Source organism: Micromonospora radicis (assembly GCF_003583405.1).
Taxonomy (GTDB): domain Bacteria; phylum Actinomycetota; class Actinomycetes; order Mycobacteriales; family Micromonosporaceae; genus Micromonospora; species Micromonospora radicis.
On the sequence record NZ_QXEC01000021.1, the window covers coordinates 1 to 97,487 of the forward strand.

A 97,487-nucleotide genomic window follows, 5' to 3' on the forward strand; every position below is an offset into this window, starting at 1 on the left:
CGGGTGGCCCGGGAGGTCGGCATCGAGGGCAAGTTGGGTGGTCAGGCCCAGGTGAAGGGGGTCTCCGGCACCTGGCGCGACCTCACCGAGAACGTCAACCAGCTCGCCTCCACGCTGACTACCCAGCTGCGGGCTATCGCCCAGGTCTCGACGTCGGTGACCCGGGGTGACCTGACCCAGCGGATCGCCGTGAAGGCGCAGGGCGAGGTCGCCGAGCTGAAGGACAACATCAACCAGATGATCGTCACCCTGCGGGAGACCACCCACAAGAACGCCGAACAGGGCTGGCTCGACTCCAACCTGGCCCGCATCGGCGGTCTGTTGCAGGGCCAGCGCGACCTCGGCGAGGTCTGCCGGATGATCATGCAGGAGGTGACTCCGCTGGTCGACGCGCAACTCGGCGCGTTCTTCCTGGCGGACAACTCCGACGGGGTGATGCGGCTGCGGCTGACCGCCTCGTACGGCTACGTGTCCCGGGGGCACGAGGTCACCTTCGGGCCGGGCGAGGGGCTGGTCGGGCAGACCGCGCTGTCCCGGCGCACCATAAGGGTCGGCGCCGTACCGGACGGGCGGATCACGCTGCGTTCCGGACTGGCCGACACGCCGCCCGCCGACCTGGTCGTACTTCCGGTCCTCTTCGAGGGCGAGTTGCTCGGCGTGATCGAGTTCGCCAGCGCGACGCCCTTCTCCGAGTTGCACCTGTCCTTCCTCGAGCGACTGGTCGCCACCATCGGCATCGCGGTCAACACCATCCAGGCCAACCGGCGTACCGAGGAGTTGCTCGCCCAGTCCCAGCGGCTCGCCCACGAGCTGCAGGAACAATCCGCGGAGCTGCAACGCACCAACGCCGAACTGGAGGAGAAGGCGACGCTGCTGTCGGAGCAGAAGGGCAACATCGAGACCAAGAACCGGGAGATCGAACTGGCCCGGCTCGGTCTGGAGGAGAAGGCGCAGCAGCTCACCCGGGCCTCGGCGTACAAGTCGGAGTTCCTGGCGAACATGAGCCACGAACTGCGTACGCCACTGAACTCGCTGCTGCTGCTGGCCCGGCTGCTGGCCGAGAACTCGGAGCGCAACCTGACCCCGAAACAGACCGAGTTCGCCCGGACGATCCACAGCGCCGGCTCGGACCTGCTGTCGCTCATCGACGACATCCTCGACCTGTCGAAGATCGAGGCAGGGCGGATGGACGTGGAACCGACCGAGGTCCGGTTCGCGGAGATCCGCAGCTACGTCGAGCAGGCCTTCGCCCCGCAGGCCGAGGAGAAGGGCCTCGACTTCCAGGTACGGATCGGCAAGGATCTGCCACCGGCGGTGGTCACCGACGCCCAGCGGCTCCAGCAGATCCTGCGCAACCTGCTCTCCAACGCGGTCAAGTTCACCGACAACGGTGCGGTGACCCTGCGGATCTCCCGCGCCCCGGAGAACGTGGTCTTCGACGTACCGGCGTTGACCAACGCCCGGCAGGCCATCGCCTTCACGGTGATCGACACCGGGATCGGCATCTCCGACGACAAGTTGTCGCTGATCTTCGAGGCGTTCCAACAGGCGGACGGCACGACCAGCCGTCGGTACGGCGGCACCGGGCTGGGCCTGTCCATCAGCCGGGATCTGGCCCGGCTGATCGGCGGCACGATCACCGTCACCTCGGCACCCGGTCAGGGTTCGACCTTCACCCTCTACCTGCCCGACGTACTGGCGCCGGACGCCGTGGTCGCGCCCGCGGCGCCGTCGCCGCAGCGCGCCGGCCTGCCGTCGTCGCTGCTGATGCCGCCGGTGGAGTTGCTGCCGCAACGGCCGGAGGCACCGCAGACCCGCCAGCTGGACGGTGCCACCGTGTTGATCGTCGACGACGACGTGCGCAACGTGTTCGCCCTGACCAGCGCGCTGGAGCTGCACGGCATGACGGTGCTGTACGCGGACAACGGCAGCGACGGCGTACGCCTGCTGGCCGAACACCCGGAGGTCGACATCGTGCTGATGGACGCGATGATGCCCGACCAGGACGGGTACGAGACGACCCGGCAGATCCGCCGTAACCACCGCTTCGCGGACCTGCCCATCGTCTTCCTGACCGCCAAGGCGATGCCCGGTGACCGGGAGTCGGCGATAGCCGCCGGGGCCAGCGACTACATCACCAAGCCGGTCGACCTGGACGAGCTGATCGAGCTGATGTCGTCCTGGATCAGTGGCAGCCGTACTGAGGAGGGCTCGTGACGCAGGTGGCGAAGGCGCTGCTGGTCGATGACCGCCGGGAGAACCTGATGGCCCTGGAGGCGATCCTCCAGGGGCTGCCGGTGCAGTCGGTCGCGGTGGAGAGCGGCGAAGCCGCACTGAAGCAGCTGCTGGTCGACGACTTCGCGGTGATCCTGCTGGACGCGCAGATGCCGGACATGGACGGCTTCGAGACGGCCAGTCACATCAAGCGGCGGGAGCGTACCCGGCACGTACCGATCATCTTCCTGACCGCCGCCGACCGGGACGCCCAACTGGCCCTGCGCGGCTACGCGGTCGGTGCGGTCGACTACCTGACCAAGCCGTTCGACCCCTGGGTGCTGCGGGCCAAGGTGTCCGTCTTCGTCGAGCTGTGGACCAAGACCCGGCAGTTGGCCGCCCAGTCCGAGATGGTGCGGGAACGCGACGCCCAATGGCGCCTGCTCACCGACGCCGTGGACGAGGCCACCACCCTGCTCCGTGCCGCCGAGGAGAATCCCGACGCCGTCCCCCGCGCCCTCTCCACCCTCGAACAAGCCCGTTGGGGCCCCACCCCCGACTAACCCCACGCACCCCCACCTACCCCACCCCTGTCCCGCCCGTGCGCTCCGCCTCACGTGCCCGCGCGTCACGCGATCTCGCACTTACGGTCGGGGTAAAGCGTCACAAACAGTGCATATGGGCGACCGGAAGTGCAAGATCTGTGCCTGCCGGTGCCGGTGCCGGCGTGGCGCTTGGGGCGCGGAGAGGGTGGGGGCTAGGGCGTGGGGGCGTCGTTGCGGATCATCAGGGCGCTGCGCAGGCCGGTGATGTCCAGGACGCGGAGCAGGAACTCGCCGACGTTGGTCAGGACGAGCAGGCTCTGGGCGTGACTGGCCTTGCGGCTCAGCACCACCAGCGTGCCGAGCCCCTGTGAGTCGCAGAAGGTGACCCCGCCCAGGTCGAGCACGATGCGGGGCGGCGGCTCGGTGAGTACCTCGTTGACGACGGTCGACAGCTGGGCGGCCGTGAGCATGTCGATCTCACCGGCGAGGCGTAGGACTGCTTCGTCGCCCGTTCGGTGTACGGTGATGGACAGTTCGGCACGATCCACCGGGTCAGCCTATCGCGATCTCGACCTCCCGGCCTGCCGAGGCGAGCCGTATCCGAGCAGCGTGCCGCAGGGTGAGCCGGGTAACCCCGTTCCGGGGTGGCTGCCGGTCCACCAACGGGCGCTGACACAATGGCGGCATCGTGACCGAGGTGTACTCTGCCGGATCCGACCGTTACCCGGTCGATGCGCCGGCCTCAGCGGCCCTGTTCGACCGCGCTCGCGCCATCGTGCCGGGCGGGGTGAACTCTCCCGTGCGTGCCTTCCGGGCGGTCGGGGGCACACCCCGTTTCATGGTCCGCGGTGAGGGGCCCTGGCTGTACGACGCCGACGGGCGGCGCTACGTCGACCTGGTCTGCTCCTGGGGTCCGCTGATCCTGGGCCACGCCCATCCCGAGGTGGTCGCGGCGGTTCAGGCCGCCGCCGCCAACGGCACCAGCTTCGGTACGCCGACGCCGGGTGAGGTCGAGCTGGCCGCCGAGATCGTCGAGCGTACGCCGGTGGAGCAGGTCCGGCTGGTCAACTCGGGCACCGAGGCGACCATGTCGGCGATCCGGCTGGCCCGTGGCTTCACCGGCCGGTCGAAGATCATCAAGTTTGCCGGTTGCTACCACGGGCACGTGGACGCGCTGCTCGCCGCCGCCGGCTCCGGGGTGGCCACTCTCGGCCTGCCCGACTCGCCCGGTGTCACCGGCGCGGCGGCGGGCGAGACCATCGTGTTGCCGTACAACGACATCGCCGCGGTCGAGGCGGCGTTCGCGGCCGAGGGCCAGCACATCGCCGCGGTGATCACCGAGGCGGCGCCCGGGAACATGGGCGTGGTGGCGCCCCGCGACGGCTTCAACGGGCAGTTGGCGCGGATCGCGCACGCGTACGGCGCGCTGCTCGTCGTCGACGAGGTGATGACTGGCTTCCGGGTCTCCCGCGCCGGCTGGCACGGACTCGATCCGGTCGACGCGGACCTGTGGACGTACGGCAAGGTCATGGGTGGTGGGCTGCCCGCCGCGGCGTTCGGCGGGCGCGCGGAGATCATGTCGCGGCTGGCCCCGGCCGGACCGGTCTACCAGGCCGGCACCCTCTCCGGTAACCCGCTCGCCTGCGCGGCCGGGCTGACCACGCTGCGGTTGGCCGACGACGCGCTCTACCGCAAGCTGGACGACACCGCCGCCGTCGTGGGCAAGCTCGCCGCCGACGCGCTGGCCGCCGCCGGTGTCCCGCACCGGCTGTCGTACGCGGGCAGCATGTTCTCGATCTTCTTCACCGACGCCGACGTGGTCGACTACGACAGCGCCCGCACCCAGCAGGTGCCCGCGTTCAAGGCGTTCTTCCACGCGATGCTCTCGGCCGGGGTGTACCTCCCGCCGAGCGCGTTCGAGTCCTGGTTCGTTTCGGCGGCGATCGACGACGCCGCCCTGGAACAGATCGCCGTCGCCCTGCCGGCGGCGGCCAACGCGGCAGCAGCGGCAGGCACAGGGGGGTAGCGGTGAGCGCGAGGAGTGAGCCGGTCTTGCGAGCCCCGCAGTCGCGAACGAAGGGGGCGCGGGTGAGCGCGAGGAGTGAGCCGGTCTTGCGAGCCCCGCAGTCGCGAACAGAGGGGACACAGCGGTGAGTAAGACGGTGGTCCACGTGCTTCGGCACGGCGAGGTGCACAACCCGGACGGCATTCTCTACGGCCGACTGCCCGGGTTCCGGCTCAGCGAACTGGGCGTCCAGATGGCCAAGGCCGCCGCGCAGGGGCTCGCCGCCCGGGAGGTCGTGCACGTGGTGGCCAGCCCGCTGGAACGTGCCCAGCAGACCGCCGAGCCGATCGCCGCACAGTTCGGGCTGCCCGTCGGGGTGGACGAGCGGCTCATCGAGAGCGCCAACTGGTTCGAGGGCAAGCGGGTCTCGCCTGGTGACGGCTCGTTCCGGGATCCGCGCAACTGGTGGGTGCTCCGCGACCCGGTGACCCCCTCCTGGGGCGAGGCGTACCGGGCGATCGCGGAACGGATGTTCGCCGCGCTGCACGCCGCCCGGGTCGCCGCCGAGGGCCGCGAGGCCGTCCTGGTCTCCCACCAGTTGCCGATCTGGACGCTGCGCCGGCACGTCGAACGTAAGCGGCTCTGGCACGATCCGCGCCGCCGTCAGTGCTCGCTGGCCTCCCTCACCACGTTCCACTTCGACGGCGCCAAGATCGTCGGCATCGGCTACTCCGAACCGGCCGCACACCTGGTGGCGATGTCGCCGACCGCGCGGACCGCCAAGGGGGCCTGAGATGGCCGCCCCGAGATGGGTTCTGGGACTGCTCGCGGTGACCGCGGCGGCAGCCCTGACCGGCTGCACCGGCGGGGGCCGGGAGGCGGCCTGCGACACCACCGGCGGCATCGTCGAGTGCACACCGGAGCAACGCTCCGCCGCCCCCGGGATCGCCGGTCAGCTGCTCACCGGCGAGGACTACGACGTGGCCGGCCAGCGTGGCCAGGTCGTCGTGGTCAACTTCTGGGGCTCCTGGTGCGCGCCCTGCCGGGCCGAGGCCGACGACCTGGAGAACACCTACCAGGCGACCAAGGACTCCGGGGTGACCTTCCTCGGCATCAACGTGCAGGACAGCCGGGACAAGGCGATCGCCTTCGAGGAGGCGTACGGGGTCAGCTATCCCAGCATCTTCGACCCGGGCAGTCGGCTGGCCCTGGCCATGGACATCCCGCCGAACACCATCCCAGCCACCGTCGTACTCGACCGGGAGGGTCGGATCGCGGTGGTGATCCGGGCGGCGGTACGGCAGGAGGGCCTGCAACCCATCGTCGAGCGGATCGCCGCGGAGTCGCCCGCGTCGTCCGGCGAACGCTGATGGGCGAGACCTTCGGGCAGCTCGCCGTCTCCGGCCCACTGCTGTTCGCGGTGGGCGCGGCGGCCCTGGCCGGGCTGGTCAGCTTCCTGTCGCCGTGCGTGCTGCCGCTGATGCCCGGCTACCTCTCCTACGTCACCGGCCTCGCCGGCACCGACCTCGAAGGCCGCGGGGAAGGCAGGGGCCCGGGGTCGACCCCGGCGGCGGAGGGGGCTCCGGCCGCCACCACGACCAGTACGACGGGCGGCGGCGTCGGCACCGTTGCACGGGAGGTACGTCCCAAGGTCGGCGCGGCGGTGAAGGGCCGGGTGCTCCTCGGCACGCTGCTCTTCGTCGCCGGCTTCACCGTCGTCTTCGTCTCCACCGCGATCCTGTTCAGCACCATCGGCCGGGTCTTCTTCGACTACAAGCGGCCGTTGGAGATCGTCGTCGGCGGGCTCGTGGTGCTGCTCGGGCTGGGCTATCTCGGCGTACTGCCCGGGCTGCAGCGCGAACTGCGGATCAACCGGTTGCCCTCGGCCGGCCTGCTCGGCGCACCCGTACTCGGTGCGGTGTTCGCGCTGACCTGGGTGCCCTGCACCGGGCCCACCCTGGCCGCGGTGCTCGGCATGGCCGCCACCAGTGGGCAGACCGACCGGGCGGTGGTGCTGGCCGTGGCGTACTGCCTCGGGCTGGGGATTCCGTTCGTCGTCTTCGGGTTGGGCTTCAACCGGCTGCTCGGGGTGTTCCGCGCGATCCGGCGCAACAGCCGCTGGGTCACCCGGATCGGCGGCGTACTGCTGGTCGTGATCGGGCTGGCGCTGGTCACCGGCGGCTGGACCAACATCGTGATCTGGCTGCAGACCACCATCGGAGTAGGCGATTTCCAGGTGAGCATCTGATGACCGCTGTCGACCAGCGGCCGGTTCCGGCACCGGCCGAGCCGCCCCGGCGGCGCCCCAACCCGCTGCTGGCCCTGTTGCGCAACTCGTGGCGGCAGCTGACCAGTATGCGTACCGCGTTGGTGTTGCTCTTCCTGCTCGCGGTCGCCGCCATTCCGGGTTCCGTGCTGCCGCAGCGCGGCGTCAACCCGGAGGACGTCCGCGACTTCTTCACCGCGTACCCCGAGCTGGCGCCGTGGCTGGACCGGATCGGTGCGTTCGAGGCGTTCAGTTCGGTCTGGTTCTCCGCGATCTACCTGCTGCTGTTCACCTCGCTGATCGGGTGCATCACACCCCGGCTGGTCGATCACGTCCGGGCGCTGCGGTCCCGGCCGCCGGCCGTACCGAAGCGGTTGAGCCGGCTGCCGCAGCACACGGTGGTGCCCGCGCCGGACGGCGGCGTGGCGGCGATCGCCGAGACGCTGCGCCGTCGTCGGTGGCGGGTGGTGGTCCGCGGCGACGAGGTCTCCGCCGAGAAGGGGTACCTCAAGGAGACCGGCAATCTGATCTTCCACAGCTCGATGGTGCTGTTGCTGATCGGTGTCGCGCTCGGTTCGTGGTACGGCTGGAGCGGCAACCGGCTGCTCGTCGCCGGCGCCGACCACGTCTTCTGCAACACCCGCCAGCAGTACGCCGAGGCGAAGCTCGGCCCGCGCGTCGGCGACGACCTGCCCCGGTTCTGCATGCAACTGGACGAGTTCGACGCCCGCTTCCTGCCGACCGGTCAGCCGTCGTACTACCAGGCGAAGGTGACCGTGGACGAGAACGGCGGCGCGCCGCGGGCGGCGGAGTTCTCGGTCAACTCGCCGCTGCGCCTCGACGGTGCGAACGTCTACCTGCTCGGGCACGGGTACGCCCCGGTGATCCGCTACACCGACCGGTACGGCCGCAGCCAGACCAGTGCCGTGCCGTTCCTGGGCACCGGCGACATGGGGCTGACCAGCGAAGGGCTGGCCGCCTTCCCGGACGCGAACGTCGACCCGGCGACCGGCGAGCGCAATCGGGAGCTGCAGGTGGCCTTCGACGGCCTGTACCTGCCGACCGCGCCGCAGCAGGGACCGTTCACCCGCTCGGAACACCCGACCGAGCAGAACCCGCTGCTCGGCCTGGTGGCCTACCAGGGCAACCTCGGCCTGGACGCCGGTATCCCCGGTTCGGTGTACCAGCTCGACCAACGCCAGGTACGCAACGGGCGACTCACCGAGATCGGCTCGCGCGAGCTGCGGGTGGGAGAGAGCTGGACCCTCGACGACGGCAGCAAGGTCGAGTTCCTGGGCTCCGAGCCGTACATCGTGCTGTCGGTGCGCTACGACCCGGGTACGAACCTGCTGCTGATCAGCTCGGTCGGCCTGGTGCTGGGGCTGATGGGCTCGCTGTTCGTCCGGCGACGCCGGGTCTTCGTCCGACTGCTGCCGACGGGCTCGGCCGACCCCGCGAACGGATCTCCGACGGGCGGTAGTAGTTTGGTCGAGGTGGGCGGTCTACCGCGTACCGAACATCCCGGGTTCGCCGACGAGTTCGCTCAACTCGTGGCGGCGTTGCGGGACGACCGGCCGGCCGGCAAGACCGACGACGCTCCCGCCGCGCGAGAAGGAGCCGAGTGATGTCCGCACTCTCCGACCAGCTGATGACGATCACCACGCTGGTGTACCTGCTGGCGATGATCGGCCACGCGGTCGAGTACGCCCTCGGCAACTCGCGGGCCCGGGCCGTGGCCGCGCCCGCCCGCGAACTGGTCGGTGCGGCGGTCGGCGCCGGCTCCACCCCGGCGACGCGGCGGGACGCGCCCGACCTGACGGCCGCCCGGCCCACGGTGGCCGCGACCTCGACCGAGCGCACCGCGCGGCGGGCCGAACTGGCCGGTCGGGTCGCCGTCGGGCTGACCGCGCTGGGCGCGGCGGCGCACCTGGCCGGGTTGGTCACCCGCGGTCTGGCCGCCGACCGGATGCCGTGGGGCAACATGTACGAGTTCGTGCTCACGGTCTCGTTCATCGGGGTCGCCGCCTGGCTGGTGGTGCTGGTGAAGGTGCCGTCGCTGCGCCGGCTCGGGCTCTTCCTGACCCTGGTGATGGTGCTGCTGGTGGCCACCGCAGAACTCGTGCTCTACACGCCGATCGTGCCGCTGGTGCCCGCGCTCAACTCGTACTGGTTCATCGTGCACGTGTCGACGATCGTGTTCGCCTCGGGACTCTTCCTGCTCGGTGTGGTGCCGGCGGCGGCGTACCTGATGCGGGCCGGTTACGAGCAGGGCAAACGTAGTTTCCCGTACACCCTGGCGAAGCGGCTGCCGGCGGCGGCCGGCCTGGAGCGGCTCACCTTCGTACTGCACGCCTTCTCGTTCCCGATCTTCACCTTCGCGGTGATCGCCGGGGCGATCTGGGCCGAGGCGGCCTGGGGTCGCCCGTGGGGCTGGGACCCGAAGGAGACCTGGGCCTTCATCTCCTGGGTGATCTACGCGGGCTACCTGCACGCGCGGGCGACGCCGAGCGTGAAGCGCAACGTGGTCGCCTGGCTGGCCATCCTCGGCTTCCTGACCGTGCTGATGAACCTCTTCGGCGTGAACATCTTCTTCGAGGGCCTGCACTCCTACGGCGGCATCTGAGCACACGTCGCGCGGCGTCGACTCAGCGTCTCGGCGACGCGCAAGGTGATCTGGTAGGCGACCTCCGGCACGTCGGCGAGTTCGATGCGTTCCGCGCGCAGCGCGATCTGCGCGTGCAACTCGCGGGCGATCGCGTCGCGCAGGCAGGTCTGTAGCGGCGAGAGCCCGTCCGGCTCGCCGACGACGTATGCATCCGACATGCGTCCACCGTGCCGTTCCTGATGGGTTCGGGACAGAGCCAGTGAGATTCGTCGCCGGCACTGCTCGCTCAACTGGCCGGTGTTGAGGAGATCTTGGACAGTTTCCGTTAGCGCGGAACGGCAAGTGTCCAAGATCTGGACTGGATGCTGCCGGGCAGTGCTCCGGGACGCACCGGGCAGGGCCGCCCGGGGCCGGAGGGGCGTGCGGTGTGCCACAGGGCGAGCGGGCACCCGGCGTGGGTGGGGCCGCCGGGTGTGGGGGAGACTTGCGGGCATGGCGGCTCGTGGGTTCCCGTACACCGATCTGAAGGACTTCCTGGCGGCGCTGGAGCGCGAGGGCGAACTACGCCGGGTCGACGTGCCGGTGGATCCGACGTTGGAAATCAGCGAGGTCGTCACCCGGACGGTCCGGGCCGGCGGTCCGGCGTTGCTCTTCGAGCGGCCCACCCGGGGCGAGATGCCGGTGGCGATCAACCTCTTCGGCACCGAGAAGCGGACCGCGATGGCGCTCGGCGTCGAGTCGCTGGACGAGATCGGCAACCGGATCGGCGAGCTGCTCAAGCCGGAGCTGCCGGTGGGCTTCTCCGGCATGATGGGCGGCCTGGGCAAGGTCATGCAGCTCAAGTCTATGCCGCCGAAGAAGGTCAAGACCGCGCCCTGCCAGCAGGTGGTCTACCGGGGTGCCGACGTCGACCTGAACCGGCTGCCGGGCCTGCAGGTCTGGCCGGGCGACGGCGGGATCTTCCACAACTTCGGGCTGACCCACACCAAGCACCCGGAGACCGGCAAGCGCAACCTCGGGCTGTACCGGCTCCAGCAGCACAGCCACAACACCCTCGGGATGCACTGGCAGATCCACAAGAACTCCACCGCGCACCACGCCGTCGCCGAGCGGCTCGGCCAGCGCCTGCCGGTCGCCATCGCCATCGGCTGCGACCCGGTGGTCGCGTACGCGTCGAGCGCGCCGCTGCCCGCCGACATCGACGAGTACCTGTTCGCCGGGTTCCTGCGCGGTGAGCGGGTGGAGATGGTCGACTGCCTGACCGTGCCGTTGCAGGTGCCGGCGCACGCCCAGGTGGTGCTGGAGGGCTACCTGGAGCCGGGCGAGCGGCTGCCGGAGGGGCCGTTCGGTGACCACACCGGCTTCTACACGCCGGTGGAGCCCTTCCCGGTGCTGCACGTCGAGGCGATGACCATGCAGCGTGACCCGGTGTACCACTCGATCGTCACGTCGAAGCCGCCGCAGGAGGACCACGGCCTCGGCAAGGCCACCGAACGGATCTTCGCGCCGCTGCTCCGGTTCCTCATCCCGGACATCGTCGACTACGACCTGCCGTCCGCCGGGGTCTTCCACAACTGCGCGATCGTGTCGATCCGCAAGCGGTACCCGAAGCACGCGCAGAAGGTGATGAACGCGATCTGGGGCGCGCACATGATGTCGCTGACCAAGCTGATCGTGATCGTGGACGAGGACTGCGACGTGCACGACTACAACGAGGTCGCGTTCCGCGCCTTCGGTAACGTCGACTACGCCCGGGACCTGCTGCTCACCGAGGGGCCGGTGGACCACCTCGACCACTCGTCGTACCAGCAGTTCTGGGGTGGCAAGGCCGGCATCGACGCCACCCGCAAGCTGCCCAGCGAGGGCTACACCCGCGGCTGGCCCGAAGAGATGACCATGTCCCCCGAGGTGGTCTCCCTGGTCGACAAGCGCTGGAAGGAGTACGGCATCTGATGGCGACCACCCCCGACGCCGCCGATCCTCGTGATCTTGCACTTCCGGTCGCCGATTCGTCCACTTCGGCCAGCTCTGCCCCGACGGAAAGTGCAAGATCGCGGGGGCGGGTGGGGGCGTTCCTGCGGCTGGTGGCGATCGAGCACTCGGTGTTCGCGTTGCCGTTCGCCTTCCTGTCGGCGTTGACCGCGATGTCGGTTGCCGGGGGGCGGGTGCGGTGGATCGACCTGCTGCTGATCACCGTGGCGATGGTCGGGGCGCGTACCTTCGCGATGGCCGCGAACCGGATCCTGGACCGGCGGATCGACGCGCGCAACCCGCGTACGGCCAACCGGGAACTGGTCACCGGGGCGGTGAGCCTGCGGACGGCCTGGGTCGGCGCGGGCGTGGCGCTGGCCGTGTTCCTGGCCGCCGCCGCCCTGCTCAACCCGCTCTGCCTGGCCCTCGCGCCGCTCGCGGTGGTGCCGCTGGTGGTCTACCCGTACGGCAAGCGGTTCACCAACTGGCCGCACGCCATCCTGGCCGTGGCCCAGATGGTCGGGCCGATCGGCGCCTGGCTGGCGGTCACCGGCACCTTCGCGGGCTCCGGGCCGGCCTGGCTGCTCGGCGCCGCCGTCGGCCTGTGGATCGGTGGCTTCGACCTGATCTACGCCTGCCAGGACGCCGAGGTGGACCGGAAGATCGGCGTGCACAGCGTGCCGGCCCGGTACGGGCTGCGGTTCGCGCTGCACGCCTCCACCGTCGCGCACGTGCTGACCTTCGCGCTGTTCCTGTGGTTCGGCGCGCTGGTCGGCTTCGGCTGGCTCTGGTGGATCGGGCTGGTGCTGACCGCGGTCGCCTTCGGCTACCAGCACCTGGTGGTGACGCCGACCGACCTGAGCCGGGTCAACCGGGCGTTCTTCACCGCCAACGGCTTCGTCGGCATCGCCCTGTTCGCCTTCGCCCTGCTCGACCTGGTGATCCGGCTGGGCCTACGGCCCTGAGGCCCGGCTCCGCGGCTGGTGTGCCGTGTACCGGGCGCTCTCCAGGGTCCAGTCGATGGTGCCGCGTACGGCGTGGGTGACCCCGTCGAGGTGGGCGGTGACGGCCTCGTCCAGCGCCGGGCCGAACGACGGCACCGTGGCGCGCAGGGCGACGAACCGGCGCATCGACCGGTGCCAGCGCCGGGCCACCGACTCGACCGCGTCGGGCAGCGGAACCCGGCGTTCCGCGGCCACCGCCAGCACCAGGTTGTGCCCGCCGGAGGTGGTCGCGTCCCGCTCCAGCGAGGCCAGGTCGTTGTACCAGGAGAGCAGGTCGTTGCCGAGATCGCGGAGTCGGCGCAGCAGCGGGTGATGGTAGACCGGGTCGGGCAGCGCCCGGCCGTGGACGAACTCCACCAGCGGATACGCGACGTTCGCGGCCGAGGTGGCCCGGCGCAGCACGACGTACTCGGCGACGCCGGGCAGATGACCACCGGACTTGTTGGCCGCCTCCTGCCAGGTTCCGTCGAGGTGCTGGGCGACCGCGTCGGCGAACCGCAGCCGCCAGTGGGCTGGCATCCGGCGCTGCGGCTCGCGCCACGCGGTCGCCAACAGCCGGCGCAGCGGGCCGGCCAACCCCGCTCGCGGTTGCCCCGGGGCGTCGTCGCGGAGCAGCGCCAGCGCGCCGTCGCGCAGCGCGCTGATCTCGTCCAGGTCGAGTCGCCCCGGCCCGTCGCAGGCGTCGTCGACCAGGAAGAACCAGGTGAACAGGGCGGACAGCACGCGGAGGTCGGCCGCGGTGGCATCCGGGTAGAGCCGTCCCGCGTAGCGGGCGAACCGGGCGCCGGCCAGTCGCGCCCGGGCCGGGTCGTCCAGCGGCAGACCGGCCTGCGGCAGCCAGTCGACCAGCCAGCGTTGGGTGTCGTCCGCGTACGGCGACAGCCGGGGCACATACGGGCAGGCGGCGCCCAACTCCGACAGCACGGCACCAACGCGGGGCACCGGCAGGGTGTGTTCAGTCATTCCGGATCCCTCCCGCGCCCACCGCTGCTCGCCCCAGGGCAGCATGGCAGCTCGCCCCGGCTCGCAGGTTCCGGCCGGACATCGCAGGAGTAACGACGCGGATCACGCCGACCCGGCGGGGTGCCCGACCGGTGTCGACGGCGACCAGGCAGGCTGGAGGCATGCGTGAACCTTGGGTGGTCGGGGTGTCCGGCGCGTCGGGTACGCCGTACGCGGCGGCGGTCGTACGCGGGCTGCTCGACGCGGGCGAGTCGGTGGACCTGATCGTCTCCCGCGCCGCCCGGCTGACCGTGCTCGACGAGACCGGGCGGTCGTTCCGCGACGCGCACTGGGCTGTGGATCTCGCTGCCTGGCTCGGCCGCGACCTCGCCGACGCGGACGTACGGCACTGGCCCGCCGGTGACCTGGCCGCCGGCCCGAGCAGCGGTTCCTACCCGGTACGCGGGATGGCGGTGGTCCCGGCCAGCACGGCCGCCTGCGCCGGCATCGCCATCGGCCTGTCCAAGGACCTGTTGCAGCGGGCCGCCGAGGTGAACCTCAAGGAGCGTCGCCGGGTGGTGGTGGTACCCCGCGAGACGCCGGTGACCCGCAGCCACCTGGAACACCTCATCGCGTTGCACGACGCCGGTGCGGTGGTACTGCCGGCCAGCCCCGGCTTCTACGGCGCGGGTGCCGCCGCAACCGCGGCGCAGCTGGTGGACTTCGTGGCGGGCAAGGTGCTCGACGCCCTCGGCGTGCCGCACACGCTGTTCCAGCGCTGGGCCGGAAAGTTGAACGCGGACCGGACCTGACGGCCGGTCCGCGTTCTGATCCGCACCACTCAGTACATGCCGGCGTTGGCCGGGCCCGGTCCGGTCGAAGCGGTCGGGCCCGCATTGCGCGGTCTACCCATCTCGTCCGCCTCTTCCAGCATGCCCTCCCCTTCGAGCAGGGCCCGTACCTCGGATTCTCGAAACCGGCGATGCCCTCCTGGAGTCCGGATGCTGCCGATCCGGCCCGCCGCCGCCCATCGCGTCACGGTCTTCGGGTCAACCCGAAACAGCGCGGCGACCTCACCCGGTGTCAGCAGGCGATCTCCAGTGTCCACAGCCCCCTCCTCGCGTCGACGAAGCCCCCGGCTGAACACACTGCCCCCGGCCGGTGCGAGCCCAGAGCCGTCATGAGGGACGTATGGCAATTACAGCACCAGCGACCTGGCCTGTCCGCCAAACGCGAAAAACGCACTGAGTGGGAAGTTAGTAAATGCTACCGGCGCCACGCCCTTCGAACCCTGGGTATGCGAACTGTCACGCTCCGCCATGCCTAACGGATGCCGGCGTCCGAGTGTTACGCGCCGACGACTAGGGTCTACAGTCCGTGGACGCCATCGACCTCGCCCTCGTGGACCTACTCCGCGGCAACGCCCGCCTGTCGTACGCCGAACTGGCCCGCCAGGTCGGCCTCTCCGCGCCAGCGGTGCACGAACGTGTCGGGAAGCTGGAATCCGGCGGGGTCATCCGGGCGTACCGGGCCGAGGTCGAGCCGGAGACCATCGGGCTGGGCGTGACTGCGCTGATCGGCATCGTGGAGGACTCCGGCGCGGACACCGACGACGTGCTGGAGGCGTTCCGGGGCATCCCCGAGATCGAATCCTGCTACTTCATGGCCGGCGTCGAGTCGTTCCTGCTCAAGGCCCGGGTGGGCACCATCGCCGAGCTGGAGCAGCTGATCGTACGGCTGAACCGGACACCCGGCGTGGCCTCCACCCGGACCAGCATCGCCCTGTCGACCAAGTGGGAGAACCGCCCCCAGGCGGTGGCTCCGACCTCGTCGTGAGTCGCTTGCTAGGTTTCCCGACGTGACTCATCTCGACCGTTGCGACGAGGCGAGCCGCCGGTGGGTGACCGAGGCGATCGCGGCCGTCGAGGCGGATGCGAACCGGTCCGCCGACACCCACCTGCTGCCCTTCCCGCTGCCCCGGCACTGGGGCATCGACCTGTACCTGAAGGACGAGTCGGTGCACCCGACCGGGTCGCTGAAGCATCGACTGGCCCGCTCGCTGTTCCTCTACGGGCTCTGCAACGGCTGGATCGGGCCGGAGACCACCGTCATCGAGGCGTCCTCCGGCTCGACGGCGGTCTCCGAGGCGTACTTCGCCCGGATGCTGGGGCTGCCCTTCGTCGCGGTGATGCCCGCCTCGACCTCGCCCGAGAAGATCGCCCAGATCGAGTTCCAGGGCGGTCGGTGCCACCTGGTCGAGGATCCGGCGAAGGTGGTCATCGAGGCACGCTGGCTCGCCGAGGACTCCGGCGGACACTTCATGGACCAGTTCACCTACGCCGAGCGGGCCACCGACTGGCGGGGCAACAACAACATCGCCGAGTCGATCTACGCGCAGCTCGCCCTGGAACGCCATCCCGTACCGGCCTGGATCGTGGTCGGTGCCGGCACCGGCGGCACCAGCGCCACCATCGGCCGGTACGCCCGCTACCAGCGACTGCCCACCAAGCTCTGCGTGGTCGACCCGGAGAACTCCGCGTTCTACCCGGCCTGGCAGGCGGCCGACTGGTCGGTACGCACCGGCCGGGGCTCGCGGATCGAGGGGATCGGCCGGCCCACCGTCGAGGCGTCGTTCGTACCCTCGGTGGTGGACCGGATGGTGCACGTGCCGGACGCCGCCTCGCTGGCCGCGATGCGGGCCGGCTCGGCGGTACTGGGACGACGGGTGGGCGGCTCGACCGGCACCAACCTGTGGGGCGCGTTCGGGCTGATCGCCGAACTGCTGGCGGCCGGCCGGACCGGCTCGGTGGTAACCCTGATCTGCGACGCGGGCGACCGGTACGCCGACACGTACTACGCCGACGAGTGGGTGGCGGCACACGGCCTCGACCTGGCCCCGCACCTGGGCACCGTCGAGCGCTTCCTGGCCGACGGCAGCTGGCCGTCCTGACCTCTCCGGCGCTGGTGGTGGCGGTCCGCACGGTGCGCCGCAGATCCTGGCCGAGGTGGCGGGGTTGCGGGCGGCCGGGTTGGTCGTCCCGGTGGTCTCGGCCGTCCTGATGGCCGTGGCTGTCGCGCGGCGGTGGTGGCCCGGGGGCGTGCCGCTCAACGGGGCTCGGCGGCCTCCGCCAGACCCGGGTAGTGCCGGACGAAGCCGTCCCGGTCCACCTCGACGTCGGCGCTGAAGCCGTCGCTGGCGTACCGGAACCGGTTCGGCCCGAGCGCGGTGTAGACCTGCTCGGTGGGCAGCACCGTCAGGCTCGGCACCAGCACCCACGCCACGCTGATCGGATAGCTGGTGTCGGCGGCCTGCTCGGCCAGCCGCAGCCGGCGCACCGGCAGCGTGTTGAACAGCGGCGAAGCGCCCAGGTCCACGTCCAAGGCATCGGCCAGCCGGTCCGGATCCTCGACCCCGGGCAGCCCCGCCGGCGGTCGCCCGGCCGCCGTCAGCGCCGCGTCCAGGTCACCCTGCTCGGCGGCGGTCACCCGCCACCGGTCGGTGGCCCGTTCCAGCCGTACGCTGCGCCGCCAGCCGGCCCCCTCGACCTCGACCTCCAGCCGGACACTGACCCACTGCGGGTCGGTCATCAGCTGGTACCGGCAGGTGTACGGCAGCGGATCGGCCGACAGCTGGGTGCCCTGAGCCGCCAGGCCGTGACCATCGTCGACCAGGGCATGTTCGGCGCCGGCGGTGTCGATCCGGGTCCACAGCAACGACTTCGGCTTGGTCGGCATGGATCGGACGTTACGCCACCCGACCCGGCCGGGCAGTGCCTTGCGCAGAAGGCCACCAGCCAGAACCGGCGAGTCGGCACCCCGACCCGTGGCATGCTCCGCCAGCTGCCCGCCGTCTCCGCCGTGAGGCCGCCGTCTGCGCTGGCTGGCCCTTCGCCGTGAGGCTGCCGCCTTCGCCGTGAGGCCGCCGTCTGCGCCGTGAGGCCGCCGTCTGCGCTGGCTGGCCCTTCGCCGTGAGGCTGCCGCCTTCGCCGTGAGGCCGCCGTCTGCGCTGGCTGGCCCTTCGCCGTGAGGCCGCCGCCTGCGCCGTGAGGCCGCCGTCTGCGCCGTGAGGCCGCCGTCTGCGCCGTGAGGCCGCCGTCTGCGCCGTGAGGCCGCCGTCTGCGCCGTGAGGCCGCCGTCTCCGCTGGCGGGCGCCTTCGCCGGCTGCAAGATCGTGCTCGATCCAGGATCGAGTGGTATCGCATCACGAGGTGGCCACTCGATCCCTGATCGAGCATGATCTTGCAGCCGCAGCCGCAGCCGCAGCCGCAGCCGCAGCCGCAGCCGCAGCCGCAGCCGCAGCCGCAGCCGCAGCCGCAGCCGCAGCCGCAGCCGCAGCGTTGCGGGTGGCTCGTGATCAGTGGGCGCGCGCCCGCGGGCGCCCACCCGGTCCCCGCCAGTCCTCCCGCTGCCGGTCCTGCGGGCCCCGGCCGTCCGCGCGCATCCGGTCGCCGTAACGACGCTCGCCCCGGGCCGGTTCGCCGAACCGACGCTCGCCGGCGCCCCGGTCGGCGTAACCGCGCTCGCTGGCGCCCCGGTCGGCGTAACCGCGCTCGCTGGCGCCCCGGTCGGCGTAACCGCGCTCGCTGGCGCCCCGGTCGGCGTAACCGCGCTCGCTGGCGCCCCGGTCGGCGTAACCGCGCTCGCCGCGCGGGTGGTCGCCGTACCGGCGGTCACCGCTTGGCCGGTCACCGTAACGGCGGTCGTCCCGGCCGTGGCCGCCGAACTGGTCACCGCGACCTTCGTCACGGCCGCGGCGCTCGCCTCGACCGTCACTCGGGTATCCGCGCTCGCCTCGGCTGTCGGAACCGTAGCTGCGCTCACCTCGGCTGTCACTCGGGTATCCGCGCTCGCCTCGGCTGTCACTCGGGTAACGGCGCTCGCTGCGGCTGTCGGAGCCGTAGCCGCGCTCGCCCCGGCCCTCGCCTGCGTACCGGCGTTCGCCGCTGGGCCGGTCCCGGTAGCTGCGCTCACCGGTCGGGCGGTCGCCGAAGCGACGCGGGCCACCGGTGCGGCCGGGCCGGCGGGACTCCTGGGGCTCGTCGCGTACCGGCACACCGCTGGGCTCCCGCGCCCCGGTCAGTTCGCCGAGGGCGGGGTCACCGGCGCGTACCCGGGTCTCGGCCGGCTGCACACCGGCCTTCTCCAGCATTGCCAGGGTGGTGCGCCGCTGCTTCGGCAGCACCAGGGTGGCCACCGCACCCGTCTCACCGGCCCGGGCGGTACGTCCGGCCCGGTGCAGGTAGTCCTTCGGGTCCTTCGGCGGGTCGACGTGCAGTACCAGCGAGACCCCGTCGACGTGGATGCCCCGGGCCGCCACGTCGGTGGCGACCAGGACGTTCGTCCGGCCCTCGCGGAATTCGGCCAGGGTGCGGGTACGCATCCGCTGGGTCTTGCCGCCGTGCAGCCCGCCGGCGCGTACGCCGACCGCCGCGAGCTGCGTGACGAGCCGGTCCACGCCGAGCTGCGTCCGGGCGAAGACGATGGTGCGGCCGGACCGCGCCGCGATCGACGCGGTCACCGGGAACTTGTCGGCCGGCGGGATGAGCAGCAGGTGGTGGTCCATGGTGGAGACAGCGGCGGTGGGCGGCGCGGTGGAGTGGGTGACCGGGTCGGTCATGAAGCGCCGGACCAGCGCGTCCACGTCGGCGTCGAGGGTAGCCGAGAAGAGCAGCCGCTGGGCCCCTGCCGGGGTCTTCGCCAGCAGTTCGGTGACGTCCGGCAGGAAGCCCATGTCGGCCATCTGGTCCGCCTCGTCGAGCACGGTGACCTCGACGTCGTCCAGGCGGCAGACGCCGCGGGCGATCAGGTCGCCGAGCCGGCCCGGAGTCGCCACGACGACCTCCACGCCGCGCCGCAGGGCGTCGATCTGGCGGTCGTAGGGCACCCCGCCGACGGCGGTCTTCAGGGACAGGCCGACGGACCGACCCAGCGGGGCCAGGGCGTCGTTGACCTGCATGGCCAGTTCCCGGGTGGGAACCAGGACGAGGGCCCGGGGGCGCAGCGACCGGGCCGGTCCCGCGGCGGCGACCCGGGCCAGCAGTGGCAGCCCGAAGGCAAGCGTCTTGCCGGAGCCGGTCTGGCCACGGCCGAGTACGTCCCGTCCGGCGAGCGCGTCCGGCACGGTCGCCCGCTGGATCTCGAACGGGCTGGTGATGCCCTGCCGGGCAAGGGCCTGGACCAGCGGACCGGGCAGGCCCAGGTCCTCGAAGGTGGTGGTGGGGGCGTCGGTGACGGTCGGCTGCGAGCCGGCGTGGACGTCGAGGGCGGACAGGGGCGTGCCGGGATCAGCGGAGATGGTCAAGAAATGCCTTTCAAGCGGGGCGCATCTTCGCGATGTCCCGCCGCGGCACCTCGCCGCCGGATCTTCCGCAAGAACGCCCGATGGGCGCGCCATCGCGCGCCGGGGTCAGTGATCGCTGTCAAGTGTACGGCGGTGGGCCGGATGTCGCCCAAGTCGGCGGTGGGTAGTGGGCGGACTCACCCACGGATCCGAGTACGGCGTCACCCCGCCTGGCCGCCGGTCAGTCCGCTCAACGCATCGTTGGCCACCAGTACGACCAGCACGCTGATCGCCACCAGCAGGCACAGCGCGACGGCCATCACGATCATCACCCGGAGGGTGCTGCTGGACCGTTCGGCCGAACTCTCCGTCCAGCCCTGGGCCAGGATGTGCCCGGTCAGCGAGCCGGAGTTCTCCGGCTCTCCGGCGGGGAAGGCCACCGTGGCGTTGTTCGCGTCGCTGGAGTAGTACGCGCTCAGGCCGGCCCCGTCCGGACGTTTCGCGGCCTGCTCGGGCCGCCCGGTGGGCGTACCCTGCCGGTCGCCCGGCCCACCGCCGGGCTGCTGGGTCGGTGCGGTGCGCGGGGTCGGCGGTGGCGGAGCGGCCCGGGTCGGCGCCGGGCCCGGCGGCGCGGGCGGGACCAGGCCGGGACGGGCTGACTGCCGGGGCGCCGCACCGGGCGAGGCGGGCGAAGGCTCGTCCCGGCGGCCGACCGGGCTGGTCGGCGGCGGCCAGACCGGCAGGGCGGGCGCCGGCACGGCCGGGGCCGATTCCGTTGCCGCCGGAACCGTCCGGGATGCGCCTGGCGTGGCGGGCGGTGGCGGGAACGGCGGCGCGGGTACCGGACCCGGTGGGGGCGGCGGCGCCGGCACGGGCGGGCCCGGTGGGGGCGTCGGTGAGCCCGGCAGCGGCGGCGTGGGCCGAGGCGTGGGCGGGGGCGCGGGCACCGGTCCCGGCGGGTACGGCCCCGGCCCCGGTGGTGCCGGTGCGGGTACGGGCGGTGCCGGAGTCGGCACCGGCGGTGTCGGGATGGGTGCGGGTGGTGTCGGGGCCGGTGGCGTCGGCGGGGCCGGCGCCGGTCCTGGCGGGGTCGGTGGCACCGGCGGGATGGGTGGCACCGGCGGGGTCGGTGGCGCGGGCACCGGTGGGCGGGGTGCCGGCTCGGGGGCGGGCGGCGTGGCTGGCTCGGCCGGCTCCGCTGGCTGGGTGAGCGCTGGCTGGGTGAGCGCCGGCTGGGTGAGCGCCGCCGGCTGGGCCGGCGCCGCTGGTTCCGGAGCTACCGGCGCCGAACGGTAGACACCCGAGGACTTGCCGCCGCGGCCGGCGGCGTTCGCCTCGTCGGCGCCCACCCGGCTCATCCCGGGCACCCGGGCGCTGGCCCGTGCCGCAGGCACCGGCCCCGACACTCCGTCCGCCTGCACCGTGCCCGGCCCGGCCGGTCCGGTACCTTCCGTGCCGACCTGGGGCCGGGCGGCCGTCGAGTAGCCGCGTACCCCAGCCTGTCTGGGCGGGACCGCGGACGCGGTCGCCCGGAAGCTGGTCCCGCCGCTCGGCGTGGTCGTCGGCGGGCCGGTGCCGGCCGCCGGGGCGCTGGTCGCAGCTGCGCCCGGGTCGTCGGCCGCAACCGGGCGGACACCCGCCCGGCCCACGGCTGGCTGGGCGTCGGCGGTGGCCGGAGCGGTGGCCGGTCCAGGGTCGGCCTTCGCCGGAACCTCGTGCTCGGTCATCCTCGCCTCCGCCGCGCTCGCACCCGGACCGCCGGACCGGGAGTACTCAGTGACACCGTGCCACATGTCGACCGGTTGGCACACCTGGAGTGCCCACAGTGTCCCCAGGTGTATCCGGGCGGCGCCGATCGGCGGCCGGTCGGCGAGTGGACGATCAGCCGTGTCGCGTCGGGTCAGTGACCGCCGACGGTCGACGGGGTGGCCGAGACGCTCTCCTCGGGTGCGAGGCTGCTCGTCGTCGTGGTCGGGCTGGCGTCGTCGTCGAGGTCGTCGCTGTCACCCGGCGTGGTGGTGGGGCTGGGCGTCGCCGAGGTGACCGACGGCGTGGGCGTGGGGGTGGTGCTGCCCGTCGGGGTGGGCGTGGGGCTCGGCGAGGTGGGTGCGGGCGTCGGCGACGTGGAGGGCGTCGGCGTCGGCGTCGGTCTCGGCGTGGTCGTCGGCTTCGGGGTCGGGCTCGGCTTCGGGGTCGGCTTGACCGTCGGGGTCGGCGTCGGGGTCGCCGACGGTGTGGGCGAGGCCGACTCGGCGGGTACCGCACCGACCACCCGGGTCGCGGCGAAGAGCCGGGACCAGCGTACGGTCGAGATCTTCACCACGTCGCCCGTGGTGGGCGCATGGATCATCTTGCCGTCGCCGATGTACATCCCCATGTGATGGATCGTCCGCCAACTGCTGCCGGAGGCGAAGAAGACCAGGTCGCCGGGGAGCAGCGCGTTGCGGGGCACGGTACGGGACCGGGTCGCGTAGTACTGGTCGCGGGAGACCCGGGGCAGCTGGTAGTAGCCCGCCGACCGGTACGCCGACCAGATCAGACCGGAGCAGTCGAACGAGTTCGGGCCGGTGGCCCCCCAGACGTACGGGTCACCGAGCTGCCGGCGGGCGTACGCCAGCGCGGCCAGCGCGGTGGGGTGCGCGACCAGCCCGTCCGCCGACTGGTTGGCGTAGTCGGCGCCGAGTTGCTGCTCGGCGCGCTCCTGTTGGCGGGCCAGCTCGACCAGCTGCGTGGCGTTCTGCTCGCGCAGCTTGAGCAGCTTGGCCTCTTCGTCGCGGAGCGCCTTCTGGGTGGCGGTGTACTGCTCCTGGGCGCCGCGCAGCCGGGACTCGGCCGCCGTGTACGCCTCGGTGGCCACCTGCTCGTCGGCGCGGGTACGGGCCAGTTCGCCGGCCGCCGGGGCGGTGGCGTGTTCGGCCCGTTCACCGCGGTTCGCCCGCCGGAGTAGCTCCAGGTCGCGCAGGTCGGCGGCGAAGTCGAGGGGCGGTAGCGCGGCGTCCGCCTTGATCGCCTGCGCGGCCGCCTGGTCGGCGCGCTGCTGGGCCTGCTGGACGGCGGCCCGGGCGAACTCCAGGTCACGCTCGGCGCTCAGCTGTTGGGCCTCGGCCTCGGTGCGCTGCTGCTCCAGTTCGAGTAGTTGGGTGCCGAGCTCGCCGACCCGGGCCTCGGCGGCGTTGATCTGTACTTCGAGGGCGCTGGCGCCGGGGGACACCGAGGGGGCGACCACACCCGGGTTGGGGTCGGCGGGGGCGGCACCGGGCAGTTGGAACGGACCGGTGACGGTCGGGCGGGAACCGGTGTCGGGGACCGTTACGGGCACCCCCGGCTCGGCGTACGCCGGAGCGGCGAGGACGGTGGCGGCGACGGCGCTGAGCAGAGCGGACCAGAGCATCGGACGTAGCACCGGCGAGATCACCGGGTGCCGTCGCCGTTGCCGTCGCCCGTGCTCGCTGTCGACCATTCCGCTCCTCGTCCGGGTGGTGCGCCGCGCGGGTGGTGGGGTCGCGGCGGTCGGGACGCTACCAGGGTGTGTGGTGCGCCCCACCCTGTCTTACCGCAAGGGGCACAGCGCTGTCGATGTCTGGAAGCTGAGAGTCTGCTGCCAGCGGACCACGGTGTGAGCAGCTGCGGTGACCGACGTAGGCTCTGGTTTGCGATCGGGCTCCGGTCGCGACGGCAGTGGGAAGGGACGGGCTTTCGATGGACGCCGGACTCAAGCGCGAGCTCGAAGCGAAGGTGTACGCGGGGGAGCGACTGACCCGGGAGGACGGGATCGCCCTCTACGCCAGTGACGATCTGACCTGGCTGGGTCGGCTGGCCCACCACAAGCGCACCGAACTCAACGGTGACCGGGTCATGTTCAACGTCAACCGGCACCTCAACCTGACCAACGTCTGCAGCGCGAGCTGCGCGTACTGCTCCTTCCAGCGCAAGCCGGGGGAGAAGGACGCGTACACGATGCGCATCGACGAGGCGGTCCGCAAGGCCAAGGAGATGGAGGACGAGCAGCTCACCGAGCTGCACATCGTCAACGGCCTGCACCCGACCCTGCCCTGGCGCTACTACCCGAAGGTGCTGCGCGAGCTGAAGGCGGCGCTGCCGAAGGTGAACCTCAAGGCGTTCACCGCCACCGAGGTCCAGTGGTTCGAGAAGATCAGCGGGCTGAGCGCCGACCAGATCCTGGACGAGCTGATGGACGCCGGCCTGGAGTCGCTGACCGGCGGCGGCGCGGAGATCTTCGACTGGGAGATCCGGCAGCACATCGTCGACCACGCCTGTCACTGGGAGGACTGGTCGCGGATCCACCGACTGGCCCACAGCAAGGGCATGAAGACCCCGTCGACCATGCTCTACGGGCACATCGAGGAGCCCCGGCACCGGGTCGACCACGTGCTGCGGCTGCGCGAGTTGCAGGACGAGACCGGCGGCTTCCAGGTGTTCATCCCGCTGCGGTACCAGCACGACTTCGTGGACTCGGCGGACGGCAAGATCCGTAACCGGATCCAGGCGCGGACCACCATGGCCTCGCCGGCCGAGTCGTTGAAGACCTTCGCGGTGTCCCGGCTGCTCTTCGACAACGTGCCGCACGTCAAGTGCTTCTGGGTGATGCACGGGCTCTCGGTAGCCCAGCTGTCGCTCAACTTCGGGGTGGACGACCTGGACGGTTCGGTCGTGGAATACAAGATCACTCACGACGCCGACTCGTACGGCACGCCGAACACCATGCACCGGGACGATCTGCTGCACCTGATCTGGGACGCCGGCTTCCGGCCGATGGAACGCAACACCCGCTACGAGGTGGTCCGCGAGTACGACGCCGCGCCGACGTTGGCGCAGCGCCGCGCCGAACCGCAGCAGGTGTGGGCCTGACCCGCCGCGTACCCTGACCCGACGATGGCCGAGCAGCAGAGCACCTTTCCCCGGCGCGACGACGACGGTCGCATCCTGACCCTGGGCGACCTGCTCGGTGTCGCGTTGGCCGGGGCGGTCATCGGGCTGCTGGTGCTGGTGCTCTTCGACGCGGCCTTCGCCTGGTTCGGTGCCGGTGACTTCGGTCAGGCCAACGGTTGGCTGGCGGTGATCCTGCCCGCCTGGCTGTTCTGGGAGGACTTCCGGGCCTGGGAGTTCGGCGCACCCCGGGTGGTGGCCGCGCTGGTCGCCGCCGCGGTGGCGATCGTCTCGGGGCTGCTGGTGGCGGGCGTCGCGGTCGGGCTGCCGCCGCTGCTGTCCGGCGCCCTGGCCGCGGTGACCTTCACCGTGGTGTACGCGGCGGTCTGGTTCCCCGGCGTCCGTTGGCTGGTCAACCGGACGAGCTGACATCGGTCGCTACCGAGAGCACCGCCGGTCGGCGGCGGGGAAGATGTGGCTACGTGAACGAGCGGAGTGAATCAACGTGAGTGCGGCGGTCAAGTACACGCTCGGCCGGATCGGGCTGTTCGTGATCGTGGTGGCTGCCCTCTGGCCGGTCAACATCGATCTCTTCCTGAAGTTGATCGTGGCGCTGCTGTTCTCCGCCGCCGCGTCGTTCTTCCTGCTCAAGGGCTGGCGGGACGAGATGGCCGAGGAGATGGCCGCCGCCGCCGAACGACGCCGTACGGAGAAGGAGCGGCTGCGTTCCGCCCTTGCCGGTGACGACCAGGCCGGTGACGACCAGGCGGGCGTCGACGGTGACGCTCAGGCGGGCGCCGACGGTGCCCCTCGGCCCGCCGACGGGAAGAACTGAGCATCGGCCGGTCTGGCGGCAAGCTTCGCGAAGTGCGGGTCGGAGGGAACATCCTGCCGGCGTGACGATCCGGCTGGGATGGACCGCGCAGCGACTGATATTGATATGACCATGTGACCGGTGGTGGGCTGGCCGCTACCGAGCGGGGGATCCCCGCGCCTCGAGGAGGTTGTCCATGGCCCTCCGTTCCATCCCTGTCCGCCGTGCACTGGCGCTCATCGTCGCCGCCGGGCTCGGCCTGCTCGCCGTCTCGGCCCCACCGGTCTCCGCCCGACCCGCACCCGACCGGGACGAGCAACCGGCCGCCGCGCCCTACCGGGTGCTCGGGCCGCGGACGGTCGACGACCGCACCGCGGTGGCCCGTACCGGCGCCTCGATCGACTACTCCGAGCACGGGGTGCTGCACGTCTCGGCCACCCGGGCCGAGGCCGCCGCCATCACCCGGCTCGGGTTCCAACTGGAACCGGTCGCCGCACCACCGACCGACCGGGGCCACGCCCACGACGAGATCGGCGCGTTGGCCTTCCCGCCGGCCGACGCCAACTACCACGACTACGCCGAGATGATCGCCGTGGTCAACCAGGTCGTCGCGGACCACCCGGCGATCGCTCGGAAGATCAGCATCGGCAGCTCGTACGAGGGTCGTGACCTGGTCGCGGTCAAGATCTCCGACAACGTCGGGGTCGACGAGAACGAGCCGGAGATCCTGTTCAACTCGCAGCAGCACGCCCGCGAGCACCTGACCGTCGAGATGGCGATCTACCTGCTCAACCTCTTCACCGACAACTACGGCTCCGACTCCCGGATCACCAACCTGGTCAACAACCGGGAGATCTGGATCGTGCCGTCGGTGAACCCGGACGGCAGCGAGTACGACATCGCCACCGGTTCCTACCGCTCGTGGCGCAAGAACCGCCAACCCAACAGCGGTTCGTCGTACGTCGGCACCGACCTCAACCGCAACTGGAGCTACAACTGGGGCTGCTGCGGCGGCTCGTCCGGCTCGACCTCCTCGGACACCTACCGGGGACCGTCGGCCTTCTCCGCCCCCGAGACGCAGGCGCTGCGTAACTTCGTCAACAGCCGGGTGGTCGGCGGGGTACAGCAGATCAAGGCCAACATCGACTTCCACACCTACTCCGAGCTGGTGCTCTGGCCGTACGGCTACACGTACAACAACACCGCCCCGGGGATGACCACCGACCAGTACAACACCTTCGCCACCATCGGCCAGCAGATGGCGGCCACCAACGGGTTCACCCCACAGCAGTCCAGTGACCTCTACATCACCGACGGCAGCAGCATCGACTGGATGTGGGCCACGCACGGCATCTGGGCGTACACCTTCGAGCTGTACCCGCGTTCCGCCTCCGGCGGCGGCTTCTACCCGCCCGACGAGGTCATCCCGCAGCAGACCTCGCGCAACCGCGAGGCGGTGCTCCTCCTGACCGAGTACGCCGACTGCCCGTACCGGGCGATCGGCAAGCAGTCGCAGTACTGCGGCAGCGGCGGTGGGACCACCGTCTGGTCGGACACCTTCGAGACCGCGACCGGCTGGACGATCAACCCCAACGGCACCGACACCGCGACCGCGGGCCAGTGGGAGCGGGGCGCCGCGCAGGCCACCAACTCCAGCGGCGCCAAGCAACTCGTCCCGTACGCCGGCAGCAACGACCTGGTGACCGGCCGGCTCGCCGGCAGCGCGGCGGGCGACCACGACGTCGACGGCGGCGTGACCAGCGCCCGCTCACCGGCGATCACGCTGCCGTCCAGCGGCACGTTGACGCTGTCGCTGGCCTGGTACCTGGCCCACGGCTCGAACTCGTCCTCGGCCGACTACTTCCGGGTCAGCGTGGTGCACAACGGCGGCACCACGGCACTGCTCACCCAGGCTGGCGCGGCCAGTAACCGCAACGGCGCCTGGACCCTGTCCAACCTCAACCTCACCCCGTACGCCGGACAGTCGGTCCGGATCCTGGTGGAGGCCGCGGACGTCGCCACCGCCAGCCTGGTCGAGGCGGCTGTGGACAACGTCACCATCACCGCCTCCTGAGCCGACGGGGCCCCGCCACACCCCCTCGCGCGGGGCCCCGTCCCAGGACCAACCGGGCAAACGCGCCTCGCTCCGCCCACCCGTGTGTCGGTCACCCGGCCAGGCCACCCCCCGGCTCACCGGGCCGACGTCGTGGCGTGCGCTACGGTCTTAGCGACCCGCCGCAGCGAAGCCGGTGCGAAACCGGCGCTGTCCCGCAACTGTGATGCCCCGCGAGGGGACGAGCCAGGTCGCCTGGGGCGCGGTCGCGATCCGCGCTCTCGAGGAAGGGCGCCTCGCGGACGGGTGCCACGGCTCCCTGTCGGCGAAGCACCGCACTCCTCGACCGACAGGAGGACCGATGTTCAGACGTACCCCCCGACTCTTCGCCGCCACCCTCGCGGTGGCCGCGCTCGCGCTCGGCGCCTGCGCCGAGAAGACCACCGACACCCCCGCCGCCAGCGGCGGCCCGACCGGCGGCGCCTTCCCCGTCACCGTCGGGTCGCTGACCCTGGAGCAGCGCCCGGAGAAGATCGTCTCGCTCTCCGCGACCGCCACCGAGATGCTCTACGCGGTCGGCGCCGGTCCGCAGGTGATCGCCGTGGACGACCAGTCCAACTACCCGGCGGACGCACCGAAGACCGATCTCTCCGGTTACCAGCCGAACGCCGAGGCGATCGCGGCGAAGGATCCCGACCTGGTGGTGCTCAGCGACGACCGCAACAAGATCGTCGACCAGTTGGGCGCGCTGAAGATCCCGGTGTACCTGACCCCGGCGGCGCAGACGCTCGACGACTCGTACCGGCAGATCACCGAGCTGGGCACGCTCACCGGCAACGCCACCGCGGGGGCGGACGTCGTCCAGCGGATGAAGGACGACATCGCGAAGATCACCGCCGAGGTGCCGCAGCGGGTGCAGGCACCCACCTACTTCCACGAGCTGGGCCCGGAGCTGTACACCGCCACCAGCAAGACCTTCATCGGTTCGATCTACACGCTGGCCGGCCTGGAGAACATCGCCGACGCGGCCGACGCCGACGGCAAGAGCGGCGGTTACCCGCAGCTCTCCCAGGAGGTCATCGTCGAGGCCAACCCGGACTTCGTCTTCCTCTCCGACGTCAAGTGCTGCCAGCAGAGCGCCGCCACGGTCAAGGCGCGCAGCGGCTGGTCCGGCATCGACGCGGTCCGCAACGAGCAGATCGTGGAACTCGACGACGACATCGCGTCCCGCTGGGGCCCGCGCGTGGTGGACCTGCTCCGCACCATCGTCGACGCCACGGCCAAGGCCGGCGAGTGACCGAGGCCCGGCGTTAACAGGGAACCCTTCCTATGCGTACGGCGTTGAGCAGGGGTTCTTCCGTGCCGCCGGCCGGGATGGACACCGCGTCCCGGCCGGCGGGCCTGCGTAAGCGCTGGCTCGCCGCCGGGGTGGGCGCCGTGCTGGTCGCGGTCCTGGCCGGTGTCTCGCTCGGCCCGGTCAGCCTGCCCCCGGGCAGCGTCGCGGTCGAACTGCTCAACCTGCTGCCCGGGGTGCGCCTGGACAGTGGGCTGTCCGAGCGGGAGATCGCCATCGTCACCGAACTCCGGCTGCCCCGGGTGGTGCTCGGCCTGCTGGTCGGTGGGCTGCTCGCCCTGGCCGGCGGCGCCTACCAGGGGGTGTTCCGCAACCCGCTGGCCGACCCGTACCTGTTGGGCGTGGCGGCGGGCGCCGGGCTGGCGGTCACCGTCGTGCTGACCCTCGGCGTCGGCGCGGGCGGGCCGCTGACCGGGCTGCCGGTCACCGTACCGCTGGCCGCGTTCGTCGGTTCGCTCGGCGCGGTCACCATGACGTACCTGCTCGGGGCGGCCGGTGGGCGTAGCCGCTCGCCGGCCACCCTGATCCTGGCCGGAGTGGCCGTCTCCGCCTTCCTCGCCGCCGGGCAGACGTACCTGCTGCAACGGCACGCGGAGAGCATCCAGTCGGTGTACTCCTGGCTGCTCGGCCGGCTGGCCACCGCCGGCTGGCAGGACGTCCGGCTGGTGCTGCCGTACTTCCTGGTCACCAGCCTGGTCGTGCTGCTGCACCGGCGGGAACTGGACGTGCTCTCGGTCGGGGACGACGAGGCGGCCAGCCTCGGCCTGCACCCGCAGCGGTCGCGGTACCTGCTGATCGCCGCGGCCTCGCTGGGCACCGCCGCCGCGGTCTCCGCCTCCGGCCTGATCGGCTTCGTCGGCATCATCGTGCCGCACCTGGTACGGATGCTCGCCGGATCGAGCTACCGGGTCATCCTGCCGTTGTCGCTGCTGTTCGGCGGCGCCTTCCTGGCCCTGACCGACGTGGTGGCGCGGACCGCCGCCGCACCGCAGGAGATTCCGATCGGGGTGGTCACCGCGCTGCTCGGCGGGCCGTTCTTCGTCCTGGTGCTGCGTACCGCCCGAAGGGTGCTGACATGACCCCACCCTCACAATCCTCCTCGCCCGACCCTCGCCCCGCCGGGCGGCCTGCCGTCGGGCCGGTTGCTGTCGGGCCGGCCGGGGTCGAGCCGATCGACGCCGGGCCGCCCGCGGTCGAGCTGCGGGATCTGCGGGTCAGGCTGGACGGGGTGCCCATCCTCGCCGGCATCGACCTGACCGTGCGGGCCGGCGAGTGGGTCACCGTGATCGGCCCGAACGGTGCCGGCAAGTCCACCCTGCTGCGTGCCGTCGGCGGTCTGCTGTCCACCTCGGACGCGGTCCGCCTCTTCGGTACGCCGCTGGGCGCGCTGCGCCGCCGGGAACGGGCCCGGGTGGTGGCCACCGTGGCCCAGTCCCCGGTCGTACCGCCCGGTATGGCGGTGCTCGACTACGTGCTGCTCGGCCGCAACCCGTACATCCCGCCGCTGGGCCGGGAGTCCGCAACGGACCTGGCCGTCGTACACGAGGTGCTGGACCGGCTGGACCTCACCGGCTTCGGTGCCCGGGAACTGGCCACCCTCTCCGGTGGTGAACGCCAGCGGGTCTTCCTGGCCCGGGCCCTCGCTCAGGGGGCCACTCTGCTGTTGCTCGACGAGCCCACCAGCGCCCTCGACATCGGACACCAGCAGGAGGTCTTCGAACTCGTCGACCAGTTGCGTCGTACGGAGGGCCTGACCGTGCTGGCCACCATGCACGACCTCTCCATCGCCGGCGAGTACGCCGACCGGATGGTGCTGCTCGCCGAGGGCCGGATAGTCGCCGCCGGCACCCCGGCGGAGGTGCTCACCGAGGAACTGTTGGCCCGCCACTACCGCGCCCACGTGAAGGTCATCCCCGGCCCCCACGGCCCCTTCGTCCTCCCCACCCGCCCCCACCACCCCTAACCAACCCCTCCCTACCCCCACGCGCCCTCGCCGCGGCCTCCCTCCCGCGCGACTTCCCCGCGGCCCCCTTCCCACAGATCTTGCACTTCTCGTCTCCGCATAAGGCGCAAAAACCGCATAGGGGCGACCGAAACCGCAAGATCGACGAGGCGGGGGCAGGGGCTGGGGTGGGGGGTGTTAGGGGGTTAGGGCGATCAGGGAGAAGAGGGCGCCGTTGGGGTCGCGGAGGGCGGTGATCCGGCCGGCGGGGATGTCGCGGGGTGGTACGAGGATGGTGCCGCCGAGTTCGGCGGCGCGCGCGGCCGTGGCGTCGGCGTCGGCGACGGAGAAGTAGAGCGTCCAGTAGGCGGGGGAATCGGCCGGGAACTCCTCGCCGAGCGGGGGCATCATCCCGGCCACCATCCGGTCGCCGAGCCGCCATCCGGTGTACGCGGCCTGCCCCATCGGTTCCTCCTCGGGCTGCCACCCGAAGACGAGTTCGTAGAAGACGCGGGCGCCGTCGGGATCGGGTGTCACCAGTTCCGTCCAGCTCATCGAGCCCGGCACGTCGAACACCTCTGCCCCAGCGAACGCCATCGGTTGCCAGACGCTGAACGCGGCACCGGCCGGGTCGGTGAAGACCGCCATCCGGCCCCGGTCGAAGACCTCGAACGGTGGCACCACCACCTGCCCACCGGCCCGCCGCACCCGGCCGGCGACCAGGTCGGCGTCGTCGGTGGCGACATAGGTGGACCAGATCGGCACCTGGTCCGGCACGGCCGGCGGTCCCACGCCGGCCACCGGACGCCCGTCGAGCAGGAAGACGGTGTAGCCGCCCGCCTCCGGCTCGGGTTCGACCCGGCCGGTCCAGCCGAACAGTTCGGGATAGAACCGGCGGGCCGCGTCGAGCCCCGGCGTGGCCAGGTCGGCCCAGCACGGGGTGCCCGGTGGGATGTCGACCACGGCTGCCCCTCTCGGCCGGCGGAGGCGACCGCCGACCGGCCGCCCTCTTCGGCATCGTGGCACCGTCGCCCCGCCCTCCGGGGCGGATTCCGGGCGAACGTCAGCTGAACCGGCGACCCTCGTCCCGGCGGTACGCCCAACCGGCCAGCGCGGCCAGCACCACCACCCAGACACCGAGCATGACCAGCGACAACGGGTTGACCGAGTAGCCGCCGACCGCCGCCCACATCAGCTCCACCGCGCCGCGGGTCGGCAGGTACGGCGCGATCGCCTCGATGAAGCCGGGTGCCTGGTCGGGGGCGGAGAGCAGCCCGCCGCCGAAGGCGAGTGGGAAGAAGACGAGTTGGGCCACCACGATCGCCGCCTTGCTCGGCAGCGCGTACCCGATGGCCAACCCCATCAGCGTGAACGGCACCGAGATGACCGTCACGGTCGCCAGGGCCAGCAGGAACGCGGCGGGTTCGATCCGCGCGCTGGTCAGCGTCGCCGCGATCACCACGAGGGGGATCAGCGAGAGGTAGCTGACGGCCAGTCCGGCCAGGATCCGGCCGGCGAAACGCGGCGCCGACCCGGCCGGCAGGGTCCGGGTGTACGGGTTCCACGGCTGGGCGCGGTCCTCGGCGACGCCCACGCCGTACTGGAAGATGTTGGCGCTCATCACGGAGAAGGTGACCATCGCGGCGGTGGCGAAGGTGGCGCCCTGCGGGTCCTTCCCGGCGAACGGCACCACGAAGAAGAGCATCGCGGCGGCCGGGAAGAACGCGCTGCCGAAGATCGCGACCGGGATCCGGACGGTCTCCAGCAGCTGGTAACGCGCGTGTACCAGGGCGAGTTGCACGGCGATCTCCTAGGCCGATACCGGCTGGGTGGCGGAGGTGATGGCGAGGAACGCCTCCTCCAGCGAGGTGGGGCGCACCTCCAGGTCACGGAAGTCGACCCCGGTGGTGACCAGGTCACGCACCAACTGGTCGGCGTCGGCGGTGAGCAGGTGGGTCCGACCGTCGTCGGTCCGCTCGGTGCGGACCACTCCGGGCAGCGCCGGCAGCACGTCGGCGGTCAGGCTCACCCGGCGTACGCCGACCACCGCCCGGACCGCCTCGACGCTGTCGTCGGCGAGCACCCGGCCCTTCCCGATCACCACCACCCGCTGCGCCAACGCCTCCACCTCCTCCAGGTAGTGGCTGCTCAGCAGCACCGTGCCACCGTCGGCGTGGAATGCGCGGATCGCCTCCCAGAGGGTGTGTCGGGCCTCCACGTCCAGCCCGGTGGTCGGCTCGTCGAGAACCACCAGCCGGGGCCGGCCTACGAACGCGAGCGCCACCGCGAGCCGCCGCTTCTGCCCGCCGGAGAGTCCGCCGCACTGCCGGCGGGTCTGCTCGGTGAGGCCGAACCGGTCGAGCAGTTCGGCGCGCGGGACCGGATCGGGATAGTGGGCGGAGACGAAGTCCACCACCTCGCCGACCCGCAACGAGCCGGGTAGCCCGGTCTCCTGCGGCGTCACCCCGAGCTGCCGCCGGGCCGCCGGGGTACGCGGGTCACCGCCGAACAGCTCGACCCGGCCGGAGCTGGGGCGGCGCAACCCGACCAGCAGGTTGAGCAGGGTGCTCTTGCCAGCCCCGTTGGGCCCCAGCAGGCCGACCAGTTCACCGGCCCGAACGTCGAGGTCGACCTGGTCCAGGGCGAGGATGTCGCCGTACCGCCGGCTGACCCGTTCGGCGCGGGTGAGATTCACGCGATGACTCCCTTCACGTACGGCTCCGGTCTAGCGCACCCGCGCAACTCGACGGTCAGCCGAGGGGCGCCGGCAGCGGTGCGGCGTGCAGCACCGACAGCCGGGAGACCGCCCGGGTGAGCACCACGTACAACCGGTTCAGCCCGCGCGGCTCGGCCGCCACGATGGCGGCCGGTTCGGTGACGATCACGTGGTCGTACTCCAGGCCCTTGACCATGCTGGCGGGCATCACGGTGACCCGCGCACCGGCGGCCGGGTCGGCGGCGGTCGCGGTCTGGACCCCCGCGGCGGCCAGCGCGGCGCGTAGCCCGTCCACCCCGTCGTCGGCGGCGATCACCGCGATCGACCCCTCGTGTGCGAGCGCCGCGCGCACCTCGGCCACCGTCGCGGCGGGAAGATCGGTCACGGTACGCACCTCCAGCGCGCCGTCGCGGCGCAGCGACTCGGCCGGCGGTACGTCCACGGCCAGCGCCGGCAGCAGCCGGTTGGCGAAGGCGAGCACGTCGGCCGGTACCCGGAAGCCGATCGTCAACGGCACCACCGTCGCGTCCGGCTTGCCGAGGTGCCGCAGGGTCTCCCGCCAGTCGGTGGCGGCCCACGGCGCGGTCGCCTGGGCCAGGTCGCCGAGGAGGGTGAGTGAGCCGTGCTCGCTGCGGCGGGCGATCACCCGGCACTGCATCGCCGAGAGGTCCTGCGCCTCGTCGACCACCACGTGCCCGTAGCCGCCCGGACGCTCGATCAGCCCGGCCGCCTCGTCGATCAGTACGGCGTCGGCGGCGGTCCACCGGGTCGCCTTCGGGGTGCGGCCCAGCTTCGTGCCGACCCGCTCGCCGGTGAGCAGGGCCTGTTCGGCGGGGGCGAGCAGGCCGTCGGCTGCGTCGGCGAGCCGGGCCGGGTCGGCGAGCAGCGTGTGTACCAGCCCCTCCGGGGTGAGCGCCGGCCAGACCGTGTCCAGGAACTCGGTCACCGGCTTCGCCCGGCCCATCCGGCGCAGCCAGGCGTCGCCCGGCGACTCCGCCCGCCGGGCTTCGGCCTGCCGTTGCAGCAGGCCGACCACCCGGGCCCGGACCCGTTCCCGGCCCAGGGCGTACGGCAACCGCTCGGCGCGGGTCTCCCGGACCAGCCGGTGCAGCGGCTCCAGCCCGATCCGCCAACGGAACGAGCCGTCGGAGACGACGATCGGTTCGGTCGGCTCGCCCACGTACGCCTCGCTCGCCCGGCGCAGCACCTCGGCCAGCCGCGCGTCGTGCTTGAGCGTCGCCACGGCCGACGGGTCCACCGCCCGGATCGGCACCCGGTCGACCAGGTCCTCGACGGTGGCCTGCTCGACCTCCACCTCGCCGAGGGCGGGCAGCACCGCCGCGATGTAGCCCAGGAACGCCCGGTTCGGACCCACGACCAGCACCTTCGACCGGCGTAGCCGCTCCCGGTGCAGGTAGAGCAGGTACGCGGCCCGGTGCAGTCCGACCGCCGTCTTCCCGGTGCCCGGGGCGCCCTGCACGCAGATCGAGTCGGCCAGGTCGGCGCGGACCAGTTCGTCCTGTTCGGGCTGGATGGTGGCGACGATGTCGCGCATCGGCCCGACCCGGGGACGTTCGATCTCGGCGGTGAGGATCCGGCTGGTCGTGCCGAGTTCCTCGCCCCGGTCCAGGTGCTCGTCCTCGAAGCTGGTCAGTACGCCGTTGTCGAAGCCGAACCGGCGGCGCACCGCCAGCCCCTGCGGTTCCCGGGCGCTGGCCCGGTAGAACGACCGGGACACCGGCGCCCGCCAGTCGAGCACCAGCGGTTCACCCTGCTCGTCGGTGACGTGCCGGCGGCCGACGTGGTAGCGCCGTCCGGCGTGGTCGGCGTCGGACGCGCCGAAGTCGAGCCGACCGAAGAACAGTGGGGTGCGCGGGTCGTCGGCCAGTTCGGCGACCCGCCGGGCCAGGTGCCGGCCGAGCTGTTCGGCGGTGTACGCGTCCCCGGCGACCTTGTCGCCGGTGGCGAAGAGCGCCTCGGCGCGTTCCCGCATCCGGGCCAGGGCGGCCCGGGAATCGGACAGGTGTGCCCGCTCGCCGGCCAACTCGTCGTCGAGGTCGGCCGGGCGAGGGTTCGGGGCTGCTGGCAGTTGTTGGGCGTGCAGGCTCATCCACGTACTCCTTGAACGGGAAGAAGGCTGCCGCTCGCGTTTCCGACTGGTCGGCCGGCGCGGGGACGTCCGCTCCGGTGCTACTCACCGCGGCCGTCAGGCGGGACGGAAAGCCTACTCCGTGGTGGACCGGTGGCAACCTGTTTTCCGCACCGGTGCGTGGCGGCCCGGCGTACCCCGCGGTGCCTGGATCTTCGGCCGCCCCGCGCGACGTCCACCGACGAAGCCAGCCTGGTCCGGTGCGGGTCCGTCCCTGCCGAGCGGCTGCCGACCGTCGGCTGCGGGCTGGCCGGACTGCGGGTGCGGGGTTGGCCACTTCCGGGCCGGCCCGCTGCGCCGGGCGGTGCCGGCGGGGATACGGTCGGGGCATGGTCGAGCGCGTCGCCCGCCCGCGGGTCGGGCACATCCAGTTCCTCAACTGCCTACCGATCTACTGGGGGCTGATGCGCTCCGGTGCGCTGCTCGACTTCGACCTGCACAAGGACACCCCCGACCGGCTCAACGCCGCCCTGGTCGCCGGTGACCTGGACATCGGTCCCATCTCCCTGGTCGAGTACCTGCGGCACGCCGACGAACTGCTGCTCCTGCCGGATCTGGCGGTCGGCAGCGACGGGCCGGTGCTCTCGGTCAACCTGGTCAGCACCCGACCGCTGACCGAACTCGACGGCGCCCGGGTGGCCCTCGGCTCCACCTCCCGCACCGGCGTGCTGCTCGCCCAGGTGCTGCTGCGCGAGCGGTACGGCGTGCAGCCGGAGTACTTCCGCTGCCCGCCCGATCTGACGCAGATGCTGCTGGAGGCGGATGCCGCGGTGCTGATCGGCGACGTGGCCCTGCGCGCCCTGTACGAGGCGCCCGGCCGCGGCCTGACGGTGACCGACCTCGGTCAGGCATGGCGGGAGTGGACCGGCCTGCCGATGGTCTTCGCCGTCTGGGCGGCCCGCCGCGACTTCGCCGCCGCCCACCCGGGCCTGGTCAAGGAGGTGCACGAGGCGTTCCTGCGCTCCCGTGACCTGTGCCTGGCCGAACTCGACCAGGTGGTCGAGTCGGCGGCGCGTTGGGAGCCCTTCGACGCGGCCACCCTGGCCTCCTACTACCAGGCGCTGGACTTCTCGCTCGGCGACCGCCAGGTCGCCGGCCTGCGCGAGTTCGCCCGCCGGGCCGCCGCCCTCGGTGAGGCTCCCGCCCTGCCCGCCGCCGGCCCCACCTTCTTCACTCGCTGACGGCAGGCGTCCGCTGGCCGCCCGTCGTCGCGGTCACCCGGTCCGCGTCGCTGTCGACCACCCCTGCCGGCGCCGCTGGCCAGGGCGCGGGCGTGCGCGCTCGATCCAGGATCGAGTGGCCTCAACCACCTGACGAAGGCACTCGATCCCGGATCGAGCGTGATCATGAGGTGAGCCTGAGGACGGCGCCAGTGGCGGCTGCGACGGACTCAGGGGGTGGTGGTCAGGAGCGCTTCGGTGATCTTCTGGCAGTTGTCCATGCCGTACTCGTAGCCCTTGTTGATGGGGTAGCGGAGCATCACGCCCATCGTCCAGGTGTCGCCGATCGCCAGGCAGTTGACGTGGATCTCCTGCTCACGCGTACGGTCGACCCAGCCGTTCTTGATGGCGATCTTCTTGGCCTCGGCGGCCGGGAACGCCTTGCGGATGCCGAAGTCGCCCGCGCCGCGCACCAGCCGCATCTCGTTGAGCAGCCACTTGGTCCACTTGGCTCCGGCGGCGCGGCCGTCGGCGATGCAGTTGCCCAGCCGGGCGGTGTCCCGCGGGGACAGCTCGGTGCGGCTCCAGCCGAGGTCGCTGGAGACCTTGCTGTCGGTCAGGTCGCAGGTGGAGAGCAGCCGCTTGATCGAGGCCGACCGGCCGATCTGGGTGTAGAGGGCCTCGGTCCGTTCGTTGTCGCTGTCCCTGATGATCTTCGTCAGGTCGTCCAGCTTCGCGTCGCTCGGGGTCTGCCCGGCGTCGGCCGTACGGCGCAGGTAGTCGGCGACGATCCAGGACTTGATCAGGGAGGCCGTGGTGTTGGTCTCGTCCATGTCGGCCGAGCCGACGATCTCGCCGGAGCGCCGGTCGAGCACACTCCAGCCGTACCAGCCGTCGATGTCCAGGTCGAGCTTGCGCGCCTCGAACGGCAGCGGCTCGGGCTCCGGCGACGGGCTCGGTGACGGCGACGGACGCGAACTGCCGTCGGTAACGTTGCCGGTGCGGGCTGCCGGGGCGGTGACGGTGTCGGTCCGCCCCCACTGGGCCGCGGCGGTGGACTCGAAGGGTGAACCGGGTAGCAGGCGCAACGAGACCAGGACCAGCCCGACCAGGACGGAGGCGATGGCCATCAGGCGTAACGGCGATGTCTCGCCGGTACGGCTGCGGCGCTTGGGGGCCGCCATCAGAGCTTCCCGACCGGCTGCTGCGGCACCTTGAGGGCGCCGCCGGGCTGCGGGGTCACCAGTTGGGACGCCACGCTGGCGCAGACCTCGGAACCGTAGTCGAGCCCGCTGCTGTGCGGGTAGCGAAGCATCACCGCGAGACTCCACTTCTTGGTCACCGCGAGGCAGTTGACGTGCCAGTTGCCGTCGTAGCTGAGCGGCGTCCAGCCGTTCTTGATGCTCACCGGACCCTGGCTGATGATCGACTCGGGCAGGCCGTCGATGATGCCCCACCGACCGCCGCCGGCACGGGCGCGCTGGTCACGGGCGGCGGTGCTGCCGCGTACCTTGCTCATCTCGGCGAGCAACCACTTGGTCCACTTCGGGCCGGCCGCCCTGCCGTCGGCGATGCAGTCGCCGAGCCGGACCGCGTCCCGGGGGGACATCCGGGTGAAGCTCCACCAACCCTCGTAACCCTTGACGTTGCCCCGCTTGGTGTCGGTGAGGCCGCAGATGCTGATCGCCCGCTTGAGCACCGGTCCGGGTTGACCGCCGGCCGGCACCACGTACGAGCCGCCGGCGGCCCGGTAGACGGCGTTGGTGGCGTCGTCGTCGCTGTCCCGGATGGCCCGGCTGGCCGCCTTCTTCAGCGTCGCGGTGGGCTCCTCGTCGCCCAGTTGGCGCAGGTAGTCGGCGACGATCCAGGCCTTGAGCATCGACTCGGTGGAGCTGGTCGCGGCCAGGTTCTTCGAGCCGGAGATCTTGCCGGTCTCGCGCTCCATCAATGCCCAGGAGAAGAACTCGCCCTTGAAGTTGACCGATACCTTGCCGGCGGCGAGGGTCGGTGGCGGCGGGGGCTCGGGAGTGGGCGCGGCGACGCTTTCCGGTGCGCCACCGCCCGGCCCGGCGGAGAGCCGGGCGTACGCGGTCGGCACCAGCATGACGCCGCCGAGCAGCACCGCCGTAACGGCGAGCACCATGGTCACGCGAGATCGCATGAGCGGGTGAGCTCCAGATGTCAGGCCGGGGGGACCGGCTTGTTGCCAGGACTGATCGCTGCGGATCGCCGCTGGGCCGGGGGACTGTGGCCCTTCTCGGTGGCGATCGTCGTCAGCCGATCGGTGTGACGTCGGAAGTCTACGTGCGGTTTTGCGGCACGCCAGGTTCCGACACCGCGCAACTCGCGGTGAAGGCGGGATAACCAACCGCTATGCGGCGGTTGCGAGGATTTGCCCATCGGATGTGACCCAAGTCATGGCTTTCGGTCGTCACAATCGGCGCTCGGCCGGTAACGAAGGGCGGTTTCGCATTTCTATGACACCCTCTGGCTTATTGCGGCGCCAGCTGTAACACTTAGTGCATGTATGGCAATGACTTCGCGGGCGAGGACGCGCCCGGCGGCCTGCTCGGTGAGGTCGAGGCGGCGGAAGCGGAACTGCGGACGGCCGCGGAGCGGGATCGCGGGGCCCCGGGCCCCGAGGAGGACCTGGCCGCCTACTTCACGGCAGTCGTCGACGCCGACCAGAAGATCGAACCCCGCGACTGGATGCCGGAGGCGTACCGCCGGACGCTGATCCGGCAGATCGCCCAGCACGCCCATTCCGAGATCATCGGGATGCAGCCGGAGGGCAACTGGATCAGCCGCGCCCCGTCGCTCAAGCGCAAGGCGATCCTGCTGGCCAAGGTGCAGGACGAGGCGGGGCACGGCCTCTATCTCTACGCCGCCGCCGAGACCCTCGGCATCAGCCGCGACGAACTGGTCGAGCTGCTGCTGTCCGGCCGGCAGAAGTACAGCTCGATCTTCAACTACCCGACCCTCACCTGGGCCGACGTCGGTGCCATCGGCTGGCTGGTGGACGGCGCGGCGATCGTCAACCAGGTTCCGCTCTGCCGCTGCTCCTACGGCCCGTACGCGCGAGCGATGATCCGGGTCTGCAAGGAGGAGTCGTTCCATCAGCGGCAGGGCTACGAGATCCTGCACACCCTGGCGCACGGCACGTCGGCCCAGCGGGCGATGGCCCAGGACGCGCTCGACCGCTGGTGGTATCCGTCGCTGGCCATGTTCGGCCCGCCGGACGGTGACTCCACCCACTCCGCGCAGTCCATGGCCTGGAAGATCAAGCGCTTCTCCAACGACGACCTGCGGCAGCGCTTCGTGGATATGTGCGTCGGTCAGGCGGAGGTGCTCGGGCTCACCATCCCCGATCCCGACCTGCGCTGGAACGAGCAGCGCCAGGCGTACGACTTCACCCAGCCCGACTACGCCGAGCTGATGCGGGTCATCTCCGGTGACGGACCGTGCAACCGGGAGCGGATGGCGCACCGGCGTCGCGCCCACGAAGCGGGCGCCTGGGTACGGGAAGCAGCCGCGGCGTACGCGGCGAAGCAGGCGAGCAAGGAGAAGGTCCCGACATGAGCAGTAGCGGATCGTCCCCCCTCTGGGAGGTCTTCGTCCGGGCCCGCCGTGGCCTGGCACACACCCACGTGGGCAGCCTGCACGCGCCCGACGCCGAACTCGCCCTGCGCAACGCCCGTGACCTCTACACCCGGCGGCAGGAGGGGGTGTCGATCTGGGTGGTGCCGGCTGGCGCCATCACCGCCTCCAGCCCCGACGAGAAGGACGCCTTCTTCGACCCGGCCGCCGACAAGGTCTACCGCCACCCGACCTTCTACGACGTCCCAGACGGCGTGGCCCACCTGTGATGCTGCGAGCCCCGCAGTCGCGAACGGAGAGGAACCCGTGAACGGACCCTTCGCCTTCACTCTCGCGCTCGGCGACGACGCGCTGATCGCGGCGCAACGGCTGGCCGAGTGGACCACCCGGGCACCCGAGATGGAGGAGGACATCGCGCTGGCCAACATCGCCCTGGACCAGCTCGGGGCGGCCCGGCTGCTGCTGTCGTACGCGGGCGAGTTGGAGGGCGCGGGCCGGGACGAGGACGCGCTGGCGTACCTGCGTGACGACCGCGAGTTCCGCAACTGCCTGCTGGTCGAGCTGCCCAACGGTGACTTCGCGGTGACCATGGCCAAGCTGCTTCTGCTCTCGGCCTACCAGCTGCCCCTCTACACGGCGCTGTCACGCTGCGCCGACGAGCGGCTGGCCGCGATCGGTGGCAAGGCCCGCAAGGAGTCCGCGTACCACCTGGACCACGCGGCGCTCTGGGTGAAGCGGCTCGGCGAGGGGACGCCGGAGTCGCACCGGCGGATGCAGGCCGGCATCGAGGAGGTCTGGCCGTACGTCGGGGAGTTGTTCGCTGGCTGGCCGCAGGCACCGGTCGACCCGGCCACCCTGCGGGCCGACTTCGACGAGGTGGTGTCGGCGGTGCTCGCCGAGGCGACGTTGACCGTGCCCGAGTCGGCGTGGGCGCCGGCCGGCGGGCGGGACGGGCTGCACACCGAACATCTGTCGTACCTGCTCGCCGAGATGCAGGTGCTGCATCGGGCCCATCCGGGGGCGCGATGGTGACCCGGTGGGGTGCGGCGTGCCGGCGGCGGTGAGCGACGCCCGCGCGGCCGTGGCGGCGGTGGTGGACCCGGAGATCCGGGTGGTCACCATCGAGGATCTCGGCATCCTGCGCGACGTCGAGGTGGAGCCGGGCACCGGGCGGGTGGTGGTGACGATCACGCCCACGTACACCGGTTGCCCGGCGATGGACGTGATCCGCGCCGACATCCGGCGCGCGGTCACCGCGGCCGGCCACCCCGACGTCGAGGTTCGCACGGTGCACAGCCCGGCCTGGAGCACCGACTGGATCAGCGATGCCGGGCGGGCCAAGCTGGCCGCGGCGGGGATCGCCCCGCCGGCCCCGGTTCGGCGCGACGGGGTCGTACCGCTGACCCTGACGGTGCGCTGCCCGCGCTGCGGCTCGCCGGAGACCGAGCAGCTCAGCCGGTTCGGCTCCACCGCGTGCAAGGCACTCTGGCGCTGCCGCGCCTGCTCCGAACCCTTCGACACTGTGAAGGCACTGTGACTGTCACCATCACCCGCCCGGCTCGCCGCCGGCCGGTGTTCCAGCCGTTGCCCGTCGCCGCCGTCGACCGGCTCACCGCCGACGCGGTCGCGGTCACCTTCGCGGTGCCCGAGGAACTGCGCGCGACCTTCGCCTTCCGTGCGGGCCAGCACCTGACGGTGCGGCTGCCCGCCGATGCCGTGGCCGACGCACCGGCGGCCGGCGAAGACGTCCGTCGCTCGTACTCCATCTGCTCCACGCCGGAGGAACTGGCCCGGCACGGGCGGTTGCGGATCGGCGTGCGGGAGATCCCCGGCGGGGCCTTCTCGTCGTACGCCTGTGGGGTGTTGCGCAACGGCGACACGGTGGAGGTGCTGCCGCCGCTTGGGCACTTCACCACGGAGTACCGGCCGGACCGGACCCGCCGTTACGGCGCGGTGGTCGCCGGCTCGGGCATCACACCGGTGCTGTCGCTGGTCGCCACCGTGCTGGCCGTCGAGCCGGCCAGCACCTTCACCCTGGTGTACGGCAACCGCACGGCCAACAGCGTGATGTTCGCCGAGGAACTGGCCGACCTGAAGGACCGGTATCCCACCCGGCTGCACCTGGTGCACGTGCTCTCCCGGGAGCAGGGCGAGTCACCGTTGCTCTCCGGGCGGATCGACGCCGAGCGGCTGGGCCGGCTGTTGGCGACCATCGTGCCCGGCGACGCCATCGCCGAGTGGTTTCTCTGCGGCCCGTACGGGCTGGTGGTGGACGCGAAGGCGGTCCTCACCGGGCGGGGCGTGCCGGAGTCGGCGGTGCACGCCGAGCTGTTCCACGTCGATGCGGCGCCGGCACCGGTGCGCCGTCCCGGCGACGAGCCCGGCGCCGGCACCGAGGTCACCATCCTGTTGGACGGTCGTTCGTCGAGCTTCACCATGCGCCGCGACGAGCGGGTGCTGGACGCGGCGTTGCGGGTTCGCGGCGAGCTGCCGTACGCCTGCAAGGGCGGGGTCTGTTCGACCTGCCGGGCGAGGGTGGTCTCGGGCGAGGTCGAGATGGCCCGCAACTACGCGCTGGAGCCCGACGAGGTGGCCGCCGGTTACGTGTTGACGTGTCAGTCCAGCCCGCTCACCGAGACCCTCGTGGTCGACTACGACGCGTGACGTGTGATCGCCGGCCACGAGAGGTGGCCCAGGGGGCCTCGGCTCCTGGTCACCGGTCGTGGCGCCGGGTCGCGTTGTCGCCGGTGCCGTGCGGCCGGGCAACTGGTCGCGTCGACGGTTGAACGCATGGCGCCCCGCCGCCGTCAGGGAGTGGAGTCGCCGCAGCGGCGACCTCTCCGGTCGAAGGGAAGCTATGCGCAAGTTCACCTCTCTGGTTCTCGCCGCGGCGATGGCGTTCGTGGCGATGGACGCGGTGGCCGCCGCGCCCGCCCGAGCTGCGGCCACCCAGGAGTACGTCGCTCTCGGTGACTCGTACGCCTCGGGGGTCGGGGCGTACCCGTACGACTCCGCCAGCGGCGCCTGCCTGCGTAGCCCGAAGAGCTACCCCCGGTTGCTCGTCTCCGCGCTCGGCGGGTACACGTTGAAGGACGTCACCTGTAGCGGTGCCACCATCGCGGACGTGCGTGGAAAGCAGCTCTCCGCGCTGAGCGGCAAGACCGCACTGGTCAGCATCACGGTGGGCGGTAACGACGCACAGTTCTCCTCGGTGGCGAGGGGTTGCCTCACCGAGAGCGAGTGGTTCTGCGAGACGGCGACGATGTACTCGTCGTACTACGCCAGGAACCAGATGGTGGGTGAACTCGCCGGCCTGTACAGCGAGATCAAGCGCCGCGCTCCCCGCGCCAAGGTGGTCGTACTCGGCTACCCGAGGCTGGTCGCCCGGACCGGCTCGTGCGGTGCGATCAGCCCCAGCGCCACCAAGCGCGCCAACATGAACGCCAACGCGGACGCGGTGGCCGAGGGCACCCGGACGGCGGCCGGCCGGGCCGGCGTCACCTTCGTCGACATGCGTCCGGTCCTCGCCGGGGCCGAGGCGTGCAGCCCCAAGCCGTTCCTGCACGGGGTCGACCTGACCCGCCTCACCGAGACCTTCCACCCCACCGGTGAGGGGCACGCCGCGTACACCCTCATGCTCGCCGCCCACCGTTCCTAGCAACCACGTGTGGATCTTGGTACGGGGGCGTCCGCTCTCGTACCAGGATCTGTGGACGTGTTGCGCGGCGGGCGGGAGGGGAGTGGGTCACAGGTCGGCGGCGCCCTTGCGGGTCGCCGCGAAGGCTCGGCGTAGGCTCGGTGGCGTGACGACGAGCCGGGAGATCGACGACATCCTGCACCGTGGCGCGGCCGGTGGGCGGATCACGCCCGAGGAGGCCCTGCTGCTCTACACCGACGCGCCCCTGCACGCCCTCGGTGAGGCCGCGGACGCGGTGCGTCGGCGGCGCTACCCGGACAACGTCGTCACGTACCTGATCGACCGCAACATCAACTACACCAACATCTGCGTGACGGCGTGCAAGTTCTGCGCCTTCTACCGGGCGCCCAAGCACCAGGAAGGGTGGACCCACCCGACCGAGGAGATCCTGCGCCGCTGCGGCGAGGCGGTCGAGTTGGGTGCCACCCAGGTCATGCTCCAGGGCGGCCACCACCCGGACTACGGGGTGGAGTACTACGAGGAGTTGTTCTCCTCGGTCAAGCAGGCGTACCCGCAGCTCGCCATCCACTCGATCGGGCCGAGCGAGATCCTGCACATGGCCAAGGTCTCCGGGGTGAGCCTGGACGAGGCCATCGCCCGGATCAAGGCCGCCGGGCTGGACTCGATCGCCGGTGCCGGCGCCGAGATGCTGCCGGAGCGACCGCGTAAGGCGATCGCGCCGCTGAAGGAGTCGGGTGAGCGCTGGCTGGAGGTCATGGAGCTGGCGCACCGGCAGGGCGTCGAGTCGACCGCGACGATGATGATGGGCACCGGCGAGACCGCCGCCGAGCGGATCGAGCACCTGCGCATGATCCGCGACGTGCAGGACCGTACGCAGGGCTTCCGGGCCTTCATCCCGTGGACGTACCAGCCGGAGAACAACCACCTCAAGGGCCGGACCCAGGCGACCACCCTGGAGTACCTGCGCCTGGTGGCGGTGGCCCGGCTGTTCTTCGAGACCGTGCCGCACCTGCAGGCCTCCTGGCTGACCACCGGCAAGGACGTCGGCCAGCTCGCGCTGCACATGGGCGTCGACGACCTCGGCTCGATCATGCTGGAGGAGAACGTCATCTCCTCGGCCGGTGCCCGCCACCGGTCGAACCTGCACGAGCTGATCGGGATGATCCGTTCCGCCGACCGGATCCCAGCCCAGCGGGACACCCTCTACAACCGACTCGCCGTGCACCACACCCCCGCCGACGACCCGGTCGACGAGCGGGTGGTCTCGCACTTCTCCTCGATCGCGTTGCCCGGTGGCGGGGCCGGCCGTTCGCTGCCGCTGGTCGAGGCGAACTGACCGGCTGGCCCGACGCGACCGACAACCGGTCCGACCGTCCACCGGATCTCACGGCTGGTCACGACCCGGGAACGCTGGGTCAGTTGCGGCATGTGCCGGTCGGTCAGCCGAACGGCTTACCGCGGCCGTCCGCCTGGGCAGAAGCATGCCGCGGTGTGGGCCCGGATGGGTGTGCTGTCGGGCAGCAATAGCCATCAATCCGGACAATCCTTAAGTGAGCATTAGCCAGCCAGGTCGCGGTTGGGGTGTTGCGGGGTAGCGCGGGTGATCGATGGCGGATAACGTCCCCGCCCGTACGTTTCCAACACCCCACGGGGAGACCACTTCATGATCTTCCGCACCCGCCGTGTCGCGAGCCTCGCCACGGCCGCGCTGCTTGCCTCGGGCGCCTTCGCCGCCCTTGGCGCGCCGGCCTACGCCGCCGGGACCGAAACGGACCTGGCGATCACCGCGGCCGGCACCCGGTTCACCGACGGCGTCGAAGGCAAGTTCGCCTGGGCCAAGATTGCAAACCAGGGCGAGGGTACGCCGAGCAAGGTCCTCATCAAGGTCGACGTCTCCAAGGTGGACGACGAGAAGCTCTTCTTCGTTCCGATCACGAACGGCGAGTGCAGCGCCACCGGTGAGACCAAGCTCGAGGTGTTCACCTGCGAGCTGGCCAAGGACGAGATCCCGGGGCCGGGCGAGACCACCGAGGTGCTGATCGTCCTGGTCAAGGCCGACGAGGGCGTCACCGGGCCGTACACCGCGCCGGTGACCATCAGCATCGAGTCGGACGACGACACCGATGACAGCAACAACAGCATCGAGGTCGACGTCGAGTTGACCCCGGAGAGCGGCGTCGACCTGGGCGTGATCGTTCCGGACGTGAAGACCAGCTTCGACTTCGAGACCGGGACGGAGGGCAAGAAGCTCCTTCCCGGTGACACCGCCGTGGTCTACGGCGAGATCGTCAACCAGGGCAACCGGACCGCCAAGGGCCTCAAGCTGACCTTCCAGCTGCCCGAGGGCGTGACGGTCCTGCCGATCGAGGGCTGCGACGTCAGCGACGACGAGCGCACCGTCGTCTGCGAGGACAAGAACTTCGCGTTCGAGTCGGATCTGCTGTTGTTCATCGAGCTGCCGATCGTGGTGGACGCGGACCTCGACGTGCCGGCCACCCTCAAGGGCGGTTCGCTGGAGGCCACCTCCTTCGGCGTGCTGTCGCCGGAAGCCCGGGTGAGCGCCCAGGCCAAGAAGCCGGGCTTCGCCAAGGCCCAGGTGCGTAAGGCCGAGGAGTCGGACTTCGCCGACCTCGACCCGTCCGACAACTCGGACGACTTCGCGGTCATCCTGGCCGCCCCGGCCGGCGGCGGTGGCGGTGGCGGCGGTCTGCCGGTCACCGGTGTGCAGGCCGGTCTGATCGGTGGCGTCGGCGCGGCCGTCGTGGTCGCCGGTGCGGCGATGTTCCTGGTCGCCCGCCGTCGCCGGGTGGTCCTGGTGACCCCGGGTGACGAGAAGTCCAACAGCTGAGGTTCGTCCTCTATCGGCCCGCGCGGGCCGTTCACATAACGCACGGCAGTACGGGCGGGATGGGTGACCATCCCGCCCGTACTGTGTGTGCCGGCCGGCGGTGACCCTGGCCGCAGTCCGGTTCCGGCCGGGCTGGCAGAGTGGAGGGGTGAGCCGTACCCCGCAGGGCCAGCGCGCCAGCCTGGACAAGCAGCCGCACGAGGTCGCCGCGATGTTCGACGGCGTGGCGGCCCGATACGACCTGACCAACACCGTCCTCTCCTTCGGGCAGGACCGGTTCTGGCGGCGGGCCACCCGGACCGCCCTCGGCCTGCGCCCCGGTGACCGGGTGCTCGACGTGGGTGCCGGCACCGGAGTGTCCACCGAGGAGCTGGCCCACTCCGGGGCGTACGCGGTCGGCGCCGACCTGTCGCTCGGCATGCTGTCCGCCGGAAAGCGCTCCCGTCCGCACGTGCCGCTGCTGGCCGGGGACGCGCTACGGCTGCCCTTCGCCGACGCCACCTTCGACGCGGTGACCATCTCCTTCGCGTTGCGCAACGTCAACGACACCGACGCGGCGCTGCGCGAACTGGCCCGGGTGACCCGGCCGGGCGGCCGACTGGTGATCTGCGAGTTCAGTACGCCGGTCAACCCCGCCTTCCGCACGGTCTACCTGTCGTACCTGATGCGTTCCCTGCCGTCGGTGGCCCGGGCCGTCGCCAGTAACCCGGACGCGTACGTCTACCTCGCCGAGTCCATCCGGGCCTGGCCGGACCAGGCGGCGCTGGCGGCCCGGGTGGCCGCGGCCGGCTGGGGTCGGGTGGCCTGGCGCAACCTGACCGGCGGTGTGGTGGCCCTGCACCGCGCCACCCGGGACTGATTGCGGTATTTATAGTGATGTCCTGATTTGGCGGCATTCGCCGCGTAGGCTGTCCGGCATGACGGATCCGAAGGACGCGGCGACCGGCGACGCCGTGGAGTTGGTCGACCAACTTCGCGAGCTGGCCGGTGCGGATCCCGCCGAGGTGCGCCAGGTGGTCTCCGAGGTGCTCGCGGCCCTGGACCGGGCCGCCGGGGGCACCCTGCGCGAGCACCTGCCGGCGACCATCCGCGCCGGCCTGGACGCGATAACCCCGACCCGGCCCTGACTCCTCGTCCCCGCCCGCGCGCCGCTCCGTTGATCAAGGGATAGCGGCGGATCCGGGCGTGCGGCGCGCCCGATCGACGCGGCTGGGCGCGTTTCCAGGAGGTTAGGGCGCCCTAACAACGCGAGCATATGGCACCGGTCATAGACTCCTTCCGGCTGGCTTGTGAAGCATTTCACGAGCAGGCGGGGAGGAGGTCCGGATGACTGCGGTGGAGAACGACGCCGACGTGATCGTCGTGGGCGCCGGTCCCGGTGGATCGGCGACGGCGTACCACCTGGCGCGGCACGGCGTACGTGTGCTGCTGCTGGAGAAGACCGAGTTCCCCCGGGAGAAGGTCTGCGGTGACGGGCTGACGCCACGCGCGGTGCGTCAGCTGATCCGGATGGGTGTGGACACCTCGCCGGAGGCCGGCTGGCTGCACAACCGGGGACTGCGGGTGATCGGCGGCGGGGTCCGGCTGGAGTTGGACTGGCCAGACCTGGCGAGTTTCCCCAACTACGGCCTGGTGCGTACCCGGCTGGACTTCGACGATCTGCTCGCCCGGCGGGCGGTCGACGCCGGGGCCAAGCTGCGTACCAACGTCAACGTCATCGGCCCGGTGCTCGACACGGACGGTCGGGTGATCGGGGTGCAGGCCGAGGACGGCCCGGACAAGGCGCCAGCCACCTTCCACGCGCCGCTGGTGGTCGCCGCCGACGGTGTCTCGGGTCGGTTCCCGCTCGCCCTCGGGTTGGCCAAACGCGAGGACCGGCCGATCGGCGTGGCGGTACGGCGCTACTACCGCTCCGAGGTCCGGCACGCCGACGACTACCTGGAGTCCTGGCTGGAACTGCGGGCCAAGGGCACCGGCGCGCTGCTGCCCGGCTATGGCTGGATCTTCGGCCTCGGTGACGGCCGGGTAAACGTGGGTCTCGGCATCCTCAACTCCTCCTCGGCGTTCGGCAAGACCAACTACCGGCGGCTGCTCACCGACTGGCTGGCCAACACGCCGCCGGAGTGGGGGATGACCGACGAGACCAACGCCGAGGGGTCGATCCTCGGTGCCGCGCTGCCGATGGGCTTCAACCGGGTGCCGCACTACACCCGGGGGGTCATGCTTGTCGGCGACTCCGGCGGCATGGTCAACCCGTTCAACGGCGAGGGCATCGCGTACGCGATGGAGTCCGGTGAGCTGGCCGCGGAGGTCGCGGTGCAGGCCCTGGCCCGACCGGCCGGCGTCGAGCGGGAGCGGGCGCTGATGGCGTACCCGCAGGAGTTGAAGACCCGGTTCGGCGGCTACTACCGGCTCGGCGGGATCTTCGTGAAGCTGATCGGTCGGCCCGAGATCATGCGCGTGGCGACGAAGCACGGCATGCCCCACCCGACGCTGATGCGTTTCGTACTCAAGCTCCTGGCCAACCTCACCGACCCGCGGGGCGGCGACGCGATGGACCGAGTGATCAATGCGATGACTCGGGTCGCGCCGGCGGTCTAGGACGCAAGGCCACCCCGCCGAAGGTCGCGGAGTGGGATGTGAATAGTGTGAATTTCGCCAACGAACGAGGGCAGGGAAGGACGAGCAGGAGAAGAAGATGTCGCTCTCGCCTTACGTACCCATCATCGGGCTTCTCGCCCTCGCCGCGGCCTTCGCGCTGTTCTCGATAGCCGCCGCCCGGTTCACCGGGCCACGGCGCTACAACAAGGCCAAGCTCGAAGCCTACGAGTGCGGAATCGAGCCCAGTCCGCAACCGATCGGCGGAAGCCGGTTCCCGGTCAAGTTCTACCTGACGGCGATGCTCTTCATTGTCTTCGACGTAGAAATGATCTTTCTCTACCCGTGGGCGGTCTCCTTCGACATCCTGCCGGTGTTCGGGTTGGTGGCCATGTTCATGTTCATCGGTGCGGTCTTCGTCGCGTACGCCTACGAGTGGCGTCGCGGCGGCCTGGACTGGGACTGAGGAAGGAACCGCAGATGGGTATCGAGGAGAAACTCCCCGCCGGTGTCCTGCTCACCTCGGTGGAGAAGCTGGTCAACTGGTCGCGCAAGTCCTCGGTCTGGGGCGCCACGTTCGGTCTGGCCTGCTGCGCCATCGAGATGATGGCCGCCGGTGGTCCGCACTACGACATGGGCCGGTGGGGCATGGAGGTCTTCCGGGCCTCGCCCCGGCAGGCCGACCTGATGATCGTGGCCGGCCGGGTGAGCCAGAAGATGGCCCCGGTGCTGCGCCAGATCTACGACCAGATGGCCGAGCCCCGCTGGGTGCTGTCGATGGGCGTCTGCGCCAGCAGCGGCGGCATGTTCAACAACTACGCCATCGTGCAGGGCGTGGACCACGTGGTGCCGGTCGACATGTACCTGCCGGGCTGCCCGCCCCGGCCGGAGATGCTGATCGACGCGATCCTCAAGCTCCGCGAGAAGATCGGTCACGAGCCGCTCGGCCCGAACGGTCGCAAGATGCTGGCCGCCCGGGAGGCGCGTGGCGACGTGCCGGTGGTGCCGTACGGCTCGATGCCGTCGTCGTACCGCAGTGACAAGGCCCGGCGGGCCGAGTGGACGAAGGCCGTCCGCGAGGGCCGCGAGGAGCAGCTGCGGATCGAGAACTGGATGAAGGCCCAGAACCACCTCCAGCCGTACCGGGGGATCAAGTGACTGACTCCAAGCCGAGTACCGGCGGCGTACCGGTTCCGGTGACGCCGGCCGGGGCGACCAGCGGCGCTCCCGCCGAGTTCCCGCCGGCCGCGCCGGCCGGCCGGGGCATGTTCGGCAACCAGGGCACCGGTGACGTCTCCGGCTTCGGTGGCCTGGTCCGGCCGCAGCACACCGTCGAGGACTCGCCCCGGCCGTACGGTGGGTACTTCGACGAGGTCCGCGACGCGCTGGAGGAGGCGTACCCCGCCTTCGGCGAGGCGGTCGAGCACGTGGTGGTCGACCGCGGCGAGCTGACCCTGCACATCCGGCCGGAGCGGATCGCCGAGGTCTGCCAGGTGATGCGGGACGACCCGGCGCTGCGCTTCGAGCTGTGCTCCTCGGTCTCCGGGGTGGACTACCTGGGTGCCGACGTCCGCCGGCTGCACGTGGTCTACCAGCTGACCTCGATGACCTACCGGCGGCGGGTGCGGCTGGAGGCCGCCGTCTCCGTCGAGGAACCGCACCTGCCCAGCGTCACCGCCGTCTACCCGACGGCCGACTGGCAGGAGCGGGAGACGTACGACATGTTCGGCGTCGTCTTCGACGGCCACCCGGCGCTGACCCGGATCCTCATGCCGGACGACTGGGAGGGCCACCCGCAGCGCAAGGACTACCCCCTCGGCGGCGTGCCCGTGGAGTACAAGGGCGCCGAGATCCCGCCGCCAGACAAGCGGAGGTCTTACCAATGACGTCGAACTACGCCAGCGAGCGCGAGACCACCGAGGGCCGGGTCTTCACCGTCACCGGCGGGGACTGGGACGACGTGGTCTCCGGCGTCGACCCGATCAACGAGGGTCGGATCGTCGTCAACATGGGCCCGCAGCACCCGTCCACGCACGGCGTGCTCCGGCTGGTCCTGGAGCTGGAGGGCGAGACGGTCCGGGAGGCCCGCTCGGTCATCGGCTACCTGCACACCGGCATCGAGAAGAACCTCGAGTACCGCAACTGGGTCCAGGGTTCGACGTTCGTGACCCGGATGGACTACCTCGCGCCGATCTTCAACGAGACCGCGTACTCGCTGGCCGTGGAGAAGCTGCTCGGCATCACCGACGAGGTGACCGAGCGGGCCAACACGATCCGGGTGCTCATGATGGAGCTGAACCGGATCTCCTCGCACCTGGTCTGGGTGGCCACCACGGGCATGGAGCTGGGCGCGATCTCGATCATGCTCTACGGCTTCCGCGAGCGTGAGTACATCCTGGAGATCTTCGAGCTGATCACCGGCCTGCGGATGAACCATGCGTACGTGCGGCCGGGCGGGGTCGCCCAGGACGTGCCGGACGAGGCGATCGTCAAGATCCGCGAGTTCCTCAAGATGATGCCGAAGCGGCTCAAGGAGTACGAGGACCTGCTCTCCGGCCAGCCGATCTGGCTGGAGCGTACGCAGAACGTCGCGGTGCTCGACGTGACCGGCTGCGTGGCGCTCGGCGTCACCGGCCCGGTGCTGCGGTCGGCCGGCCTGGCCTGGGACCTGCGCAAGACCATGCCGTACTGCGGTTACGAGGACTACGAGTTCGACGTGCCGACGCACCCCGACGGTGACGTGTGGGGCCGCTACCTGGTCCGGATGGCCGAGATGCGGGAGTCGCTCAAGCTCGTTGAGCAGGCCCTCGACCGGCTCAAGCCGGGACCGGTGATGGTGGCCGACAAGAAGATCGCCTGGCCGGCGCAGCTGGCCATCGGCGTCGACGGCATGGGCAACTCGCTGGAGCACGTCGCAAAGATCATGGGCCAGTCGATGGAGTCCCTGATCCACCACTTCAAGCTGGTGACGGAGGGCTTCCGGGTGCCGCCGGGCCAGGTGTACGTGGGCATCGAGTCACCCCGCGGCGAACTCGGCGTACACGCGGTCTCCGACGGTGGCACCCGGCCGTACCGGGTGCACTACCGGGAGCCGAGCTTCGTCAACCTCCAGGCCCTGCCGGCGATGGCCGAGGGTGGCCTGATCGCCGACGTGATCGCCGGCGGTGCCTCGCTGGACCCGGTAATGGGAGGTTGTGACCGGTGATGGTCTTCACTGACGAAACGCGGGCCCGGGCCCGGGAGATCATCGCCCGGTACCCGGCCGACCGGTCGCGCTCGGCCCTGCTGCCCCTGCTGCACCTGGTGCAGTCCGAGGAGGGTTACGTCTCCCCGGCCGGCGTGGCGTTCTGCGCCGAGGTGCTCGGCCTGAACAAGGCCCAGGTCGGTGCGGTGGCCAGCTTCTACACCATGTACAAGCGCCGGCCCACCGGCGACTGGCTGGTCAGCGTCTGCACCAACACGATGTGCAACGTGCTGGGCGGCCAGGAGGTCTACGACACGCTCGTCGAGCACCTGGGCGTCGGGCACGACGAGACCACCACCGACGGCAAGATCACGCTGGAGCATGCCGAGTGCCTGGCGGCCTGCGACTACGGCCCGGTGCTGACCGTCAACTACGACTTCTTCGACGGGGTCGACCCGCAGACCGCGGTAGGCCTGGTCGACGAGCTGCGGGCCGGCGGTCGGCCCACCCCGAGCCGGGGCGCCCGGCTCTGCACGCTCAAGGAGATGGCGGTCCAGCTCGCCGGCTTCGCCGACGAGCGCGAGGGCGCGGTCGCCGACGGGGTGCCGGGCGAGCCCAGCCTGCGCGGCCTGCGGCTGGCCCAGGAGCACCAGATCTCGGCGCCGGGCTTCGACCCGAACACCCCGATCCGCAGCACCCAGGCCGCCGACACGCCCGCCCCGGCCACCCCGGCGAAGGCCGCGCCCACCGGCAGCACCGCGCCGGACGTGCCGGCGCCGGACCGCAAGTCGCCGCAGGTGCGTACCGCCGAGACCCGGCAACCGGACGCGAAGACCGCGGTGCCGGACGCGCCCGGCACCAAGGTGCCGACCGACGGCGCGCCGCCCGCGCCGCGCGACGCCCAGGCGGCGGAGGCGGCCGGCGCGGCCGCCAACAAGCCCGCAGGTGACGCCAAGCCCGCCGGCGACGACGCCGAGGCGCAGCAGCGCAACCTCAGCGAGGCGGAGGCGGTCGGCCCCGACTCCGCGAACGACAAGGGGGCTCAGAAGTGACCACGCCTCGGCCGGAGACCCTGGCCAAACTGACGCCGGTGCTGACCAAGCGCTGGCTGTCGCCCGACGCCTGGCGGATCGGCACCTACGAGCGGCTGGACGGCTACGCGGCGCTGCGCAAGGCGCTCAAGGCGCACCCGGACGACCTGATCCAGCTGATCAAGGACTCCGGGCTGCGTGGTCGCGGCGGCGCCGGCTTCCCGACCGGGCTCAAGTGGGGCTTCATCCCACAGGGCGACGGCAAGCCGCACTACCTGGTGGTCAACGCCGACGAGGGCGAGCCGGGCACCTGCAAGGACCTGCCGCTGATGACCCACGACCCGCACTCGCTGGTCGAGGGCGTGATCATCGCCTCGTACGCGATCCGGGCCAACCGGGCGTACATCTACATCCGGGGTGAGGCGGTGCACGCCGCGCGTCGGCTGCGCAACGCCGTCCAGGAGGCGACGGCCAAGGGCTACCTGGGCAGGAACATCCTCGGCAGCGGCTTCGACCTGGAGCTGGTGGTGCACTCGGGCGCCGGGGCGTACATCTGCGGCGAGGAGACCGCGCTGCTCGACTCGCTGGAGGGCTTCCGCGGCCAGCCCCGGCTGCGCCCGCCGTTCCCGGCCACCCACGGCCTGTACGCCAGCCCCACCGTGGTCAACAACGTCGGCACCATCTCCAGCGTGCCGTACATCGTGCTCGGTGGCGCGGAGTGGTGGAAGAGCATGGGCACGGAGAAGTCCGCCGGCCCGATGATCTACTCGCTCTCCGGCCGGATCGCCAACCCCGGCCAGTACGAGTGCGGCCTCGGCATCACGCTGCGCGAGCTGATCGAGCTGGCCGGCGGAATGCAGCCCGGACACAACCTGAAGTTCTGGACCCCGGGCGGGTCGTCCACCCCGCTGCTCACCGCCGAGCACCTGGACGTGCCGCTCGACTTCGAGGGGGTGGCCGCCGCCGGTTCGATCCTCGGCACCACGGCCACCCAGATCTTCTCCGACCAGGACTGCCCGGTCTACGCGACCTACCGGTGGCTGGAGTTCTACCACCACGAGTCGTGTGGCAAGTGCACCCCGTGCCGGGAGGGCAACTACTGGATGGTCCGGGTCTACCGGCGCATCCTCGCCGGCCAGGGCACCCACGACGACCTGGCCACCCTCCTGGACACCTGCGACAACATCCTCGGTCGCTCGTTCTGTGGCCTGGGTGACGGTGCCACCAGCCCGGTGACCTCGTCGTTGAAGTACTTCAAGCAGGACTACCTCGACTACATCGAGGGACGCACTGCGCCGAAACTGTCGGAGAAGACCCTCGTAGGGGCCCACTGATGACCGACGTTGCCAAGTCCACCGAGACGGTCACCCTCACCATCGACGGTGTCGAGGTCACCGCCCCCAAGGGTGCTCTGCTGATCCGCGTCGCCGAGCAGATCGGTACCGAGATCCCCCGGTTCTGTGACCACCCGCTGCTGGCCCCGGCCGGCGCCTGCCGGCAGTGCCTGGTCGAGGTGGAGGGGCAGCGCAAGCCCGTCGCCTCCTGCACCCAGACGGTCGCCGAGGGCATGGTGGTCCGTACCCAGCTCAGCTCCCCGGTCGCCAAGAAGGCGCAAGAGGGGATCATGGAGCTGCTGCTGGTGAACCACCCGCTCGACTGCCCGATGTGCGACAAGGGCGGCGAGTGCCCGCTGCAGAACCAGGCCATGTCGACCGGGCGCACCGACTCCCGGTTCCACGAGCACAAGCGGGAGTACCCGAAGCCGCTGCCGATCAGCACCCAGGTGCTGCTCGACCGCGAGCGTTGCGTGCTCTGCCAGCGCTGCACCCGGTTCTCCGAGGAGATCGCGGGCGACAAGTTCATCGACCTGATGAACCGCTCCTCCGCCGAAGAGATCAACATCTACCGGGACGAGGACTACGGCACCGAGGGCGAGGACGGCGACGTCCCCTTCAACTCGTACTTCTCCGGCAACACGGTGCAGATCTGCCCGGTCGGCGCGCTGACCGGTACCCAGTACCGCTTCCGCGCCCGCCCGTTCGACCTGGTCTCCAGCCCGAGCGTCTGCGAGCACTGCTCGGCCGGCTGCGCCCAGCGCACCGACTGGCGCCGGGGCAAGGTGCTGCGCCGGCTCGCCGGCGACGACCCGCAGGTCAACGAGGAGTGGAACTGCGACAAGGGCCGCTGGGGCTTCCAGTACGCCCGGGCCACCGACCGGCTCACCACCCCGCTGGTCCGCGACCAGCGCACCGGTGAGCTGCGCGAGGCGTCCTGGAGCGAGGCACTGCACGTCGCCGCGGAGGGGCTGCGGGCGGCCCGCGACGGCGGTCAGGGCTCGGCGGTGCTCACCGGCGGCCGGCTGACCGTCGAGGACGCGTACGCGTACGCCAAGTTCGCCCGGGTCGCGCTGCACACCAACGACATCGACTTCCGGGCCCGGCCGGTCTCCCGTGAGGAGGCCGACTTCCTGGCCAGCTCGGTGGCCGGCAGCACCGACGTCACCTACGCCGACGTCGAGCAGGCGCCGGCCGTGGTGCTGGTCGGCCTGGAGCCGGAGGAGGAGTGCCCGATCCTCTTCCTGCGGCTGCGTAAGGCATACCTGAAGAACAAGCTCAAGGTGTACGCGATCGCGCCGTTCGCCACCCGCGGCCTGGAGAAGCTCGGTGCCAAGCTGGCCCGGGTGGTGCCGGGCGAGGAGGCCGGGGTGCTCGCCGAGCACGCCACCGTGGCCGAGGCGCTCGGCGCCGAGGGCGCGATCCTGATCGTCGGGGAGCGGCTGGCGTCCGTACCGGGTGGCCTCTCCGCCGCCGCCGAGGTGGCCGCGCGTACCGGCGCGAAGCTGGCCTGGGTGCCGCGGCGCGCCGGTGACCGGGGTGCGGTCGACACCGGCTGCCTGCCCAACCTGCTGCCCGGTGGACGCCTGGTCACCGAGCCGGCCGCCCGCGCGGAACTCGGCGAGGCCTGGGACATCCCGGCCGGGGTGATCCCGAGCCAGGCCGGCCGGGACACCGACGGCATCCTCGCCGCCGCCGCCGCGGGTCAGCTCGGCGCGCTCGTGGTGGCCGGGGTCGACCCGGCGGACCTGGCCGACCCGCGCCTGGCCGAGCAGGCCCTGGACGCGGTGCCCTTCCTGGTCAGCCTGGAGCTGCGGGCCAGCGCGGTGACCCGCCGGGCGGACGTGGTCCTGCCGGTCGCGCCGGTGGTCGAGAAGGCCGGCAGCTTCCTGGACTGGGAGGGCCGGCTGCGCCCGTTCGACGCGGTGCTGAACACCGCCGCGATGACCGACGGCCGGGTGCTCGACGCCCTCGCCGCCCAGCTGGACGCCCGGCTGGGCACCGGGGACGTGCTGAGCGTGCGGCGCGAGCTGGGTGGCCTGCCGGCGACCCGGGTGCCGCGACCCGCCGCCCCGGTGGTGGCGCCGGGATCGGTGTCGCAGCCGGGTGCCGGCGAGGCGATCCTGGCAACCTGGCACCAGCTGGTCGACCTGGGCAGCCTCACCGACGGTGACGAGTACCTGGGTGGCACCGCCCGGCCGCCGGTGGTCCGGCTCGGCAAGGGCACCGCCGAGGCGCTCGGGGTGGCCGACGGCGATCCGGTGACGGTGGGTACCGACCGGGGGGCGCTGACCCTGCCGGCGGCGGTCACCGAGATGCCGGACGGGGTGGTCTGGCTGCCCACCAACTCGCCCGGCGCCACGGTGCGGCGGAGCCTGGGCGCTACCTCCGGCGCGGTGGTGCGGATCTCCGTGCCCGGTACCACCGAGCCGGCTGCCGCGGACGCCGCCGGCCGTCCGGGCCCGCTCCTCAACTCCTCCGGGGGTGTCGCATGAAGCTACTCACTCAGGCGCCGTCGCTCACGGACTTCGGCCACGACCCGTGGTGGCTGATCCTCGGCAAGATCGTCTTTGCCTTCGTCGTCGCGCTGCTCGGCACCCTGCTCGGTGTCTGGTTCGAGCGACGGGTGGTCGGCTTCATGCAGGTCCGGCCCGGCCCGAACCAGCTCGGCCCGTTCGGTCTGCTGCAGACCCTCGCCGACGGCCTGAAGATGGCTTTCAAGGAGGACATCCTCCCCAAGGCCGCGGACAAGGTCATCTACTTCTTCGCTCCGGCGATCTCGGTGATCTGCGCGGTCACCGCGCTGTCGGTGATCCCGTTCGGCCCGATGGTGAGCATCTTCGGCCACCAGACGCCGCTCCAGGTCACCGACGTGCCGGTGGCGGTGCTGGTGGTGCTCGCCCTCTCCTCGATGGCGGTGTACGGCATCGTGCTCGCCGGCTGGGCGTCCGGCTCGACCTACCCGTTGCTGGGTGGGCTGCGCTCCAGCGCCCAGCTGATCTCGTACGAGGTGGCGCTGGGCCTGTCCATCGTGGCGGTGTTCATGCTCGCCGGCACGATGTCCACCAGCGAGATCGTCGCCGCCCAGGGCAACGGCATCACGCTGAACTTCTTCGGCGCCGAGTTCGACGGTCCGGGCTGGTACGCGGTACTGCTCTTCCCGAGCTTCGTGGTCTTCTTCGTCTCCATCGTCGGTGAGACCAACCGCCCGCCGTTCGACCTGCCCGAGGCGGAGTCGGAGCTGGTGGCGGGCTTCATGACCGAGTACAGCTCGCTGAAGTTCGCACTGATCATGCTCAGCGAGTACGTCGCGATGGTGACCATGTCGGCGTTCACCGTGACGCTCTTCCTCGGCGGCTGGTACGCGCCGTGGCCGATCAGCATCTGGTCGGGCGCCAACTCCGGCTGGTGGCCGCTGCTCTGGTTCTTCGGCAAGGTCGTCCTGCTGGTCTTCGTCTTCGTCTGGCTGCGCGGCACCCTGCCCCGGCTGCGGTACGACCAGCTGATGCGCTTCGGCTGGAAGGTGCTGATCCCGGTCAGCCTGGTCTGGATCGTCTTCCTGGCCGGCTGGCTCAAGATGCAGGACTTCGAGCGCAACGACCGCCTGATCGTGTTCGGGATCGTCGGCGGTCTCGCGCTGATCGCCGCGCTGTTCTGGCCGAGCCGCAAGGCGCGGCCGAAGCCGACCCTCGCCGAACAGGTCGAGAACCGTCCACAGGGCAGCTTCCCGCTGCCCCCGCTGGACCTGCAGGTACCACCGAGCCCGCGCACCCGGCGCATGGTCGCCGAGCGGGAGCCGGCCAACGCCCCCGCCGGCCAGGACTCTGAGGAGGTGTGACGTGGGCGCGATCACCGGAACGTTCAAGGGCTTCGGGGTCACCTTCTCGCACATGTTCAGGAAGGTCGTCACCACCGACTACCCGTTCGAGCCGCCGACGCCGGCCCCTCGTTACCACGGGCGGCACATTCTCAACCGGCACCCGGACGGCCTGGAGAAGTGCATCGGCTGTGAGCTGTGCGCCTGGGCCTGCCCGGCGGACGCGATCTACGTCGAGGGTGGCGACAACACCGACGAGCAGCGCTTCTCGCCGGGTGAGCGGTACGCCAGCACGTACCAGATCAACTACGCCCGGTGCATCTTCTGTGGACTGTGCATCGAGGCGTGCCCGACCCGCTCGCTGACGATGAGCAACGAGTACGAGCTGGCCCGGGACAACCGGCAGGATCTGATCTTCACCAAGGAGCAGCTGCTGGCGCCGCTGCTGCCGGGGATGGAGCAGCCGCCGCACCCGATGCGCCTGGGTGACAGCGAGAAGGACTACTACGTCGGCAGCCTGACCAACCCGGGCACCTCGGCCGGTGCCGAGCGCTCGCCGATGGGTCCGGGCCGCTACCAGGTGGACGAGCACCCGGGCGTCACCTTCCCGGGCGCCGAGCAGGCCGCCCAGCGGGCCGCGGCGGAAAAGGGAGAGACGGCATGACCACGTCGACGGTGCTCGCCGCCGCGGGTGCGGTCTCCGGCGGCGAGGCGGTGACCTTCTGGATCCTCGCCCCGCTCGCCCTGGCCGGCGCGATCGGCATGATCGCCGCCCGCAATGCCGTGCACTCGGCGCTCTGGCTGGTGCTGACCATGCTCAGCCTGGGTGTGTTCTACGTGCTCCAGGCGGGGCCGTTCATCGGCATGGTGCAGATCATCGTCTACACCGGCGCGATCATGATGCTCTTCCTGTTCGTCCTGATGCTGGTCGGCCGGGACGCCTCCGATTCACTGATCGAGGTGCTGCGCGGTCAACGGCTCGCCGCGATCGGGCTGGGTGTCGGCTTCGCCGGGCTGCTCGGCAGCGGGGTGTACCGAGCCACGCAGGGCAGCACGCCGGTCGGCCTGGAGCAGGCCAACGCGGGCGGCAACGTGCAGGGCATCGCCCGGCTGCTCTTCACCGACTACGTGTTCGCCTTCGAGCTCACCGCGGCACTGCTGATCACCGCCACCATCGGCGGCATGATCCTGGCGCACGTCGAACGGCGCAAGGAAGACAAGCGCGACCAGATCGCCACCATGAAGGCCCGCTTCGCGCCCGGTAACTACCCCGGACCGAAGCCGGGTCCGGGTGTCTTCGCCACCTCCTCGTCGGTCGCCACCCCGGCCCGCCTGCCGGACGGGCGACTGAGCGACCGGAGCACGCCGGACATCCTCCCGGTCCGCGAGCTGACCGCCGAGGAGACCACCCTGAAGGGCACTGAGAAATGAGTGACTTCTTCTCGGTCGAGCCGAACTACTACCTGGTCCTCGCCGCGGTGCTGTTCACCATCGGCGCGGCCGGGGTGCTGGTGCGGCGCAACGCGATCGTGCTGTTCATGTGTGTCGAGCTGATGCTCAACGCGGCCAACCTGGCGCTGGTCACCTTCAGCCGGATGAACGGTGACCTCAACGGTCAGATCATGGCGTTCTTCGTGATGGTGGTGGCTGCGGCCGAGGTCGTGGTCGGGCTCGCCATCATCATGGCGATCTTCCGTACCCGGCGCTCCGCCAGCGTCGACGACGCCAACCTGCTGAAGTACTGAGGGGCCCACCGGTGGACGAAATCTTGACGTACGCCCAGGCTGCTCCGGCCGAGACGGTCTCGTACGCGACGGCCGACGGCCTGTTGAGCAGTGTCTGGCTGCTGGTGGCGATCCCGCTGCTCAGTGCGGCGGTCCTGCTCCTGCTCGGCCGCCGGGCGGACCGGTGGGGCCACTGGCTCGGCGTGGCCGCGGTCGGCGCCGCGTTCGTGCTCGGCCTGACGTACTTCCTCGGCCTGCGCGGGCTGGAGAACAAGTCGGTCCAGCTGAGCCTCTGGGACTTCATCGTGGTCGGCGGGCTGCACGTCGACTTCGGCCTGCTCTTCGACCCGCTGGCCGGGGTCTTCGTCCTGCTGATCACCGGCGTGGGTTTCCTGATCCACCTGTACGCGGTCGAGTACATGGCCCACGACGCGGGTCGGCGCCGGTTCTTCGCCTACTTCAACCTGTTCGTCGCGGCCATGTTGCTGCTGGTCCTCGGCAACAACTACGTGATGCTCTACTTCGGCTGGGAGGGCGTCGGCCTGGCGTCGTACCTGCTGATCTCGTTCTGGAACACCCGGCCGGCCGCGGCCACCGCCGGTAAGAAGGCGTTCCTGATGAACCGGGTCGGCGACGCCGGCCTGGCCATCGCCATCTTCATCATGTTCGCCACCCTGGGCACCACCCAGTACGACGAGGTGTTCAACGGGGTGGGCGCGCTGGCCGGCGGCACCGTGCTGGTGATGGGCCTGCTGCTGCTGCTCGGCGCGGCCGGCAAGTCCGGCCAGTTCCCGCTGCAGGCGTGGTTGCCGGACGCGATGGAGGGCCCGACCCCGGTGTCGGCGCTGATCCACGCCGCGACGATGGTCACCGCGGGCGTCTACCTGATCGCCCGGTCCAACATCATCTTCTCGGCCAACACCACCCTGCAACTGGTGGTGGTGAGCGTCGGTGCGCTGACCCTGCTGATGGGCGCGATCATCGGCTGCGCCAAGGACGACATCAAGCGGGTGCTGGCCTGGTCGACGGTGAGCCAGATCGGCTACATGTTCCTCGGTGTCGGCCTGGGTGGTGCGGCCTACGCGCTGGCCATCGTGCACCTGCTGGCGCACGGCTTCTTCAAGGCCAACATGTTCCTCGGCGCCGGCTCGGTCATGCACGGCATGAAGGACCAAGTCGACATCCGCCGCTTCGGTGGCCTGTCGAAGTACATGAAGACCACCTGGCTGACCTTCGCGGCCGGCTGGGTGGCGATCATCGGCATCATCCCGTTCTCCGGCTACTTCTCCAAAGAGCCGATCGTCGAGGCGGCGTTCGCCCGGGAGGGCTGGACGGCGTGGCTCTTCGGTGGTGCCGCCGTACTCGGCGCCGGGCTGACCGCGTTCTACATGACCCGGCTGTTCGTGCTGACCTTCCACGGCCCGAAGCGCTGGACCACGGACATCGAGCACCCGCACGAGTCCCCGCCGCTGATGACCGTCCCGCTGATCCTGCTGGCCGTCGGCTCGCTGGGCGGCGGTGCGCTGCTGGCCACCTCCGTACCGGACTGGCTGACCGCCACCGCGGGCCTCGCGGCCACCGAGGAACACCACCCGGTCCTGCCGCACCTGGCGATCTTCTTCCTGGCGCAGGGCGTCACCGTGCTCGGCGCGGGGCTCGGCTGGTACCTGTTCCGCAACGGCACCGCGATCGAGCCGCAGCCGGCCGGCGTGGTGGTCACCGCCGCGCGCAAGAACCTCTACACCGACACGGTCAACGAGGCGGTCTTCGAGAAGCCGGGCATCTTCCTCACCCGGGCGCTGGTCTACCTGGACAACCGGGGCATCGACGGGCTGGTCAACGGCCTGGCGGCGGGGGTCGGCGGCGGGTCCGGCCGACTCCGGCGGCTGCAGACCGGCTTCGTCCGGTCGTACGCCACCTCGATCCTGGCCGGGGCGCTGCTGGTGGTGGCCGCCTTCCTGGCCGTACAGGCGGGGTGGTTGGCGTGATCGACCTTCCGGGTTCGGGGAACCGCGCGGCTTCCCCGACACTCTCCCAGGCGGCCGTCGCCGGCGGACCGCGCATCGACGACGGAGGTAAGGCCGCATAATGTCCGACTTCCCGTTCCTCTCGGTGCTCACCGTGGCGCCGCTGGTCGGCGCAGTGGTGGTCGCCCTCCTGCCGCGTAGCCGGCCGACGCTGGCCAAGCAGGTCGCGTTCGGCTGGTCGCTGCTGGTGCTGGTGCTGTCGGTGGTCATGTGGTTGACCTGGCAGGTGGGCGGCGACCGGTTCCAGTTCCGCGAGTCGTACCCGTGGATCCCGAACTGGGGCGTCAACTTCACCTTCGCCGCCGACGGCATCGCGCTGGTCATGCTGATGCTGATCGCGGTGCTGGTGCCGCTGGTGATCCTGGCGTCCTGGCACGACGCGGAGTCCTCCAAGCGGTCGGTGCCGGTCTACTTCGCGCTGCTGCTCGTCCTCGAGTGCACGATGATCGGCGTCTTCGCCGCCGCCGACGTCTTCCTGTTCTACGTGTTCTTCGAGGTCATGCTGGTGCCGATGTACTTCCTGATCGGCAGCTACGGCGGCCACCAGCGGCAGTACGCGGCGGTCAAGTTCTTCCTCTACTCGCTGGTCGGCGGCCTGTTCATGCTGGCCGCGATGATCGGCCTGTGGGTGCTCGGCGGAAAGACCTTCGACTGGGTGGCGCTGTCCCAGGTGGACATCTCCACCGGCGCGGAGCGCTGGCTGTTCCTCGGGTTCTTCGTCGCCTTCGCGATCAAGGCGCCGTTCTTCCCGTTCCACACCTGGCTGCCGGACGCCGGTGGTGCGGCCCCGGCCGGTGCCGCCGCACTGCTCGTCGGCGTGCTGGACAAGGTCGGCACCTTCGGCATCATCCGCTACTGCCTGCCGCTGTTCCCCGACGCGGCCCAGTGGTTCGCGCCGTGGGCGCTGGCCATCGCGGTGATCGGCATCATCTACGCCGCGTTGCTGGCGGTCGGGCAGAACGACCTGAAGCGCCTGGTGTCGTACACGTCGATCGCCCACTTCGGCTTCATCGGCGTGGGAATCTTCGCCTTCACCACCCAGGCCGGTACCGGCGCCGTGCTCTACATGGTGAACCACGGGCTCGCCACCGGCCTGCTCTTCCTGGTGGTCGGCATGCTGGTGGCCCGTCGGGGTTCGGCGCTGGTCAGCGACTTCGGTGGCGCCGGCAAGCTGGTGCCGGTGCTGGCCGGGGTGCTCTTCTTCGCCGGCCTCGCCTCGCTGGCGCTGCCCGGCACCGCGCCGTTCGTCTCCGAGTTCCTGGTGCTGATCGGCACCTTCACGGTGAACAAGCCGGTCGCGGTGATCGCCACGCTGGGCATCATCCTGGCGGCGGCGTACGTGCTGTGGATGGTGCAGCGCACCACCCAGGGCACGCTGAACCCGGCGCTGACCGAGATCGACGGGATGAAGCGCGACCTCAACCTGCGGGAGAAGGTCGTGGTCGCCCCGCTGATCGCGCTGATCGTGCTGCTCGGCTTCTATCCCAAGCCGGTGACGGACGTAATCAACCCCGCCGTCCAGGCGACCATGGAGGACGTCGGTCGGACCGACCCGGCCCCGTCGATCGACAGCGTCCAGGAGGCAGGCCGGTGAGTGCGAGGAGTGAGCTTGCGAGCCCCGCAGTCGCGAACGAAAGGTTTGGCTCGGTGAGTGCGAGGAGTGAGCTTGCGAGCCCCGCAGTCGCGAACGAAAGGTTTGGCTCGGTGAGTGCGAGGAGTGAGCTTGCGAGCCCCGCAGTCGCGAACGAAAGGTGGGCTCAGTGAACGAGCTTGAACTGCCGCCGATCGACTACGCGGCACTCGCGCCGATCCTGATCATGATGGGTGCGGCCGTGGTCGGGGTGCTGGTCGAGGCGTTCGTGCCCCGCCGGCTGCGGCACCCGGTGCAGTTGCCGTTGGCGCTGCTGGCGGTGCTGGCCGCGCTGACCATGGTGGTGCTCAACGCCGACAAGCGGATGATCACCATCGGGGTGATCGCCATCGACGGGCCCACGCTGTTCCTGCAGGGCGCGATCCTGGTGCTGTCGGCCGTCGCGCTGCTGCTGGTCGGTGAGCGGGCGATCGAGCGGGGTGGCGCGTTCGTGGCCCAGGCCGCGATCACCGCCGACTCACCGGACGACCGGCGGCAGGCCGCGAACTCCCCCGGTGCCGGCGAGGTCTACCCGCTGGTCACCTTCGCCGTCGGCGGCATGCTGATCTTCGTGTCGGCGAACGACCTGCTGACCATGTTCATCGCGCTCGAGGTCTTCTCGCTGCCGCTCTACCTGCTCTGCGCGCTGGCTCGCCGCCGGCGGCTGCTGAGCCAGGAGGCGGCGATGAAGTACTTCCTGCTCGGCGCGTACGCCTCGGCGTTCTTCCTGTTCGGCCTGGCGCTGATCTACGGCTTCACCGGCGGCCTGGCCGACCGGGCGGCCGGTGTCGACTTCGCCACCATCCACGCGGCGGTGGCCGATTCGACGCAGAGCCCGGTGCTGCTCTTCGCCGGTATGGCGCTGGTCGCGATCGGTCTGCTGTTCAAGGCCGCCGCGGCGCCGTTCCACGTCTGGACGCCCGACGTCTACCAGGGCGCACCGACCCCGGTGACCGGCTTCATGGCGGCCTGCACGAAGGTCGCCGCGTTCGGCGCCCTGCTGCGGGTCTTCCACGTCGCCTTCGAGGGGGCGCGGTGGGACTTCACCCCGGTGCTCGGTTCGGTGGCGGTGCTCACCATGCTGATCGGCGCGGTGCTGGCGGTCACCCAGACCGACATCAAGCGGCTGCTGGCGTACTCGTCCATCGCGAACGCCGGCTACCTGCTGGTCGGCGTGCTGGCGCCGGGCCGCGAGGGGCTCTCCGGCACGATGTTCTACCTGGTGGCGTACGGCTTCGCGGTGCTGGCCGCGTTCGCGGTGGTGACCCTGGTACGCGACGCCGACGGCGAGGCCACCCACCTGTCGCGGTGGGCGGGTCTGGGCCGACGGTCGCCGGTGTACGCCTCGGTCTTCACCTTCATCCTGCTCGCCTTCGCCGGCATCCCGCTGACCAGCGGCTTCATCAGCAAGTTCGCGGTCTTCGGGCCGGCGCTGGAGGGCGGTCAGGTGTGGCTGGTGATCGCCGGTGTGCTGACCAGCATGGTGCTCGCCTTCCCGTACCTGCGGGTCGTGGTGATGATGTGGCTCTCCGAGCCGGGCGAGTCGACCCCGACGGTCACCGTGCCCGGTGCGTTGACCTCGGCGGCGCTGGTGATCGGCGTACTCGCCACCCTGGTTCTCGGCGTCGCGCCGGGTCCGTTGCTGGAACTCGCCACCAACGCCGCGGACTTCGTCCGGTAGCGGCACCACCTGCGTAAACGCGAGGGCCGGTCCACCCGTGTGGGCCGGCCCTCGCCGCGTATCCCCGGTCCGCCGCAGGTAGAGGCCGTGTGGCATGGTGGAGGTGTGGTGATTAGGGGTGGGGAGAGTTCAGGGGTCACCGGCTCCGGTGGCCGCCGGAACCGGCTCGGCGCGGGTCAGTTCGGCACGCTCGGGCTCCATCTCTCCGACTCCGGCACAGAGCAGTCCGTGCTCGGTCTGTTGCAGGCCGTCGAGGCGGAGCTGCGGGACACCGTCGCCAGCGCCGACCCGTTCGTGACCGAGGCCGCGAGGCACCTGGCGGAGGCCGGCGGTAAGCGGTTCCGGCCGCTGCTGGTGGCGCTGGGCGCCCAGTTCGGTGACCCGTCCCGGCCGGAGGTGGTGTCGGCCGCCGTGGTGGTCGAGCTGACCCACCTGGCCACGCTCTACCACGACGACGTGATGGACGAGGCGCCGGTGCGCCGGGGGGCGCCGAGCGCCAACTCCCGGTGGACCAACTCGGTGGCCATCCTGGTCGGCGACTATCTCTTCGCCCGGGCCGCGGACGTCGCCGCCGAGTTGGGCCCCGAGGCGGTACGCCTGCAGGCGCGCACCTTCGCCCGGCTGGTGCACGGCCAGATCGCCGAGACCGTCGGTCCCCGGGCCGGCGACGACCCGGTGACGCACTACCTGCGGGTGATCGCGGAGAAGACCGGTTCGCTGATCGCCACCAGCGCGCACTTCGGTGGCCTGTTCGGTGGCGCCACGCCCGAGCAGGTGGCGGCGTTGGCCGGGTACGGCGAGACGATCGGGATCGCCTTCCAGCTCTCCGACGATCTGCTCGACATCGCCAGCGAGTCCACGGACTCGGGCAAGACGCCCGGCACCGACCTGCGTGAGGGTGTGCCGACCCTGCCGGTGCTCTACGCCCTCGCCGCGGACGACACCGATGCCTCCTCGGTGCGACTGCGCGAGATCCTGGCCACCGGCCCGTTGACCGACGACGTCCTGCACGCCGAGGCACTCGGCCTGCTCCGCGAGTCGCCCGCGCTCAAGCGGGCCCGGGAGACCGTCCGCAGCTACGCCGAGGATGCCCGCACCCAGCTCGCCCCGCTGCCGGACACTCCGTCGCGGCGCGCGCTGGAGTCGCTCTGCGACCACATCGCCGACCGCACCGGCTGACCTCGTCCTGCCGGCGCTGTCCGATCCGCCGTGACGTGCCCCGGCGGCGGTGGTGATCTCAGGAAGGTTGTGCCTGGGTGGGTAGGAGCCGGGTGGCGGTGAGCATGAGGGCGGCTGCGGCGAGCATGGCGCCGGCCGCGGCGAGCCACATCACCGGATAGCCCGCGGCGGCGGCGAGTGGGCCGAGGGCGAGGGGGCCGAGGCAGCCGCCGGCGTACACCCCGGTCTGGGTGATCGAGGTGGCGGCGGCCGGCGCCTGGGGATGTAGCCGGACCACCGCGAAGTTCATCAGCCCCGGCCACGACCAGCCCAGACCGAAGCCGAGCAGTACGCCGACCACCAGCGGGCCGGGGCCGGTCACCGCGAGCAGGGCCAGCCCGACCGCTCCGACGACCAGCATCGCGGCGATCACGGCGACGTGCCCGCCGGCCCGCCGGTCGGCGAGCCAGCCGAAGCCGACCCGGGCGGTGACGCAGGCGGCGCTGCCGAGCGTCAGGATCAACCCGGCCAACGCCGGTTCGAGCCCACGGTCGACCGAGGCGTCCACCACGAAGGTGCCCAGCGCGTTGGCGGCACCGGCGGCGAGCGTCGCGGCGATGCCGACGATCACCAGGGCCAGCGTGCCGCGCCCGGCGCGGCGGGCCGGGCGGTGGGCCGGCTGCGGGCTCTGCGCGGGCACCGCCGGCAGCGCGGCCAGCGCCGCGCCGGCCGCCACCACGAACGCCCAGCGCCAGCCGACGGTGAGCGCGATGGTGGGTACCGCCGCGCCGGCCAGCAGGGTGGAGACCGGGATGGCGGCCTGCTTGATGCCGAACGACAGGCCCTGCCGCCGCGCCGGCACGGACCGGGCCAGCAGCACGTTGCTGGACAGTTGACCGAGGGCGTTGGCGGTGCCGGCGACGGCGAGCAGGCCGACGAGCACCGGGTAGGAGCGGGCGAACGCGGCGACGGCGAGCAGGCAGCCGGCGGAGACCAGCAGGCCCAGGCGCGCCACCACCGCGGCGCCGCAGCGTTCCACCAGGGCTCCGGAGGGGACGGAGGCGAGCGCGCCGACACCGAAGTAGACCGCCACGACGAGCCCGAGGCCGGCCGGGGAGAAGGCCAGATCCTCCCGCATCTGTACGGCGAGCCCGCCGACCAGGAAGACCGGCAGGACGCAGCCGATGGTGACGGCCACGGCCACCGCACTGGCCCGGACGGGCCGGGTGCCGACCGCCGGGGCGTCGGGCGCGGCGATGTTGGTCATGATGAGGCCAACCTATGCCAGTCGCCACCGGGCAACACGAAGTGCGGCCGAGATCACCTCACGTACGCCGTGACCTTGGATCATCCATCCGAACAGGCATTTCGCGGCGGCCCGGTTTTTCATATGGTGTAAGTCCCCGGTGGCGGAGGTGGTTGTGCGTGACCCCCTGGCGGAGCCTTCGGACCTGATCCGAAGCGTCTCCCGCGCACTTCGAGTGCTCGAGTCGGTCGGTCGTGCCCCGCGCGGGTTGACGGTCAAGCAGATCGCCCGGCGTTGCGAGTTGACTGTGGCCACCACCTACCATCTGGTCCGCACTCTCGCGTACGAGGGATACGTGATCCGTCGGGAGGACGGCACGTACATCGTGGGGTTGGAGGTGGCCGACCGCTACCGGGAGCTGGTCGCCGCGTTCCGTGGTTCCCCGGCGATCGGGGAGACGCTGCGCCGGGCCGCCCTGGAGACCGGGTGGAGTCACTACCTCGGCCGGTTCGTCGGTGGGCAGGTGGCGGTCACCGCCGTGGCGGAGGGACACCGGTCGCCCTACATGGAGGAACTCGTCCCCGGCTTCGACGAGGGTGCCCACGCGACCGCGCTCGGCAAGGCCCTGCTCGCCACGCTCACCACCGAACAACGCCACCGGTACCTGCGCGAGTACGGCATGCGCCCGTTCACCACCGCGACCCTGAGCACGCCGGAGGCGTTCGAGGCCGACCTGGCCGCCGGTGAGCGGCGCGGCATGCAGCTGGAGTTGGGTCAGTACCGGCAGGGCGTCGCGTGCGCGGCGGTGCTGGTCACCCCGGACAAGGACATGGAGCGGCGGACGGTGCTGGCCTGCGCGTTGCCGGCCAGCGAGATGATGACCTCGGCCCGGGTGGTCCGGACGAAGCTGCTCACCGCCGCCCGCGCCATCGCCGACAACCTCGCCGCCGAGAACTGAACGGGCCCGGTCGGCCCGGACCCGGACCGCGAGACGGCCCTCTTCCTGGTGGGAAGAGGGCCGTCGGGCAGGCGGCCGGCGCGGGGCGCCGGGACGGGGTCAGCTACCGACCGGTCCGCCGTCCAGCCGCCAGGTCACCACCACGCCGGGTTTGGCGTAGTCGCCGTCCGGCCAGGTGGAGGCCGGGGTGTCCACCGTGGCTCCGGTGATCTCACCCGGGTGCTGTACGGCGACGAAGAGCGAACGGTTGTCGCCGGTGATGAACGGCCCGCAGGTCTCGGCACCGAGCGGGACCGTCAGGAACTGCTTGAGGTGCCCACGCTCCGGACCGTCGGTGGCCGTGGCGAAGAGTCCGTCGTTGCTGCCCAGGGCATTGCCGTCGGTGGAGATCCAGAGGTTGCCCGTGGCGTCGAAGGCCACGTTGTCCGGGCAGGAGATCGGCGAGACCTGGGTCTTGTCGTACCCGGCGAAGTAGGTGGACGGGTCCGTCGGGTCGCCGCAGACGATCGGCAGCGACCAGGCGAACGTCTCGGCGGTGTTGTCCCCCCGGTCCTCGACCAGTTCGAGGATCTGACCGTGCCGGTTGTTGGTACGCGGGTTGGCCTCGTCCGCCTTCGGGTTGCTGCCGACCCCCCGGTTCGTGTTGTTGGTCAGCGCCACGTACACCTTGCCAGTGTGCAGGCTCGGCTCGACGTCCTCCGGGCGGTCCATCTTGGTCGCGCCGACCTGGTCACCGGCGAACCGGGTGAAGGTGAGCACCTCGGCGGCGGTCATCCCGTCCACGTACGACCGGTTGCCGCTGACCAGCCTGATCCAGCGGCCCCTGCCGTCGAAGGCACCGTCGCCGGGCAGCGCGCCGGAGCCGTCGATCTCGTCGGCGCTGGTCTGGCCGAGCTGGGCCACGTAGAGGGTGCCCGACTCCAGCAGGGTCAGGTTGTGCCTGCGGGCGACCCAGGAGTCACCCTTCATGAACTTCTTGTCGGAGACGAACTTGTAGAGGTAGTCGAACCGTTCGTCGTCGCCCATGTACGCGACCACGTGCCCGCTGCGGGCCACGATCACGTTGGCCCCCTCGTGCTTGAACCGGCCCAGCGCGGTGTGCTTGCGCGGGCGGCTCTCCGGGTCGTACGGGTCGATCTCCACGATCCAGCCGTGCCGGTTCGCCTCGTTCGGGTGCTTGGCGAGGTCGAAGCGGTCGGCGGCGCGCTCCCACTTGCGGCTGCCGCTCGGGTAGCGGGCCGTGGTGCTGATGCCGTAGCGGGCCAGTCGCGGCTTGTCCGCCTCGGGAGCGGCGTTTCCGCCGACGAAGTACTGGTTGAAGTTCTCCTCGCCGGAGAGCACCGTGCCCCACGGGGTCACCCCACCGGCGCAGTTGTTCAGCGTGCCGATGACCGTGCGGCCCTTCGGGTCGGCGGCGGTCTTCACGAAGGCGGTGCCGGCGACCGGCCCGGTCAGTTCGAATGGGCTGCTCAACGCGTCGACCCGCCGGTTGTACGGGCGGCGACCGGAGCCGACCACCCGCCACTGCCCGGTGCCGGCCACCCGCTCGATCTCGACCACGGACATGCCGTGCGCGGCCATCGCCACCTTCACCTGCTCGACGCTGAGCGCGTCCTGGCTGGTGAAGCCCGGGAACATCAGATCCTCGTTGGTGTACTCGTGGTTGACCACGAGCAGCGCCCGCTTGCCGGCCTTGTCCAGCGGCAGCACACCGACGTAGTCGTTGTTGTAGCCGAACTGCTTGGCCTGCGCGGCGGCGGTCTGCCGGCGCAGGTTGAAGGCGGGCGCGCCGGGTACCACCGGGTCGCCCCAGCGGATCACCACCGCGTGGTCGTAGCCGTTGGGCACCACGAAGGTGTCCAGGGTGTTCGGCGGGATGGGCTTGAAGGTCAGCGCGCCGTTGCCGACGCCCTTGCCACCACCCTTACCGGCGCCGAACGTGGTGGCCTCCGGCACCACCGGGGCACCCGGTGCCGCGGCGGCCGCGCCGGTGCCGGCCAGCGCGCCGCCGAAGCCGAGCACCAGCGCGCCGACCGTGCCGGCGCGGACCACCCCGCGTCGGGAGACCTCGGCGTTCACCACGTCGCCGAAGTACGCGTTGTCGGAGGTGTTGGGAACCGGGTGGTCGCAGGCGTTGCCGCAGCGGTACAGACAGGTCATGGCGTCGCGGCTGCCGTGGCGTGGGGTGCCCAGCAGCGGCAGCAGCCGGGGACGGTCGCTCATGGGGAGGAGCCTCCTGGGAGTCGGTGCACGTCGGTGCAGCTCACCGACGCGTACCCGCCGGACGCTAGGGGGACGCGGTGAGCGACGGTCGGCCTCGATATGAACCACGGATGAACTCCGCTGCGGGAATCCCAGGTTTGAGCTGGGAATGAACCGATCCGGGTGACCGCACGTATCACCCGTCGTAACGCCGCGCCCGCTCGCGTCGACTGCGAGGAGAGGACCATCAGCGACCACGACGCCCACCTGCTGCGCGCCCTGCATGACGAGCATGCCGAGGCGCTGTACGCGCACGCGTTGCGGCTGGTCAACGGCGACCGGCAGCGCGCCGAGGACCTGGTGCAGGAGACGCTGCTGCGCGCCTGGCGCCACCCGGAGTCGCTCGATCCGCGACGCGGCTCGGTGCGGGCCTGGCTCTTCACCACCGCCCGGAACCTGGCGATCGACGCCTGGCGCCGCCGGTCCACCCGGGTCGGCGAGGTATTCACCGACGAACTGCCCGAGCCGCCGGAGGTGGTCGACGAGACCGAGCGGGCGGTGGAGGCGTGGACGGTCGCCGAGGCGCTCAACCGCCTCAGCCCATCCCACCGGGACGTCCTGGTCGAGTGCTTCTACCAGGGGCGGTCGGTCTCCGAGGCGGCCTCCCGGTTGGGTGTACCACCAGGGACGGTGAAGTCCCGAACCCATTACGCGCTGCGCTCGCTACGGTTGGTTCTCGCGGAGATGGGGGTGACCGGATGAGCCGCTGCGACTTCGCGTACGACGATGGCGCGTACGTGCTGGGTGCCCTCTCGCCGGCCGACCGGGTGGCCTACGAACGGCATCTCGTCGACTGCCCCGCCTGCCAGCAGTCGGTCTCCGAGATCGCGGTGCTGCCCGGCCTGCTCGGTCGACTGGACCCGGCGAGCTTGGAGCAGTTCCTCCCGCCGCCGGAGAACCCCCGGGTGCCCGAGCTGCTCACCGCCGCCCGGGAGCGCCGCCGCCGCGAGCGGCAGGCCAACCGCCTCCGGTACGCGGTGACCGGCCTGGCGGCGGCGGCGTTCGCCCTGGTCGTGGGCTTCGGCGTGGCCACCATGCTGCCCGGTCAGCAGCAGCAGAACGTGCCGCTGGCCCAGGTGCGGATGGTGGAGATGCGGCCGGTCTCCGGGGCCGCGCCGGTGCACGCCGAGATCGGGTTGACCGGCACCAGGTGGGGCACCGAGGTCACCATGAACTGCGGTTACGACGAGCGGGCCGGGTACGGCAAGGCGAACGCCTTCCGGCTGGTCGCGCACGCGGCGGACGGCTCGCAGGAGCAGATCGGCTCCTGGCTGGCTGCCCCCGGCGACGACCTGCGGATCAGCGGGGCGACCCGGTTCACCAACGCCGAGCTGGTCCGGCTGGAGCTGCTGCGGGCCGACGGCACCGCGGTGCTCGCGTACGACGTGCCCTGAACGCCGTCCGTCGTCAGCCCGCGGTGGAGACGGCCGGCGGTGGCGTGACGACCGGGCGGGACCGGCGGCTGCGTCGGGCCTGCCGGAGCCCGTCGGCGGTGAAGACGATCAGCGCGAGCCAGACCAGGGCGAAACCCGCGACCCGCGCCGGCGGCATCGGCTCGTGGAAGATCAGCACCCCGCAGCCCAGCTGGAGGATCGGTGCCACGTACTGGAGCATGCCCAGGGCGGTCAGCGGCAACCGGTTGGCGGCCCCGGCGAAGAGCAGCAGCGGGATGGCGGTCAGCGCACCGGCGAGTACCAGCAGCACCGTGTGCCCCGCCGAGACCTGTCCGAAGGTGGCGTCGCCGGTGAACGAGAGCCAGCCGAGGAAGACCAACGCGGGCAGCGCCAGCACGGCCGACTCCACGAACAGCCCCTCCGCCGCCGGCAGCCCGAGCCGCTTCTTGACCAGGCTGTACGCCCCGAACGTGAAGGCCAGGGTCAGGGCGAGGTACGGCAACCGACCGTAGTCGACGGTGAGCACCACCACCGCCAGCCCGCCGACCCCCAGCGCCGCCCACTGGGCCGGACGCAGCCGCTCCCGCAGCACCAGCACGCCGAGCAGCACCACCACCAGCGGGTTGATGAAGTAGCCGAGGGCGGTCTCCACCACCCGGTCGGAGTTGACCCCGTAGATGTAGGTGAACCAGTTGACCGCGATCAGGGTGGCCGCACCGCCGATGCCGGCCAGCGTCCGGGGGCGCCGCAGCAGGGCGCGCAGGAAACCGAGGTTGCGCATCGCGACGAGCAGCAGGGCGACGAACGCGACGGACCAGATCACCCGGTGGGCCAGGATCTCCACCGGCCCGGTGGGCCGCAACAGCTTGAAGTAGAGCGGGAAGAACCCCCACAGCAGGTACGCGGTCAGGCCGTAGAGGTATCCCAGACGGTGCGGTGTCACGGCTCTACGGTAAGGGCCGGCGCGGCAGGTTGATCCTTGCCGGTGAGCGGGCTCACGGGCTGGTCACGGTGGTCGGGATCGGTGCTGATCAGGTACCCGTCGTCGCGGGCCAGGGTGAACACGGGTGCGACGCTAGTCCACTCACCGGCCCGGCCGGGTGGCCAATTCCCGCAATCTGGCTATCCCGGCCCGATCTGACCGGACTTCTCGGATCCGGGGCGGTCGCCGCGCGCGGCGACCGCCCCGGATCGAATCGGGATGACCGGCCGGTCAGTCGCGGTCGAGGATGGCGCCGAGAATCCAGGTGACGATGCCGACGAAGAGCGCGCCCAGCACCGCGGCGGGCCAGAAGCCGTCGACGTCGAAGGGCAGCCCCGCCTGATCGGCGATCCAGCCGGTGAGCAGGAAGAGCAGACCGTTGACCACCAGCGCGATCAGACCGAGGGTGAGCAGGTAGAACCCGCAGCCGACGGTCTTGATGATCGGCTGGAGGACCCCGTTCACCACGCCGAAGATGATCGCGACGAGGATCAGCGTCAGCACCGTCTCGCCGACCGATTCCGAATCGAGCGAGATGCCGGGAATGACCAGAGTGGCCAGCCAGAAGGCCACCGCCGTGGCGCCGACCCGGATCAGTAGACCTTTCAGAAAACCCATGGCGGGCATGGTGCCATGACCGCCCCACCGGGGAAACCCGCGAGATCGGCCCGACCCGGCCCGGTCGGCCTGGCCCGGTCGGCCCGGCCTGGTCGGTTCGGTTGGCTGCCCGGTGGGTCGGGTGGCGGCCTGGTCGGCTCAGGTGCGGGCCGGGGGACCGATCAGCTGCGCCTCGATCGGCGTACCGGCGAGCAGCGCCCAGCGCAGGGCGCGCCGGTTCACCACGGCCACCATGTCGTACCGGATCCGGGTCAGCAGTTCCGCGGATTCGCCCAGTCCCAGCGCGGCACCGGCGATCAACGCCTCCGCGTGGTTCAACGGTTGCAGCACCGCCAGGTCGGCCCGCGCCAACGCGTCCGTGTCGGCCGGGGTCAACTCGTCGCGGACCAGCAGGGTGGCCTGCCATGCGGCGCCGGGCCGTGGGCCGCCGGTCGGCGGTGGCGCGTCCGACACCACCAGCACCGGCGACAGCGGCGTACCGGGCTCGGCCTCGACCGGTCGGCCGGGCGTCACCAACGGGATCACCCCGCCCGGCGCGCCGGCGCCCCGAACGAACGGCTCCCAGGCCAGCGGCCGGGTGGTCTGCACCACGACCCGGCAGCCGAGCGCCAGCGCCCGGAGGGTGAGCAGTTGGGCGGCCCGGATACCGCCGACGACCATCACCCGGGTGCTCTCCGGCCGGAACAACCGGATGGTGACCGCCCGGCCGTGCCGGTTGACGCCGAGCATCAGACCGGCCGAGCCGTACGGCAGCGGCAGATCCCCTCCGGCACCGGCCGGCACCGGCACCGGCCGGGCCAGCGGCAGGGTGTCGGCGAAGCCGGAGCGGTGCGCGCCGTCGAGCCGCTGCACCGCGCCGCCGCCCGCCGCGACGAACCGGCGCAGCGCCTGGGCGGCAGCGGAAAGCTCCGCGGCGGTCGGCGCACCGAGCCGTACGCTCAGCCCGGTCGACATCGGTCGACCCGTCTCGGCGTGCAGCGACACCGTGGTCGCGGTCACCGGCAGCGTCGACAGTCGGGTCAGCAACTGGGGAGCGACCTCCGGCGTCGGCCACCGCCGCAGCCGGAAGGTGGTCTGCAACAGTCCGCCGGAGCGGATGGTCTGCCAGGACTCCCGGACGGGTCGCCCGTCGTGGTGGGCGAACTCGGCGAGCACCCGCAGGGCGGGCTGTTCGCCCAGCGGGCGTACCGGTAGTCGTCCCAGCCGGCGCACGATCCGGCGTACCGTGCCGGCGAGGGCGCGTCGCAGCGCCTCCGGGGACCAGCCCTCCGTCCGGAGTACCCGGACCGCCAGCACCGCCCGTTCGCGGCCGGCCAGCCGCCCGTCGGTGAGCTGCCGGTACGAGTTGGCCGCCGGACCACCGCCGGCGCTGATCGCCGGAGCCGCCGTGACGGAGAGCAGCAGTTGGACGCGTACCGGTGGTGTCTGACCGGTCGTGGCCGGCAGCAGCGAGGCGCAGGACGGCAACTGCCGTACGCCGTCACCGAGCAGGTCGGCCGGGTCACCGATCTCCAGCAGCGCCACCATGCCGTCCGGGTCTTCGAAGACCGCGGCGCTGGCGCCGGCCAGCTCGATGCTGTGCACCACGGTGTCCGGCGCCACCAGCGCCAGCAGGGCGGACGGCCGCGGGGCCGGGGCGGTGGGCCGGCGGCGGGCGAGATAACCGAGCGCGATGCCCAGCCACTGGTGGAGCCAGCGTTGGCGGACCCGCCCCCAGGCCAGGGTGAGCAGCATCCCCGCGAGCAGGGCTGCGGCCGGCAGGGCCGGTACGCCCCGACCCAGCGCGGCGAGGAGTGCGGCCAGCGCCACCTGCGTGGTCACGATCTGTCCCGCCCGTGGCAGGTACGCCCGCCAATGCCCGCCCGCCGGCTGGGCGGCCGTTGCGGGCCGGATGCGCTGTCCGGCCGGCGACACCGAGTAGTCCGGCGGCGGGGGCGCGACCACGGCGGTGCGGGTCGAGGTGCTGGTCATCGCCACCGCGTCTCCTCTGCCGATCACCCGCCGCGACCTCGTCGCGGCCCATCGTAGTTGCCGGCGACGGCCCGCGTTGTCCACAGGGGAGCCCGACGGGGTAGCAGAAACGCGATCGCCCCGCTACCGTCAGCGACGAGTTCTCGTTGGCCCGCACCCGTGCCGCGCTCATCCCTCCGGCGTCGCGGGCGGTGCGTCTCGCCGCAGGGCCAGCCACGACCGAGCAGACGAGGAGACGTCGGGTGTCCCAGACCCAGGCACAGGCCGCGGTGATGCAGCAGACCGCGGCGAAGTTCGAGCAGGCGGACCAGTCGCTGCAGTCGATGCTCAGCGGGCTGCTGACCCAGCTGGAGATCCTCCAGCAGGCCTGGCGCGGGGCCGGTGGCCGCTCGTTCGAGCAGGTCAAACAACAGTGGGCGCAGGACCAGGCAAGCCTGCAGCGGGCGCTGCGGGAGACCGCCGGCGCGATCCGTACCGCCGGCACGCACTACGACGCGGCGGACACCGAGGCGGCCGGCCGGGTGTCCGCCACCAACCGCGGCGGCATCCAGCTGCCGCTCTAGACGGGATCCAGGGGGAGTCATCCGATGGAACATGGTGTGCTGGTTGTCAACTTCGCCGCGTTGCAGCAGGCCAGCGCGGACATCCAGCGGGCGTTGAACACGCTCGACGCGCAGCTGGGGCAGCTGGAGCGGGACGCCGCCCCGCTGGTGGCCAGCTGGTCCGGTGAGGCACAGCAGGCGTACGAACAGCGGCAGTCCCGCTGGCGTGGCGCATCGCAGGACCTCCAGGCGATGCTGCGTGACATCAAGCTGGCGGTGGACGAGTCGGCCGCCGACTACCTCGACACCGAGAAGAAGAACGTCGGCCTGTTCCGCTGACCGCCGGGGTGACGCTGGCCGCACCGGCCGGCGTCACCCGCCGGCAGCGGTCCGGTGCGGCCCGTGCGTCGGCGTCAGTCCGGGTCGGCGGGGTGCCAGCGACGCCGGGCACCTCGCGGCACGACCACGGCCGCCATCACCACCCCGGCCACCACCAGGCCTCCGATCGCGGCCAGCAGGAACGCGCGTTCCCACCCGGCGGCCCGCCGGTCCTGCTGGGCGAGCAGCGCCGGATCGGGCCGGTTGTCGGCCAGCGCGGCGGGCGTCCGGGGCCGCGCCGTCGAGCCGCCGACCGTCTCGGTCACCGCCCGGTACGGGTTCAACACGCCCGCGCCGTAGCCGGCTCCGGGCGCCGGGTCGGCGGTGGCGACGATCTGCCCGGCCACCTCCTCGGCGGTCAGCTCGGGGCGGTACTGGCGGAGCAGGGCCGCGGTGGCGGCCACGAAGGGCGCGGCGTAACTGGTCCCCTCGGCCCGATGGTGCCCCTGGCGCGGCGCGGCGATCAGCACATCCGTACCGGGTGCAACGACGTCCACATAGGATCCGACCGGGGAGAAGGCGGCGCGGACCCCGTCCGCCCCCACCGCACCGACCCCGAGCACCCCCGGGTACGCGGCCGGAAAGGGGCGTGGATCACCGTCGGCGTGCAGGTTGCCGGCGGCGGCGACCACGACGACGTCCCGCGCGAGCGCGTACGCGACCGCCGAGCGTACCGCCGGATGGTCGGCGTACAACACGACGGACAGGTTGACCACGTCGGCGCCGTTGTCGGCCGCCCAGCGGATCGCCCGGGCGAAGTCGCCGGGGCCGACCGTGCGACCGGTCCCACGACCGTCGACCACCTGCTGTTCGCTGACCCGGATCGGCAGGATCCGGGCGTGCGGCGCCAGCCCGCGGAAGGCGACGCCACCGCGTGGTGCCGCGGCGATGACGCTCGCCACACCGGTGCCGTGGCCGACGCAGTCCCGGGTGCCGTCGCCGCCCGGGTCGAGCAGGTCGGTGCCGGTGAGTACGCGGCCGGCGAGCTGCGGATGTGCCCGGTCCACGCCCGAGTCGACCACCGCCACGATCACCCCGGACCCGGTCGCCAGCGGCGACAGTCGCTCGGGCGCGTACCGCTGCTGCGGCCAGGGCGCCGCGGCGACCGGACGGGCCGGTGGCGGCGCGGCCGGGCACTGCGGCGCCGGTCGCGCCGTCGGGAGTTCGGTCGCGGTCGAGAGGGCGACCGCCGAGGGGAGTCGGACGGGTGTCGCCGGACCGGTCGCGCCCGCCACCGTGAACACCGCCGGGACGGTCAACAGCGCGGCGGCCAGACCCGTCGGAAACGGACGCGGAACGCACCGGAACATCGACCGCCTCCGTATCGTGTCGACTCCGGAACGGGATGTTATCGCCTGCGGTGAAACGGGGCGGACCGGCACCGGCCTTGACATTGTGATCTTGAAGTGACCTTGTAGGTTGTAACCGATACCTATGGCCTGTGGCGGGAGGAGGGGTGGCCGTGACCGAATGGGCGCCGGCCACCGAGGCCGAGGCGGCGATGCGGGACGCCCTGCGGGGCAACGACCAGCAGCTTTACTTCCGCATCCTGTCCAGCGTCGAGCTGCTGTTGCCGATCTCCGCTCCGGCGGTCGTCGGTCAGGCGCCGGTGGGTTGGGGCACCTGGACCACCGGTGGCCGTACCCACGTGTTGGCGTTCACCTCCGCCGAGGCGCTACGCGCCTGCCTCGGCGACCATGCCGGGCCCACCCGCCGCCTCGGCTACGCCGAACTCGCCGCCGGCTGGCCGAACCACGAGTGGTGGCTGGCGGTGAACCCGGGCCTGCCCGTCGAGGGCTACCTGCCCGCCTGGTACGTCTCCCAGCTGTCCCGGGGTGACGTCAGGTTGCCCGGCCGTACGGTGGGCGCCCGCGCCCGTCTGGAGCGGGTGGAGGCGTTGAACCGGGCCCGGGCGGGCGGGTTGGACGGGAACAAGCCGTCCGCACCGAAGCCCTCCATGGCATCGGCACCGGAGCAGCGGCCGGGGCGACCGGGTGTGCCGCCGCCGGTGGTGCCTCCGGCCTTCCAGCTTCCCGACGTGCCGGTGGCGGCGCCGGGCACGGTCGCCGAGCCGCATGGCCGGCAGCCCGCCGGCTGGGCCCTGCGCCAGCAGGCCGGCCCACCCGCCTCGGTGGCCCCGGAGCACCGACCGGTGGCCGGTGCCACCCACCCGGCCGCACCCGCCGATGAGCGGGCGGCCGGATTCGGCGCTGCCCGTCCGGACGGTCGCAACGGCCTGCCGCCCCGCCGGCCCGTGCCGTCCCCCGCAGAGCAACCCGCTTCCCCGGGCCACGGACGAACGATTCCGCCAGAGCGGTCCGGTGCGCCGGCCAACGGTCACCCCGCCGACCTCGGTGCCGACCAGGCCGCCCGGCGTTCGTTCTTCGAACCGGCCGCCGGCCGACCGACCCAACGCGGTGACCGGCTGACCGAGCGGGCCACCCCGCCGTCCCGGTTCGCCCGGGGCGGACAGCCGTTTCCCCGCCGAGGGCCGGCTGCCGAGCCGTCCGCCGGCCAGTCCCGAGCCTTCGTCTTCACCGACGACGCGCAGAGCACGGGCGCGACCCGTCCGGCCGCGGACGGGGACGCGACCCAACCGTTGACGCCGACGACCGGACCGGCACCGGAACCGTTCCGGCGGGCGCCGACGACCGGGCCGGCCGGCTGGGGCACCCCCGGCCAGGACGGCGGCGCGGACGACGCGGATCCGACCCAGGCGTTACCCCGTCGGCCGCTGGCCGAGCCCACGGAGGAACTGTCCCCGTCGATCGCGGAGCCGGTCTCCGGCCCACCCGCACCGCGTCGCGGGTTCACGCCGATCGTCATCGAGGGCACCATCATCGAGGCCCGCGATCTCACCATCGTCCCGCCCGCCGAGGAGTACCCGGGAACCGGCGTGGGCGGATGGCTGACGGCGGAGTCGGCCGTCGCGACGGGCGGAGCCGCGCCGACCGCCCCGGCGCCCCCCTCCGCCGAGGCGGAGCCCACGGTGGCGATTCCGCCCTTCGAGGTGGAGCCGACCGTGGCGATCCCGCCGGTGGAGCCGGAACCGGAGCCGGATGCCGAGGCGACCGTTCCGGTGCCTGCGGTGCTGCCGGAGCCGCCGGCTCGCACCGAAGTGCCGCCGGTGGCCACGCCCGAGCAGCCGCCCCCGGCCGTGCCGGCCGTGTCGCCCCCGGCGTCGGTGCCCGAGGCGTCAAGCACACCGGTTCCTGCCGCCGACTTCGAGCCGGCCAACGAGGTGGAGGAGGACCTGCTCGCCGCCACCGGCACCGGAAACACCGACACGTTCCTGTCCACGTTGCTGCTGGCCCGGGTCCTCATGCCGGTGGCCGTCGGCGCCGTCCCCGGCAGCCGGCCCGGCGACCCCGGCTTCGTCTGGCCGACCGTGGAACTGGACGGCCAGAAGTTCGTCGTGGTCTACACGTCGCCCGAGCGCCTCGCCGACCACGCGGACCCGGCCGTCGAGACGATGCAGGTCCGCTTCGTCCAGCTGATCCGCTGCTGGCCGGATCCGTTGTGGTCGTTCGCCGTCAATCCCGGTACCCCGGTGGGCGCCAAGCTGCCCGGCGAGCAGATCGTCGGGCTGGCCAACTGGGCGACCGAACTGGGGCTCGGCGACGATGCTGGGCGCGAGCCCGAACCGACCGTCGAGGCGTCCGCACCGTCCGGCGGCCCGCAGCGGGCGGCTCCCGCCGCCGACCCGGCCCGGCCGATCGTGATGCAGAAGGCGATCGCGCCCAGCCAACTCGGCTACTACCTGGAACGCGGCTACGACCGGGTTTCCGGATTCGTGCACCGGGCCACCGAACTGGCCCACCTCACCACCCCGGCCCAGCTGTTCCGGGCGCTCGGCCTGCACCACCCGGAGTCACCGTTCGCGTCGGACGCCGAGGAGATCTACGTGCTGAGGTGGCCGGCGTACCGGCCGAGCCTCTACCGCATCCCGTACGGCGGGCAGAACGAGACCGCCATGCGGGCCATGGAGGGTTGGGTCATCGAACGCCCGCCGTTCCGCGGTAACGGCTTCGCACCTGGTGAGAGCGGCGAGGTGTTGGCCGAGTTCAAGGTGGACAGCGTACGCCTGCCGCACGGTGCGCAGCTGCTACGGCTCGGTGCGGACGGTGTCGAACACCCGGTCGCCGTCCTCGACGCCGACACCCTCTCCTGGCGACAGGTCGGTGACCAGTGATGCGCGACGGCTACGTGGCCCGTTGGCAGGGCCGGGAGTATCCGGCCAGCCCGGACGGCGGCGAGGTCCGGCTCTACCAGGCGGAGCCGGGCGAGGGGTTCACCGAGGTGCGGCCCGGCCGGCACGTGCGGGTCGTCCCGGCCGCGGAGATCGAGGAACTGGCGTACGTACGGACGACCTGTACCTGGAAGGGACAGCCGTTCATCGTCCTCGGGGAGCACGAGGGCTGGCTGCGGATCGAGTACACCGGTGGCCGCTGGCCGGTCGCGCAGGCGATGCGCCTGGAGGCCTTCGACTTCGGTGTCTACCAGGGGTGGGCGCCCGTCGGCGAGGTCACCGACCTGCGGGAACAGCGGGTCTGAGCGGCCTGCGCCGCCTCAGGACTTCGCCCAGCGCAGGATCTCGCCCAGCACCAGTTCCGGGGCCTCCAGGTGCGGGAAGTGCCCGACCTCGTCGAGCAGCCGCCACTCGTACGGTGCCGTGACGTAGCGGCCCGAGCCCTGGGCGGTACGCGGCAGCGACGCCACGTCGAGTTCACCGTGCAGTTGCAGGGTGGGGGTGACCAGCGGACGCTGCATCAACTTGACGAACCGGTAGCCGTGTAACCGCAGCACCGAGCGGAACGCCCACCGGTAGCCCTCCAGCGCGCAGAACGCCGCCTGCGGGATCCGCATGGCCTCCCGGTAACGCTCGGCGTACCCGGCGAAGTCCGGACCGCCGACCCAGCGGGGGCCACCCCACTGGCGCAGGATCGCCTCCACCGCGCGACCGTCGTCCCGGGTCAGGACGTGCTCGTAGCGGGGCAGTTGGAACCGCAGCGCGGGGGTGGAGGCGGCGAACTGGCCACGGGGATCGGCGAAGATCGCCGCGCGCAGCCGCAGCGGATGCGGCGCGCCGAGCACCACCAGCCGGCGTACCAGCGCGGGATGGAACGCCGCCACCGTCCAGGCGATCATGCCGCCGGCACCGGTGCCGGCCACGGTCGCCGAGCGTTCACCGAGGGCGCGGATCATCCCGGCGACGTCGGCCGCGAGGGTGTAACCGTCGTACCCCCGGGGTGGTTTGTCGCTGGCACCGTAGCCGCGCAGGTCGACGGCGACCGCGCGGAATCCGGCGTCGGCGACGGCGGGGAGCATCTGGTGCCAGGCCCACCAGTGCTCGGGGAAACCGTGCAGGAACAGCACCATCGGTCCGGTACCGGCCTCGACCACGTGGAACCGGCTGCCGTTGGCGCCGACGAACCGGTGCGTCCACGGCCCCTCGGTGAGTACGCAGGACTCGTCGACGGTCTCGCCACGCTGGTCGGTCATGACCGACAGCCTATGACCCCGGTCGCCGTCCACTCGTCCGGACGCCGTCGCCGCTGGTCAGCCGACCGGACTGAGCTTCACGGCGGTGACCGGTAAGCCCGGCCCGCAGTCCACGCCGGGCGTCGCCGGGCCGGTGGTCACCCGTACCCAGGTGCCGGTGGCGAAGCTGCCCTGCCCGGTGCCGTACAGGGCGTACTCCCGGCCGTCGTCGGTGACCAGGGTGTAGCACGGGCCGTCGCCGCCATGGCTCAACCGGCCGGCGAGCACGTTGGCCCGGCGCAGCTCCGTGGGCTGGCTCGGTGGCGCGGTCGGGCTGCCGACCAGCGGCGGCCCGGTGGGCGGGAAGGGGCCACGACCGTCGGGCGGTTGCCCGTCGGCGGCATCTCCGGCGGCCGTGCGGGTCGGATCGGCAGCTGTGCCGGAGGCGTCGGCGGCGGTCGCGGTGGGGCTCTGCGCGACGGTCCCGCTGCCTCCGTCGCGGTCGGCGCAACCAGTCAGCACCAGCAGGATGGCGAGGCAGGCCGCTGGCGCGCGGGTGCGGAGGGTGGTGCGCACGAGGGTACGACGCGATCCCCGTCGCCCCGGTTCCCGCCTCGCAGCGGTTCCCGGCGTCGATCCGCCCGCCGTCCCGGCGCGCCGACCGGCCGGCAAGAATGTGCTGCCCCGGGCGGGAAACCCGCCCGGGGCAGCACCGTTGGTCAGCGGCTCAGGAGAAACGGACCTTGGTGTAGATGCCGTTCTGCTCCAACACCCGGATCTTGGTGCCGGTGGCCGGCAGCTTGACGCCGTGGTTGGGCAGCTCCGGGAACCAGTACTGCTTGGTGTCGTCGAACAGCGGCTGCGCGGCCTGACCGCGGATGTACTGCGGCTGACTGTTCAGGTGCAGCGTGAACGAGTCCGCCTTCTTCAGGCTGAACGGCGCGTCGTAGACCTGGATCCGGGCCCGCCACGGCTGGCCGGTCAGGTTGTAGATCGGCCGTGGCCGAGAGTCGATGATCAGATTCCGGCCCTCGCCCGGATGCGCGAACGTGTCGTTGTCCGCCCACCGGGTGTTCCAGTACGAGATCAGCAGACCTTCCTGGTACGCGTAGTGATCCACGTAGTCCGGCCTGGTGTTGGCGTAGCCGAAGAAGTACGGCCCGGTCTTGAGGTACTTGTCGTACGAGATGTACTGCCGCGTCCCCGCGATGTAGAAGTTCGCGAAGCTGCGGGTGTAGGTCTCCTCGACCACCTCGAAGCCGCCGGCCAGCGTCCAACCGGCCGCGCCGTCCTCGGCGCCGTCGGTGAAGACCGTCGCGCCGTCGGCGGTCAGCGTGACCGCGTCACCGAAGAAGCCGCCCTCGGAGACCGCGCCGTCGGTCTGGTAGCGCAGCCGGAAGCCGACCTGGCCGCCGACCACCCCGTCCAGCGGGATCGAGACGTCCACCCACTCGTCGCCGGAGCTGCCGTCGAGGGCGAACCGGCCGGGCGAGATCTCCTTCAGCGGCGCGCCGTCGACCGTGCCGGGCAGCGGCGTCCAGGTCTGTCCACCATCGACCGAGGTCTCGAAGAACAAGTAGTCGTACTCGGCCTCGATGCTGTAGCGGCCCTTCATGGACAGCGTCGCCGACGACTTCCCGGTCAGGTCGAACGTCCGGGTCATGGTGCTGTTCAGGTCGTCCGCGTTACCGGAGAAGAACTGCTTGTCGCCCTCGAACGGCGCGCCGTTGTCGAAGGTGTACTCCCGTTCGGGCAGCACCACCACGGCGGCCTGGGCCTCCTTGGTGTTGTACTCCTGCGGGCCGAGGACGAGGGTGCGCTTGTCGCCGGCCCGGATCACCTCGTAGTCCAGCCAGCCGAGCTGGAGCTTGTTCCAGGCGCCCAGGTCACCGCCGCGCTCGCCGATGCCACCGTCGTTCTTGGCACCGAGGCGGCTCTGCGCCATCAGCGTCCAGTGCTCGTTGTTGTTGTCACCACCGCTGATGACGTTGTAGTCGTCCGGCAGGCCGAGGTCGTGGGCGTACTCGTGGTAGAAGACGCTCCGGCCGCCGTTCTCGGGCTGGATGGTGTAGTCGCCGATCCAGACGCCGGTGTTGCCGATCTGGGTGCCGCCGGCCGGGAAGTTCGGCGGGCCGGTGCGCCCCTGGTCGGAGGCGTACGCGTACCAGCGGTGGCTCCAGATGGCGTCCTCGCCGTAGATCGGGTCGCCGTCGGCCATGTCGCCTCCGGCGTGCACGATCTGGAAGTGGTCGATGTAACCGTCCGGCTCGTTGAAGTCACCGTCGCCGTCGTGGTCGTACCGGTCCCACTGGTCCATCGCCCGCACGTCGGCGGCGATCTCCTCGTCGCTGCGGCCGGCGGCCTGCTGACCGGCCACCCACTGGTTCGCCGCGTCCCGGACCAGCGCCCAGACGTTGGAGCAGACGATCGAGTCACACGGGTAGCCGTTGGAGCGGCCGTACCGGGCCTGGTTGTAGTTCACCTTGACCCAGTTGGTGACCACGCCGTCGACGCTGTAGCGACCCGAGGACTGCGCCTCGTAGTACTGCTTCACCGACTCGTCGCCCGGACCGGTGCCGAAGTAGAGCTTCCGGAAGTGGTCGGCGTCGTAGTTCGGCTGCCAGACGGTGGAGTTGTCCACCCGCCGGTCAGGCTGCGGAATCTCGTTGTGCAGCGGCCCGTCGAACCGGGCGGGGCCCGGGACGGTCGGGTCGGTGTCCTGGTCGGGGTAGCTCGGGTGCCGTTCGTTGCCGAACTCGGCGAGGATCACGAAGATCTGGTCGGTCCGTTCCCGCGACAGTTCGACGTACTGCCGCTCGGTCGGACCCTTGCCGCGCTTGGTGGTCTTGGCGTCACGGCCCGCCTTGCCGCCGCGGACGGCACGATCGCCCACCTTGACCACGGTGCTGCCGTTGATCCGCTCCGTCTTGGCGCGGCCCGAGAGCACCTCGCTCAGACCCTCCTGACGCAGGGCGCGGCGCTTCTCCTCCAGCGGGTTCGGCAGGTCGTGTTCGGCGTGGGCGGGCTCGGCGACCGACGGTGCGGCCGTCGGCGGCTCGGCGATCGGCGCGGCGGCGGCGGATGCACCGACCGTCAGCCCTGTCGCCGTCAACGAGAGCCCAAGCAGACCCACTGCGACTTTCCGCACGTGGTACCTCCGGGTTGAGGGATCCGGCCCATCCGGGGGTTGTGGGCCGGCGAAATGACCCACACGAATGGGGCCACTGGTGAATCTAGGCATCGTTGGGTCCGCTGGGAAGGGTGATGCGTCGATTTGTTGCAACGGATTGTTGGGTCGCCCGTCCGCTGTCACATGCCGGGTCCGGTCCGGACACGACGACGGGTGGCGGTCCGCGCGGGACCACCACCCATCGAGGCGTACGCCGGCTGTCAGTCCTCGTCGGACTTGGCCCCGCTCATGCCGGAGGCGATCAGCTCCATCACCGACGAGTCCTGCAACGTGGTCACGTCACCCAACGAACGGTTCTCCGCGACGTCCCGCAGCAACCGCCGCATGATCTTGCCGGATCGGGTCTTCGGCAACTCCGCCACCAGCATGATCTGCCGGGGCTTGGCGATCGGACCGAGCGTCTTCGCCACGTGGTTGCGCAGGTCGGCGATGAGCTGCTCACCGGCCGCTCCGGCGGTGTCGACACTGCCCCGGGGGATGGCGAACGCGACGATCGCCTGCCCGGTCGTCGGATCGGTGGCGCCGACCACTGCGGCCTCGGCCACCGACGGGTGCGAGACCAGCGCCGACTCCACCTCGGTGGTGGAGATGTTGTGCCCGGACACCAGCATGACGTCGTCGACCCGACCGAGCAGCCAGATGTGCCCGTCGTCGTCCTTCTTCGCCCCGTCACCGGCGAAGTAGACCCACTCGGCGCCCGCGTCGCCGCCGGCACCCGCGCCGAACCGGGACCAGTACGTCTCGATGAACCGGTTGTCGTCACCCCAGATGGTGCGCAGCATCGACGGCCACGGCTCGCGCAGCACCAGGTAGCCGCCGCCACCGTCGGGCACCGACTGGCCCTGGTCGTCGACCACGTCGGCGCTGATGCCCGGCAGCGGGGTCATCGCCGAACCCGGCTTGGCGGCCGTCACCCCCGGCAGCGGCGAGATCATCATGCTGCCCGTCTCGGTCTGCCACCAGGTGTCCACGATCGGCAACTCGCCCCGACCGACGTGCTGCCGGTACCACATCCACGCCTCGGGGTTGATCGGCTCGCCCACGCTGCCGAGCAGCCGCAGGCTGGCCAGGCTGTACTCGGCGGGGATCTCCTCACCCCACTTCATCATTGTGCGGATCAGCGTCGGAGCGGTGTAGAGGATGGTCACCCGGTACCGGTCGACGATCTCCCAGAACCGGCCCTTGTGCGGGGTGTCCGGGGTGCCCTCGTACATCACCTGGCTGACCCCGTTGGAGAGCGGGCCGTACACGATGTAGGAGTGGCCGGTCACCCAGCCGATGTCCGCGGTGCACCAGTAGACGTCGCTGTCCGGCTTGAGGTCGAAGACCGCGTGCGAGGTGTACGACGCCTGGGTCAGGTAGCCGCCGGTGGTGTGCAGGATGCCCTTCGGGCGGGCCGTGGTGCCGCTGGTGTAGAGGATGAACAGCGGGTGCTCGGCGTCGAACGCCTCGGCGGTGTGCTCGGTCGACGCCTGCTCCACCGTCTCGTGCCACCAGTGGTCCCGCTCCGACCAGCCGACCTGCTCGCCGGTACGCCGGACCACCAGGACGTGCTCCACCGACGGGCAGTTCGCCACCGCCTCGTCCACGGTCGGCTTGAGCGCCGACGGCTTGCCCCGCCGGTAGCCACCATCGGCGGTGATCACGACCTTGGCCGTGGCGTCCTGGATCCGGTTGGTCAACGACTCGGCGGAGAAGCCACCGAAGACCACGCTGTGCGTGGCGCCGATCCGCGCGCAGGCCAGCATCGCGACCGCCGCCTCCGGGATCATCGGCAGGTAGATCGCCACCCGGTCGCCGGCCACCACGCCCAGGTCGGTGAGCGCGTTCGCCGCCTGGCAGGTCATCCGGTGCAGGTCGGCGTAGGTGATGGTCCGGGTGTCGCCCGGCTCACCCTCCCAGTGGATCGCCACCCTGTCGCCCCGGCCCGCCTCCACATGCCGGTCCAGACAGTTGTACGCCACGTTCAGCTGCCCGCCGACGAACCACTTCGCGAACGGCGGATTCGACCAGTCCAGCACCTGGTCCCACTGCTTCGCCCAGGTCAGGCGCCCGGCCTGGCGCTCCCAGAAGGCCAGCCGGTCGGTCGCGGCCTCGGCGTACGCGTCCGCGGTGACGTTGGCGGCGGCGGCGAGGTCGGCCGGCGGCGGGAACTGGCGCGTCTCGTTCAGCAGGTTTGCCAATGCCTCGCTCATGCCGGCACTCCGCTTCGCTCCGTGCCGTCATGAGGCACCACCGCGCCGAGTTGATGATTCGCTCGCTGCCGCTCGCTCATGCGGTGACTCCTCGTCGTTCGGGTGACCTGCGTCTCTCCGGGGCAGGTTAACCGGGGCGGACGAGCTAGGCGACCGCGCCCACCCACCCCCGTCGCCCAACGGCCGCTCCCACGCGCCGAGGTGTAGGGAAGGGCAACTTCTCAACGCCTGCGGCAGGCAGAGGCCACTTGTTGACGCCCGCCGATCACTGGCGGTCAGCGCCGCGCCGATCGTCCGGGGGCCAGTGCCGCGCCGATCGTCGGCGCAGGGCGGCGGGTGTCCCCCGTCGCGTTGCCGGTGACTCCGGCGACGCCCCGCCGACCGGGTCGCTAGCGTTACCGGGTGACCGTCGACCCGCTCGCACCGCTGCTCGCGCTCGCCGACATCGCCGAGGCCGTCGAGCAGGCCCGTACCCGCTTCGACCGGACCCTCGGTCACCGCGCCCTACGCCGGCACGGCGGGCAGGTCGCCGCCGAGGTCAGCCTGCGGTCCGCGGTGGCCAGCGCCGCCCTGGAAGGGCGGGCACACGAGCGGGAGGCGGTTCGCGCCGGCACGATCACCGACCCGGTGCTCCAGGGCGCGCTCCGGGTCGCCGGGGCGCTGCCCAGCCTCAGCGACCGCTGGCCGAGGGCGCCCCGGCAGGTGCTGGCGCGGCTGCACGTACTCGCCGCCCGGGACGACGTCGACCAGACCGAGTTGGGCCGCCCGGTCGAGGACCCGGTGGTGGCCGCCCGCCTGGACGGGCTGGCCGGACTGGTCGCCGGCGGTACCCGAGTGCCCCCGCTGGTGCTGGCCGCCGTCGTACACGGGGAACTGCTGAACCTGCGGCCGTTCGCCGGACCCTCCGCGGTGGTGGCCCGGGGCGCCGCTCGCCTGGTGCTGTTGTCCAGCGGGTTCGATCCGCGTGGCCTGCTCGCCGTCGACGTCGGCCACCGCGCACGCGAGCCGGAGTACGTCGGCGCGGCCGGCGCCTTTGCCACGGGCACGCCGGACGGGCTGCGCTCCTGGCTGCGCCACTACATGTCGGCCGTCGAGGTGGCAGCCGACCAGCTAACTGAGATCGGCGACGAGGTGTTGGCCGCTGACTGAGGCCGCGCCCTCCCGGTGGCGCCGCCGTACCTCCCGGTGGCGCCGTACCCCTCGGAGGGCGAGTCAGCCCCGTCCCGCCAGCTCAGCCCGTCGCCGGCAGCTCCGGCTGCCGAGGTCCGGTGCCGGTGGTCAGGCCGAGGTAGCGCTGGCGCGGGTGCGCCGGTGCCGGCCGTACCAGGCGATGCCGATCGCGACCCCGACACCCACGCCCAGCGCGGCGGCGGCCACCGGCACGGCCGGCCGTTCCCGCAGCCGCCGGCCCAGCGGGATCGGGTGCCGGAACTCCAGCACCGGCCAGGCGTTCTCCACCGCCAACTTGCGCAGCTGGCGGTCCGGGTTGACCACCGTCGGATGGCCCACGCACTCCAACAGCGGCCGATCGCTGTACGAGTCGGAGTAGGCGTACGAGTGGGCCAGGTCGTACCCGCGCTCGGTGGCCAGTTCACTGACCGCCTCGACCTTGCTCGGCCCGGCCGCGTAGAACTCGACCTCGCCGCTGTAGCGGCCGTCCACCACCCCCATCCGGGTGGCGATCACGTCCGTGACCCCGAGCAGCGCGCCGATCGGACGCACCATCTCCTCGCCGGAGGCGGACACCAGGACCACGTCCCGGCCCGCGGCCTGGTGCTCCTCGATCAGGGCCGCTGCCTCGGCGTACACGTAAGGGTTGATCAGCTCGTGCAGCGTCTCGGCGACGATCTGGCGGACCTGCTCCACCTGCCAGCCCTTGCACAGTGTGGCGAGATAGTCACGGGTGCGCGCCATGGTCTGCTCGTCGGTGCCGCCCAGCCGGAACATCAGCTGCGCGTACGCCGACTTGACCACGTCACGTCGAGTGATCAGACCGTCCCGGTAGAACGGCCGACCGAACGCCAAGGCGCTCGACTTGGCGATGACGGTCTTGTCGAGATCGAAGAAAGCGGCACTTCGGCCCACGGCGCGAAAGTCTAGCCCGATGGTCTATCGTCGGCGGGTGCCCGGGGGCCGAACACCGCTCGGACCTGCGGGGCGGCCCTCATCGCGCCTGCGAAGAGTGACCGCAGTCACACTCTGCGAACAGGATTTCGCGGGGAGTGGAGGTTACACCACTCGACGTACACAGGTCCGCTCAGGCAGACTTGTCCGCAAGACGAGTTTTCATCTCTCGTACAACCGGCAGACTCTCGGCGGTTGCACCCCCCGTGACCGCTGAGCAGGTTCGGCTCGACCCCCCCGGAGCCGAACCTCCGACGACCCCCGTCTCCCCCCGACGGGGGTCGTCCCTTTGTGCCGTGAACGCTGCACCCTCGGCGCAGCCCGGAACACGCCACGCTCAGCGGATGATCGCCCGGCCGGGGCTGCGGGTGGGCTCGAAGCAGACCAGCGCCCATCCCCGGCGGTCGGTCACCACCCACGGATGGCCGACGTACGTGTGTTGCCGGTAGGACGCACCCGGCGGCAGTACCGCGTACTGCCGCCGCTGGCCGTGGTGGTTGAGCCAGTAGACGATCACGGTGCGGGACCGGAGGTTGACGAACTCGATGCTGGTCTCCGGGCCGCCGCTCACCGACCGCAGGCCGCGTTCCCGTGATCCTGGCAGTGGCGTCAGGTCCTGCACGGCTGGTGGGCGGCTCGGAGTCGGCCGACTCGTCGTCGTCCCACTCGGGCTGGGGTCCGCCGTGGTCGGTCGGGCGCTCGGCGTAGCCGGTCGGGTGCTCGGCGCCCCGGTGTTGCCGGCGGTCGCGGTCCGGGTCGGCGTGGGCGCGGACGGCAGGCGGGTCGCTGCCGATGCCTGGCCGGGGGCCAGCGGTCGGGTGGACGAGACCCCCGCCACGGAGGACGAGGGTGCCACCGATCCGTCGGGCAGCGGCTCGTTCGGGCCCGATGGCCAGCCCACGGACGGTGGGCCGATCCAGCCGGCCGGCCCGTCCGGCGCGGCGGTCGGCGGCGGTGCGGTCGCGGGCCAGAACGCGGTGAGCATGACGCCGAGTACGGCGGCGCCGACGCCGGCCAGCATCAGCCGGTGCGAGGTGCGTCCCGCGGCGTGGTGCGCCAGCTCTAGGGATTCGACGACCGGTGTGTGTACGGGTGGTGGTGTCGTCTGCGACGCGTCGGTGGGGACGGTCGGGGCCGCCGGTAGTGCCCGCCGGACCGGTTGTGCCGGCAGCGCCGGCCGGCTCGGCGGCATGGCGTTCGGATGTGGGGAGTCGGGCAGCCATGGACCGATCCGAAGTCGTGGCTGCACGCGGGCAGGGTCGTGATCTGGCGACTGCTTCATGACCTCGATCCGGCGGGAAATGCCGTTCAGCCGACGGCACAGGAGGTCGATTATGCGTGGTACGCGTCACTTCCCGCCATGGGCCCGGCTGGCCAAAGTGGACGGACGAGGCGACCCGCGCGCATAGCAGATCAACGAGCGTTGTGGGAGTTTTCCACAGAAGGGCTGGTCGTCCACAGGGCGGCCGGTCGGGGCGGCAGCCGACGCGGTCGCGGGGGCAGGGTTCGGCGCAGTGAAACCCCCGACCGTTGGAGGCCGCGATGCCATCCCGTACCTCCGTTCCGTCACACCGACGACCACCGTTGGTAGTCACCGCCGACGGTGAGCTGCTCGACGACCTGCTCCGGCTGGCCGCCGCCGGCAGCGTCGAGGTCGAGGTCGCCGCCGACCCGGCCGCCGCCCGTACCCGTTGGCAGCCCGCACCGCTGGTGGTCGTCGGCAGCGACCAGGCACAGCCCTGTCTCCGAGCCCGGCTGCCGCGGCGCCCCCGCCTGATCCTGGTGGGCCGCCTCGGCGACGTCGAGTCCGGGTGGCAGATGGCCGACCTGCTCGGCGCCGAACATGTGGCGGTGCTACCGGCGGCCGAGCCGTGGCTGGTGGACCGGTTCGCCGAGTGCGGGGTCGACGGGGCGGCGACGGCCCGGGTCGTCGCGGTGTTGGGTGGTCGGGGCGGTGCCGGAGCCAGCATTCTGGCCGGCGGGCTCGCGGTCACCGCCACCCGCGCCCGGCTGCGCACCCTCCTGCTCGACGCCGACCCGCTCGGGGGTGGGCTCGACCTGGTGCTCGGCTGGGAGCAACTGGAAGGGCTGCGCTGGCCGGCACTGACCGGAGCCGACGGGCGGGTGGACGCACCGGCACTGGTGCAGGCGCTACCCAGTCGCGGTGACCTGGTGGTCCTCTCCTGGGATCGGGGCGACCTGCTCGCGGTACCCGCCGAGGCGATGGCGGCGACCCTGGACGCGGCCCGACGCGGCCGCGACTTCGTGGTGGTCGACCTGCCCCGGCAACTCGACGACGCGGCCGTGACCGCCCTCCAGGCGGCCGACCGGGCCTTCGTGGTGGTACCGGCCGAGCTGCGGGCGACCGCCGCCGCGGCCCGGGTGGTCGCCGTCGCGGCGCCACACTGCGCACACCTGTCGGTCATCGTTCGTGGCCCGGCTCCCGGGCGGCTCCGCCCGGCCGAGGTGGCCAGGGCGCTCGGGCTACCCCTGGCCGGCAGCCTGCGTCCCGAGCCGGGGCTCTGCCGTGGGCTGGAACGGGGCGAGGCCCCGGCGGCCGACGGGCGCGGCCCGCTGGCGGAACTCTGCCGACGGATCGTCGCCGACCTGACCGGTCAGCCCGTGGCGGGTGTGGCGTGACCGGCGAGACACTCGCGGCCCGCGTCCGACAGCGGATCGCCGCGGCCGCCACACCGGTGACTCCGGCCGCGATCGTCACCGCGGTACGCGCCGAGGCCGACGCCGCCGTGCTGGGGGACACCGCGCTGTTACGGATGGCCGACCGGGTGCGTGCCGACCTGGTCGGTGCCGGCCCCCTCGCCCCGTTGCTCGCCGACCCGGACGTCACCGACGTGCTGGTCAACGGCGTCCGGGTGTGGGTCGATCGCGGGCAGGGGCTGCACCTGGTTCCGGTGCCGATGGGCACCGTGGACGACGTCCGCCGGCTGGCCCAGCGGCTCACCGCCGGTGCCGGTCGCCGGCTGGACGACGGCTCGCCCTGTGCGGATGCCCGGCTGGCCGACGGAACCAGGCTCCACGCCGTGCTACCACCGGTGGCGACCGATGGCCCCTACCTGTCGCTGCGGACCTTCCGGCAGCGTCCGTTCACCCTGGACGAACTGGTCGAGCAGGGGGCCGTGGCCCGTTCGATCGCGCCGGTGCTCGCCGCAGTGGTGGCGGCCCGGCTCGCGTACCTGGTGATCGGGGGCACCGGCTCCGGAAAGACGACCCTGTTGAACACCCTGCTCGGGTTGGTGCCGGCGACCGAACGAATCGTGCTGGTCGAGGACGCCGCCGAGTTGCGTCCGGTGCACCCGCACGTGGTGGGCCTGCAGGCCCGTACGGCGAACGTGGAGGGCACCGGTGCGATCGGGCTCAGTGAGCTGGTCCGGCAGGCGCTGCGGATGCGGCCCGACCGGTTGGTGGTCGGCGAATGCCGCGGTGGCGAGGTGGTGGATCTCCTGGCCGCACTGAACACGGGTCACGACGGCGGCGCCGGGACGCTGCACGCCAACGCCCCGGCGGACGTACCGGCCCGCCTGGAGGCGTTGGGCCTGCTCGGTGGGCTGCCACGGCCGGCGTTGCACGCTCAGGTGGCGGCCGCCCTCCAGGTGGTGTTCCAGATTCGGCGTACGCCGCGGGGGCGGATGCTGGAGTCGGTTTGCCTGCTGCTGCCGCAGGCGCCGGAACGGCTGATCACGGCGGTCCCAGCATGGGTCCGGGGTCGTGGCCTCGGCCCGGCGGCAGGGGCCCTCGGCACCATGATCCGCAGTCGGGACGTGCCGGTGCCGTCGATCCTCGTCGAGCCGGCCAAACCGGGGAGCCCGGCATGAGCGGGGCGTACTGGTGGACGGTGCCGACGCTGTTGGGAGTGTTCGCCGGGGTGGCGCTGGTAGGCGGATGGTGGGGCCGGCGGAAGGCGACGTCGAGCCGACCGGACATGGACGATCCGCTCGTCGAATGGGTTGCCGCTCTGCACGCGGCAGGCGGGCCGGGGGACCGGCGATCGGCGGCCCGGGCGTGTGTGGTGCGGCATCGGTCGGGCCTGCGTACGCCGCGCGGCCAGGTCGGCCCACCGGCTGCGTCTCGATCCGTGCAGTCGCCGGGCAGCCGGCGCCCGCCGGTCGTGACCGGCGTGGCACCGGCGCCGATCCGAACGACCGCAGCATCGGGCGGCCCCGGGTTTCCGTCCAGCCGAACGGAGCCGGTCCGGCCCGTGGCAGCCGCCGCGCCGGAGATTCCACCCGGGCCAGCCCCGACGACCGGGTCGGTGGATGGGTATGCGCAGTCCGGCGGCGACTCCGGATGGTGGTCGGTCCGGCCCCGGCGGACACTGCTGCTGATCGTGCTGTTCGGCGCCGGGGCGGGTGGGCTGCTCGCCGGGCCGGTGGCGGCGGTTGCGCTCGCCGGGTACGGCGCGCTGGGTGGGCGCGCCTGGTTTCGGCGCGTGGCCGCGACCCGGAGAGTCCAGCGGCGGCGGGAGCAACTGGACCGGCTGTGTGCGCTGGCCGCGGACCTCAGGGCCGGGCTGCCGGTGCCGGTGGCGGCGGAGCGGCTGGGCCTGAGCCGCCCGGCGACGACGCCCACCACGCCCGACCTCGACCTGGACATCGACCTGAACCTGGACCTGGACATCGACGTGGACCCGATGGTGGCGGCCGGGCTCGTGCCGCCCGGGTTGCGAGACGCGCGGACGCCGGCCGCGGCCGGAGCCGGCGTCGACGCGCCGCCGGCTGGCCGCGTCGAGGTCGCCCGAGCGGCCCCGGCCGGGCCGGGTGACGTCGAGCGGATCGCTTCGCCCGGTCCCGCGACCGCGGCGGACCGGCCCGGCCAGTTGGCCCAGGCCGCGGTGCGGCTCGCGGACCGTACCGGTGCCCCGCTGGCCGAACTGGTCGAGCGCATCGAGGCTGACGCCCGGTCGGCCGACCGGGCACTGGCCGCGGCAGCGGCGCAGGCGGCCGGTGCCCGGGCCACCGCCTGGTTGCTCGCCGCCCTGCCGCTGGGTGGCGTCGCGCTGGGCTACGGCATCGGCGTCGACCCGCTCCAGGTGCTGCTGTACACCCCGATCGGCGGTGCCTGCGCGGTCGCCGCCATCGCACTGCAACTGGTCGGGCTGGTCTGGGCGGACCGGCTCGGCGCTCCGCCGGACGGAGGCAGCTGAATGTCCGAGCTGACCGTGGCCGGTGGCTGCCTGGGCGTCGCCGTGCTGCTCATGGTCGTGGCCCTCATCCGGCGCCGACCACGGCGACGCCTGCGCCGGCTGACCGACGGAGCCTCGGCCATCGGTGCCCGGCGTCGCGGGCGGGGCGCCGTCGTCGAGCCGCCCGGCGCTCCCGCCGTACGCCCCGTCGACGCCGTACGCCGGGTGGACTCCGTACGCCGGGTGGACTCCGTACGCCTGGCCGCCGTACTGGCCGGGGTGGCCGTGGCGGTCGTGGTCGGCGGCGTACCCGGGATGGTGGCGGCACCGGTCGCGGTGGTGCTGCTCGACCGGCTGCTTCGTCGGATCGAGCATCCGGCCGAGCGGGGCCGCCGACTACGCGCCACGGCCGACCTGCCACTGGCCGCAGATCTGCTGGCCGCGGCGCTGCGGGCGGGCGCACCGGTGGAACGTTCGGTACTCGCGGTGGCCGACGTGCTCGGCGGCCCGCTGGCCGAGCAGCTGCGCCGAGTCGGCCGGACGCTCCAACTCGGCGGTGTGCCACCCGAGGCGTGGGCGCACCTGTCGACGGTGCCGGGCGGGCAGCGGGTGGCCACCGCCGCGGTCCGCTCGGCGAGCAGCGGGGCGGCGCTGGCGGGCGCCCTGACCCGGCTGGCCGACGACCTACGTGCCGACCGGGTCACCGCGATCGAGGCAGCGGCACGGCGCTCCGGGGTGCTGATCGTGCTGCCCCTGGGCCTGTGCTTTCTGCCCGCCTTCATTCTCGCCGGTCTGGTGCCGGTGATCGTCGCCGTACTCGGTGACGTGTTGTAACCATCGAGAAAGGACGAACACGTGCGGAGAATTCTGGCCCGCCTGCGCGGGGACGCCGGCATGAACACCGCGGAGTACGCCGTCGGGACGCTCGCGGCGGTCGCCTTCGGCGGCATCCTGCTCAAGGTACTCACCTCGGACAGCGTGCAGTCGGCCCTGTCCGGCGTCATCGACCGGGCGCTGAGTTGACCGGGCGCCGGCCGGCCGGTCGCGACCGGGGCTCGTTCACCGCCGAGATGGCGGCCGGCCTGCCGGCGCTGCTGCTGCTCCTGCTCGCCGGGCTGACCGCGGTAAACGCGGTCAGCACCAAGGCTGCCTGCCTGGACACGGCCCGGGAGGCAGCGCTGGCTGCCTCCCGGGGTGAGGAGGGTGCCGCGGCCGGCGAGCGGCAGGCACCGACTGGTGCGCGGGTGGTCGTCGTGCTGGAAGGCGGGCAGGTCCGGGCGACGGTGCGGGCGCCGGTACGGATTCTCGGCGCCGACCTGCCGGCGATCACCGTGGTCGCCGTGGCCGTGGCAGCAGCGGAACCGGGCGTGCCGGAGCCACGACCATGAGCGCCGGTCGCGTGGGGTGGTGGGTACAGCGTGCACGCGGGGACCGTGCGGGCGACCGGGAACGGGGTGGGGCCACCATCTGCCTCTTGGCGGTGGGATTGGTGTTCGTCCTGGCCGGACTCTTCGGCGCCGGTGTCGGTGCCGCGCGGGTGGCGCGCCAACAGGCCCGGGTCGCCGCGGACCTCGGCGCCCTGGCCGGCGCGGCGAGGGCACTCCAGGATGGGGCGGCGGCGTGCGCCCGGGCCGACGAGATCGTCGCCGCGAACGGTGCCCGGCTGGTCCGCTGTCGGCTCGACGGGCTCGACCTCCTGGTCACCGCCGAACTGACGGTGGAACCGGTGCCGGGGCTGACCCGGATCGCCACCGCATCCTCCCGAGCCGGTCCCCTCCGCGGCTGACCCTCCCGGGGCTTCGTACCAAGATG

Annotated in this window: 89 protein-coding genes and 1 riboswitch; of the genes, 62 read left to right on the forward strand and 27 right to left on the reverse strand. The window is 71.7% G+C overall.

The genetic code is table 11. The features are described 5' to 3' along the window. Both D2L64_RS19980 and D2L64_RS19985 read left to right on the forward strand, forming a co-directional pair. On the forward strand, positions 1 to 2,217 hold a 2,217-nt coding region (locus D2L64_RS19980; protein WP_119578740.1), incomplete at its 5' end, for an ATP-binding protein. Beyond that, positions 2,214 to 2,777, forward strand: coding sequence for a response regulator (locus tag D2L64_RS19985; RefSeq protein WP_119578741.1), 564 nt, complete (start codon positions 2,214 to 2,216; stop codon positions 2,775 to 2,777). The genes D2L64_RS19980 and D2L64_RS19985, both read left to right, overlap by 4 nt. Before the next feature lie 194 nt (positions 2,778 to 2,971). Here the strand turns inward: D2L64_RS19985 and D2L64_RS19990 are convergent, their stop codons facing one another. Then, positions 2,972 to 3,307, reverse strand: coding sequence for an STAS domain-containing protein (locus D2L64_RS19990; protein ID WP_119578742.1), 336 nt, complete (start codon positions 3,305 to 3,307; stop codon positions 2,972 to 2,974). 140 nt (positions 3,308 to 3,447) lie between these two features. Here D2L64_RS19990 and hemL point away from each other — a divergent pair, with 140 nt between their 5' ends. The 6 genes from hemL to ccsB all read left to right on the forward strand — a co-directional run bounded on the left by hemL (position 3,448) and on the right by ccsB (position 9,653). Further along, positions 3,448 to 4,785: a glutamate-1-semialdehyde 2,1-aminomutase gene (gene hemL / locus D2L64_RS19995; protein ID WP_119578743.1), complete on the forward strand. Its 1,338-nt coding sequence runs from the start codon at positions 3,448 to 3,450 to the stop codon at positions 4,783 to 4,785. A gap of 124 nt (positions 4,786 to 4,909) precedes the next feature. Continuing rightward, complete coding sequence (locus tag D2L64_RS20000; RefSeq protein WP_119578744.1) at positions 4,910 to 5,557, forward strand: histidine phosphatase family protein; 648 nt, start codon at positions 4,910 to 4,912, stop codon at positions 5,555 to 5,557. 1 nt (position 5,558) lies between these two features. After that, entirely contained in the window at positions 5,559 to 6,134 is a 576-nt protein-coding gene (locus tag D2L64_RS20005; protein WP_119578745.1) for a TlpA family protein disulfide reductase, read from the forward strand. Then, positions 6,134 to 7,012, forward strand: a complete 879-nt coding sequence (locus tag D2L64_RS20010) for a cytochrome c biogenesis CcdA family protein (protein ID WP_119578746.1) — start codon at positions 6,134 to 6,136, stop codon at positions 7,010 to 7,012. Before D2L64_RS20005 ends, D2L64_RS20010 begins: the two co-directional genes overlap by 1 nt. Beyond that, complete coding sequence (locus D2L64_RS20015) at positions 7,012 to 8,655, forward strand: cytochrome c biogenesis protein ResB (RefSeq protein ID WP_119578747.1); 1,644 nt, start codon at positions 7,012 to 7,014, stop codon at positions 8,653 to 8,655. Before D2L64_RS20010 ends, D2L64_RS20015 begins: the two co-directional genes overlap by 1 nt. Beyond that, positions 8,655 to 9,653 carry a c-type cytochrome biogenesis protein CcsB gene (gene ccsB, locus D2L64_RS20020; protein ID WP_119578748.1) on the forward strand — a complete coding sequence of 333 codons (999 nt, stop codon included), beginning with the start codon at positions 8,655 to 8,657 and terminating at the stop codon, positions 9,651 to 9,653. Before D2L64_RS20015 ends, ccsB begins: the two co-directional genes overlap by 1 nt. On the opposite strand, the gene D2L64_RS20025 is transcribed toward ccsB, so the two are convergent. Beyond that, positions 9,638 to 9,853, reverse strand: a complete 216-nt coding sequence (locus tag D2L64_RS20025; protein WP_119578749.1) for a hypothetical protein — start codon at positions 9,851 to 9,853, stop codon at positions 9,638 to 9,640. The genes ccsB and D2L64_RS20025 overlap by 16 nt on opposite strands. A 274-nt stretch (positions 9,854 to 10,127) precedes the next feature. Here D2L64_RS20025 and D2L64_RS20030 point away from each other — a divergent pair, with 274 nt between their 5' ends. Further along, positions 10,128 to 11,588, forward strand: coding sequence for a menaquinone biosynthesis decarboxylase (locus D2L64_RS20030; protein ID WP_119578750.1), 1,461 nt, complete (start codon positions 10,128 to 10,130; stop codon positions 11,586 to 11,588). Next, positions 11,588 to 12,571 (forward strand): menaquinone biosynthesis prenyltransferase MqnP, encoded by a 984-nt coding sequence (gene mqnP / locus D2L64_RS20035; protein WP_119578751.1) that lies wholly within the window; start codon positions 11,588 to 11,590, stop codon positions 12,569 to 12,571. The genes D2L64_RS20030 and mqnP overlap by 1 nt, the downstream gene beginning before the upstream one ends. Here the strand turns inward: mqnP and D2L64_RS20040 are convergent. Continuing rightward, on the reverse strand, positions 12,560 to 13,573 hold the full coding sequence (locus D2L64_RS20040) for a terpene synthase family protein (protein WP_119578752.1): 1,014 nt from the start codon (positions 13,571 to 13,573) through the stop codon (positions 12,560 to 12,562). The two genes, mqnP and D2L64_RS20040, sit on opposite strands and share 12 nt — an antisense overlap. Positions 13,574 to 13,734: 161 nt before the next feature. Between D2L64_RS20040 and D2L64_RS20045 the strand changes: the two genes are divergently transcribed. Next, on the forward strand, positions 13,735 to 14,364 hold the full coding sequence (locus D2L64_RS20045) for a UbiX family flavin prenyltransferase (RefSeq protein WP_119578753.1): 630 nt from the start codon (positions 13,735 to 13,737) through the stop codon (positions 14,362 to 14,364). 29 nt (positions 14,365 to 14,393) lie between these two features. On the opposite strand, the gene D2L64_RS20050 is transcribed toward D2L64_RS20045, so the two are convergent. After that, complete coding sequence (locus D2L64_RS20050; protein ID WP_119578754.1) at positions 14,394 to 14,660, reverse strand: BldC family transcriptional regulator; 267 nt, start codon at positions 14,658 to 14,660, stop codon at positions 14,394 to 14,396. A gap of 269 nt (positions 14,661 to 14,929) precedes the next feature. Here D2L64_RS20050 and D2L64_RS20055 point away from each other — a divergent pair, with 269 nt between their 5' ends. Further along, a complete protein-coding gene (locus tag D2L64_RS20055; protein WP_119578755.1) occupies positions 14,930 to 15,388 on the forward strand; it encodes an Lrp/AsnC family transcriptional regulator in 459 nt (152 codons plus the stop codon). Between the two features lie 22 nt (positions 15,389 to 15,410). Then, positions 15,411 to 16,502 carry an L-cysteine desulfhydrase Cds1 gene (cds1, locus tag D2L64_RS20060; protein ID WP_119578756.1) on the forward strand — a complete coding sequence of 364 codons (1,092 nt, stop codon included), beginning with the start codon at positions 15,411 to 15,413 and terminating at the stop codon, positions 16,500 to 16,502. Between the two features lie 155 nt (positions 16,503 to 16,657). On the opposite strand, the gene D2L64_RS20065 is transcribed toward cds1, so the two are convergent. From D2L64_RS20065 to D2L64_RS20090, 4 genes are all read right to left on the reverse strand, one after another. After that, the gene (locus tag D2L64_RS20065; RefSeq protein WP_119578757.1) at positions 16,658 to 17,287 is read right to left on the reverse strand and encodes a putative glycolipid-binding domain-containing protein; all 630 of its coding nucleotides are present in this window, start codon (positions 17,285 to 17,287) and stop codon (positions 16,658 to 16,660) included. Between the two features lie 619 nt (positions 17,288 to 17,906). Continuing rightward, positions 17,907 to 19,853, reverse strand: a complete 1,947-nt coding sequence (locus D2L64_RS20075) for a DEAD/DEAH box helicase (RefSeq protein ID WP_199714647.1) — start codon at positions 19,851 to 19,853, stop codon at positions 17,907 to 17,909. A gap of 200 nt (positions 19,854 to 20,053) precedes the next feature. After that, the gene (locus tag D2L64_RS27975; RefSeq protein WP_119578759.1) at positions 20,054 to 20,590 is read right to left on the reverse strand and encodes a hypothetical protein; all 537 of its coding nucleotides are present in this window, start codon (positions 20,588 to 20,590) and stop codon (positions 20,054 to 20,056) included. A gap of 1,142 nt (positions 20,591 to 21,732) precedes the next feature. Continuing rightward, positions 21,733 to 23,292 (reverse strand): C40 family peptidase, encoded by a 1,560-nt coding sequence (locus D2L64_RS20090; RefSeq protein WP_119578761.1) that lies wholly within the window; start codon positions 23,290 to 23,292, stop codon positions 21,733 to 21,735. Between the two features lie 239 nt (positions 23,293 to 23,531). Here D2L64_RS20090 and mqnE point away from each other — a divergent pair, with 239 nt between their 5' ends. From mqnE to D2L64_RS20125, 7 genes are all read left to right on the forward strand, one after another. Continuing rightward, entirely contained in the window at positions 23,532 to 24,701 is a 1,170-nt protein-coding gene (mqnE, locus tag D2L64_RS20095; protein WP_119578762.1) for an aminofutalosine synthase MqnE, read from the forward strand. A 24-nt stretch (positions 24,702 to 24,725) separates the two neighbouring features. Further along, complete coding sequence (locus tag D2L64_RS20100) at positions 24,726 to 25,148, forward strand: hypothetical protein (RefSeq protein ID WP_119578763.1); 423 nt, start codon at positions 24,726 to 24,728, stop codon at positions 25,146 to 25,148. A gap of 76 nt (positions 25,149 to 25,224) precedes the next feature. Beyond that, complete coding sequence (locus D2L64_RS20105; RefSeq protein WP_233559056.1) at positions 25,225 to 25,554, forward strand: DUF4229 domain-containing protein; 330 nt, start codon at positions 25,225 to 25,227, stop codon at positions 25,552 to 25,554. 175 nt (positions 25,555 to 25,729) lie between these two features. Further along, entirely contained in the window at positions 25,730 to 27,607 is a 1,878-nt protein-coding gene (locus tag D2L64_RS20110; RefSeq protein WP_119578764.1) for a M14 family zinc carboxypeptidase, read from the forward strand. A 171-nt stretch (positions 27,608 to 27,778) separates the two neighbouring features. Further along, a riboswitch (cobalamin riboswitch) is annotated at positions 27,779 to 27,837 on the forward strand. Positions 27,838 to 27,947: 110 nt separating this feature from the next. Beyond that, positions 27,948 to 28,883: an ABC transporter substrate-binding protein gene (locus D2L64_RS20115; protein WP_119578765.1), complete on the forward strand. Its 936-nt coding sequence runs from the start codon at positions 27,948 to 27,950 to the stop codon at positions 28,881 to 28,883. A gap of 32 nt (positions 28,884 to 28,915) precedes the next feature. Next, positions 28,916 to 30,019: a FecCD family ABC transporter permease gene (locus D2L64_RS20120; RefSeq protein ID WP_119578766.1), complete on the forward strand. Its 1,104-nt coding sequence runs from the start codon at positions 28,916 to 28,918 to the stop codon at positions 30,017 to 30,019. After that, positions 30,016 to 30,903: an ABC transporter ATP-binding protein gene (locus D2L64_RS20125; protein WP_119578767.1), complete on the forward strand. Its 888-nt coding sequence runs from the start codon at positions 30,016 to 30,018 to the stop codon at positions 30,901 to 30,903. Before D2L64_RS20120 ends, D2L64_RS20125 begins: the two co-directional genes overlap by 4 nt. A 177-nt stretch (positions 30,904 to 31,080) precedes the next feature. On the opposite strand, the gene D2L64_RS20130 is transcribed toward D2L64_RS20125, so the two are convergent. The 4 genes from D2L64_RS20130 to D2L64_RS20145 all read right to left on the reverse strand — a co-directional run bounded on the left by D2L64_RS20130 (position 31,081) and on the right by D2L64_RS20145 (position 35,708). After that, positions 31,081 to 31,845, reverse strand: a complete 765-nt coding sequence (locus tag D2L64_RS20130) for a VOC family protein (protein WP_119578768.1) — start codon at positions 31,843 to 31,845, stop codon at positions 31,081 to 31,083. 100 nt (positions 31,846 to 31,945) lie between these two features. Continuing rightward, on the reverse strand, positions 31,946 to 32,683 hold the full coding sequence (locus D2L64_RS20135) for an ABC transporter permease (protein WP_119578769.1): 738 nt from the start codon (positions 32,681 to 32,683) through the stop codon (positions 31,946 to 31,948). Positions 32,684 to 32,692: 9 nt separating this feature from the next. Next, entirely contained in the window at positions 32,693 to 33,577 is an 885-nt protein-coding gene (locus tag D2L64_RS20140) for an ABC transporter ATP-binding protein (protein WP_119578770.1), read from the reverse strand. Positions 33,578 to 33,632: 55 nt separating this feature from the next. Continuing rightward, positions 33,633 to 35,708 (reverse strand): HelD family protein, encoded by a 2,076-nt coding sequence (locus D2L64_RS20145; RefSeq protein ID WP_119578771.1) that lies wholly within the window; start codon positions 35,706 to 35,708, stop codon positions 33,633 to 33,635. A gap of 368 nt (positions 35,709 to 36,076) precedes the next feature. Between D2L64_RS20145 and D2L64_RS20150 the strand changes: the two genes are divergently transcribed. Beyond that, positions 36,077 to 36,928, forward strand: a complete 852-nt coding sequence (locus D2L64_RS20150) for a menaquinone biosynthetic enzyme MqnA/MqnD family protein (protein WP_119578772.1) — start codon at positions 36,077 to 36,079, stop codon at positions 36,926 to 36,928. Positions 36,929 to 37,137: 209 nt separating this feature from the next. Here the strand turns inward: D2L64_RS20150 and D2L64_RS20155 are convergent, their stop codons facing one another. Together D2L64_RS20155 and D2L64_RS20160 are read right to left on the reverse strand one after the other, a co-directional pair. Continuing rightward, positions 37,138 to 38,091 carry a serine hydrolase gene (locus tag D2L64_RS20155; protein WP_119578773.1) on the reverse strand — a complete coding sequence of 318 codons (954 nt, stop codon included), beginning with the start codon at positions 38,089 to 38,091 and terminating at the stop codon, positions 37,138 to 37,140. Further along, positions 38,091 to 39,068 (reverse strand): serine hydrolase, encoded by a 978-nt coding sequence (locus tag D2L64_RS20160; RefSeq protein WP_119578774.1) that lies wholly within the window; start codon positions 39,066 to 39,068, stop codon positions 38,091 to 38,093. Before D2L64_RS20160 ends, D2L64_RS20155 begins: the two co-directional genes overlap by 1 nt. A 362-nt stretch (positions 39,069 to 39,430) precedes the next feature. On the opposite strand from D2L64_RS20160, the gene paaA reads away from it, so the two are divergent. The 26 genes from paaA (at position 39,431) to D2L64_RS20295 (ending at position 67,215) form a co-directional block, all read left to right on the forward strand. Then, positions 39,431 to 40,486, forward strand: a complete 1,056-nt coding sequence (paaA, locus tag D2L64_RS20165) for a 1,2-phenylacetyl-CoA epoxidase subunit PaaA (RefSeq protein WP_119578775.1) — start codon at positions 39,431 to 39,433, stop codon at positions 40,484 to 40,486. Further along, entirely contained in the window at positions 40,483 to 40,773 is a 291-nt protein-coding gene (gene paaB, locus D2L64_RS20170; protein ID WP_119578776.1) for a 1,2-phenylacetyl-CoA epoxidase subunit PaaB, read from the forward strand. The genes paaA and paaB overlap by 4 nt, the downstream gene beginning before the upstream one ends. Before the next feature lie 37 nt (positions 40,774 to 40,810). Beyond that, positions 40,811 to 41,536, forward strand: a complete 726-nt coding sequence (gene paaC, locus D2L64_RS20175; RefSeq protein WP_119578777.1) for a 1,2-phenylacetyl-CoA epoxidase subunit PaaC — start codon at positions 40,811 to 40,813, stop codon at positions 41,534 to 41,536. A gap of 28 nt (positions 41,537 to 41,564) precedes the next feature. Further along, positions 41,565 to 42,041: a 1,2-phenylacetyl-CoA epoxidase subunit PaaD gene (gene paaD / locus D2L64_RS20180; protein WP_119578821.1), complete on the forward strand. Its 477-nt coding sequence runs from the start codon at positions 41,565 to 41,567 to the stop codon at positions 42,039 to 42,041. Next, on the forward strand, positions 42,038 to 43,168 hold the full coding sequence (gene paaE / locus D2L64_RS20185) for a 1,2-phenylacetyl-CoA epoxidase subunit PaaE (RefSeq protein WP_119578778.1): 1,131 nt from the start codon (positions 42,038 to 42,040) through the stop codon (positions 43,166 to 43,168). The genes paaD and paaE overlap by 4 nt, the downstream gene beginning before the upstream one ends. A 193-nt stretch (positions 43,169 to 43,361) precedes the next feature. Beyond that, entirely contained in the window at positions 43,362 to 44,162 is an 801-nt protein-coding gene (locus D2L64_RS20190; RefSeq protein ID WP_119578779.1) for an SGNH/GDSL hydrolase family protein, read from the forward strand. Between the two features lie 145 nt (positions 44,163 to 44,307). Continuing rightward, the gene (mqnC, locus tag D2L64_RS20195; protein WP_119578780.1) at positions 44,308 to 45,498 is read left to right on the forward strand and encodes a cyclic dehypoxanthinyl futalosine synthase; all 1,191 of its coding nucleotides are present in this window, start codon (positions 44,308 to 44,310) and stop codon (positions 45,496 to 45,498) included. Positions 45,499 to 45,825: 327 nt separating this feature from the next. Then, positions 45,826 to 47,010: a COG1361 family protein gene (locus tag D2L64_RS20200; RefSeq protein ID WP_119578781.1), complete on the forward strand. Its 1,185-nt coding sequence runs from the start codon at positions 45,826 to 45,828 to the stop codon at positions 47,008 to 47,010. Between the two features lie 148 nt (positions 47,011 to 47,158). Then, a complete protein-coding gene (locus D2L64_RS20205; RefSeq protein ID WP_119578782.1) occupies positions 47,159 to 47,869 on the forward strand; it encodes a demethylmenaquinone methyltransferase in 711 nt (236 codons plus the stop codon). Positions 47,870 to 47,927: 58 nt separating this feature from the next. Then, on the forward strand, positions 47,928 to 48,137 hold the full coding sequence (locus D2L64_RS20210; RefSeq protein WP_119578783.1) for a hypothetical protein: 210 nt from the start codon (positions 47,928 to 47,930) through the stop codon (positions 48,135 to 48,137). 199 nt (positions 48,138 to 48,336) lie between these two features. Beyond that, positions 48,337 to 49,611 (forward strand): geranylgeranyl reductase family protein, encoded by a 1,275-nt coding sequence (locus tag D2L64_RS20215; RefSeq protein ID WP_119578784.1) that lies wholly within the window; start codon positions 48,337 to 48,339, stop codon positions 49,609 to 49,611. A gap of 97 nt (positions 49,612 to 49,708) precedes the next feature. Continuing rightward, complete coding sequence (locus D2L64_RS20220; RefSeq protein WP_119578785.1) at positions 49,709 to 50,074, forward strand: NADH-quinone oxidoreductase subunit A; 366 nt, start codon at positions 49,709 to 49,711, stop codon at positions 50,072 to 50,074. 14 nt (positions 50,075 to 50,088) lie between these two features. Beyond that, positions 50,089 to 50,766, forward strand: a complete 678-nt coding sequence (locus D2L64_RS20225) for a NuoB/complex I 20 kDa subunit family protein (RefSeq protein ID WP_119578786.1) — start codon at positions 50,089 to 50,091, stop codon at positions 50,764 to 50,766. Beyond that, the gene (locus D2L64_RS20230) at positions 50,763 to 51,494 is read left to right on the forward strand and encodes an NADH-quinone oxidoreductase subunit C (RefSeq protein ID WP_119578787.1); all 732 of its coding nucleotides are present in this window, start codon (positions 50,763 to 50,765) and stop codon (positions 51,492 to 51,494) included. The genes D2L64_RS20225 and D2L64_RS20230 overlap by 4 nt, the downstream gene beginning before the upstream one ends. Beyond that, positions 51,491 to 52,813, forward strand: coding sequence for an NADH-quinone oxidoreductase subunit D (locus tag D2L64_RS20235; protein WP_119578788.1), 1,323 nt, complete (start codon positions 51,491 to 51,493; stop codon positions 52,811 to 52,813). Before D2L64_RS20230 ends, D2L64_RS20235 begins: the two co-directional genes overlap by 4 nt. After that, a complete protein-coding gene (gene nuoE / locus D2L64_RS20240; protein WP_119578789.1) occupies positions 52,810 to 53,844 on the forward strand; it encodes an NADH-quinone oxidoreductase subunit NuoE in 1,035 nt (344 codons plus the stop codon). The genes D2L64_RS20235 and nuoE overlap by 4 nt, the downstream gene beginning before the upstream one ends. Next, positions 53,841 to 55,157, forward strand: a complete 1,317-nt coding sequence (gene nuoF, locus D2L64_RS20245; protein ID WP_119578790.1) for an NADH-quinone oxidoreductase subunit NuoF — start codon at positions 53,841 to 53,843, stop codon at positions 55,155 to 55,157. The genes nuoE and nuoF overlap by 4 nt, the downstream gene beginning before the upstream one ends. Continuing rightward, positions 55,157 to 57,652: an NADH-quinone oxidoreductase subunit G gene (locus D2L64_RS20250; RefSeq protein WP_119578791.1), complete on the forward strand. Its 2,496-nt coding sequence runs from the start codon at positions 55,157 to 55,159 to the stop codon at positions 57,650 to 57,652. Before nuoF ends, D2L64_RS20250 begins: the two co-directional genes overlap by 1 nt. Next, entirely contained in the window at positions 57,649 to 58,995 is a 1,347-nt protein-coding gene (gene nuoH, locus D2L64_RS20255) for an NADH-quinone oxidoreductase subunit NuoH (protein ID WP_119578792.1), read from the forward strand. The genes D2L64_RS20250 and nuoH overlap by 4 nt, the downstream gene beginning before the upstream one ends. A gap of 1 nt (position 58,996) precedes the next feature. Further along, positions 58,997 to 59,638 (forward strand): NADH-quinone oxidoreductase subunit NuoI, encoded by a 642-nt coding sequence (gene nuoI, locus D2L64_RS20260; RefSeq protein ID WP_119578793.1) that lies wholly within the window; start codon positions 58,997 to 58,999, stop codon positions 59,636 to 59,638. Beyond that, complete coding sequence (locus tag D2L64_RS20265) at positions 59,635 to 60,405, forward strand: NADH-quinone oxidoreductase subunit J (RefSeq protein WP_119578794.1); 771 nt, start codon at positions 59,635 to 59,637, stop codon at positions 60,403 to 60,405. The genes nuoI and D2L64_RS20265 overlap by 4 nt, the downstream gene beginning before the upstream one ends. Further along, a complete protein-coding gene (gene nuoK / locus D2L64_RS20270) occupies positions 60,402 to 60,719 on the forward strand; it encodes an NADH-quinone oxidoreductase subunit NuoK (RefSeq protein ID WP_013731028.1) in 318 nt (105 codons plus the stop codon). The genes D2L64_RS20265 and nuoK overlap by 4 nt, the downstream gene beginning before the upstream one ends. A gap of 11 nt (positions 60,720 to 60,730) precedes the next feature. Then, positions 60,731 to 62,686 (forward strand): NADH-quinone oxidoreductase subunit L, encoded by a 1,956-nt coding sequence (gene nuoL / locus D2L64_RS20275; protein ID WP_119578795.1) that lies wholly within the window; start codon positions 60,731 to 60,733, stop codon positions 62,684 to 62,686. Between the two features lie 100 nt (positions 62,687 to 62,786). Beyond that, the gene (locus D2L64_RS20280; RefSeq protein WP_119578796.1) at positions 62,787 to 64,319 is read left to right on the forward strand and encodes an NADH-quinone oxidoreductase subunit M; all 1,533 of its coding nucleotides are present in this window, start codon (positions 62,787 to 62,789) and stop codon (positions 64,317 to 64,319) included. A gap of 166 nt (positions 64,320 to 64,485) precedes the next feature. Continuing rightward, positions 64,486 to 66,036, forward strand: a complete 1,551-nt coding sequence (gene nuoN, locus D2L64_RS20290; RefSeq protein ID WP_119578797.1) for an NADH-quinone oxidoreductase subunit NuoN — start codon at positions 64,486 to 64,488, stop codon at positions 66,034 to 66,036. Between the two features lie 111 nt (positions 66,037 to 66,147). Next, complete coding sequence (locus tag D2L64_RS20295) at positions 66,148 to 67,215, forward strand: polyprenyl synthetase family protein (RefSeq protein WP_119578822.1); 1,068 nt, start codon at positions 66,148 to 66,150, stop codon at positions 67,213 to 67,215. A gap of 58 nt (positions 67,216 to 67,273) precedes the next feature. Here D2L64_RS20295 and D2L64_RS20300 read toward each other — a convergent pair whose 3' ends face one another. Continuing rightward, positions 67,274 to 68,461: an MFS transporter gene (locus D2L64_RS20300; RefSeq protein WP_119578798.1), complete on the reverse strand. Its 1,188-nt coding sequence runs from the start codon at positions 68,459 to 68,461 to the stop codon at positions 67,274 to 67,276. Between the two features lie 154 nt (positions 68,462 to 68,615). Here D2L64_RS20300 and D2L64_RS20305 point away from each other — a divergent pair, with 154 nt between their 5' ends. Continuing rightward, on the forward strand, positions 68,616 to 69,398 hold the full coding sequence (locus D2L64_RS20305) for an IclR family transcriptional regulator (protein ID WP_119578799.1): 783 nt from the start codon (positions 68,616 to 68,618) through the stop codon (positions 69,396 to 69,398). Positions 69,399 to 69,497: 99 nt separating this feature from the next. Here the strand turns inward: D2L64_RS20305 and D2L64_RS20310 are convergent, their stop codons facing one another. Beyond that, positions 69,498 to 71,621 carry a PhoX family protein gene (locus D2L64_RS20310; protein WP_119578800.1) on the reverse strand — a complete coding sequence of 708 codons (2,124 nt, stop codon included), beginning with the start codon at positions 71,619 to 71,621 and terminating at the stop codon, positions 69,498 to 69,500. Positions 71,622 to 71,846: 225 nt separating this feature from the next. Here D2L64_RS20310 and D2L64_RS20315 point away from each other — a divergent pair, with 225 nt between their 5' ends. After that, positions 71,847 to 72,362 (forward strand): sigma-70 family RNA polymerase sigma factor, encoded by a 516-nt coding sequence (locus tag D2L64_RS20315; protein WP_119578823.1) that lies wholly within the window; start codon positions 71,847 to 71,849, stop codon positions 72,360 to 72,362. Next, positions 72,359 to 73,054, forward strand: a complete 696-nt coding sequence (locus D2L64_RS20320) for an anti-sigma factor family protein (protein ID WP_119578801.1) — start codon at positions 72,359 to 72,361, stop codon at positions 73,052 to 73,054. Before D2L64_RS20315 ends, D2L64_RS20320 begins: the two co-directional genes overlap by 4 nt. Before the next feature lie 13 nt (positions 73,055 to 73,067). Here the strand turns inward: D2L64_RS20320 and rarD are convergent, their stop codons facing one another. From rarD to eccE, 4 genes are all read right to left on the reverse strand, one after another. Then, positions 73,068 to 73,997, reverse strand: a complete 930-nt coding sequence (rarD, locus tag D2L64_RS20325) for an EamA family transporter RarD (RefSeq protein ID WP_119578802.1) — start codon at positions 73,995 to 73,997, stop codon at positions 73,068 to 73,070. Beyond that, the gene (locus D2L64_RS28315) at positions 73,994 to 74,119 is read right to left on the reverse strand and encodes a hypothetical protein (protein WP_267898687.1); all 126 of its coding nucleotides are present in this window, start codon (positions 74,117 to 74,119) and stop codon (positions 73,994 to 73,996) included. Before D2L64_RS28315 ends, rarD begins: the two co-directional genes overlap by 4 nt. A 148-nt stretch (positions 74,120 to 74,267) precedes the next feature. Further along, positions 74,268 to 74,654, reverse strand: coding sequence for a phage holin family protein (locus D2L64_RS20330; protein WP_119578803.1), 387 nt, complete (start codon positions 74,652 to 74,654; stop codon positions 74,268 to 74,270). Between the two features lie 138 nt (positions 74,655 to 74,792). Further along, on the reverse strand, positions 74,793 to 76,625 hold the full coding sequence (gene eccE / locus D2L64_RS20335) for a type VII secretion protein EccE (RefSeq protein ID WP_119578824.1): 1,833 nt from the start codon (positions 76,623 to 76,625) through the stop codon (positions 74,793 to 74,795). A 242-nt stretch (positions 76,626 to 76,867) separates the two neighbouring features. Between eccE and D2L64_RS20340 the strand changes: the two genes are divergently transcribed. Next, a complete protein-coding gene (locus tag D2L64_RS20340) occupies positions 76,868 to 77,188 on the forward strand; it encodes a WXG100 family type VII secretion target (protein ID WP_119578804.1) in 321 nt (106 codons plus the stop codon). 24 nt (positions 77,189 to 77,212) lie between these two features. Continuing rightward, positions 77,213 to 77,506 (forward strand): WXG100 family type VII secretion target, encoded by a 294-nt coding sequence (locus D2L64_RS20345; protein ID WP_119578805.1) that lies wholly within the window; start codon positions 77,213 to 77,215, stop codon positions 77,504 to 77,506. A gap of 74 nt (positions 77,507 to 77,580) precedes the next feature. Here D2L64_RS20345 and mycP read toward each other — a convergent pair whose 3' ends face one another. After that, positions 77,581 to 78,855, reverse strand: a complete 1,275-nt coding sequence (mycP, locus tag D2L64_RS20350) for a type VII secretion-associated serine protease mycosin (RefSeq protein ID WP_119578806.1) — start codon at positions 78,853 to 78,855, stop codon at positions 77,581 to 77,583. Positions 78,856 to 79,007: 152 nt separating this feature from the next. On the opposite strand from mycP, the gene D2L64_RS20355 reads away from it, so the two are divergent. Both D2L64_RS20355 and D2L64_RS20360 read left to right on the forward strand, forming a co-directional pair. Beyond that, entirely contained in the window at positions 79,008 to 81,737 is a 2,730-nt protein-coding gene (locus D2L64_RS20355) for an SseB family protein (protein WP_119578825.1), read from the forward strand. Then, positions 81,734 to 82,099, forward strand: coding sequence for a hypothetical protein (locus D2L64_RS20360; RefSeq protein WP_119578807.1), 366 nt, complete (start codon positions 81,734 to 81,736; stop codon positions 82,097 to 82,099). The genes D2L64_RS20355 and D2L64_RS20360 overlap by 4 nt, the downstream gene beginning before the upstream one ends. A 15-nt stretch (positions 82,100 to 82,114) precedes the next feature. Here D2L64_RS20360 and D2L64_RS20365 read toward each other — a convergent pair whose 3' ends face one another. The 4 genes from D2L64_RS20365 to acs all read right to left on the reverse strand — a co-directional run bounded on the left by D2L64_RS20365 (position 82,115) and on the right by acs (position 88,411). Then, entirely contained in the window at positions 82,115 to 83,047 is a 933-nt protein-coding gene (locus D2L64_RS20365) for an alpha/beta fold hydrolase (protein ID WP_119578808.1), read from the reverse strand. A gap of 57 nt (positions 83,048 to 83,104) precedes the next feature. Beyond that, positions 83,105 to 83,602, reverse strand: coding sequence for a hypothetical protein (locus D2L64_RS20370; RefSeq protein WP_119578809.1), 498 nt, complete (start codon positions 83,600 to 83,602; stop codon positions 83,105 to 83,107). A gap of 151 nt (positions 83,603 to 83,753) precedes the next feature. After that, the gene (locus D2L64_RS20375; RefSeq protein ID WP_119578810.1) at positions 83,754 to 86,159 is read right to left on the reverse strand and encodes an immune inhibitor A domain-containing protein; all 2,406 of its coding nucleotides are present in this window, start codon (positions 86,157 to 86,159) and stop codon (positions 83,754 to 83,756) included. A 257-nt stretch (positions 86,160 to 86,416) separates the two neighbouring features. After that, complete coding sequence (gene acs / locus D2L64_RS20380) at positions 86,417 to 88,411, reverse strand: acetate--CoA ligase (protein WP_119578811.1); 1,995 nt, start codon at positions 88,409 to 88,411, stop codon at positions 86,417 to 86,419. Positions 88,412 to 88,813: 402 nt separating this feature from the next. On the opposite strand from acs, the gene D2L64_RS20385 reads away from it, so the two are divergent. Beyond that, the gene (locus D2L64_RS20385) at positions 88,814 to 89,560 is read left to right on the forward strand and encodes a Fic family protein (RefSeq protein WP_119578812.1); all 747 of its coding nucleotides are present in this window, start codon (positions 88,814 to 88,816) and stop codon (positions 89,558 to 89,560) included. A 129-nt stretch (positions 89,561 to 89,689) separates the two neighbouring features. On the opposite strand, the gene D2L64_RS20390 is transcribed toward D2L64_RS20385, so the two are convergent. Both D2L64_RS20390 and D2L64_RS27985 read right to left on the reverse strand, forming a co-directional pair. Further along, positions 89,690 to 90,496: an HAD family hydrolase gene (locus tag D2L64_RS20390; protein ID WP_119578813.1), complete on the reverse strand. Its 807-nt coding sequence runs from the start codon at positions 90,494 to 90,496 to the stop codon at positions 89,690 to 89,692. Positions 90,497 to 90,872: 376 nt separating this feature from the next. Continuing rightward, positions 90,873 to 91,784: a VHL beta domain-containing protein gene (locus tag D2L64_RS27985; protein WP_233559057.1), complete on the reverse strand. Its 912-nt coding sequence runs from the start codon at positions 91,782 to 91,784 to the stop codon at positions 90,873 to 90,875. A 293-nt stretch (positions 91,785 to 92,077) separates the two neighbouring features. On the opposite strand from D2L64_RS27985, the gene ssd reads away from it, so the two are divergent. The 7 genes from ssd (at position 92,078) to D2L64_RS20430 (ending at position 97,461) form a co-directional block, all read left to right on the forward strand. After that, positions 92,078 to 93,175, forward strand: coding sequence for a septum site-determining protein Ssd (gene ssd / locus D2L64_RS20400; protein ID WP_119578814.1), 1,098 nt, complete (start codon positions 92,078 to 92,080; stop codon positions 93,173 to 93,175). Then, a complete protein-coding gene (locus D2L64_RS20405) occupies positions 93,172 to 94,368 on the forward strand; it encodes a TadA family conjugal transfer-associated ATPase (protein ID WP_119578815.1) in 1,197 nt (398 codons plus the stop codon). The genes ssd and D2L64_RS20405 overlap by 4 nt, the downstream gene beginning before the upstream one ends. A 437-nt stretch (positions 94,369 to 94,805) precedes the next feature. After that, positions 94,806 to 95,696, forward strand: a complete 891-nt coding sequence (locus D2L64_RS28415; RefSeq protein WP_325049919.1) for a type II secretion system F family protein — start codon at positions 94,806 to 94,808, stop codon at positions 95,694 to 95,696. Then, positions 95,697 to 96,509, forward strand: coding sequence for a type II secretion system F family protein (locus D2L64_RS20415; RefSeq protein ID WP_119578816.1), 813 nt, complete (start codon positions 95,697 to 95,699; stop codon positions 96,507 to 96,509). A gap of 60 nt (positions 96,510 to 96,569) precedes the next feature. Then, the gene (locus D2L64_RS20420; RefSeq protein ID WP_233559060.1) at positions 96,570 to 96,698 is read left to right on the forward strand and encodes a DUF4244 domain-containing protein; all 129 of its coding nucleotides are present in this window, start codon (positions 96,570 to 96,572) and stop codon (positions 96,696 to 96,698) included. Further along, entirely contained in the window at positions 96,695 to 97,063 is a 369-nt protein-coding gene (locus tag D2L64_RS20425; RefSeq protein WP_119578818.1) for a TadE family type IV pilus minor pilin, read from the forward strand. The genes D2L64_RS20420 and D2L64_RS20425 overlap by 4 nt, the downstream gene beginning before the upstream one ends. Further along, positions 97,060 to 97,461, forward strand: coding sequence for an Rv3654c family TadE-like protein (locus D2L64_RS20430; protein WP_119578819.1), 402 nt, complete (start codon positions 97,060 to 97,062; stop codon positions 97,459 to 97,461). Before D2L64_RS20425 ends, D2L64_RS20430 begins: the two co-directional genes overlap by 4 nt. Positions 97,462 to 97,487: the final 26 nt, after the last annotated feature.

Excerpts from the sequence above, each read along its gene's own strand:
- D2L64_RS20310 (WP_119578800.1), bottom strand. The coding sequence starts at position 71,621 with ATGAGCGACCGTCCCCGGCTGCTGCCGCTGCTGGGCACCCCACGCCAC.
- paaA (WP_119578775.1), top strand. The coding sequence starts at position 39,431 with ATGTATGGCAATGACTTCGCGGGCGAGGACGCGCCCGGCGGCCTGCTC.
- D2L64_RS20250 (WP_119578791.1), top strand. The coding sequence starts at position 55,157 with ATGACCGACGTTGCCAAGTCCACCGAGACGGTCACCCTCACCATCGAC.
- D2L64_RS20010 (WP_119578746.1), top strand. The coding sequence starts at position 6,134 with ATGGGCGAGACCTTCGGGCAGCTCGCCGTCTCCGGCCCACTGCTGTTC.
- D2L64_RS20160 (WP_119578774.1), bottom strand. The coding sequence starts at position 39,068 with ATGCGATCTCGCGTGACCATGGTGCTCGCCGTTACGGCGGTGCTGCTC.
- D2L64_RS20015 (WP_119578747.1), top strand. The coding sequence starts at position 7,012 with ATGACCGCTGTCGACCAGCGGCCGGTTCCGGCACCGGCCGAGCCGCCC.
- D2L64_RS20110 (WP_119578764.1), top strand. The coding sequence starts at position 25,730 with ATGGCCCTCCGTTCCATCCCTGTCCGCCGTGCACTGGCGCTCATCGTC.
- D2L64_RS20330 (WP_119578803.1), bottom strand. The coding sequence starts at position 74,654 with ATGGGTTTTCTGAAAGGTCTACTGATCCGGGTCGGCGCCACGGCGGTG.
- D2L64_RS20430 (WP_119578819.1), top strand. The coding sequence starts at position 97,060 with ATGAGCGCCGGTCGCGTGGGGTGGTGGGTACAGCGTGCACGCGGGGAC.
- D2L64_RS20030 (WP_119578750.1), top strand. The coding sequence starts at position 10,128 with ATGGCGGCTCGTGGGTTCCCGTACACCGATCTGAAGGACTTCCTGGCG.
- D2L64_RS20045 (WP_119578753.1), top strand. The coding sequence starts at position 13,735 with ATGCGTGAACCTTGGGTGGTCGGGGTGTCCGGCGCGTCGGGTACGCCG.
- nuoK (WP_013731028.1), top strand. The coding sequence starts at position 60,402 with ATGAGTGACTTCTTCTCGGTCGAGCCGAACTACTACCTGGTCCTCGCC.
- D2L64_RS20300 (WP_119578798.1), bottom strand. The coding sequence starts at position 68,461 with ATGACCAACATCGCCGCGCCCGACGCCCCGGCGGTCGGCACCCGGCCC.
- D2L64_RS20090 (WP_119578761.1), bottom strand. The coding sequence starts at position 23,292 with ATGGTCGACAGCGAGCACGGGCGACGGCAACGGCGACGGCACCCGGTG.
- D2L64_RS20265 (WP_119578794.1), top strand. The coding sequence starts at position 59,635 with ATGACCACGTCGACGGTGCTCGCCGCCGCGGGTGCGGTCTCCGGCGGC.
- D2L64_RS20040 (WP_119578752.1), bottom strand. The coding sequence starts at position 13,573 with ATGACTGAACACACCCTGCCGGTGCCCCGCGTTGGTGCCGTGCTGTCG.
- D2L64_RS20150 (WP_119578772.1), top strand. The coding sequence starts at position 36,077 with ATGGTCGAGCGCGTCGCCCGCCCGCGGGTCGGGCACATCCAGTTCCTC.
- acs (WP_119578811.1), bottom strand. The coding sequence starts at position 88,411 with ATGAGCGAGGCATTGGCAAACCTGCTGAACGAGACGCGCCAGTTCCCG.
- D2L64_RS20155 (WP_119578773.1), bottom strand. The coding sequence starts at position 38,091 with ATGGCGGCCCCCAAGCGCCGCAGCCGTACCGGCGAGACATCGCCGTTA.
- D2L64_RS20125 (WP_119578767.1), top strand. The coding sequence starts at position 30,016 with ATGACCCCACCCTCACAATCCTCCTCGCCCGACCCTCGCCCCGCCGGG.
- D2L64_RS20220 (WP_119578785.1), top strand. The coding sequence starts at position 49,709 with ATGTCGCTCTCGCCTTACGTACCCATCATCGGGCTTCTCGCCCTCGCC.
- D2L64_RS20005 (WP_119578745.1), top strand. The coding sequence starts at position 5,559 with ATGGCCGCCCCGAGATGGGTTCTGGGACTGCTCGCGGTGACCGCGGCG.
- D2L64_RS20100 (WP_119578763.1), top strand. The coding sequence starts at position 24,726 with ATGGCCGAGCAGCAGAGCACCTTTCCCCGGCGCGACGACGACGGTCGC.
- D2L64_RS20065 (WP_119578757.1), bottom strand. The coding sequence starts at position 17,287 with ATGCCGACCAAGCCGAAGTCGTTGCTGTGGACCCGGATCGACACCGCC.
- D2L64_RS20225 (WP_119578786.1), top strand. The coding sequence starts at position 50,089 with ATGGGTATCGAGGAGAAACTCCCCGCCGGTGTCCTGCTCACCTCGGTG.
- mqnP (WP_119578751.1), top strand. The coding sequence starts at position 11,588 with ATGGCGACCACCCCCGACGCCGCCGATCCTCGTGATCTTGCACTTCCG.
- eccE (WP_119578824.1), bottom strand. The coding sequence starts at position 76,625 with ATGACCAGCACCTCGACCCGCACCGCCGTGGTCGCGCCCCCGCCGCCG.
- D2L64_RS20190 (WP_119578779.1), top strand. The coding sequence starts at position 43,362 with ATGCGCAAGTTCACCTCTCTGGTTCTCGCCGCGGCGATGGCGTTCGTG.
- D2L64_RS20280 (WP_119578796.1), top strand. The coding sequence starts at position 62,787 with ATGTCCGACTTCCCGTTCCTCTCGGTGCTCACCGTGGCGCCGCTGGTC.
- D2L64_RS20145 (WP_119578771.1), bottom strand. The coding sequence starts at position 35,708 with ATGAGCCTGCACGCCCAACAACTGCCAGCAGCCCCGAACCCTCGCCCG.
- D2L64_RS20365 (WP_119578808.1), bottom strand. The coding sequence starts at position 83,047 with ATGACCGACCAGCGTGGCGAGACCGTCGACGAGTCCTGCGTACTCACC.
- mqnE (WP_119578762.1), top strand. The coding sequence starts at position 23,532 with ATGGACGCCGGACTCAAGCGCGAGCTCGAAGCGAAGGTGTACGCGGGG.
- ssd (WP_119578814.1), top strand. The coding sequence starts at position 92,078 with ATGCCATCCCGTACCTCCGTTCCGTCACACCGACGACCACCGTTGGTA.
- D2L64_RS20210 (WP_119578783.1), top strand. The coding sequence starts at position 47,928 with ATGACGGATCCGAAGGACGCGGCGACCGGCGACGCCGTGGAGTTGGTC.
- mycP (WP_119578806.1), bottom strand. The coding sequence starts at position 78,855 with ATGTTCCGGTGCGTTCCGCGTCCGTTTCCGACGGGTCTGGCCGCCGCG.
- D2L64_RS20025 (WP_119578749.1), bottom strand. The coding sequence starts at position 9,853 with ATGTCGGATGCATACGTCGTCGGCGAGCCGGACGGGCTCTCGCCGCTA.
- nuoH (WP_119578792.1), top strand. The coding sequence starts at position 57,649 with ATGAAGCTACTCACTCAGGCGCCGTCGCTCACGGACTTCGGCCACGAC.
- D2L64_RS20235 (WP_119578788.1), top strand. The coding sequence starts at position 51,491 with ATGACGTCGAACTACGCCAGCGAGCGCGAGACCACCGAGGGCCGGGTC.
- D2L64_RS20415 (WP_119578816.1), top strand. The coding sequence starts at position 95,697 with ATGTCCGAGCTGACCGTGGCCGGTGGCTGCCTGGGCGTCGCCGTGCTG.
- paaB (WP_119578776.1), top strand. The coding sequence starts at position 40,483 with ATGAGCAGTAGCGGATCGTCCCCCCTCTGGGAGGTCTTCGTCCGGGCC.
- D2L64_RS20120 (WP_119578766.1), top strand. The coding sequence starts at position 28,916 with ATGCGTACGGCGTTGAGCAGGGGTTCTTCCGTGCCGCCGGCCGGGATG.
- D2L64_RS20200 (WP_119578781.1), top strand. The coding sequence starts at position 45,826 with ATGATCTTCCGCACCCGCCGTGTCGCGAGCCTCGCCACGGCCGCGCTG.
- D2L64_RS20320 (WP_119578801.1), top strand. The coding sequence starts at position 72,359 with ATGAGCCGCTGCGACTTCGCGTACGACGATGGCGCGTACGTGCTGGGT.
- D2L64_RS20345 (WP_119578805.1), top strand. The coding sequence starts at position 77,213 with ATGGAACATGGTGTGCTGGTTGTCAACTTCGCCGCGTTGCAGCAGGCC.
- D2L64_RS20420 (WP_233559060.1), top strand. The coding sequence starts at position 96,570 with ATGAACACCGCGGAGTACGCCGTCGGGACGCTCGCGGCGGTCGCCTTC.
- D2L64_RS20115 (WP_119578765.1), top strand. The coding sequence starts at position 27,948 with ATGTTCAGACGTACCCCCCGACTCTTCGCCGCCACCCTCGCGGTGGCC.
- D2L64_RS20215 (WP_119578784.1), top strand. The coding sequence starts at position 48,337 with ATGACTGCGGTGGAGAACGACGCCGACGTGATCGTCGTGGGCGCCGGT.
- ccsB (WP_119578748.1), top strand. The coding sequence starts at position 8,655 with ATGTCCGCACTCTCCGACCAGCTGATGACGATCACCACGCTGGTGTAC.